We start from the raw sequence: 115,343 nt of genomic DNA on the forward strand, positions 1-115,343 counted from the left end.
CTAACATTTATGCCAAGGTTGTACACTTTCTGCAAGGGGTAAGAAAATCCATTGCCACCTATTTCCGGATCCCACATCTTAAATGGGCTCCAGGTTACCAGGTTAAGTCCGCTGAAATAAACCCTCAGATTTCTGAGTTTAATCTTACTTGCCAGCGTTCGGGGTAAGGTATAACCTACTTCCAATGATTTCATTCTGAGGAAACTGCCATCACGTAACCACCACGAACTATTCTGGCGGTTGTTTTCAATCACCGCACCGTTTATTCCAAGCCTTGGATACAATGCATACAGATTCTGATTATCTTCAGACCAATGGTCATCAGCGAACTGCTGGATCACCTGGGTATTACCTGGTAACCACGAATCAGGACTTTTAATAAACGGACTTGTTCTTCCTGGGTCAATTACAAAAGATACACCGGCCTGTCCCTGGAAAAACATATTGAGATCGAAATTTTTGAAACCGGTAGAGATTCCAAACCCATATACAATTGTGGGTACGGTAGGGTTTCCAAACCATGTTTGGTCTTTACCATCAATTACACCATCATTGTTTAAGTCACGGTATTTGATATCGCCACCCATTGGTGCGACACCATTGGTACTGAAGATCTGTTTAGGCGAATTTCTAGCCTCACTGTCGTCTACGAACAAACGCTCTGCGATGTAACCAAAATTTCTGTTCAGGGAAACACCATTGTGCAGACGATACTTATCAGCAAAATCGGGTTCTTCATATTGGGTATATTTGTTTTTGGCTAAAGTAAAATTGGCAAGCGCCGATACCCATAAATCGTTATTGAAATTGTGCTTTCCATCAAGTGAGAATTCGATACCCTGTGATTCTACCTTCCCTATGTTAGCGGAGATCTGTGATTCCAATCCCGTTGTACTCGGAATATCTTTTCTGTCCTGGAGAATATCTGACTTAAAGTTTTTGTAAACCTCTGTGGTAAATCTTATGTTTTTAAGAAGCGTTAATTCCAATCCTAAATTGATCTGCCTCGATACCTCCCATGTAACATCCCTGTTTTCATAATTGTTGATCGTAACCCCGTTATGTGAGTAACCAAGATTAGTCCCGAATGAAGCCGAATTTCCTCCGTTCAGGTTAACATCTGATAAGTAAAAAAATCGTCTGTCGCTGATCGCATCATTACCAACGAGGCCGTAGCTGCCCCTGATTTTCATGCGGCTGATTACATTGGAAAGATTGCCATAGAATTTTTCTCCAGACACGATCCAGGACGCACCAACAGTTGGGAAAAAACCAAACCGGTGATTTTCTGAGAAACGTTCAGATCCATTGTAGCCAAAGTTGAATTCTAAGAAATATTTGCTCATATAAGCGTAAGTTGCGCGTCCCGAAAGGCCGAGGTTCCGGAATGGTAAAGAATTAAATAATGTAGTTGCGTTTGCGTTGAGCAATTGCTGTTGTGTACCGATCAAGGCAGCACTTACATTGTGGTTTTCATTAATATCTGCTGAATAATCAAGTACACCCTGTAGGTAAAGGAAGGTATTAAGTGTACTCTTTCCTGCGTAGTAGTTTAGGTATTCTCTGGCCTGATCGGGCTTATTATTGATCCAATTTAACGTGTATTGATTAGATGCTTTGTCGTACGACTGAACATTATAAAAATATGGTGCGTATGCCAGTTCTGATTCGAATCTTGCATATCTGTTTGTACTGAAGATTCCTTTAAAATTCAGGCCTTTTGTAAGGAAATCCAGTTTTTGGTTGAGCTCAAGTTGCGCAAGCATCCTCGATTCGGAAAACCTTCTATTTCCTCTTAGCAATGCAGCATATGGGTTAATGTTTTTTACATCTGTAGAAGAAGTAGGCGGTGTGCTTCCATCCGGCAGCACAGTAGCTTCCGTATTGTTACCAAAAAGAATGTGCTGAACACGAGCATTGGCTTTATCGGGTTCGTAATAAGCCGGAAAATCAACCGGACTTGTATGGGAGGCAATGTTATACAAATCAGTCGCAAACGACGGATCGTTCGTCATTGGACCTACATACTCATTAAAGTTACCCGATAAACGGACAGTCAGTTCGGTAGTATTGGTAAGATCAATATTTACATTCGAACGTAACTGATAGTTTTTAAAACGAACGTTATTATTATTATTGTTCCTGATATCGGTTTTCAAAATTCCATTATCATTCGAATAAGAACCTGCTACATAATAACGGGCTACCCCACCTCCGCCTGAGATATTGAGATTGGCTCTTTGCGTTGAGGTATTTTTCTTAAACAACATGTCCATCCAGTTTACCGCAGGATAAACATAAGGGTTGCTACCAGGTGCACCTGTCATGGTAGCCTGTGTATTTAATATCTTGTTCGGCGTATATGGTGCCCCAGGCGAATTCCTTGTGCTCAGTGCTTCATTATAAAGCTTCATATAGGTAACCGGATCAGCAATCTGCAAAGGACTGATCGGTGAAGAAGTTGATCCTTCCATGCGTACACTAATCTGTGCTTTGCCGGCTTTACCCTCCTTCGTTTTAACCAGAATCACCCCATTTCCTCCTCTTGCACCATATAATGCTGTGGCACTTGCATCTTTTAATACAGAAAAACTTTCTATGTCGTCCACCTGCAGGCGTGCAAGATCACTAGAGGTCATTTCCACGTTATCGATCAAAATCAACGGATCTCTTCTATAACCAAAGGTAGTCACCCCGCGGATAAAGAAATTTGCATTGTCTTGTCCAGGCTGCCCACTTGGCTGAAATGCAATAATGCCCGCTACCTTACCAGCAAATGCTGTTGTGAGGTTACTGGCAGGCACTTTTAAATCGTCAGGCCGAACTGATGTTACTGCGCCAACAATAGCTTCCTTTCGTTGCTTTTGCCCCAAGGCTGTAATCACAACCTCATCGGCCTGGACCGCATCTTCTGCGAGTTTAATATTAAGTACGGTGGTGTTTGCGGTAACCGTTATCCTTTTTTCCACATACCCTACAAATGAAAAACGTAGTTCAACGCCGGGATCAACGTCAAGAATAAATCTACCATTATTATCGGTTTGGGTGCCAGCTTTGGAACCGCTAACGGTGGCAACAACAACCCCGGGGATGGCAACTCCTAACGTATCAGTAACCTTACCTGTAATGGTTTTCTTCCCCGTTTGGGAATAACCTTTTACAGGCATAAAAATCAGGAAAAATACAAGCATCGAACCTGTCAATACCAGTGCATTTTTTAGCCTGCCAGACACCGGTAGGTGCCCACAAAACAAAAATAATTGCTTCATTTGCTAATAAGCTTTTAAATGATGAATTAAAAAATTGTAGATAGATGTAGATCGACAGGAATTAATCTTTTAAAAGATTTTGTAAACCTGCCGGCCATCCTTCAGCAATAGATGGCAAGGTTTGCACAGCTGCATCATAAATAGTAAAATTTCTCATATTTTGGAATTATTTGGTTAATGAAAACATTAGTTGAGTTCTGATAAGTGATTTTTAACACCTTATTTACCTTTTTATGCCCTTCTCTAAAAGGCAGCAAAACGCTGGAATGCAGGTAAACCTATTAACTATCCTATACTATCCTATCCTATTATTTTCAGATACAATGATAAACAAAATATTTAATATTCCAAGCGTTGAAATAAAATATATAAACAACTGAAATACAGGACTAAGCAAGTATATAAGAGGAGAAAATAAAAAAGACAAGTGCCATAAGCGATATCAATACAACATGATAATAATGTCTATTCCGCCAGGGAATAATTTCAATTTTATTATCCAGCACCAAAGTATATGGAGTTTGTTTGGGGTACAACTTAGAAATGGACAGCATCAATAAAACGGTAATGATAAAGATAATGGCCAATGTATGCAGGTAATGCAGGTGGATAGAAAATACCCACTCACTTAACACATAACAGGAAATAAAGAAAAGCATCCCGATTTTAGCAGCAATGGGCGGCATTTTTTTGGTGATAAATCCTAAGAAGATAATAGTAAAAATGGGGAGACTAAAAATGGCACTGATTTTCTGCAAATACTCATAAAAACCATGCTTCGAAAAAATAATAAAAGGTGCAAAGGCCATGGCAAAGAGCGAAACTGAAATCTGGAAAAGCCGCCCTGTTCTCAATAAACTCCTATCAGATAGTTCTTTACCTTTTTTCTCCATAAAAGGTTTGTATAAATTGAGGAGAAATAAGGTACTCGAACTGTTCAGGCCTGCATTAAAGGTGGTAATGGCCGCGCCAAAAAGTACGCAGGCAGATAAACCCATTAAAAGTGGGGGCAGTACATCTTTAATGAGCAATGGAAATACCTGGTTGGTATTGGTTAAAACGGGATAAAGGTGTACCGCGATTAAGCCGGGGATATTGATCAGCAATGGACAAAGCAATTTGGCAAAACAGGTTAATGCAATACCTTTCTGACCTTCTTCTAAACTTTTGGCTGCCAGTACCTGCTGGATAATATACTGCTCCATGCCCCAGTAATATAGATTTACGATGAGCATACCCGTAAATAATGTAGAAAAAGGAACAGCGTCATTATTGCTGCCAATGGCATTGAGGTGTTCTTTTTTGGTATAGAGAACCGTAGACAGGCCGCTGAAAAAATCGCCATGACCCAGATAGCGCAATCCATAATATGGAAGGGCAACAATGAGGATCAGCATACCGGCACTCAATACGGTATCAGAAATGGTTATGGCCTTAAAACCACCTAAAATGGTATAAACCGAACCGATTAGTCCCATAATCCATACAAACCCCCAAATGCTTTCCCAGTAGGAAAGGTGAAAGCCCGAAAGATCAATCAGGTTGCTAAAGGCCACTGCCCCACCATAAAGTACCGACGGTAGCAGGTTAATGATGTAACTAAACAGGAAAACAACCGATACCAGGGTTTTGGTCTGTTTATCATAACGTTTCTCCAAAAAATCAGGAATGGTGCGGATCCCTGTTTTAAAATAAATGGGAATAAAAAATTCAGAAACGATAATCATGGCAAAAATGGAGGAAATCCCCCAGCCAATTACCGACATGTTATTGATGTAAACCGATTCGTTTTCGCCTATAAACTGGTTGGCGCTGATGTTGCTAAAAAACAGTGAAGCACTGATAATAATAAAACCATTGGTGCGGTTGGCAAAGAAAAAACCAGTAATGGTTGATCTTTGTGTTTTTCTGGTTTTGAAATAAGAAATGGTCGCGGCCAAAACCGTGAACAGGATAAAACTGATGATGGCCGTTGTTCCCACGCGATGGTGTTAAAGTGAATTTCTTCTGATCAGTTTATTTTCCATTACCTGTTTAATGGGTTTTAAGCTCAGCACAAACTCTGCAGCCAGGCGGCCCATGTGCGCAAAATCGATCGAAAAGGTGGTAATCCCATCAAATATGATTTCTTTAACGTTATCATCATTATGCGAAAGGATACCCAAATCCTTGCCCACCTTTAAGCCTTTAACCTTGGTATCTTTCAGCATTTCCCAAAGCTCAAGGTTGTGTATGGTAAAATAAACCTTACCGGGTGCAATACTCCCAGCCTCATAACTGTTTTTGATTACCCCATTGATGTTAAATTCTTTTATAAAACGTTTAAAGGAAATCAATACTTCATTTGGCTCTGCAGAAGAAGGTTTAAAGAAGAAAATAAATTCGGAAAATTCTTTAATTCTGGGTGCCAATTCTAAAAAAGCTTTATAAGAAGCCTTTTCAAACTCCTGAACAATGTAAGAATAATCACCTTTTAGTTTTACATAGCGATCTACAATCAACAATTTTTCTTTTGGTAATTGCTCCAAAACTTCTTTGGCCTCGCTACTTTCAATCGGTGCAATTACATATAAGCCATACTGGCCTTTGTTGCTATTAATGATCGATTCGAAAACACTAAAATTGTTGTGGTGAAAATATACATCAACCTGGATGTTCTCACCTAAATGATCACGGAAATTCTGGTAAAATGTTTCCTGGAAGGTATCAAAAGCGTAAATCAGCAAACAAACTTTCAGGTGCTGTTCCGTATCGTTAGTAGCTACAAAATAGCCCATCCTGTTCTTCGATTCTAAAATCCCCCTGCTGATCAGCTCTTTATAAGCCTTACCAATGGTTTCTTTGGCAAAACCGGTTTCCCTCATCATTTCGTTAACGGATGGCAAAATATCACCTTTGGCAATCAGTTTATGATTTAGTCCGTTGATGATCCCTTGTACAAGCTGTTCGTGTTTCGAGAAAGAATTTATGATGCTCAACGCTTTTATTTCATTGAACAACTTTTCCTTATTCATTCAGTAATATTTGGTTTAATCGATTTGTTGGCGGTTAATTTGCCCGAAATATATAAATTTAATAGAGATAATTTGATGAAATTTCAAATTCTTACACAAAATGTAACGCAGATATTAATATAAGTATCGTCATACGCCTTGAACATAGCGCAGCTATTTTAGCCATTCAACCAAATATTGCTTTAAAATATGACGAAGAAAAACCATACAAATAATGTTCAATCTGAAAAATTCATTAGATAAATAGATTTAAAAAAAATTAATACACCCCCCTTTATGTATAGTATTCTATACATAATAAAGCTAGTATCCATTGTTATGTAACTTTTTTGTGAAATAAATTTAATATGCTAATCTTCTGATAATATGCTGTTTGCCTAAGAAACATAGTATTTGGCAAGATTTTTTCTTAGCCCATGCAAAACAGTACGGTAAAAAAACTGTTAAGAGACTAATATTAAAAATAATAATAGAGCATGAATACGAGAATTACAAAATCAACAATGTTGGTTGCATTATTAGGTTTATCATCACAATTGTTTGCCCAGGATACACCAACAACTACGAGCACTACAGGACGTTTCTCTCCTAAAGAGTTCCGTACCTGGTCAATAGGTGTACATGGAGGTTTGCTAACCCCAAGAACTATTTTTGGCAACTCTAACCACCAATTTGAAACTCCAGTAGAACATATCGGTTACGGTGGTTACATTAAAAAACAAATTTTGCCACAGTTAGGTATCCAGGCAGATTTCTTAGCTGGTAAAGTTGAAGAATTAAGAGCTTCTAACGGCGTAGGTGGTTTCATCGCAAACACTGGTTACAAAACAAACATCCAGTGGTCTGGAGCTTTATCAGCAGTTTGGAACGTTGCCAACATTAACATCAATAACGAAAATGCGGTAATAATCCCTTACTTAAAAGCGGGTGCAGGTTACATGTCATCAGGTGCTACTACTATGCCAGCGAATACGCAAGATGCAGGTTATTACAGAGAAGGCTGGTTTGTGCCAGTAGGTGCTGGTTTTAAATTGGGTGTTGCCAAAGGTATTAATCTAGATTTAGGTTACGATGTAAATTTTGTTAAATCTGCTAAATTCGATGGAGTTAACATTGGTGGTAATGACAGATTTGCTTATGCACACGCAGGTTTAGAATTTGCCTTAGGAAGTAAAGAAAAACCTCAGCTACAAAACTATAGTTCATTGGCTAACTTACGTCAGCAAAGTGCTGATGAAAGTGCTGAATTAAGAAGAGCATTATCTACTGCTGAGCAAAATGCACAACGCGATAGAGAACAGTATGCTAAAGACCTTGGTGATGACGATAATGATGGTGTAGCTAACAAATTCGACAAATGCCCTGGTACTGCTTCGGGTACAGTTGTTGATGGTTCTGGTTGCCCAATCAAAGTTAAACGTGAAGTAATTAAAGAAACAAGGGTAATTACTGAAGAAGATCGTAAAGTGGTTAAAGATGCGATTTCTAACTTAGAATTCGACTTAGGTAAATCAACTATCCGTTCTAAATCTTATGCCACTTTAAACCGTGTTGCTGGTTTATTGGTAGATAAAAACTTTAGCTTAAAATTAGCTGGTCATACTGATAATACTGGTGGTAGAGAGTTAAACTTACGTTTATCTAAAGACAGAGCTGAATCAGTGAAAGCTTACTTAGTATCTCAAGGTGCAAATGCATCACGAATTGAAGCTACAGGTTACGGACCTGACCAACCAATTGCAACAAACAAAACTGCAGCTGGCCGTCAACAAAACCGTCGTGTAGAGTTTACTTTATACTAATCGTAAATAACGGTTAACGAAAAAAGCTCCTCAGATTAATTTCTGAGGAGCTTTTTTCATATAGTAGAAATCGTCATACTGAACTTGTTTCAGGATATTTATTGGCTGAATGGATCCTGAAATAAATCCGATAGCTATCGGTCATGGTGACTCCCCCGTTGTTAAGACAATCCCTTTTTATTCTTATAAGTCATTTTGGCTTTAGTGCCTGCGCTATAATTGTAGTTTTTCAGGTTGCTGGCTTTCTTTTCATGAAATGCAGCGCCGCGCTCAGAAGATTCATCTTCTTCAACACCCTTCTTTTTCTTCGGTTTATCAGCAGCATCAACCACTTTCAAATCTTCAGGTAATTCCATTACCTCCAATTTCTGGCCTATAGCCTGCTCAATTTTTTTCACCTCAATCAATTCAATATCAGTAGAAAAAGTAATAGCCACTACATCTTCATCGCCACGTTTAACAATGCGCTGAATTAAAGTTTCCTTCTGCTCTGGCAATTCAAAGTGCAGGATAAAAGGAATTCCTTCAATATTAAGTTCGCCTAAATTCTCGTTAGCTACGATTAAAACTCTGGCTTCAGGATTATCTTTAAAGTCTTCAATATCATCATAACCTTTATCATCAAAAAACAGCGAGCGGTAAATACTAATTTCACCTTCTTTATGCTGATTAAAGTTTTTATAAACTGTTTGTGCAGTTAAACGTGTATTTACAAAAACCACAACTTTATCAAAAATTTCAGTATCGCCCAATAATAAGGTTAACAGGTTTAGCTTTGTTCTGAAATTCGGTACCAGATAAAGCATCTGCTGATAAACTTCAGCCTGCTTTTCTCCTATTTCATCTACCTCGATGGTTGTGGTAGAATCTTTCATGAAAGGCGAAATCATGTGGTTCAATTTTTCGTGCATTACCTCTGTAAATACCACATGCTGAGATTTATAAGCACTATTAGCTAATTCTACAACTGGTAATTGCAGTCCTTTTTTAACAATAAGCTCCGCATTATCCACTATAAACAATTGAATTTTGTTTGTATTTAATGCTAATTTTAGGTACAAGGCACGGGCACGGTCTGGTACGGCTACAATAATATCGCAGCCATCTGTTATTTCATTCATTTGGGTATCAACAGCGCCACGGCTATCAATTCCTAAAATTCTAAATGTACTGTTACGGTTTAATAATTTAAATTGTTCCAAAACATGATCTACATGTTCTGCATCTGGTACTAAAATTAAAGCCCTTGGTGCTTCCTCAAAAGCGTACTTCAACTTCATTAAAGTAGCTAAAACATAAGTTGTAGTTTTTCCCGAACCCTCTGGCCCCACCGCTATAACATCTTGTCCACCTAAAATACGCGACATTGTTCTGGACTGGATTTCTTTTGGAGTTAAAAATCCTGCATCAGTCATGGCCGTTACAAGTGGTTTGCTAAGTTTTAATTTATCTAAAGACACAATTACTATTTTAATGTTTGAACTGCAAATATCCTTAAAATAATTAGCTTTTCTGAAATTGAATTTAAAGGCTTGAAAATAGATCGGAAGGAAAAATTGAACTATTCCTGATAGGGTTATCAACTTCAGTCCGATATTTCAATAAAATCGAACTGAAATAAAAATTATTATACTGAAAGTGAGTTAGTTAAAATGTATTTCAATATAAAAACTACTAAATCTGTAGATTTTATATACTTATTTTTATATTTGCTCATCCTTAATCATTAACAAAAAATATGTTGAACAATTAAATAATAAAATCATGTCAATTTATTTTCAGTACCCAGCCATAGCTGAATATCCGAAACTCATTTATCCCTTGCAAACAGAAACAGAAGAACCGGCAATTGTAAAGGATGAAGATAGTGTAAATAAAGAACAAATTTTAGAGCTAAGAGATTATTTGGCATTAAAGCAATTATAAAAAAACGGCCAGTTGACCGATGGGAAGGTAGGAGTTTCATAAACTCTTTATAATGGTTCGAATCCATTACTAGGCCGCAAAGTGTATCTCATAACACTTTATCCTGATTCTGCTCAATCAGGCAAGATTTGGTTATCTTATATTTGTTTTGTTGTTAGCAAAGGCTATCCGCGATGGGTAGCCTTTACCTTTTTGAGTAAATGCTGTCATCCTGAGGGATAATTTATTTTATAAAAATTAATATGATTGACAGAGCGTTCTATTGCTATGTTCCGGCGAGGAATCGTCATTGCGAGAAGGCTTTTTCAGCCGACGAAGCAATCTTACAACGATCGCTAACAGCCTGCGCTTTAAGATTGCTTCATACCTTATAATGACGTTAATGTAAACAACTGATATTTAGTGTTATTTTTTTGACCATATAAGACATTTAAGAACTATATAAGCTTACATGTCCTTATATGGTGTGAAAGCCTAAAGGATTATTTAATGAATTAGATGTTCTTAGGTGTCTAAGGTGGTTAATTAACCAACATAATCTTTAATTTTTACGACTACCTTAGACATCTTAGCTCAATGAGTTTTGCAGGAGCAAAATCTTAAACATAATACGTTAGAAAGCGCATATAGGACGTTATTCCTATATTTTTCAGGCCACAGACCTGATGGTTACTCGCAATGACGACCCTTTTTTTGGAGTCTCTCAATGGTAGCACAGCGAGTGATACCAATCAAACATCCTAACTTTTTGATTATTTAGAAGCGCAGTTTCAGTGCTTATAGTAAAGGCTTGGTCCTGCTGTTCACTATAATCTTTTTGGAAATGTATTCACAAATACAATATTGTGTAGCCAAAAAGTATTTCCGTTTCCATCAGGGCTATTGAGCAAGTACAGGGATTCTGAAAAGTAAATGATCTCACAGAAAGTTCTTTCATGAACAAAATGAATATTAGGTGTTTTAATCTTTTTTCAAAATCTCAAAACATTTTATTTCATTCGTGGTTATTTATATAATTCACATTATACTAATCTTTTACAGATTAATTTGTTTGGTTTAAAAAAGGGATTTATGGATATAAATCCCTTTTCTTTTATGCAAGAATTTTAAATCCTATATTTAGCCATATCAATTCCACTACCCTATTTTAGATGAACAGAAAACATTTCCTTTCTTCATTTATAGCAGCTGCAACTGTATTTCCTGCTTTTAAAACCTTGGCGAGTACAGTAGAAAATGAAAGTTCATCTTTTAAAATCCCGCCATACTTAAAACCTGGCGATACCGTTGGGATTACAAGTCCGGCGGGATATATTACACAAGAGCAAATCCAGCCCTCGGTTTTACAGATGCAAAGTTGGGGTTTTACCATAAAAGTAGGCGACACCATTGGCAAACGCGATTTTACTTATGGCGGTACCGATGATGAAAGGTTAGCGGATTTTCAGCAAATGCTTGATGATCCAACCATAAAAGCCATTATGTGTGCCCGTGGTGGTTATGGTTTTGTACGGATAATCGATAAACTCGATTTCTCTTTGTTCAAAAGAAAGCCAAAGTGGATTATTGGCTTTAGTGATATTACTGTTTTACATTGCCATTTGGCCAAGAATTATGGTATTGCCTCTATCCACTCCAAAATGTGCAATAGTTTTCCTGATGATTGGAGTAAAGCCGAACCCATACAGATTGAAACGATTTTATCCATAAAAAATGCTTTAATTGGTGAGCAAATGGGGTACACCGCCGCTCCTAACATGAATAACCGGCAAGGAAAAGTTGATGGCATTTTAGTAGGCGGAAACCTGAGTATCATTGAAACACTGGCAGATAGCGATTCTGATTTAGATGCAAAAGATAAAATCCTTTTTATCGAAGATACTGGCGAATACCTCTACAGCATTGATAGAATGTTGTGGAACCTAAAACGTAGCGGCAAACTGAAAAACCTAAAGGGATTAATTGTTGGTGGTTTTAAAATCAAACCTGATGATACAGGCGAGGAATTTGGCAAAACCATTTATGATATTGTGCTCGAAAAGGTAAAAGAATACGCCTACCCTATCGCATTCGATTTTCCGGTTGGTCACCAACGTAATAATTTTGCACTGAAATGTGGTGTACGACATACTTTTATAGTGAATGAAACCGGGTCGGTATTACGAACGGTTTAACACACATCAATATTTTATATATCCGATCGTCACCCCGAATTTATTTCGGGGTCTTTATTTCAGAAAAGATGCTGACCATGTAGTAGCTACAAGACAATTGAAAACACTATTTCTACTTGTAAAATAAACCTTATAGCTATCGGATCAGCATGACGATGTCTATGATATGAAATTCAGTTAAACTTATGATGCCTAACTGATCCAAAAAACAGACAAACTAAACTTTATATTAAATCATAAATTTTGAGTGATCTCAAAGTTTTAACCTTTCGTCGCAGTATTTTCTGCATTGGTCTCAATTGTTAAAATGCGGCCTTAACCGGATATATTTTTGTGTTCAATAGTTCATAGACACAAAATTTATTCGCCATGAGCAGATACATTAAATATATTGTCGTACTCATTTTGCTTGGTGCGGGCTACAAAACCGAAGCTCAGGATATCCCACAGGTTTGGGATCTAAAAACTGCTATCGAGTATGCCAAAGAAAAAAACATCAGCATCAATACCTTAAAGCTGAGTTCGCAAACGGCTGAGCAAAATTTAATTGCTTCAAAAGCCGCTGTACTCCCAAATTTATCGGGAAATGTTTCACAAGCCGTCACCAATTATAAATCCGGTTTGCAAAATACCAGTGGTTTTGGCTTAAGTTCAGATATGACGCTGTACAATGGAAGTTATTTAAAAAACGACATTAAGGCTAAAGAACTCAGTCTGCAAACCGCAAATTTATCGGTAGAAGCAGCCAAAAATGACATTACCATCTCCATCACCCAGGCCTATCTGAATATTTTACTGGCCAGAGAAAATATCACATACTTAAAAGATCTGTTGACCACTAGCGAGGCCCAGGTTAAACAATCAGAACAGCAATTTAAATTTGGAACCATAGCCAAAAAAGATTTATTGCAGTTGCAGGCCACTTATGCCAACGATAAATATACTTTGGTTACTGCACAAAATACTTTACAGCAGAATATTTTAACCTTAAAACAACTGTTGCAAATTCCTACAACTACACCTTTCGAAGTAAGTACAACCGATACCGTTGCCGTTGCTCCAGCATTGGATAATTTAGCCTCGGCACAAGATCAAGCCTTGCGTACCCGTCCGGAAATTAAAAGCGGAGAATTGAATATCCAGCTTCAAAGCACCGAACTGGCCAAAGCAAAATCAACCTTACGCCCTACGCTGAGTTTAGGAGGATCGCTAAATACAGGCTATAACAATAATAATATCGGTGGTTATGGATACCAGTTAAATAATAGTTTTTATCAAAACTTAGGTTTAACACTTTCCATTCCGATTTTTGATAGAAAAGTGACCAAAACAAATGTGGCGAAAGCAAATATCGGCATTGAGCAGGCCCGTTTATCGCTTTTAGATGCCAAAACAACGTTGACTCAAAATGTAGAACGCGCTTACATTAACGTACAAAATGCAAACAGCCAATATGCCGCTGCACAAGAGCAGTTTAAATATACAAGCGAGGCATTAAGGATTTCTAACGCAGCTTTAAAAGAAGGTACCAATAACATTGTAGAAAACCTGCAACAGAAAAATTTATATGTACAGGCATTACAGGCCTTTGTTCAGGCAAAATATACAGCAAGTCTTTACACCAAAATCTATAACTTTTATACAGGAGTTCCTATTACTAACTAAAATACATGATGATGGTTACCGCCTAGTCTACTTAATATTTGAATCATGAAAAAGAAAACAATATTTATTATCATCGGTATCGCAGTTGCATTGTTTGCTGTTTGGTATTTCGCGCTGCGCAAAAAAGAACAGGTGGTTGTTCTCGAAACCGAAAAACCTAAAATGGGTTATATTTCAGAAAATGTTACAGCCACAGGAAAGGTGCAACCGGTAGATACCGTAGCTGTAGGTACCCAGGTTTCGGGAACTATTAAAACACTTTATGCCGATTTTAACTCGAAGGTTAAAAAAGGACAGTTATTGGCCGAATTGGATAAAACCCTGTTCGAAGCTACTGTAAATCAATATCAGGCCAATCTGGTAAGTGCTCAAAGTGCATTGGTTTATCAGCAGGGTAATTTCAGCCGGCAAAGCAACCTGTATAAGGTTGGTGCGGTGAGCAAAGCCGATTATGATAATGCACTATATACCTATAATGCTTCAAAAGCATCGGTTAATAGCATTAAGGCTCAACTTGCTTCTGCTCAAAAGAATCTGTCACTGGCCAGCATTTATTCTCCCATTGATGGAACGGTGCTTTCAAGAAGTGTTAGTGAAGGAACAACCGTAGCGGCCAGCTTCAGCACACCAACCATTTTCAGTATTGCTAAAGATCTGACTAAAATGCAGGTAGAAGCCTCTGTAGATGAGGCTGATGTAGGCAATATCTCAAAGGGAGAAAGAGCCACGTTTACTGTTGATGCCTTTTTAAACGATACCTTTAAAGGAACCATACAAGAAATCAGGTTAAGTCCATCCATTTCCTCTAATGTGGTTACTTATAAAACGATCATCAATACTTCAAATGATGCGAATAAGTTAAAACCCGGTATGACAGCAAATATCACCATCTTCACTAAAGAGGTGAATAATGCGCTGCTTATTCCTGCCAAAGCTATAAAGTTTGCTCCAGATTCAACTTTAGCAGGTAAATATCAAATGACCTGGGTTAATCCAGACAGGAAACCTGCTGGAGCAGATGAGGCTTATGTTTGGGTACAAAAAAGTCCGAAAGAATTGGTACAGAAGAAAATTAAAACCGGTATAAACGACAATACACATGTTGAAGTTTTATCAGGATTAGCAGCAGCAGATGTAGTGATTACAGGTTCACAGCGCATGGGTAAAAGTCAGGCGGCAGCACAAGGTCAATCTAGTCCTTTTATGCCAAAACGTCCAGGCGGTAACAGAAGGAAATAATGGAACAGAAGATATTAGATATACACGATTTAAAACGTGAGTTTGTAATGGGTGATCAAACCGTTAGGGCTTTGAAAGGAATCACTTTTGATATCAAGGCCGGTGAATTTGTAACCATTATGGGCAGTAGTGGCTCGGGTAAAACAACACTTTTAAATATTCTGGGTTGTTTAGACAAACCTACTGAAGGCAGTTATCTGCTTGATGGTGTTGATGTAAAGAGTTTAAACCGTGACGAACTGGCTGGTTTGCGTAATACCAAGATCGGCTTTGTTTTCCAGGCCTATAACCTGTTGCCCAGAACATCGGCACTGGAGAATGTTGAATTGCCCCTATTTTACAACAAAACCATTACAGCGGAAGAACGAAGAGAAAGAGCCATTAAATCACTCGAATCGGTAAAACTCGCTGAGCGTTTTGATCATACCCCAAGTCAGCTTTCTGGCGGTCAGCAGCAGCGTGTAGCCATTGCCAGGGCTTTGGTTAATCACCCGGTGATGATTTTGGCCGATGAAGCTACAGGAAACCTGGATACGCGTACCTCTTATGAGATTATGGCTTTGATGCAGGAGCTGAATGCAGAAGGAAAAACCATCGTTTTTGTAACGCATGAGCCAGATATTGCTGCTTTTAGTACGAGAACAATTATGCTTCGCGACGGAAAAATCCAAAAGGACAGCATTAACCAAAATCAACGTTCAGCCAAAGAGGCACTTGCCAATTTACCAGAATCTGATGATTACTAATTTGAGAAGATCATGAGCATTATAAATTTATTAAAGATTGCCTTTAGGGCATTAAAAAGAAATAAGCTACGTGCTTTTTTAACCATGCTTGGCATCATAATCGGTGTGGCCGCGGTAATTGCCATGATGGCCATTGGTGAAGGTTCGAAACAAAGTATCAGGTCTTCATTATCAGGAATGGGTTCGAACATGATTACTATAATGCCCCAAAGCAATGAGCCCGGTGGTGTACGTTTACAGGGTAGCAGTATCCAGACTTTAAAACTGGAGGATATTACAGCGATTCAAAAGTTAAAATCTAAAAATATAAATGGTTTATCGCCTGTGGTTTCTACCAGTGGACAGGCCATTAAAGGTGGTTATAACTGGCCAACTACCATTACAGGGGTGAGTCCGGATTATCTGAACATCCGCCAATTAAAACTTCAGGATGGTATTCTTTTTTCTGAAAATGATGTAAAAAGCTTTGCCAAGGTTTGCCTGTTGGGTAAAACCGTAATCGATAACCTATTTCCTGACGGAAGCAACCCAATCGGGCAGATCATCAGGTTTAAAAATATTCCTTTTCAGGTAATTGGTATTTTAGAACCTAAAGGACAGAGTAATTTTGGCCAGGATCAGGATGATATTATCCTTGCCCCTTTTACTACTGTACAAAAAAGGATCACCGCGACCAATTATTTACAGAGTATTTATGCTTCTGCAACCACTGAAGCTTCAAGCGCAGCTGCTACAACCGAAATTTCGGATGCTATAAGAGAAAGTCACAGGTTAACTGCGGCAGAAACCGACGATTTTCAGGTTCGTACACAGGCCGAGTTAATTAGCACCATCAGTTCAACCAGTAGTATGCTTACCGTTCTTTTAACCGCTATTGCAGGTATTTCACTGTTTATCGGTGGTATTGGGATTATGAATATTATGTATGTTTCGGTTACCGAACGTACCCGCGAAATCGGCCTGCGCATGTCTATCGGGGCTCGTGGACAAGATGTTTTGATGCAATTTTTAATAGAGGCTATATTAATTAGTATCACAGGAGGAATTATCGGGGTAATTCTGGGTGTAAGTTCAGCATACCTCATCTCCTATTTCTTAAACTGGCCAATTTTAATTGCAGAATCTTCAATTATTATTTCCTTTGTTGTATGTGCCATTACTGGTGTTTTCTTCGGCTATTATCCAGCCAAAAAAGCCTCTAATTTAGATCCGATTGATGCATTAAGATACGAGTAGCGATCAGGACTAGGGCTAGCGCTCTCGTCATCTCCGCGCAGGTAAGGGATCTTAATGCATTTTAACATGATCCCTGAAATAAATTCAGCGTGACAAAGCGTAAAAACATAATAAATAATAACTTAGCGATGCAAAGCGCCAAAGAAAAAATAATGACAATTAATTTCTCCAAAAAGTGGATAAAAATTACCCTACATATCTTGGTATGGGTGGTTTTGATCACTTTACCTTATATCATTAATGTTAACCGTAGCCGTCCCCCTCACCCACTAAGCAGTTACGAAGAAAACCAGTTCCTTCGCTTAAATTTCATCAGTTATTTTTATTGGATTGCTATATTTTATTTAAATAATAAGGTTTTAATTCCATCATTTTTCTACAGAAAGAAATATTTGTGGTATGGCTTATCGTTTGTTGGCTGTTTACTTTCGGCCATTACCATTCACTCTATATTATTCAGGATTTTACTGCCCGATTTTGATTTTAACCTTGGCCGTACACTTTGGTTTAATACACCAACATTTTTATTGACCATTGCCGCCAGTACCGCTTTTACCATGATTTCTGAACGGATTAATGAAGAGAAAAGAGCTTTGCAGCGCGAACAAGAGAACATGAAAACCGAACTTTCATTTTTACGTTCGCAGATCAGTCCGCACTTTATTTTTAATGTTTTAAACAACATTGTGGCGCTGGTAAGACTAAAAAGTAACGAATTGGAGCCAACGGTGATGAAATTATCCGGTTTGATGCAATATATGCTTTATGAAACCGATGAAGAAAAAGTATCCATCAAAACGGAAACCGAATACCTGCAGGCTTATATAGATCTGCAAAAACAGCGCTTCGGCAAAAAAGTAGTAATAGAAACGAACATTGATATAGAAAGAGAGTTTGATGAAATTGAACCTATGTTACTGATCCCCTTTATTGAAAATGCTTTTAAACATGGCGTTGGCATGATCGAAAAACCGCAGATTTTTGTTGATTTAAAAACAGAAAACGAACTTTTGACATTTACTGTCCGGAATAAATTTAGCGAAGATGAAAATGAGGTAAAAGATGCTGCATCGGGCATTGGCCTTGCGAATGTAAGCAGAAGGCTAAATTTACTTTATGGTAAAGAGCATCAGCTGGAAATAGAGAAAAAAGATGGCTGGTTTAATGTTTACCTCACTTTAAAATTAACAGTATGATAAAATGTTTAGCCATTGATGATGAGCCTTTAGCCCTGCAATTACTGGCTGACAACATCAGCCGTATTCCTTTTTTGGGGCTGGTAACTAGTTGTGATGACGCTTTTGCTGCCAATAAAATGATGCAGGAACAATCGATAGACCTTATTTTTATCGATATCCAGATGCCGGGTATTACTGGCTTACAATTTATCCAGAGCTTGGTTAAAAAGCCCATGGTGATTATTGTTACTGCCTATAAACAATATGCTTTGGATGGCTTTGCACTCGATGTGGTGGATTATTTAATGAAACCGGTATCGCTTGATCGTTTTATGAAAGCCTGCAATAAAGCTAGAGACCTGTACGAACTCAAACAATCGGCAGAACATAACAACTTACCCAAACAGGATTATATGTTTGTAAATGTGGGCTACAGTTTAATGAAGATTAGTTTTAATGAGATTACCTACATAGAAGGACTCAAAGATTATATCCAGATCCATATATCAACTAGTCCAAAAGCCGCGGTAGTACGTATGAGTATGAAAAGTATAGAAGAACAACTGCCCGCTTATTTCGAAAGGATCCACAAATCATTTATCGTAAATATCAATAAAATAACATCGATTAGAAAAAATGCTTTATTTATTGATGATAAGGAATTGCCGGTAAGCGATAGTTATAAGCAGGTAATTGAAAAGTTGATTAAATAATTTAATTCTTGCAACTTGTCATTCTGAACGTAGTGAAGAATCTGTAAACGATAGAATACAAATCGCCTGGCTAACCACAAGCGGAAAGCAATCAACGGAAAAGCTTAAATTTTCGGCATAGTTTAGAGATTCTTCGTTCCTCAGAATGACAGCATGTAACCCTAAACCGTTTTCACTTCATTCTCTGCATAATCTTCAATGTCCGTAATGTAACCATTAACCAATAAGAAATCGAATAACGGTTTTGCCTCTGGGGTAACTGGCATATTCTCTGTGGTAATTACCTGATTGGTCTTTTTGTCCAGGAAAGGGTAAGCAAATAACCGCACATTAGTATTAAACATATCGTTTACGTAACTCAATAACTGGCCAGAGTAGTTTTCTCCGGTGAAGTTTTTAGAATTGAATACAAATTTTAAGTTATTGATGTTTGTTGCCAATCCAACGCTTTTAGGCTTACACCTTGCCAAATATTTCGCCAAACGGTTGTGGCGGGTAAAGTTAGATACGATCACGATGTTACCCGTATCGCACATTTCCTGTGCTCTTTTAGCTACTGTTTCCAGGTCAATATCATCAGGGGTTTCCTGTCCATCCGTTAAAACGTCTGTTAACAAAACCTCTATCATTACCGCCAGGTTTCCCTCTTCTACTTTATTGGTACGTTTAAACTGATCAGTAGCTTTATTGAATAAATTAAAGTTAGGCAATGATTTCTGTCCATATTTGGTACGTAAGATCATGATATCCTTTTTATACAAAAGATCCTTAGCCTGACGGGGATGTGCATCGGCATCGAAAATTGCAGCTGCAGAGAAATCTTTCATAATCATATACAGATTAAGCAGGATATTATCTACGCCTGGAAAAGCAGGTCCTTTAACTGAAATTAAATCGATTTCTACCGATCCGATGGTTAAGTTATCAGCCAGCGATTCTACCATCATTTTAGGATCCTGATAATAGTAAAAAGCTGCGTAAAGTAAGTTTACACCAATAATACCGAGCACACGCTGTTGCATATTTACGTCAGTATCCAACAAACGGACGTGAAAGAATATTTCATTTGGTAAACCACCCGGCTCATTTTGGAAACGGATTCCAACCCAACCATGTGGTTCGTTGGTTCGTTTGTAATTTAGTGTTGTTACGGTATCAGCAAAGGCGAAAAAGGTACGGCTTTCGTATTTTTCGCCAGACAAACGCTCATTGAGTAAGCCAAATTCATGATCAAGCATCTGCAAAAGCCGGTTCTGACTTACATAACGGCCATTGGTTTCTGCTCCGTAAATAGCGTCGCTAAAAGTCATGTCGTAAGCCGACATCGTTTTGGCAACTGTTCCAGATGCTGCGCCAGCATTAAAAAAGTTTCTCGAAACTTCCTGTCCCGCTCCTATCTCGGCAAAGGTGCCGTAAATTCGTGGGTCAAGGTTTATTTTTAGTGCTTTACGCTTTGTATCCAGAATTTCTCTCTCCATGCCGCAAAAGTACGAAAAATGAAATTAAGCTAATTTTAAGAATGTAACTTAAAATCAATCTAAATACCGCTACTGGGATTCGTCACCCTGTCTCGATTTTACATGGATAAGATTCTGTTTTGCAGAAAAGATGCTGAAATGAATTCAGCATGACGATATGAGCAAAAAAATAAGGTTAATACCATCCGGCATTAACCTTATAAACCTAAACTTAAACCTAATATGAAACCTGCACCAGCTATCCATCGCATCTGTATCAAATTCACCTGATGCAAGCTTCATAATCTTAAAAAACTAAACTATTATGAAAAACCCTCTTTCGAGAATATTTTTATTACGATACTATAATTTCTTTGTGCTGTAATTTAGCATCGTCTTTTTTGCTGATGTTAATTGATAATATACCGTCTTTGTATTCGGCAGTAATGTTATCACCATCAGCGCTGTCAGGTAAATTAAATGATCTTGCAAATGAGCTGTAATCAAATTCTTTACGTGTAAAATCTTTAGCTACCTGGGTTTCGTCTTTTTTAACTTCTGCCCAAACAGAAAGCGTGTCTTTTTTTAAATTGATCTGAAAATCTTCTTTCTTCAAACCTGGAGCAGCCAACTCAATTACATAAGCACTTTCATTTTCATGAATGTTTACATTTGGCGATTTATCAACGATTTTGTTTTTAGTGATAGCATCGCTAAACAATGAATCAAAAACATTGTTAAAGTAAGGAGCTGTGTTACGGGTTCTGTTGTTAAAATTTACTAGTGTCATATCGCTTATTCTTTATTTTTTTAATTTTTAAATTGATAATACACCATATTCAACTTATATACCAAATCAAATATTTATGATTTTTAAGACATTTTGGCAAAATAAATCCAAATCAAAAGACAAATTGACAGATATTAAAGCTTTTTCGGACAAATTCAACTATAAAACCAATATCCATTTGCGCTTTATTGATTTCGATATGATGGGACATGTGAACAATTCGATTTACTTTACTTATCTCGAAATTGCCAGATCCAAATATTGGGAAGAAATTATAAAATGGGACTGGAAGAAAACCGGAATCGTGATTGCACATGCAGAACTGGATTACATTTTACCGATTGTAATGAATGATAAAATTGTCATCCATGTAAAAACATCAAGGATTGGCAATACCAGTTTTGACCTGGATTACCAGATTGTGAAACTAAAAGGGACTGAAGAAGTAATTTGCAGTAAAGGCAAAACCGTTTGTATTGCGGTTGATTATGCGACAGGCAAACCCACGGCTATTCCGGAAGAAGAAAAACAAAAGATGCTGGGTTTTGAGCAGCTGTAAAAAAATGTAGATCGTCATCTCGACTGAAGCGCAGCGGGATGGAGAGATCTAAATTAAAAGTACTCCTGAGACAGATTTCTCGACTACGTTGCACTTCGCTCGAAATGACGACACTTTTTTATTGTCTCCTAAGAGTTAGAAACATCAGGCATAATCTTCCCAGGATTTAATATTCCATTCGGATCGAAAACAGTTTTAATTCCCCGCATTAAATTAAGGTGGATTTCTGAATACTTTATTGGCATAAATTCCTTTTGCACCAAACCAATTCCATGTTCCCCAGATAAAGTCCCACCTAAAGCCGTTGTTAATTCAAATATTTCGGCGATGCCGAATTTGAGTTTATTTTTCCAGTCTTCATCACTCATTCCGGCTTTAATGATGTTTACATGTAGATTTCCATCACCGGCGTGACCATAACAAACACTTTCGAAACCGTATTTTGTGCCAATTTCTTTTATTCCATTAATGAGTTGAGGTAAAGCCGCCCGCGGCACAACTGTATCTTCCTCTTTGTATATGGAATTGGATTTTACCGATTCGGCCATGGTTCTCCGCATCCGCCACAATTCTTCTTTTTGAGAAGCAGTATCCGCAAACAGAACTTCCGTACAGTGATGTTCTTCTAAAACCACATTTGTTTTCTCGCAATTTTTGAAAATATCATCTAAATCATCCCCATCAAACTCAATCATTAATAGAGCGGCCACGCCATCTTTCAAATCAAATTTGATATCGTCGAATTTTATTACCCACTCCACTCCTTTCCGTTCCATAAATTCCAAAGCCGATGGCGTAACGCCAGCTCTAAAAATTGCCGAAACCGCCGCGCAGGCATCTTCATTTGTGCTGAAAGCGCCCATCATTAAAACCGACTGGGTAGGTTTCGGCAATAACTTGGTTACAATTTTTGTTACCACCCCCAAAGTACCTTCAGAACCGATCATTAACTGTGTTAAATTATAGCCTGATGCATACTTCAAAGTATTTGCGCCTGTCCAGATGATATCGCCGTTAGGCAAAACCACTTCAAGATTTAAGATATATTCGCGTATAGTGCCATATTTTACTACCCTTGGTCCACCAGAACCATGCGCCACATTACCGCCAATAAAACAAGATCCTTTACTGCTTGGATCAACCGGATACAAAAGACCTTTCCCGGCTACTGCATTAATAAACTCTTCAGTAATCACCCCTGGTTCAACAGTTGCCTGTAAGTTTTCGGTATCAATATCGATGATGGATTTAAATTTTTCCATTGATAGGGAAACACCACCATAAATCGGCAGAGCAGCTCCACTTAAACCTGTACCACCGCCGCGGGGGGTAACCGGAACATGGTGGGCATTACAGATTTTCAATACAGCAGAAACTTCTTCAGGCGAAGTTGGCTTTACCACCAGCTCTGGCTGGTAACGCAAATCCTCTGTTTCGTCATGGCTGTAATTTTCTAAACTCTCCGCATCAGTAAAAACTTTATCTGCTCCTATTGCAGCTTTAATCTCTGCTAAAATTTCGGGATTGATCTTCGTAAAATTCATTTTATTTGTCTGATGTGTAAGATAATTTAACAAAGGAATGCCCGATCTGGCCGGGCATAGGTGGATTTAATTTCTTCATACTCACCTGTACAGTTTCAACAAAGGGATACAATTCAATCACTTTCGAAATAATATTCTTCAAAACGCTTTCTAAAAGCTTTTGTGTATGTTTCATTTCTTCAAGGATGATGTGATTCAAATCCTCGTAATTAACGGTTTGTGCCAGTTCGTCATCAAAACCCTGTGGTGTAAATTCTGTTTCTAAATCTACAACAAAATGATTTCCAACAAGTTGCTCTTCCGGATAATAACCGTGCAGGGCAAAGCATTTTACATCTTTTAAAGCTACGGTTTGTTTGAAATGACTCATGTATATTCTGTAAGCTGCAAAATTAAATTTTTATTCATGAATATAATGCCCCTTGCCGTAAATTGTTACCTTTGAAATGAACGCGGTTTCTTAACCAGATAATACGAAATTACATGAGCAAATCAGTAAAAAAAGACCTGTACGAGGCGCCAGACTATTATTTATTAGATGAATTATTAACCGATGAGCACAAATTAATCCGTGCTACGGCCAGGGATTGGGTAAAAAAAGAAGTGAGCCCGATTATTGAAGATTACGCACAAAAAGCAGAATTTCCAAAACATTTAATAAAAGGCCTGGCCGATATTGGTGCTTTTGGCCCTACCATTCCGGTTGAGTATGGCGGTGCCGGGTTAGATTATACGGCTTATGGAATTTTAATGCAGGAAATAGAACGTGGCGATTCAGGCATCCGTTCTACAGCCTCCGTTCAGGGTTCGTTGGTGATGTACCCGATTTATGCTTATGGGACCGAAGAACAGCGTAAAAAATATCTCCCTAAATTAGCCAGTGGCGAAATGATGGGCTGCTTTGGATTAACAGAACCTGATCATGGCTCCAATCCAGGTGGCATGGTAACCAATATTAAAGGTGCCGGGAGCCATTATATTCTAAATGGTGCAAAAATGTGGATTAGCAATGCGCCTTTTGCGGATATTGCAGTGGTTTGGGCAAAAGATGAATCAGGCAAAATCAGGGGAATGGTAGTAGAACGTGGAATGGACGGATTTTCGACTCCGGAAACACATAATAAATGGAGCTTACGTGCATCGGCAACCGGTGAGCTGGTATTTGACAATGTTAAAGTTCCAAAAGAAAATATTTTTCCTGAAATCAGTGGATTAAAAGGACCATTGGGTTGCTTAAATCAGGCACGTTATGGGATTGCATGGGGCGCTTTAGGTGCAGCAATGGACTGTTACGACACCGCTTTGCGTTATTCGAAAGAAAGAGTTCAGTTTGGAAAACCCATCGGTGGTTTTCAGTTGCAACAAAAGAAACTGGCCGAAATGGTAACTGAAATTACCAAAGGTCAGTTATTGGTTTGGCGTTTGGGCGTATTGAAAAGTGAAAACAGGGCGTCGGCTGAACAAATATCAATGGCTAAACGAAACAGTGTAGAAATTGCACTGGATATTGCGCGTAATGCCCGACAAATGCTTGGTGGAATGGGTATAACGGGGGAATACTCAATTATGCGACACATGATGAACTTAGAATCGGTGGTTACCTACGAAGGCACACATGATATACATTTATTGATTACGGGAATGGATGTGACCGGAATAAATGCGTTTAAATAACAAAAGATTTAAAAATTAAGTTAATGAAAGATTTTAAAAAATACACCTACATACCTGCACCACCCGAAGAAGTTTATTTAGCCCTTACCAAAGAAACCAGTATAAAATTATGGACTGGTGCTGAAGTTGAGTTTGAAGAAGTACCCGAAACGGAATTTTCTTTCTGGGATGGAGATATTACCGGCAAAAACATCGAATTTGTTTATGGGAAACAGATCGTGCAGCAGTGGTATTTCGGAGAAGAAAACGAACCTTCTATCGTAACCATAAAACTTCATGAAGATAAAAAAGGAACATCATTAGAATTTAAACAAACCAATATCCCTGATGAAGATTATGAAGATTTTACAGAAGGCATTCAGGAATTTTTCTTGGGGGGATTGGTAGATTTCTTTGACGAATAAATAAAAATATAAAAATGAAAACTGAAATTAATACTCTCCTTTTTTCTCTGCTTTTAATCATTTTATCAAGTTCTTGCAGAACATACCTGAGCCCTGCTTTACCTGGAAATAATATGGGCTATCTGCCTCGTCCGATGGAAGCCGACAGTGTTAAATCTTTAACACATGCATCAGCAAGTTTTGCTGGAGCGTCTTCTCCGGGAAATGGTAGGATTTCATTTGAATTGGGTATGCTGAATATCAATCGTGCGCATACTTTTAAAGGATTTAATATTGCTTATGGCGTATTTGGTTATATTGGGAGTGCAGAAAATAATTATCCAGATAATGCTAATGATACTAAAGCAGATTATCCTCCTGCTTTTAACAAAAACATGTATGGCTTTGGTTTGAGAACTTCTATAGGTTTTCATAGCACATCTACTAATGGAAATACAGATTTCAGATTTATCAATTGGGAAAACTCTTTAAGCGCCGAAAGTGGAGCGTACGCTGATTTGAGGGAAGAAATTTATAATGGTAAAGTTTACAATTATGCAGGTGTTTCAAATAGGAAAAGATTTTGGACCACAGGTTTATCAACAGAAGTGATCTTTAGAGGAAGAAGTAATCACGATATTAGACATGCTTTCAGGCTTTTCATCGGTGGAACACCAGGACTAGCTAACAGTTTTAAATACGGTGATCTCGCAGATATTAATAAAATAATTAAAGGTTCTGGAGCTTGGAACCTTAGCTACTTCTTAAATGTAAAAAAAATTACGCTTTCACTTGAAATAGCCGAAAATATAAATCTGGCAAGCAAGATTTCTTTGGGTTATAAATTCTAATAAAAAACTTATCGAAGCGATTACTGTTCTGATATAAACTAAATATTATGAACAGAACATTAGGAATTATATTAATCGTTGTGGGCATTGCTATGCTGATCTGGACGGGCTTTACCTATACCAAAAAAGAAAAGCTGGTTGATGCCGGCCCCATTCAAATATCTGCAGATAAAGAAAAGTCTGTGAATTGGCCTCCTTACGCAGGTGGTATTATTTTAGTGGCGGGGGTAATTGTATTTGTAGCTTCCAAAAACAGGAAATAAAATCAAACGCTTTCTTGTATACCATTTCAATCAAGTTCAGTAATAATCTGAACTTTAATTTGCTGTTATTGGAATTTTAAATAATTGATTTATAGTATTTTATCGTTATGTGGTAATATTTATGCATCATAGTTTAAAAAAATTACTCTTTATTTTTCAAAAATATTACAATTAACAACTTGGCGGTGTTGTAAAAAATCCGGTCTTAATTAATAATTCGATCTGTTTCAGTAATTTATCCTCTAATTCAACCAAAGACTTCTCAATTGGATTCTCCGCAAATAGAATAGATTGAAGCAATTTTACACACTCCACCCCTCTTATTTTCTCTTTCTATGTTGTATTAAACTCATTGCGGCCAATATGCTAACAACCTGAGTTCGATTAATATTTGATCATAGTGAGTATTTACAGCCGCTTTACCTCACGCGATCGTCATGCTGATTTATTTTACAAGTGAAATAGTGTTTTCAATCGTCTTATAAGCTACTACGTGGTCAGCATCTTTTCTGCTATTAAGATCCTGAAATGAGTTAAGGGTGACGACACTAATACTAAAATACCTAAAGAATAGCTCTAAAAGCCTCATTATTAATCGAACTCAAGTTAACAGTAGTTTCTTTAATACCATTTCCATTACTGATAGTAAAAGAATATCAATACTGATCTGCAGCATCTATCAGATCAAGCAAGACTCTTCCCTGCTTTCCAATTCCGCACAACTTCTTAAATACTGTATGGAATGATTTTTACCTTGATAGACTGCAACCATTTTTAAACAAACCGGGCCACAATCCACGGCACCGGGCTGCTTATAAACGGGTAATTATTTCTACGGATAAACTTCTTGATCATGATGAAACCAAAATCTACAAATGCAATAAAGTTGCATATATGTATAATATAATGCAACTTTGATGCATTATTAAATTAATCTTTTAATGAAAAAAAACAACATTGCCATTTGGCAAATGCTAATAAAAAAAGAGTTGCTGGTAATTTACCGAAACAAGACGATGCTCATCTCAACGGTAATAATCTGGACACTTTTTATAGCGGCTGCCATTTGTACATACTTAGATTATCAATCGGCGCACAAACAAAGAATTGAGGCTAATACAATTTTCAGGCAGCAATGGGCGCATCAACAACGCAATCCACATGATGCAGCCCACTTTGGCACCTACCTTTTTAAATCGATCAACCTGTTAAACGTATTTGATACCGGATTAGATGATTATGCCGGGAATACCTACCGTATTGAAGCCCATGTGCAGCACGAACCTGATGCAGCAAATGCGGAAGGAAATGATAGTTCCATGCGTTTCGGCAGGCTCACACTTGCTTTGATTTTGCAATTGCTCATTCCGCTGCTCATCCTTTTCATCACAGCAACCAGCATTACCGTAGAAAAAGAACAGGGTACATTAAAAATGCTGCTGGCTCAGGGATTAAGCACTTCAAGGTTAATATGGGTTAAGGTAATTTCAAGTTACCTTTTTATCATAACGGTGGTTCTACCAGTCTTTTTATTGATGATCATGATGCTATTGGTTTCTCCCGGATCTGACGTACTGCTCACCAGATTACTTTGGATGATATTAGCATTTCTATTGTATTTTTTATTCATTGCCTTGCTGGGCATATTGATTTCAGCCTGGAGTGGTAATTCTGGAAAAGCACTTTTAACTGCCTTGAGCTGCTGGATATTAATGAGCATCATTTCGCCGAAATTACTCACCGGAATTGCCGATCGCAGCTATCCGCCTATGTCTCGCGCAGCTTTTACTGAGCTTGTTGAACAGGGCTACAGAAAGGGGCTTAACGGCCATGATCCTTATGCAGAACGTGGGGAACGTTTCGTTAAAAATATTCTTAAAAACTACCATGCAGACAGCGTTAGAGAGCTTCCATTTAATGTTGAGGGTTTAACTTTTCAATACCATGAGGATTATCGTAATATGGTGTTTAACCATTATCTGGAAAAAGTATCGCGACAGTTTGATAAACAACAAAACTTTTTAACGATAGCAGGAATCTTTAATCCGTTTCTCTCCATCAAGCGGATTTCAATGGCGCTTTCTGGTACAGATTATTATCATCACCAGTATTTTTTTAAACAGGCGCAAACTTACCGAAATCACTTAATTAAAAAGCTGAATCTGCAGCTGGCCATGCACAGTAAAGATGTAAAGGATGAGTATACCTTGGGGCCTCAGTATTTTGCCCAGCTTCAAAACTTTGATGATCAGCTTCCACCTATCCATAAGGTGATCCAGTTAAACCAGATTGAACTATATGCTATAGCCGGATGGATTCTGTTACTCGCCGCATTGCTCCAGTTTATCGCTTCACGTTCTTTAGCCCGCAATTATGAACCTGCTTAAAATCGTATTTAAATTTGAACTGCGCATGCTTCTCAGACAGCGATTGGTATTGTGCTTAATTGCTTTCTTCTTTCTAACAGGCCTTTACAGCATCTATGATGGTTACCACTTAACCAAAAAGCAACTTACGGCTATAGATAGTCTGGAACGAAATTACGATCAGAAATTTAATGAGCTGGCTAAAAATTTTACGGCAGATACCACTACTTCTGCAGGAAAAACCAGCTATGCACAGGCGGGAATTCCATCTGTGATTGAATACCGGAATCCGCTCAATGCGGTACACAAACCTGCAACACTATCGTCACTATCTGTAGGTCAAAGAGATCTATTACCTTATTATGAAGTAATTACCCGAAAAAGAAATGCAGTAAATGCACCAAATGCTGAAATTGCCAATCCGGAAATGCTGGCAGCCGGAAACTTCGATCTCGCCTATGTGATCATTTACCTTTTCCCATTATTGGCTATCGCATTATCATATAATACCTGGTCGAAAGAGAAAGAACAACAAACTGATCGCCTGTTGGCTGTTCAGGGAGAGCATCCTAAACGCATCATCGTTTATAAACTTGGTTTTCGTTTTACCGTGGTGGCATTACTGGCCTGGTTGCTGAGTGCAATCGGAATCATAAGTGATTCGCAGCTCAGTTCCTTTAACCTGACTACTTCCTTATTATGGTTTTTTACCGTTACAGTATATCTGGCATTCTGGTTTTCAATCTGTTTAATGCTGATCAAACTCGGCAAAAGTTCTGCTGTGAATGCACTTTACCTGCTGGCTGCATGGTGCTTCTTTCTCCTGGTATTGCCAGCCCTTACCAATGCCTTCATTCGCCAGAAGTATCCTATTCCATTAAAAACAGATGAAGCAATTGCTTTACGGGAAAACAGCGAAGCCATTTGGGCCATGCCTAAACAAAAGCTTATTGATACGTTTTACACTAATCATCCAAAGTATAATTCCTTAAAAAGCGCTGCGGATACCAGCGAGAATAGCACCGTTCGTTTCAGTGCCTATTATGATCTTCTGGGCAGGAAAATGACTTCGGTGATAGTACATTACAATCAGTATCCGCGAAAGCAAAATTTGATTTCAGCTAAATTAAGCTGGATTAATCCGGCTACAAAAACACAATACTTGCTCAACTCAATAGCAGAAAGTGGCCTGACGGATTATTTATCTTATCAAAATCAGGTCAATCAATTTCAAAAAACTTGGGTCGATTTCATGACAGGTTATATTATTCATAATAGAAATTTAAGCCTGGCTGACTTACATCATCTTCCCGAATTTAAAATGCAACCAGCTCCGGAAAAGAACACAAATATCTTAACAGACATCCTTGGGCTGCTGATTATCTCTCTATCTATCCTATTCTTAAGTACAAAAATCAAATTACCATTATAACACAATTACCATCAATTTAATAAAACCACAGAAATGAAGAAAAAACTTTACTTGTTATTAATCACCCTTATTTACATTCCATGGCTATTTGCACAACAGCAAAGCAAAACGAAATCCACCTTAGATTCTAACAGAACGCAACAGTTGAGAGAAATTAGTATTGCCGGAAAAAAAGCTGTTAAATTACGAAAAGACACTTTATCTGCAGCCTTGAGAATGCAGATTCCACTACTTCAGATGCCCCAAAACATTATTAGTATTTCCGCTGAATTGATACAGCAGCAAGGAAGTTTTCAATTAAAAGACATGGCCAGGAATGCCAGCGGAATCTATTTCGGATACAACAGTTCGCCTTTTGACAATTCTGCTTCCATTAAAATCAGAGGGTTTAATGCCGCTACCACCATTAACGGAATGCCCAGCCGACTGGTACTTGGTGCAACACTTGATGATGAAGCTCTAATTGAAAATCTGGAATTTATTAAAGGTCCGGCAGGATTTATCAGTGCTGTTGGCGAACCCGGCGGAACATTAAACATTTCTACCAAAACACCGAAAGAAAAGCTACTGAATGTGCAGCTTACCGGAGGTAATTACAACCTTTTCAGATCTACAGTTGATGTTGGCAGTAAAGCTTTAGACAAAGGGTTTTCTTATCGTTTTAACGCAGCATATCAGCGGCAAAATTCTTATCTGAACAATATGAAAACGGAGAAATATGTGATTGCTCCGGTAGTTCAGTATAACTTCAGCCCGCGGACTTATGTCATTGCCGAATATAATTACATTCGCGGTGAAGTAAAAAATGGTTCATCAATTAATAAACTTCGCCAGGATAAAGATGTATTGCAAGATCCGATTGGCGTAAATTACAGCGCGGGTATTGGCCTTCCGTTGAGTGTTGCACAAACACATACGGGCAGATTTGTAGCCATTCATAAATTCAATTCGAACTGGCAGTTAACTTCCCAATCTAATTATGTGAAGGCTCCTTCAACGCAATGGTATATGGTTTCATCAAATAACAGAACTTCGATCAGCTTTGATGATGCGGGTAAAACCAAGCGTATATCCAGTAATTCTAATTTGTTAGGTGAAACCTATAACACCAATTTATTTCTGAACGGTAAATTTAACACCGGACAGTTTAAACATACACTTTTGGTTGGTGGCGATTATACTAAAGGAAAAGATTCACTTTCAACCTATTACGGAACCAATCCCATCGCATTCGACCGCAACAATCCGAATTATGATGTCGATCCAAATACGGTAGCTGTAACCAAAAGATCCATCAGGCAGGAAAATAAAATTCATTACACGGCGGCGTACGTTTATGACAACATTGCCTTAGATAAATTTCTACTGACTTTTGGAGCGCGATATACAGAATACAGAAATCAGAATATTTTAACGACCACAAAAGGTCCACGTACCCCTGATCAATACAAGCAACATGCCTTTTCACCTCGTTTAGCACTAACTTTTACTCCGGATTCTACTTCTTCCATCTACTTTTTGTATGACCAATCTTTTGTTCCGCAAACGGGTCAGGTAGTAACTGAAACTACAGCCAGTGCAACGGCAGGACAGCGGACAGTTACGGGAACAAGACCCATAGACCCTCAATTCGGAAATAGCTTCGATCTTGGGTTTAAGAAAAAATGGTTTAATGGCAAGTTGCTAACCACCATAAATGGTTTCCACTCGGCAAAACAAAATGTATCTGCCAGGGATTTTAGAAGTTACACAGCTGCTGCGGGCGCTGTAGCTTATTACCTGCAATTGGGCGAAGTAGTGAGTAATGGGATTGAAGTAGATGTGATTGGAAACATCTCCGATCGCCTTTCATTAGTGGCGAATTATACCTATGTAGATGCTAAAATTACCAAAGACAATAACCTTGATCCTACGCCAGACAATCCTTCTATTGTAGGCCAAAAAATGCCTGATGTGCCTCAACAAATTTTTAATACCTGGATTCAATACAGCATTCCATTAAAGGGATATAATAAAATTTCACTGAGTGCCGGCCAAACCAGCATTGCAAAACTATCTGCAATTAGTCAGCGCGATGTTTTTTTGCGGAATTACACCAAGTTTGATGCTGGGGTGAGCTTTACAAATCCGAGATATTGGGTTAGGGTAATCGCAGATAACCTTGCAAACAAACGTTATATTTCTTCCGGAGATATTACAACTGATTTCCCATATACCGGGAATAACTATTTCTTTGTTGAAGGAGAACCCTTTAACATCAGGTTTTCTGTTGGCCTCAGGTTTTAACACCTGATTGCTTAAATAAAAAGATCGCCGATACGTTTGCTGCATTTGCTCCACGTATCGGCGATTGATATTAGATTTCGTTACTATAAACAGATCTTATAGCATCCCTAAGGTTATATTTCGAAGCCATTACTTCTCCATAAGCGCCTGCACTACGGATGGCAAAAATATCGCCTCTGAACGATTCGGGTTGTTCTACTTCTTTACCAAAACAATCGGTACTTTCGCAGATTGGCCCTACAATGTCGTATTTAACTGAGATTTGAGATTTGAGATCTGAGATTTGAGACAAGTTATCGATTTTATGGTAGGCCTGATATAAAGCCGGGCGCATCAATTCGGTCATCCCTGCATCTAAAACCACAAAATTTTTCTTCTTTCCTTTTTTAATGTAAAGTGCTCTTGTAATTAATGAAGCTGATTGTCCAACTAAAGCCCTACCCAGCTCAAAATGCACTTCCTGACCAGGTTTAACAGTCAGAAACTCGTTAAAAATCTTGAAGTAAGCTTCAAAATCTGGAATTTGATGATCGGGATTGTAATAATCAATCCCTAAGCCGCCACCAACATTTAACACTTTAAGGTTAAATCCTTTATCCTCAAACCAGGCTGCAAATTCGTTTACGCGCACGCAAAGATTTTTATAAACATCCAGATTGGTAATTTGTGAACCAATATGGAAATGAATGCCGATAAATTTAAGGTTTGGCGAAGCTTTTAAAGTCTCCGCACATTCTGGTAAATCCCAGGAATTAATTCCGAATTTATTTTCATCTAAACCCGTAGTAATGTTATGGTGGGTATGGGCATCAACATTAGGATTGATACGGATAGCCACCTGAGCGGTTTTGCCCTTTTTACCGGCAAGTTCATTTAGCACTTCTAATTCTTGGATAGATTCTACGTTAAAGCAGAAAATATCAAGATCAAGAGCTTCGTTAATTTCTTTATCCGATTTGCCTACTCCGGCAAAAACGATTTTTTTGTGATCGAAACCTACTTCAACAGCTCTTCTCACCTCTCCTGCACTTACACAATCTGCACCGAAACCAATTTCTTTGATCTTGTTTAACAGCACACTATTGAAATTCGCTTTTAGTGCATAATGGATATGGAAATGATATGGAGCCGCTGCATCTGCACAGGTATGCAAGGTTTTTTGCAACAGATTGGTATCATAGTAGTAAAATGGCGTTTCAATATTGTTAAACTTTGATATATCTTTATCGGCGAACATGTTCAAATTCTTTATTATAATTTTAATTTTATTCTTCGGGTTAGTTTATTTGGGTAACTACCTGGATTTAAAACATGGAAGAATTACCCAGAAACAATACAATGGAAAAATCCGATTTTTTATCGTATTACTCTTCATTGTACTGTTCCTTTTATTTATCAAAAAATGAAAATAACAGCTGCCATATTTATTATTCTTATTCTTTCTGCGGGATTATATAATTCCTACAAAAAATATAAAAACGGATTACTACCATCAAGCTTTTTGGCTTTTCACTTCCTTATCGGATTAATGGTAATAATTGGCGCCTTTTTTCTATTATTCGAATAATCTATTGTGTAAGCTTCTTAAAGCCTCAGTTTTATACTCGCTTAAAATTAAAAGCGATACGTTATAGTTGCTTCCTCCGTAAGAAATCATACGGATTGGAATGTGTTTTAAACCTTCCAAAACCCTGCTGGCAAAACCATGTTTCTCTGAGCCGAAATCGCCAACCACACAAACAATACTGTGGTTGGTATCTACTTCAACTGTCCCGAAACTTTCCAGTTCTTCGATAATCTGTGGCAAATGGGCGGTCTCATCTATGGTTAATGACACGGCCACCTCAGAAGTAGTAATCATATCGATTGGTGTTTTGTAACGCTCAAAAACCTCAAAAACACGACGTAAGAAACCATAAGCCAATAACATGCGGCTCGATTGGATGCGGATTGCAGTAATCCCATCTTTAGCAGCGATTGATTTAATCTTCCCTTTTTCGCTATCGTGCGTAATCAAAGTACCCGCTGCAGATGGCTCCATTGTATTTAATAAACGAACCGGAATTTTATATTTCTGCGCTGGGAAAACCGATTGAGGGTGCAAAATCTTTGCACCAAAATAAGCCAACTCAGCTGCTTCATCAAATGATAACTGGGCAATTGGCCTGGTACCTTTAACAATACGTGGATCATTGTTATGCATGCCGTCTATATCTGTCCAGATCTGAACTTCTTCGGCCAGAATTGCAGCGCCTAGCAATGAGGCAGTATAATCACTACCGCCACGACGTAGGTTATCTACTTCGCCAAAACTGTTGCGACAGATGTATCCTTGCGTAATAAATAATTTATTGTCCTTATGCTGTTCTAAAAGTGGTGTTAAATGTTTCGTTGTAAAAGGGATATCGGGTTCGTTGTCTTCATCCGTTTTCATGAAATCTAAAGCAGGTAACAATACCGATGGCACACCGATCGATTTTAAATAAATATGGTATAACGTTGTAGATAGTAATTCACCCTGTGCCAACACTACTTTCTCTTCAATTGAAGTAAAAATGTCGTTCGCAAGGCCAGCTAAAAAGCCAAAGTGATAATCGATTACTTCATTTCCTTGCTCCTGAAATTCGGCTGCAGGTAATAATTCAACAACAAAAGTTTTATATTTTTGATATAGATTTTCAACACATTCGCTTCCCTTCTTCTTATCGCCGGCTAAAAAATTATTTGCAATTTCTACTAAACTGTTTGTAGTACCAGAAACTGCTGATAAAACTACAATCTGCTCTTCATTTGGATTAATGATATCCAACAACTTCGTCATGCGCTCAGGGCTACCTACTGAGGTACCCCCAAATTTTAATATTTTCATCTACTTACCTAATTGTTTTTTAACGGTAATGAAGCTATCAGATTTTTATACCACGGCGTAGTGTGAAAAATCATGATGGTTCCATCTATTTATTAATTGCTTTTACCCATATCAAACGGCATTAACTTTATGAGTTTTACAACTATTTTAAAAAAGTCATAATCGCCACCTATTAATACTGAATTTTCTTTATTATTGTATCGGGGCGTGAAATTAAACAAAAGCAAGTTAAAAGCAACACCCTCAACAAAATAAAATTTGGATGGGCTGAAATAAATACGTTTCAACCAAACATCATTCACTAAAATTTGTTCAACACCCATATTAAATTAAAAAACATCTCGATGCAGGCAATTGACCAATCAACGCAAGCCACAATTAATCAGTGGTTAAATGGAAATTATGATGAAAATACAAAGGCAGAAATTCAGGCCCTTGTAGACAAAGATGCAACTACCGAATTAACAGATGCATTTTATAGAAGTTTAGAATTTGGAACAGGCGGTTTGCGCGGCATCATGGGTGCAGGTTCCAACCGGATAAATAAATACACCATAGGAACGGCAACACAGGGATTGGCCAACTACTTAAATAATAAATATCCGAACGAGAAAATCAAAGTGGCCATTGCACATGATAGTCGCAACAATTCTGATTACTTCGCTAAAATGACCGCTGACGTTTTCTCTGCGAACGGGATATATGTATATTTCTTCTCTGCATTAAGACCAACACCTGAACTTTCTTTCGCAGTGCGCCATTTTGGCTGCAAAAGCGGTGTAATGCTAACCGCCTCGCATAATCCAAAAGAATATAATGGTTATAAAGCTTATGGTGCTGATGGCGGCCAGTTTACCTCTCCTGATGATAAATTGGTAATTGATGAAGTAAATAAGATTAAAAGCATTGATGAAGTAAAATTTGATCGTATAGATGCTAATATTGAATTGATCGGTGAAGATGTAGATAAACTTTATTTAGATGGCATTACAGCGCTTTCAATTTCTTCGGAAGCCATTAAAAGACAGCACGATTTAAAGATTGTTTACTCTCCTATCCACGGAACCGGAATTACATTGGTGCCAAAAGCATTAACCCAATTTGGCTTTACCAATGTAACTTTAGTTGAAGAGCAAAGTACACCAGATGGGAATTTCCCAACCGTAGTGTATCCTAACCCTGAAGAAAAGGATGCATTAACTTTAGCAATGAACAAGGCCAAGGAAATTGATGCGGACTTAGTTTTAGCAACAGATCCTGATGCCGACCGTGTGGGTATTGCCGTAAAAGATAATGATGGCGAGTGGGTGCTCCTTAATGGTAACCAAACGGGTAGTCTATTAATTAATTATTTATTAACTGCCTGGCAAGATAGTGGTAAATTAGATGGCAATCAGTTTATTGTAAAAACCATTGTAACCTCTAACCTGATAGAAGAAATTGCCAAAAAGAAAAATGTAACCTACTACAATACCTTAACAGGATTTAAATACATCGGTCAGTTAATGACCGAACTGGAAGGCAAAAAATACTTTATTGGTGGTGGCGAAGAGAGCTACGGTTATTTAATCGGCGATTTGGTACGCGATAAAGATGCAGTAGTTTCAGCAGCTTTTATCTCTGAAATGACTGCTTATTACAAAGATAAAGGTGCCAGTTTATACAATGCCTTATTGGATATGTATGTAGAATATGGCCTTTATAAAGAAGACTTGGTTTCGTTAACCAAAAAAGGTAAATCGGGTGCTGAGGAAATTAAAGCTATGATGGTTAAATTCAGGGAAAACCCTCCTGCAACATTAGGCGGTTCGAAAGTTTCAGTACTGAAAGATTATGAATTAAGCCAGGAAACTGATTTAGCAACAGGAAAAGTAACCAAATTGGATTATCCAACCTCGGATGTTTTACAGTTTATTACTGAAGATGGAAGTATTGTTTCTGCACGTCCGAGTGGTACGGAGCCTAAAATTAAATTCTATTGCAGCGTAAATGCGCCTTTGGCAGATAGAAAAGATTTTGATTCGGTTAATGCACAACTTGGAGAAAAAATTAAAGCGGTAATGGCTGATTTGCAGGCATAGTTTTTACCATTTATACCACAGATAAAAAGGATAAACACAGATGAATGATCTTCATCTGTGTTTTTTTGTTTTAAGCGTAATAGAATTAGCCACGGAGACTCAGATTAACGGAGGAATAGTCTTCCAGATGCTTTAATTGCATCTACCATAATGTTTCATGTAGAACTTTATACGTTAAATCTTAAAGACTTTAAATTCCTGAAAAACATTACCTTATATCAATTTTAAGTTCTACTTTAAAATTTAAAATCAGCCAATTTTTATTTTCCTTTGCTGCAACCAATTTCTTTAATACTTTTGCAGCGCAATACCATGCTCAAAAAAATCTTAATATATCTTATCATTATATGCACCGTTAGCAACGGTTTCATGCAATTGGTGATTTATTCTGGTTATAAAATGAACAAAGAATACATTACAAGTGTATTCTGTATTAATAAAGAGCATCCTGAATTACATTGTGATGGACAGTGTTTCCTTGCAAAAAAACTGAAAGACCTTGATGGTAAAAACAAACAGGCTCAGGAAAACCTTAAAAGAGTTATAGAAGCTGAACCCAGATTTCAGACGGTTGCATTAAACCATCATATTCCTTATTTCATCATCACTTCAGAAAATCTTTACATCGAAAAACCTGTTAAAGATCTTTCCATATCCATATTCCATCCTCCAAAATTGGGTTAATTTTTAATTATAACCACTAATAACAACAAATAGAAAGCACCAGTTTATGCCAATCAGGCGTCAATGCTGCCATGTTTATCTATAACACAAATGTTATCACTCTGGTTAGTTTGAAACTATTAATCACCACCCAATTTTTAATGAATGAAATTCAAAATACTAACAGGCATTTTGCTATGCCTTAATATTGCTGCGTACGCACAAACAATTAAAGGAAAAATATACGATGCGCAAACAAAAGAACCTGTTGTTGCCGCGCTGGTTAAGGAAAAAAACAGTGTTAACATTACAAAAACCAACAACGAAGGTTATTTCGAATTAGCTTGCAGCCAGGCTTCACCAGATATTTTAATTAGCTGCATCAGTTATAAAAATGTAGAAATTAAAGCTTACAACAATCAAAATATAGAATTAACAACCGATTCCAGATCTTTGCAGAGTGTTATGGTGACGGCAAATAGAGAAGCTTCGTTACGTAGCGAAACGCCCATTGCAATAACTAAACTTAGTGCCAAATTAATCGACGAAACGAAAGCCACCACTTTATTCGAAGTGGTAAATAAGACTCCTGGTGTTTTGATGGTCGATTTAGGCAATGAACAACACATGATGTCTATCCGACAGCCAATTACAACCAACCCCTATTATTTATATATGGAAGATGGTGTTCCTATTCGTCCGATGGGTGTTTTTAATCACAATGCCCTGTTACAAATTAATCAATATACAGTTAGCTCTATCGAAGTTGTAAAAGGGCCGGTTTCATCCATTTACGGGCCAGAAGCTATTGGTGGTGCAGTTAATTTTATCATGCAAAGACCAACAACAGTTCCTACTGCTAAAGCAGGATTTCAATTTGATAACTGGGGATATAAGCGGTTTCAGTTTGGTACTGGTGCTACAATTGGAAAATTCGGATTCTACATTGGAGGTTTAACCAGTAAACAAACCAATTCATGGATGACCACTTCTGACTATGATAAACAAACAATAAATGCCCGTTTAGAATATAATTTCACGCCTAAAACACGCTTAATTGGTAATTTTATTTACGGCAAATACAACTCCCAAATGAGTGGTAGTGTAGATAGTATTGCTTTTTATAGTAGAAATTACCTGAGCACATCCGATTTCGCTTACCGCAAATCTAACGCGAACAGAACACGGTTAACCCTTGAACATGAATGGAATGAAAATGCTAAATCATTTATTACCATTTTTAACAGAAACGATCAATTAGGGCAAAATCCTTCCTATGGTATCAGATGGAAACCAGGCCAAACCACTGCAACTGGTCAAATTAATTCTAACAATTTCAGTAGCTATGGTGTTATTGCGCAACATAGTCAACATTTCAATTTCTTAAATTCAAAATTAATTGCCGGGGCCATGTTTGATTATTCTCCAAACGACTATTGGGCTTATCAAACTGATTTAATTGCACAACTTCGTCCTGATGGAAAATCGGTAGAAAAATATAGCCTTAAAGAAGAACGTCCGGATATTGAATTGTCTGACTACAATGCCAAAATCCGCAATGCCGCAAGTTATCTACAATATGATTTCGAGCTGGTAAAAAAAATAAGATTTTCTACAGGTCTCCGATATGACAGGATGAGTTTTACCTATATAAATAACTTAGACAACAGTGCCGGTGAAAAAGCATATAGTAAGTTAACGCCTAAAATTGGTTTAACTTATCAGATCGATCAGGAGAAAGGACTATATGCCAATTACGCACAAGGTTTTTCTCCAACCGCTTTAACTGCAATTTTTAGAGCGAAACCTAACACCAGTCCTGCCCAGTTTTATTATAACCTGGAGCCTGCAACTTTCCAGAATTATGAGCTTGGTGGTTGGGCAACATTCGTTAACCATAAAGTTTATGCTGATATTGCTATTTACCAAATGAATGGCACTAATGAATTGCTAAGTATCCGTCAACCGGATAATTCAACCGATTATCAATCGGCAGGAAAAACTTTACATCGTGGAATTGAATTTGGTATTACCGCTAATCCTGATCCTCAATTTTCTTTCCGTTTTGGCGGCACAGTTGCCATACACAAATTCATCAGTTTTCAGGTAAGTGATAATCCTAAAGATGCCCTACAAAACCTGAACAATTACGAAATGCCATCTGCTCCACGCTGGGTATACAATACAGAGTTTAACTATTATCCAAAACAATTGCCAAATCTGCGGATGTCTATAGAGTTGCAACATTTATCTTCTTACTACCAGGATCAGATAAACACAGTTAAATATGATGGTTATACGCTACTAAACTATCGGATTGGGTATAAAATTAAAGGTGTGGAAGTATATAGTAATGTAATGAATTTAGGAAATACGCTTTACGCAACAAATGTTACCAGAGGAAACAATGCAACAGATACAAGCACCTTTACTCCTGCGGCACCAAGAACATTCGTGTTCGGAATCCAATATAATTTTGCAGGAAAAAAATAGAAGTACAAAGATGTAATCAGATCGCTTCTGGTTTTCATTTACCTCTTTCATTTAAAATAAAAAATTTTAAAGATGAATAATAAAACATCAAATTTTAAACAAAGCGTCAAGCGTAATATGTACAAATGGCATCGTACTATTGGGCTTATTACAGTTATCCCTGTGATTTTCTGGACATTATCCGGATTGATGCATCCTTTTTTATCCAATTGGTTTAAGCCTCAAATTGCCCATCAGATTTTAGTACCAAAACCCATCAATAAGGGGCAGATTAAACTCACACTTCAGGATGTTTTGCTTAAAAATAATATCCAGGAATTTAAAAACTTCAGGATAGTAAATTTCGATCAGCAAACCTATTATCAGCTTAAAAGTATCAAGGGAGATTTACACTATTTTAATACAACAACCGGAATAGTATTAAGTAATGGGGATGAACGTTATGCTGAATATCTGGCCCGTTATTTTATCGCAGACCGTTCGAGTAAAATTAAATCAATTACTGTTCAAACAGATTTTAGTCAGCAATATAAATATGTAAACAGATATCTTCCGGTTTGGAAAGTAAGTTTTAACCGAAAAGATGATATGGATGTTTATGTAGAAACATCCTCTTCTCAATTGGCTACCTTTAATACTGATGCAAGAAAAACCTTTTTATGGCTGTTTGATAATTTCCATAGCTGGTCATTTTTAGAAGCAATCAGTAATAACACGGTTAAAACCTGTGTTATGGTGGCTTTATTGTCTATTATTACTTTATCTGCTTTAAGTGGTATTTTAATTTATGGTATACTCTGGAAAAAATTTAAAAAACCAAAAAAGGGAAGCAAAATTGGTTTTTTAAGGCTTTACCACCGTCAGATTGGAATTTGCATTTCTTTATTAACATTAACCTTTGCATTTAGCGGAGCTTACCATATTATGAATAAGCTTAACTCAAATACCATTCAGAATGTAGTTTACCAGCCAAACATCAATCTTAGTGAACTTAAAATACCTAATAACATTTTAAATTTAGATTCAGGCCGGCTGAACAATATTTCCCTTGTAAAGTTTAAAAAACAGGTATATTTTCAAGTATTCTACAATAAGACCGAAGATCTGCCGGAAGAAACAATTTATATCAATGCAAAAGATAGTTCGAAACTCAACAACGGTAATCTCGAATATGCTAAATTCTTAGCGAATAAATTTGAAAACAAATCAGAAGATACAGACGAGCCCGAAATGGAATGTTGTACTTCAAACGTTACTGAAAATGATATTTGCAAAGCGAAACTAATAAAAACCAGCGTACTCTATAAATACGATGATAGAGAATATGGGTTTGTTTTTAAACGCCTCCCTGTTGTAAAACTGACGTATAACACTCCCAATCACACAAATTTATATATCGACACCAAAACATCCCGTTTAGCTGCAAAAATTGCAGATGCCGATCGTTACGAAGGGTATTCTTTTGCTTTTCTGCACAAATTCCATTACCTGGATTGGGCAGGGAAAAACTTTCGTGATTTCTTTATCTTATTAGCGGCCTTGTTAATTTTAACCGTTAGCTTGCTCGGCTTAATGATTTTTATAAAAAAGTAAAAAACAAAATACAGTAAATTTGAAACACATTAATCAATTATAATACAATGAAAAATATCAGCTATATCACAATCCTTATAAGCGTAGGTTTATTATTCGCATCTTGCAAACAAGAAAGAAAACTTCCATTTTATGGCGAGCGCCATGCAGAAACCGTTAAAGATGCTGCAGGTGTAGAAAAAATTGATACGGTTTACCAGACCATTCCTGCTTGGTCTTTCTTAAACCAGGATAGCGTTGTAACAACCAATAAGTCAACGGATGGCAAAGTTTATGTGGCCGATTTCTTTTTTACTTCCTGCACTACCATCTGCCCTACCATGCACCGTAATTTAATGACGGTTTATAATGACTTTAAAACCAATCCTGATGTGATGTTTATATCACACACAATTGATTTTAAATACGACAAACCTCATGTTTTAAAAAAATATGCTCAAAAATTAGGCGTTGATGGTCCGAAATGGCAATTTCTTTATGGTACAAAAGATAGCGTATACACTTTGGCCGAAAAAAACTACTTAGTGGCAGTTGGCGAAGACAGTACTGCTAAAGATGGTTATATCCACCAGGGTTACCTTGTTTTAATTGATAAAGACAGGCGCATCCGCGGTGCTTACGACGGCACTAAAGAAGATCAGGTAGAACAGCTGAAAAAAGATATTCCCGTTTTGTTGGCCGAATATAAAAAGTAAAGTTATATTTAATCATCCTTTTGATCTGATAGCTATCGGATCAAAAGGATGATTTTCACTACAAAACATCCATGCGCAAGTACATTATCAATTCAGTATTTTCCCTTTTTATTATAGCTATCATATTTTCCTGTCAAAACCAGGAAACCATTGATCTGCAAAATTACATGTCGAACGGAAAAGATATTTATAAAGCCAAATGCCAAAACTGCCATGGTGTAAACGGCGAAGGATTAGGTAAACTTGCTCCCCCACTTACCGATTCGGTATTTTTAAAAGCAAATAAAACTCGTTTAGCCTGTTTTATTAAAAACGGTGCAAACGAATCTTTGATCATTCATGGTCAGGAATACAAAGAAAAAATGCCAGCTTTCCCTGAATTGGCTGATATTGATGTGGCACAGGTAATGGTTTTTATTACCAATTCGTTTGGCAACAAGCAAGGCTTTGTACCTTATTCGAAGGTTTCAAAAGATTTGCAGAATTGTAAATAAATACAAAATCTTTGTGTTCTTTGTGTCTTTTGTGGTCAAAAAAAACCATCTTTGCGCAAAATGCAGGCTGTTCTATCGCTGTTTCGAATAAAATCGGAAGAGAGGAAAGTCCGGGCAACGCAGGGCATCCCGCTTTCTAACGGAAAGGGATTCAGGAATGAAAACCTGAATTACGGATTAGTGCAGCAGAAAATATACCGCTCTGGCTTATGTCGGAGTAAGGGTGAAAACGTGCGGTAAGAGCGCACGAGCATTGCAGGCGACTGCAGTGGTTTGTAAACCCCGGGAGTTGAAAGACCAAATAGGCTAACATCCCGACTTTATGCCGGGATAAAGGGCTGCCCGTCCGATGTTAGTGGGTAGGTCGTTAGAGATAAACGGCAACGTTTATACTGGATAAATGATAGAAGCCTGAGCAATCAGGAAACAGAACCCGGCTTATAGGCCTGCATTTTTTTTACTCACTTAACAAAATACGCTTGGTTTCACTAAGTTTAGCTGTTTCTTCTTCTCCAAGTACCGGAAATTCAAGATCTAAACTTTTTAACTTTTCTACAATAATCTCACTAATAGCCAGTCGGGTAAACCATTTTTTATCAGCGGGTATAATGTGCCAGGGTGATTCTTCTGTACTTGTAGCATTGATTGCATCTTCATAAGCATCCATATATTTATCCCACAAAGCCCTTTCTTTAATATCACCTGAAGAGAATTTCCAGTTTTTGGTAGGATCATCAATACGTTCTAAAAAGCGTTGTTTTTGTTCACCCTGGCTCACATTTAAAAAGAACTTTAAAATTACCGTTCCATTAGCGGTTAAATGCTCTTCAAAATTTTTAATGCTATTGTAGCGCTGCTGCCAAAAACTTTTGCCAATCTCTTTAACATCATCAAAACCTGGAATATTTTCGCTCAGAATATATTCGGGATGTACCTTACAAACCAAAACGTTTTCGTAATGCGAACGGTTATGAATGCCTATTCTACCGCGTTCCGGCAAAGCTTTATAATGCCTCCATAAAAAATCGTGTTCATATTCTTCTGGTGTAGGAACTTTAAAACTATAAACCTGGCATCCCTGCGGATTTAATCCACTCATAACGTGCTCAATGGCGCTGTCTTTACCAGCAGCATCCATCGCCTGAAAAATGATCAGAACAGAATGTTTGCCTGAGGCATATAATTTCTCCTGTAAATGGTTTAATTCTATTTTCGAATTCACCAATGCATCTTTAGCCTTTTCTTTGTTATAACTACCGGTAAAATCAGTTTTATGATTTTTTAAAGAAAATTTCTCACCTCCTTGTACAATTAATCCTTTAAATTCGTTCTTCATAATCATGTATTATTTTAGATAAATCGATGCATCGATAATTTAAATATAGAACTAAAAAATAAGTAAATTAAATACGTTAATTTGCATAGAGAGTTTTTTATATTTAACGCCACAGCTTTTACCTAAAGATCATCTTATCCAATATGTTTAAAGAGATAAAGAACAAGTACTTACGTTATTCTACAATATTTTTATTTTTTATAATAATTTTCTTTTCCGCCCTGCAATTAAATTTTTTGTGGCTATTTGGCTACTCACCAAGTGTTCGGGATATTAAAGCACCTACCCTGCGTGTTGGCTCTGAACTTTACACTGCAGATGGAAAACTGATTGGCAGATATTTTAAAGAAAACAGAACGCCTGTAAATTATAATGATATTTCACCTAGTGTAATACATGCTCTGGTTGCTACTGAAGACGTGCGTTTTTATAAACATTGGGGTATCGATGTGCAGGCAGTTGGCCGCGCAGTTATTGGTTTGGGAAAGGATGGTGGAGCCAGTACCATTACCCAGCAGTTGGCAAAAAACCTCTACCGTACACGTTATAATAAATCGCAGGGATTATTGATTAAAATACCTTTAGTTAGAACCTTAATAGTAAAACTAAAGGAATGGATGACAGCTGTAAAGTTAGAATCCAACTATTCTAAAAATGATATCATCACCATGTATCTGAATACCGTTTCGTTCGGTAATAATACTTATGGCATAAAAACGGCAAGCCGGATTTACTTTGATAAAGAAGCAAAAGATTTAGCCACTACAGATGCAGCTATGCTTGTGGGGATGTTAAAGGGAACAACTTTGTATAATCCAACTAAAAACCCTGCAAAAGCTTTGGAAAGAAGAAATGTCGTGCTTGCGCAAATGAACAAGTACAAGTACCTCAGCAAGGATAGTTTAACACAATTATCAAAAGAGCCTGTTAAACTGAAAGAAGGTAAAATGCAGGATGGCAGTGATGGTGACTCTTATTTAAGGGCAGCTGTGGCTAAATATTTAGAGAAATGGTGTACTGATAATGGTTACGATCTTTACGAAGATGGTTTAAAAATTTACACGACCATCGATTCACGACTGCAGGGTTATGCCGAAGAAGCAGTTGCCGATGAGATGAGGATTTTGCAACGCAGGTTTTATAGTGTTTGGGGCAAAGAAGATCCATGGTATGATTCGGAAAAACAAAAGGTTGATTATCCTGACAGGGCGATGAAAAACCTTCCGATTTATTCGCTTTTGCAAAAGAAGTTTCCTAACAATCCAGATTCTGTTATTGCCTATTTCAATAAAAAGAAAAGAATGCAGATTTTCACTTATAAAGGCGATCGCGATACTTTATTCTCTACTTTAGATTCGATCCGTTATTACGGAAAAATCATGAATACGGGAATGATGACCATGGAGCCTGCAAGTGGTAAAATTAAAGTTTGGGTTGGCGGTATCGACCATAAGTTTTTCAAATACGATCACGTAAATCAATCTAAACGCCAGGCGGGTTCTACTTTTAAACCATTTGCTTATTTAACGGCTTTAGAACAAGGGATGAGCCCTTGTGATAAATTTACTGATAAGCCTGTTAAAATTGCTTACCAGGATAAAGGCGAAACGAAATATTGGGAGCCAAAAAATGCCGATTATAGTGTTTCCTACCGCGAAATGAGCTTACGATGGGCCATGGCAAAATCTGTGAATACCATTACTGCCCAGGTAACCGAAAAGGTGGGTTGGGATAACGTGGTTAAATATGCACACGAATGTGGTATTGATAGCCATTTAGAATCTGTACCATCGGTAAGTTTAGGATCAAATGATGTTACCGTTTACGAGATGGTAAAAGCTTACGCAACATTCATGAATAAAGGGATTAAAACCGATCCCATTTTAGTAGAGAAAATTACCGATCAGGATAACAATTTAATAGATGAATTTAAACCAAAAACCAAACGTGTTTTAACTGAAGAAATTGCCTGGTTAATGACCTATATGTTCCGTGGTGGTATGGAAGAACCTGAAGGAACTTCCCAGGCCTTGTGGGAATGGCCTGACTTGTTTAAGAAAAATAACCAGATTGGTGGTAAAACAGGTACTTCTTCTGATTATGTGGATGCCTGGTACATGGGCTTAACCAAAGATCTGGTGACTGGTGTTTGGGTAGGTTGTGATGAAAGAACAGCCCACTTTAAAAATGGCGAGCAAGGTGAAGGATCAAGAACTGCCCTGCCAATTTTTGCTAAGTTTATGGAAAAAGTTTACCTCGATCCGAAATCAGGATATACTTATGGCCCCTTCCCTAAAGCTACAGTTAATATCACTCGCACTTACAATTGCCCTAGTCCAAGAATTATCAGGGATACAACCTCAACTGACAGCGTAACGGTTGATTCTACTGATTTTACCGTTCCTGCCGAAGTGCCAGTTACTACTGAACCGGTAAATAATGAACCTGAAGTTAAAAAAGAAGAAAAGAAGGCAGAGCCTGCTCAAAATCCCGTTACCCCTACTGTACCGCTAACCAGAAAAGAGGAACGTGAACTTCGGAGGAAACAACGTCAGGAAGAAAAGGAAAAAAAGAAAAACGAAGATAACAATCAGCAATAGTTTTTTGGATCGAAATAAACCAAAATAGCTCACTGCCTGTGTAAAATAGGTAGTGGGATTTTAAAAAGTGTTAAATTTTTAATACTCTTTTAAACAATTGCTACTTTTATTTCCAGATTTTTTACCATTTCATTTTCGTAAATTATTGAACAATCATTACTAAAACCACACATATGAAAATAGGCTCTACTTTATTAAGGCGATATTCTTCTTTATTGCTCCTGCTTATTCTTTCTTTTTCTGTTAAGGCACAATATTTCGGACAAAACAAGGTAAGGTATAAAAAACTCGACTTTAAAGTTTTGCAGACACCCCATTTTGAGATCTATTATTATATCAAAAATGAGAAACTTTTAAAACGTTTTTCGCAAGATGCTGAAACCTGGTACAAAATGCATCAGGAAGTTTTTAGAGATACGTTTTTAAAGAAAAACCCTATTATCCTTTATAATAATCATCCTGATTTTCAGCAAACTACAGTGCTTAATGGAGAAATTGGAATTGGTACCGGCGGGGTTACAGAGGCACTAAAAAATAGGGTAATTATGCCTGTTATGGAACTTAATAGCCAAACAAGGCACGTTTTAGGTCATGAGCTTGTTCATGCTTTTCAATACCACCTTCTACTCGAAAAAGATTCTATCAGCCTAGAAAATGTTGGCCAGACACCACTATGGATGGTTGAAGGGATGGCAGAGTATTTATCAATCGGAAAAAAAGATGCATTTACTTCCATGTGGATGCGCGATGCCATGTTAAATCGTGATATTCCTTCGTTAAAAGATTTAACCAACTCCAACAAATACTTTCCTTACCGTTATGGTCAGGCCTTCTGGACTTATATAGGTTCGCAATATGGTGATACCACCATTGTTCCTTTATTTAAGAATACTGCAAAATATGGTTACGAAAATGCCATCCGATATACATTTGGTTACGACGATAAAACATTATCTGGTCTTTGGAAAAACTCCATTGATGCGCACTACAAGCCGATGTTAAAAGCGGATAGCTCTCAGATTAAAATTACGGGTACAAAAATCATCGACAATAAAAATGCAGGTAATATGAACGTCGCCCCTGCCCTTAGTCCTGATGGAAAATATTTAGCATTTATGTCTGAAAAAGATCTTTTTGGTATAGATTTATTTCTCGCAGATGCCAAAACCGGGAGAATTATCAGGAAGTTGAGCAGTCAGATCTCTAATGGCCATATTGATGATTTCAACTTTATAGAGTCAGCCGGAGCATGGTCGCCGGATAGTAAGCAATTTGCCTTTAGTATCTTCAGTCATGGTAAAAACCAGATGATGATTATTAATGTTTCAAACGGAACTACTGTATCTCAAACACCAATGGCACAGGTGCAGCAATTTGGTAATTTAACCTGGTCTCCAAATGGAAAAGATATCGCATTTTCAGGAATGGTTGAAGGGCAAAGTGATATTTTCTCTTATAACCTGGATACCAAAGCAGTTACGCAGATTACCGATGATGTATATTCTGATTATGCACCAAGTTATTCGCCTGATGGTAAAAAACTGGTGTTTTCATCAGATAGAGCCGCAATTCAGGCCAATGTAATTAATGCAGTGTTGCCTATAAACCTTGCTGTTTACGACATTGAGGCTAAAACGGTAAGCAATTTGGATGTTTTTCCAGGAGCGAATAACTTAAACGCACAATTTTCGGCTAACAGTCAGAACATCTATTTTCTGTCTAACAGAGATGGTTTTAGAAATTTATACAAATACAATTTCGCAGATAATACAGTTGATCAGTTAACCGATTATTTTACCGGGATTAGTGGAATTACCGAGTTTTCGCCAGCCATTTCGGTGTCAACAACAGATGATATTGTATATAGCTATTACCGTTACCAGCGTTATACCTTATATAATGCTAAGTTAAGCAGCTTTAAAGCGAAAAGAATTGGTAACCAGGAAGAAAATTTCGATGCCGCTATACTTCCTCCAATGGAAAACATTGGTGTAAACATCATCAACTCTAATTTAAATAATTTTGACCGTTTCGAGAAAATAGTGGCCGATTCGATGAAAACGGTACCTTACAAACCAAAATTCAGATTAGATTATTTAGCAAATAGCGGTGTTGGTGTTTCAACCAGCCGTTTCGGAACCGGTGTTTCTGGTGGTATAGTAGGAATGTTTAGCGATATATTAGGCACCAACCAGATCATAGCAAACCTATCCGTAAATGGAGAAATTTATGACTTTGGTGGTTTGGTGGGTTATATCAATCAGAAAAGCAGAATAAACTGGGGTGCAGCTGTTTCACATATTCCTTATGTATCTGGTTTTAGGTCTTACGGCTATGAAAATCTCCCTACAGGGGATAATACAACTGTTAAAGCCTTGGCAGACAGAACAGACATTATCAGGACCTTTGAAGATCAGGTTCAAGTTTTTGGGGCTTATCCATTTAGTAAAATACACCGTTTTGAGTTGGGCGGTTCATTTTCGCATTATAGTTACAGAGTTGATAGATATAGCAATTATTATAATTCGGTTGGTAACTACATAGGTTCAAATAAAAGCAGGATTTCCAACGATGTTGCTTCTCAGGATTATGGCATTCCTTTTAATTCTTTTACATTATATCAATTAAACGCTGGTTTTGTAGGCGATAACTCAATCTTTGGCCTTACTGGTCCACTTGACGGTTTCAGATATCGTGTAAGTGGCGAGAAATATCTTGGTACTTATAATTTTGCTGGCGTAACGGCAGACCTTCGTAAATATTGGAGAGCTAAGCCAGTAACATTTGCTGTAAGAAGTTATAATACTTTAAGGATCGGTAAAGATGCAGACAGGCTTTATCCAATGTATCTTGGTTATCCATACCTGATTAGGGGTTATGAATCAAACTCAATTTACAAAAGTACTTCCGCACAATCATCAGAATCTTTCGATATTAACCAATTAACAGGAAGTAAAATTGCCGTATTTAATTTCGAAGTTCGCTTGCCATTTACAGGACCTAAAAAATTAGCTGCTATACCTTCTAAGTTTTTATTCTCTGACCTTAATTTATTCTTCGATGCAGGATTGGCATGGACGAACGATACCAAAGTGAAATTTAAAAGTGAGCCAACTTATACTACTGAACCTGTTTTAGATGATAATAAACAACCCGTTTTTGATGAAAAGGGTAAACCGGTTACCTTTCAGTCTACAACAGAACGTGTACCAGCAATGAGTGTTGGTATATCGGTAAGGGTAAACGTTTTTGGCTATTTTGTTTTAGAACCTTACTATGCGATTCCTTTTCAAAGAAAGGATGTTAAAACCGGAGTATTCGGTTTAACTTTTGCACCGGGATGGTAAAAAGAAAATAATTAATTCTGAAATTGCATATGAAAAAAATATTTTTACTGCTTTTATTTTCTTGCAGCATGGTGGGTTATGCCCAAACAGTAACAGAGCCAGCTAATAATCCAAAAGAATGGTCTCAGGCTACAGAGCCATTTAGAATTGCAGGTAATCTATATTATGTTGGCACGTATGATTTAGCTTCTTATTTAATTGTAACAGAAAAAGGAAATATATTAATAAATACGGGTTTAGCTAATTCGCTTTCGATAATTAAAGAAAATATAAAAGCTTTGGGATTCGATTATAAATCAATCAAAATTTTGCTCTTAACCCAGGCACATTTTGATCATTTGGGTGCTATGGCTGAAATTAAAAAAGAAACCGGTGCAAAATTATACGTAGATGAGAAAGACGCGGATGTTCTTGAAACCGGAGGAAAATCGGATTATGAGCTTGGGAAATATGGTGTAAGTTTCAAACCTGTAAAACCTGATTTCCTGTTGAAGAATGACGATAAAATTAAATTAGGCAGCACTACTTTAACAATGCTTCATCATCCCGGGCATACTAAAGGATCATGTAGTTTTATATTTGATACGAAAGATAAAAATTCCAGCTACAAAATTTTGATTGCCAATATGCCATCCATAATTGTTGACAGAAAATTCTCCGAAATAGCATCATATAAAGATATCCAAAAAGATTATACTGAAACTTTTAAAGCAATGAAAAAGCTTGACTTTGATCTTTGGGTTGCCTCTCACGCAAGTCAATTTGATCTCCATAATAAACGTAAATCAGGAGACCCTTACAATCCAAAAGTGTTTATGGATAAAAGTGTTTTTTTTAAAAATCTTCAGGATTTGGAAAATGATTTCCTCGAAAAAATAAAAAATTAGACTTTTCCTAACTTGTTAAAGCGATTAAAATATCAATAATCGCTTTTTTATAGGCTGCGAGGAATCGTCATTCCCAACTTGATTGGGAACCAAGGAGTGCTCATGAATACCTTTAAAACAAGGGAAACTTATGAATAATCGTAATGCAAGCGCTTTAAGATTCCCGCCTGCGCGAGAATGACGGCCGTAATAATAGATTCTGTCATGGTTTGCTTTTATTAATGCGTTGAAATGATCTTCTACTACGCTACGCTCAGACTGAAATAACAAATAATTCTATTTTTAAACAGGCGCTAAGATAAACTGGTAAATGATAGTTTAACCTGATTGCTTATATTCCGATGCAAGAGAATATTTTCGAAATCGAGGCCTATAGTTAAATCAATCCAATCTGGATTACAAGATCTTACCAAACGTTCTTTTTGCATGCGTGTAAACCGGCTAATTGATTTAAAACGCAGGAGAGCCTGTGCTTCTGTTTTAAACTCTTCAAAATAAACCAGGCGGGTTAATTGCTGTCCATTATCAAAAAACAAGTTTGGCATCTGTTTGTAGAAATCCAGTGTCTTCATTAAATCAGAGCTCATGCCCACGTGCATACTTGTACGATTTCTGTCGGTAACGATATAAACAAACTTTTTCATCATCTTATGTTTAAAACTTAAAACTAAACTATTTAGTATACTCTCTTGCAAATCAAAATAATATTACTAACTTTATGAGCATAAAATTACTAACTATTTTAGTAATTCCAAATTTATTTTAAAATTTATTTTTATGTCAAATATTTCAAATAATTTAAAGTACCTCAGGAAGAAAAAAGGCCATACACAGCAGAATTTCGCTGATATTATGGAAATCAAGAGGTCGCTAATCGGGGCTTACGAGGAAGACCGGGCGGAACCTAAATATGATTTGCTAAAAAAAATAGCCGAATACTTTGATCTTACCATCGATGAATTCATCAATGAAAAAATATCTGACAGCTGGAAACCGAAGCCAAAAAGCCAGGGATCTAACCTTAGGGTGCTGAGTATTTCTGTCGATCAGAACGATCGCGAAAATATTGAACTGGTTCCCGTTAAAGCGAGTGCTGGTTATTTGAATGGTTTTTCAGATCCTCAATATATCAGCGACCTACCAAAATTTCAACTTCCACTGGCTGCATTAAGACAAGGTACCTTCAGGGCTTTTGAAATTATGGGCGATAGTATGTTGCCTGTTCAACCTGGAAGTGTAATTATTGGTGAGTATCTCGATAACTGGAATGAAGTAAAAACCGGCGAAACCTACATCATAATTAGCAAAAATGAAGGCGTAGTATATAAAAGAGCGGGTAACCGTTTCAGAGAGAATAAAGATTTGAAATTGATATCAGATAATAAGGTGTACGATGCTTATACAATTGCTGCAGATGATATTCTGGAAATCTGGAAAGCTAAAGCATATATCTCGACCTCCTTACCTGAACCTGCACCAGACCCTACAATGGAAACGCTTACCCAAATGATGGCACAAATGCAGAAATCAATCTCTCAGTTAAATAAAAATTAACATTTTTTTAACAAATGCCGATTAAACTGTTTGTGTTTTTATGTATCTATCAATTTAACAAACACATAAATAAACATAACATGAAAAAGGCAATTTTAACAATAGCAATTGCAGTAATGGGATTAACCGCTGCATTTGCTCAAGACACAACGAAACGAGCAAGAAGGGCAATGCCTAAGATGACTGCCGAGCAAAGAGCAGAAAAGGTAACTTCCAGATTAGAGAAACAGCTCAGCCTAACCGCTGATCAAAAAACTAAAATCTACGCTATTGAGTTAGAAAACGCAAAGAAAATGGAAGCCTGGAGATCTGCCGATCACAGCGACATGAAAGGCAAAATGAAAGAACGCAAAGCTGCAATAGATGAACAAAAAGCTAAAGTTGATGCGGTTTTAACTTCAGATCAGAAAACTAAAATGGATGCTTTCCGTGCTGAGGCCAGAGAAAAAGGTGAGAAAATGAGAAAAGGAATGGGTGGCAGAGGTAAAAAAGACAAAGAACCTGTAGTTTCTAATCCTCCCGCACAAGGATAAATAGTACAATAGTAATTAATTATATTTTTGAAAGCGTTTCGATTATTCGGGACGCTTTTTTTACTTTTGACCAATGAGCAAAATTGAACAGTTTCTTAGCGGTAAACTTCAGGAACGAAGAGATAATCTTTCGATCAGGAATTTATCAACGAACATCCCTCCTGTTGATTTTTGTTCTAATGATTATTTAGGTTTTGCCAGATCCGGTGAATTAAAAAAAATAATCGACGATACCCTGGCTTCAATGGCCGATTATCTGAATGGTGCTGGTGGTTCGAGACTGTTAAGTGGAAATACTAAATTTACTGAAGAAACCGAACAGTTTATTGCCGATTTTCATCTGACTGAAAGTGGGTTAATCTTTAATTCTGGTTATGATGCCAATGTAGGATTATTATCAAGTATCCCGCAACGCGGCGACACCATTATTACTGACGAATTGATTCATGCGAGTATTATAGACGGCTGTAGATTAAGTCACGCTACACGTTATAAATTTATTCATAACGACATAAACGATCTTGAAAATAAACTAAAACTGGCGAAAGGAAACATATTTGTAGTAGTAGAAAGTGTTTATTCTATGGATGGAGATATTGCCCCATTAATAGATGTAGCAAATCTTTGCCAGCGTTATCAGGCCAATCTGATTGTAGACGAAGCTCATGCTACAGGAGTTTTTGGTGCAAACGGTCGAGGATTAATCAACCAACTTAATTTAACCAGTAAAGTATTTGCACGAATTGTAACTTTTGGAAAAGCCTTAGGCGTACATGGAGCCATTGTTTTAGGAAGTAAAAACCTACGCCACTACCTGATTAATTTTGCCAGATCGTTCATTTACACCACAGCTGCTCCCATTCATAATGTTGCTGCAGTTAAATCGGCATACCAATACCTAAATAAAATTGATCACCAGTTGATTCACCAAAAAATTGCATTATTTAGAAAAGCATTAAAAGAGCAGAAAATCAATGCCCTTGATAGCGAAAGTGCTATTCAGGGTATTTTATTTTCATCAAATGAAGCTACTAAACTAGCTGCTACAACGCTGCAGAGCAAAGGTTTCGATGTCCGGGCAATATTAAGCCCAACAGTGGCCTTAGGCAAAGAAAGGCTTAGAATCTGCCTGCATACCTTTAATACCGATGAAGAAATTATTTCATTGGTTAATCATCTTAAAGAATTAAATTAAATGAATAAATATTTTGTCACAGGCATTGGAACAGGCATCGGAAAAACATTAGTAAGTGCTATTTTAACCGAAAAACTGAAAGCCGATTATTGGAAACCGATCCAATCGGGTGATTTAGATACGAGCGATAGCATAACAATAGATCGTTTAATTAGTAACTCACAAACCATCATCCATCCCGAAAGCTACAGATTAACACAACCACTATCACCGCATTTATCAGCGAGATTAGATGGTGTTGACATCGATCTCGATAAAATCAATACTCCGTTAACTGATAATGACTTAATTATTGAAGGCGCTGGTGGTTTAATGGTACCCTTAAATGAAGATGAGCTGATTATCGACCTGATTAAAAAACTGGAAGTAGAAGTGATATTGGTTTCTCAAAATTATTTAGGCAGCATTAATCATACGCTTTTATCTGTCAATCTGCTTAAACAATATGAAATTCCAATTAAAGGTATCATTTTTAATGGTGAGGAGAATACAGAAACCGAACGATACATTCTCCAATATGGCAAAATAAAAAAGCTAGGCAGTATACCCAGCTTTAGTAATATTGATAAAGAAAAAGTCAAAGCAGCTGGCCAAAACCTTTCAATTTAACTCTCAAGAAGTCAAGTTTTTGAAACTTGACTTCTTTCCAAATCATATTATTTCTCAGTTAAATAGCCAGACTTTTTAAGAAAATCGGCCCAAACCTGGTATCCTGCAGGAATTAGATGTAAACCATCTTTGGTAAGTTCTGCTTTTAAATGTTTGTCCTGATCGGTAAAATTTGGATATAAGTCAATAACCGTTACATTTTTAGCTGTAAATTTCCTGATCTCATCATTCAACCACAGAATATGCTCATCCTTACCATAATGGTTTTTAAACTTTTCGAAAGCAGCATTCACAGGCAAAAGTGTATTGAAATAAATTTTTGTTTTCTTCGACCCTTTTCTGATTCTGGCAATCATTGTTTTATAATTTCTTAAGATCACACTATCCGGAATATTCCTGGAAATATCATTTATACCAATCAGGATAAAAATCTTTTCGGGTTTACCATCAATTACATCTTGCAAACGTTCTAACACACCAAAAGTAATGTCACCAGAAATCCCCCTGTTTTTTGCTTGTGGAAGATCTAAAAGTTTAGCCCAATCTGTTCCGGCAGTAATGCTATTACCTAAAAAAATAATATCCTTTTTTGATTTTGGATCGGCTTTAAACTTAGCCACCTGCTCAACATATTTCCCAGGACGATAGGTACTGTCCCACTTAACCACCTGGGCAAAAGCCGCTGTGAAACTGAAGGTAAATACAACAGCGGTGATTAATAACTTATTTAAAAGTGCTTTCATGTCCTGTTTTTATAAAGTCGAAAATACTATTTTGCCTGAACTAAAATATCTGGATAATCAGAAATAATTCCATCTACATTTAGAGCTTTTAGTTTTTGAATATCTGCTAAGGTATTAGCAGTCCAGGGGATGATTTTTACACCATCTGCATGAGCTTTTTTAACCAGTTCTTCATTCACCATCTGCCAAACCGGACTTAAAATAAAAGGTTTAAAACCTAAATCGGCAATATTCTCTTCGTATGTTTTTTTATTGGCAACCAAAAAAGAGGTTTTCATTTTTGGGTACTTTTCATGGATGATCTGAATAGTCCTTTTATCGAAAGACTGGATTACGACAAAGTCAGCGATCTTTTTCTTTAAAATTACATCCATTAAAAGTTTAACAAACTCATCTGGTTTAGGGTTCGTAATACCATCACCACTCTCGCTGCATTTAGTTTCAATGTTATAGAAAAACTGTTTGCGTTTATTGACCTTAATATCACGTTGAACAGCATCAATCAGATCGGAAAGTAAAGGAAGATGTGTTTTTTCCTTCTTCTGTTGAGGAAACAGCTTATAATATTTGGTACCTAAATCGAACTGTTTAATGTCAGCGTAATTCATTCCAAAAATCGGATATTTCTTGGCATCTGTTACCGGAATATCTTTTCCGTCTGGTGTAAGCATAAAAGCCGGGCTCAGGTAATCATCATGCGTTACTACTACTTTACCGTCTTTAGAAATGTGGGTATCCATTTCCAAAGTGGTAATTCCTTCTATTTTCATGGCGTTTAGCATAGCTGGAATAGTATTCTCGGGCATCAGGCCTCTCCCACCACGATGTGCCTCTGCGCTGAATGCAGGGAAATTAATTTCCTGACTAAATGATTTCGCTGCAAATGCAGATAAGAAAATAAAAATTGCTGTTGTATTAAGTTTCATATTTAGAAGGGATATGGATAATAATAGTAGCGTCAGATGTTACCATCTAACGCTATTAATCAATAATTAGTTTAGTTTTTGAAATTAGTAATCTGCCAGATGGTAACATCTGACAGCATAGGACTTACGCATTAATTTCCGCCTCAAATTTTTCTCCGAAGCGATCGGTAGCAACAACCCTTACCTTTTTAACTGATGGTTCGAAATGCGCCATAAACAAATGATCTGTTGACCTTGGTTCCACAAATGGCCTTGGATTTGGCAGCTTATCGCCTTTATATAGTTTAACAGCTAAAGGATCATATCCATCCTGCTGCGCCAATGCACCCATTGCTTTTCCATCCAGAAAATATTCTACTTTCCATTCAGGATCATAGTTCCATACATTGGCGATTAATCTTTTTTGATTGGTTAAGGTATCTACATAAATATCAAGCTGCTCTTTGCGGTCTCTTCCGGTAGATTTGTAGTACCATTTTAAATTCGTTCCATCTACTTCGTAAACGCCGTAACCACGTGGCGTGCCATCTTCGCAGATCGGGCCTGTCCACCAGCCACCACAAACAGTACCATGGTTATGTTCGTAAATGCCGTTTTTGATTACATTTTTATTAAAATGCGTATGACCCGACATGATATGTACATTTTTGAAATCTTTTAAAACAGCATAAAAATCATCATTGTTTTTTACAGAATTGTGTACCGGAATATGGAGGCAAACGATCAATAATGCATTTTTAGGTACCAATTGGAGATCCTTAGCCAACCATTCTAACTGCGTTGGGGTGATGTAACCATCGTAAGTTCTTTCTACACCTAAATAACGAACATCATCTAAAACTACGTAATGAGCCTTGCCCCTGTTAAAAGAGTAATATGTAGGGCCATAGTGAGCCTGAAAGGTACGATCTGAAGTGTCATCACCACCTTGCCTGTAATCCTGGTCATGATTACCTAAAGCCTGAAAAAAAGGAATGCCGATTTTAGCTATAGCCTCATCGTATGCAGGAAAAAGATCGAAATTGTCCCAAACTAAATCACCTACACCAATGCCATGAACAGGCGTTTTCCCCATGCTCTTCACCACATCTCTTGTATCTGGCACGGAAGTTTCCATCATCTGCGCAACATCTTTTTTATTCTTCACCTGAGGGTCTGCCCAAATGATAAAGTTGTGTTTATTATCGTTCTGTTTTAGCGGCTTAAGATCAAAGTTTAATTTACCAGCGGTATCTGGTTTGTAATAATGACGGGCGATGCTACTTTCAGTTTTAAACTCATAACCCGAAGGTGTACTGATCCAAACAAAACGGGCCAGCTCATGAAGTTTAATTTCATAATTGCCATTTTTATCGGTTTGTGCCACGCTGTAACCATCAGAAATGACTACACCGGCAACGGCTTTGCCTTTGCTGGTCACCATTCCGCTCACTAATCCATCAACCGAGAATAAAGATGATGGAAAGGATTTTAAGCTGATAAAAACTGTTGAAGTTAATAAGGTTGATTTTTGTATAAAGGATCTTCTGTTCATGATATTAAATCATATGGCTTAAATTTTGATAATATTGAGACTGTATCATATTTGTAACTCAATCGAATTTGTCACGTTGAGCCTGTCGAAACGCCTTGTAAGACATTTAAACAGGCCCCTTGACAGGCTCGGGATGACAATTCTATATTTATGATACAGACTCGTTATTTTATTACTTATCTATTAAGGTTGTTACGCCTCCAGTTTCAATTTCACTGATTTGAGAAGTATTAGTCAATACAACACTAACCATCGCTCTGGCTGATTCCCAGCCACCTTTTTTTGTTTTATATATTCCGCCTAGTTTCGCAAAACTTATTGCTGTTGGGAAACCAGCAAAACGTTTTGCAACATCATTGGTTCCTTTTCCGTAATATTCCTGAGGAGTTTTTTGTGAATAAGTAGCAAACTTATCAGTAATTGTAATTCTAAGTCCAGCTTCAGGCGGACCAGCACTATAAAAACTACCACCTGCACCACCGTAGAATATTACATCTAATGGAATTGAATTAGCGGTAATGTTTGTACCTTCAAATACTGCAATACCTGCAACATTACCGCTGTTAGCCAAAAGGTTTGCAGTAGCAGAAATGATATTTCCAACTCCATCTGCTCCAACTGTAGTGGAATAATTAATTGTAGAAATCCACTTTGAGGAGCTAATACTTGTTGATGCCCCACCATTTATTCGTTTTCCTGTTCCTCCAACATAAAAATATTCGCCTTTTTTAACAGTCCCTGTTATTAGGTTAAATTTAAAGGTTCTTATACCACCTTCAATCCAACCCGATAATGGAGCTGCAGTTGCCCCAGCATTATTATTAGTAAATACTGATAATGGGGTGACTGCAAAATCTATATCCCTCGTAGCTAATAATTGAATGTATTCGTTATTTGCATCCGTACCATTTGGATCTACGTCGAATCCAGAAATAATTGCTGGAGAAAGTTTAGGCATTGGAACATAAAAAAAGTCATCTATCGACCTCATTCTATATTCGATTTTCTTTGAAGTTCCCGTTCCGGACATATACGGTATACCGATAAAGTTACCCGAGGGTTGAATTGCGGTATTAGCAAAAGTAGCACTAGCATCAGTACGCAAGGTAGCAATACCGAAACCATCATTAAGTATTTTATCCCCAACATAGTTTACCGGAGTTATTGGCTCTGGATCATAAACGGCATTATTAATTGCCACTAATGTGCTTTCATATCTATCGGGATTAGCTAGAATATCGCTTGTACTTGCTGCTTGCAATTTTATAAATCTGCTTGAGGCGACTTTGGTTATAGATGAACTATTTAATCCTGTAATTTGAAGAATTCCATTTACTCTTTTTAATGTACCACCATCTAATTTGATGTGTAAAGAATCTCCTGGGATAAAGTTTGCCGCCGCAGCTCCAAGGTTAAAGGAAATTCCTCTTAAAGAATCTGCCGTACCATTAATGCGACTGTTTTGCAGGGCAATTAATCCCGCTACCGAATTGCCAGATCTAAAATCAGAAACCACCACACCTCTAATACCCGTGGCACCGCCTATGTTACCAGGATTGAGTGAAAGGTCTGATTCCTTATAGTACCTTCTTAAGTCAAAGTTAGAAATGAAACCACTTTCTGAAAACTTATAGGGATAGTCGCTTTCTCGCTTGCAACTAGTGTAAATACCAATAATTACTGCTAGTAGGAGAAAATATTTTAATTTATTTTTCATGATTAAATAATATTTAAGGTTTTTGCCACCACATTAATGTATTTACATCATCTGGTCCTTGCACTGCTAACACATTCTTATAATTAGTTGGATTTGTTGATTGGGCAAGTATTGGATAATATAAACGAACAGGCATTTTACCTCCATTTAACAAACTTTTCCCTACCGGAAGAAGAGGATGCCCTGTTCTTCTATATTCAAACCATTGTTGAAAGTCTACCAAAAACAAAGCGTAATATTTTTGCAAATGAATTAGTTCTAATTTGCTGAGTGAACCAACCGCTTTATTATCCAATGGTAAAGCATTATTCCAATTAAAATCTCCCTTTAAGGCATAATCTCTAACAGCTGCATCATTACCGTTTGCATATAAAGTCGGAATCCAGTAGTTAATACCATCGGCGATTCCTTTATAGTAATAGTTTTCTCCAGTGCCAGTAATGAAACCTTTTGCTGCAGCTTCAGCTAAAATAAAATCTACCTCTGCAACATTCATAATTACGCCTGTTGCAGCGTCTGTTTGCAAACTTAATGGGTTACCAGATTGTGCGTCTGAGTAGAAATAAGATTGTTTTGTAGGTGCCCCGCTACCTATTTGATATGCGCTAGGTATGCCAACGTAACCACCAGGTCCTGCTGCAATGCCCCATCTATTAATATTATTCCTTCCGTAGGCAGGGATAATCCTAGGGTCTGCCCAAGAAGTTAAGTTGTTTATGAAAAAATCAACTATGGCAGGCGTTCTGAAATCGGCAGGTCTTACGCTAACCATGAAAGGCGACGAGTATAGTGCTGTACTACTGTTAGTACCGTTCCAGAGAATTTTAGCCGTATGGGTATTATCAGTCATAATTGGGTATTTGGCTGGATTGGTATCAACGATTTCTTTAATTTTGGCTATGGCCTGTGCGCTTGCTTCTGCCTTGCCTGAAATCCGAAGCAACAGCCTTAAATACAATGAATTTCCAAATCTTTGCCATTTACTAATATCTCCATTGTAAACCGGGTCGCTGCTGGCCTCAATCTTCTGACCTGCTGTTAAAAGGGTATTGGCTTCTTCCAGTTTATTCAATAATGAAGTGTAAATATCTTTTTGTTTGTCGAACGCTGGCTCTAACAATCCAGATTTACCCTGGTTAGCTTGTGTATAAGGCACATCTCCATAAGTGTCAGTTAATAATTGCATTGTCCAAGCTTCTGCTATTCTTGAAATCCCCTGATATGAGGTATTAATCGAACTAGGATCACTTGCTATGGTATTTATATCTTTTATGTTAGTCAGCTCCGAATACCAAGAATTCCACATCGCATCAGATAATGTTCTCCTGATATCATAACGGTAAATCCTACCTTCCAGCACCTCATCCACTGTAGAAACCGAAACTTGCATTAATTCATTGTTGATGCTTCTATTTCGTATTAAGTTTGCACTTAATACATTAGTGAGAGTTGGTGCTAGTAATTTATCCGCGGTTACAGTTGGTACACCAATTGGATCTGTATTAATTTTATCGAAATCTTTCTTGCAGGAGAAAAATGAAGTCCCCATTACCAGTAAGAAAGCATAACCTGTACTATATTTAATCTTTTTCATTTTCTTATTAGTTTATACCCACTACTAAACGTGCACCAAAAGTTCTGGTTGATGGCAATTGCCCTACTTCAAAACCTGTTACGATATCGCTACCTGATAATGTACCAAACTCAGGATCGAAGGCAGGCCAAGGCGACCAGGTGTACAGGTTACGCCCATACACGCCTATGGTTATCCGGCTCAGGCCCAAACTTGAAACCAGTCTTTTTGAGAATGTATAATTAATATTTGCTTCTCTGAATTTTAAATAATCGGTTCTGAAAGTACTTCCTTCTGCATTGGTAGAACCATACATCGCCTCATAAAATGCACCGATATCAGTTGCAACTGTAGTATTGGGGCTATAAGTAACACCATCAGGATTTAACATTACTCCATCTCCAATTAAACCACCGTACCTGCCTGGTAAGGTCAGTTTTAATTTGCCCAGGCCAGCCATTCTTGCAAATGTTAACGAGTGTGCGACAGCACCTAATTGTGCGTCAAATAAGACGTTAGCAGCAAACCCCTTATAAGTTACACCTGTACCAAAACTAAATCTAAATTTAGGCATGGTATTTCCTAGATATTTTAACTGGGTTTGATCTGGAATGGCTTTACCGGTATTATCGAATATTACCTGTCCATCAGGGGAGCGCTTCAATCCGAAACCATACATATCTCCAAGGCTTCCCCCAACATTGGCTATGATTTGTGTACCTCCAATTGGACCTGTACGTAATATTACAGCACTATCAGCCAATTCTTTAATGGTATTCCTGTTCGCAGAAAACGTTCCATTAACCGTCCATGTAAATGATTTGCTCTGCAAAGGCGTTGCATTTACCGACATTTCCAAGCCTTTGTTATCTACCCTGCCGGCATTAAATACGGCAATTGAATATCCTGTAGCACGATCAATCGAACGGCTTAATATCTGATTTTTTGTACTTCCGGCGTATGCAGCAAAATCGAAATTTAATCTGCTTTTAAATAATTTTAGTTCGGCACCAACCTCAACTGTTGTAGTAGATAGTGGCTTTAAGTTATTATTGGGAAGTATACTTGGGTTTGTCATTGCCCCGCCCGGATAAATTCCATTCGCAGCAAGCGTATAGTTGTAGGCAGTACGGTATGGGGTCGTTCCACCACTACCCACTTGGGCAATTGAACCCCGAAGCTTGAAATAGCTGATTTGCGAAGGCAATTGCCAATAATCTGACGCAATGAAAGATAAACTTGCAGATGGGTAGAAGAAACCAACATTATCTGTTCGAAGTGGAGATGCCAAAGTACTGTTCCAATCCTGTCTTCCGGTTAAATCTAAAAATAAATAGTTTTTTAGCGATAAAGACATTGTACCATACAAACTGTTAATGTTGTAGCGTGCAGTATCTGGTACTGAAATCAATGGATTTTGATTGTTTTCTAAGCTATAATTACCGGGAACAACTAATCCGTCAGCGCGAAGCTCTGATTTGTTGTATCTATTTCTCAATTGGCTGCCACCTACTGATGCAGAAAGCTTTAAATCTCTTGATAGATCTTTGCTGTACCTTAATAAAAAGTCGGCATTCACTTCATACGAGTTGATGTCCTGAACACGATAAGAGCCTTGGGCAAATTTTGCGCCTGCTGCATCCCATGGACGCTTTGTTTCGCGGATATCATGATTAAAATCGATAGAGGAACGTACCAGTAAACTTAAATCATCAGTAAACTTATAAGTAGCCTGAACATTTCCCAGAATGCCATTTCTTCGTTGTCCGTTTATATACTGTTCAGAAATTGCATAAGGTCCTTCAGGAAAACTCGAAGTCAAGTCTAAAAATTTACGTTGCTCTTGTCCGGCCACCCAATAGTTTTTAAACCAATCCAAATTCATATTTGGATGAGCAAACATGAACCAGTACATTAACGACTGATTGCCATAACCGGTTGCAGGTAAGTTATCGCTATGCCTGTTATTATAACTGGCTTTGAAAACAATATTTAGTTTTTTTGTTACATTACTATTTCCTGAAAAAGCAAGAGAAGTACGTTCCAAATTTGTATTAGGAACTATCCAATCGTTATTACCATGGCTTGCCGTAAAGCGTAAACCTACCTTTCCGGCGTTTCCATCTAAGCTCACAGAGTTTGTTGTTTCAACCCCTGTTTTAAAAAACGCATCTAATGCATTTGGATAAGCAACCCATGGCGTACGCGTTGTTCCGCCTTTTTGCGTCGTTGGATCGTATTGAAAAAACATACTGGTACCATCAAACCTTGGCCCGTAAGTTGAACTGGTTGCATGGGTATCTGCACCATCTGCATTTGTTCCAAAACTGTAATAACTCGCACCGCTTACACCTGCACCATATTCTTGTTGAATATCTGGCCCTCTGTTAATTTGCTCGAAGGCTGTATTAGATGTGAAAGTAATATTAAAATTTTTCTTACTGCTACCAGCAGATTTGGTTGTAATTACAATGGCTCCATTTGCTCCCCTCTGACCATAGAGCGCTGACGCTGCAGGTCCTTTTAATACCGTAACATTTTCAATATCTTCAGAATTCAGATCGTTAATTGCACTTCCAAAATCTGTTGGCAAAATATCTCCGGATGTTCCATAAACACCTCCTCCGGTTCCGGCAGTACGTTTTGCACTGCTACTGGCCACAACTCCATCAATAACAATCAGTGCCTCATTATCTCCGGTTAAATTATTTTCACCACGAAGAATGATTTTGTTAGACCCAGCCAGACCGCTGTTGCGGACCAGGTTTAGGCCTGCTACCTTTCCAGACAATGCATCTGTCCAGTTCGTGGCTACCGCATTTGTAAATGCAGAACTATCTAAAGAGGCAATGGCATATCCAAGGGCTCTTTCTGAACGCTTGATGCCCAAAGCTGTAACTACTACATCATTTAGTTGGCTGTTGGATGAGGTAAGCCTCACAATCACATTATTTTCGTTGTTATTAAATGTCCTGGTTAGACTTGTATAACCAACCATATTATATAAAACAGTTGTTCCTTTGGCAATTGTGATGGTATAGTTCCCCTTCTCATTGGTTACACCCAAAAACTTTTTATTGTTATCCGTAATGGTTGTTCCGATTAATATCTGTCCATCCTGGTCATCCAATACAGTACCTTTAATTACAATGTTTTGTGCCGAAGTTTGCGCAAAACTTTCATTAAAACAAATCAGCGGTATTATTATTGCACACACCAAAAAGCTAAAGCGTTTTAGTTTACCCTTAAAAAAAGTGCTGGTTCGCTTTTGGTGACCATCAGGACTGCTTTGCTTTAAATGCAGAACGCATTGATGCCACGAAATTTGTTGAGTAAAATTTTTGATCATAATTATTATCGTATATCCGGTTAGTAATAGGGTTCATATCTTAGATTTATTTTGTCCGGATTTGCGGGCAAAGTAAGCCTGTTTATGTTAAAAATATATTAAGCGAGTATTAACGTATTGAAAGCAACACAAATATGTTGCGATTTATTTATTTTAACTTACTATATATTTCGTTAATTAAAATTAACAAAACAAATCGAAACTAAAAACAATAAAGCAAATCACCAAAAAATATTTTCTATTTGAATATTTAGACAGACAAAAACACAAGAGAGTGCATAAAAGGTGAAACCATCACCTTCAAGCAAAATAGCGCGAATTAGTTTTATTTAGAAGTTTAAAACGAGAAAGAAGAAGAAAATTCTCTATTAAATCCTCCAATACCGACATAACGTAATAATTTCATTACAGATCAAATACTGATAAATAAAATAGAACAACAAAACGAAAGATCATCTTGTAACATTTATATGCTAATGAAAATCGAAACATAAAGAAACACCATTACCCTGGCGTGGCTTGCTTAAATACATGCTTCATGTAAAGTTTACGTAAACAGAATGTCCGTTCCAGTGCAATTAAGCTAGTCACCGGGAATATTAAAAACGGCAGCAGATTAAAGGTGTAAAAAAAGAAAGCAAAAATTAGAATTAACCTGAAACATTCGAGGTAATAAATCCATTTGCGCTGCTCTAGCAGGGCGCCGATATTGATCAGGGTAACCAGGATAAAAATCAATATGGCTACTTTATGTGCTAAAGTTAACGATTCGTAAAACATGGTTGTACCTGTAAGCATCGCTACCACCAAAATCAACTGGATATTCAGATAAATTTTAAACTTGGGTTTAGGTTTCGCCTCATGTTGTAATTTATTTTGATAATAACGTTCTTCTAAAATAGTCCTGATGTTTTGATCCATTAACGCAGGACTCCCGAAAACAGCATCCCATTTGGCCTTAAATCCATTTGCACGCCTGTAAGCCTCTCCTATTTCTAAATAATAATGAAAATGCTGCCATAAGAAACTATAACTTTTAATGGGATGTGTTAAGCCATATTTAGGTACCTCTTCTTCTGCCTGGAAAGTGCCGAATAATTTATCCCAGAATACAAAAACATCGCCATAGTTTTTATCCAGGTATTTTTCATCAGAGGCGTGATGAACACCATGCAAAGAAGGCGTAATCAATATATTTTCGAGCCAGCCAAGTTTACCAATTAATTGCGTGTGTGTAAAAAAAGAATATGCTCCGTGGGCCAACAGTATGGTGATGATCATATTCGGATGAAAGCCGATCAACGGCAGAATGCACCAGAACACGTTGCGGAAAATGGCCTGAATGGTAGTAATCCGTGCTGCAGCAGATAAATTAAATTCCTCGCTCTGGTGATGCACAATATGTGCAGCCCATAAAAAATTAATCTCATGCCCCAACCTGTGGTACCAGTACCAAACCAGGTCAGTAGAAAGCAATAAGAGTATCCATACATACCATTTGGTAGAAATATCGAAAATAGCATAGTTGGTATACACCCAATGGTACACCTGGTAAAAACTTGCAGCAACAAATAAATTCAATAACCGCTCGGCAATACCTACACTAAAATTTGCAACCGTACTCTCGTATTTAAAAATTTTCGCCTTCTTTTGGTGCTGGGCGATTTTAAATTCAATAAATACGAAAATAAAAAATGCTGGTATAGCAAATGCAAGGTAGTTTACCGTCATAACAATTCAGATCTTTTTTAAGTTTAACGGAACAAACTTAAATATATTCTATTAAATACATAGATTTTGTAGAATATATTATTACACCTAAATTACTTCCATATTCATTTAATGTTTGTTGTTTTAATTTATTTGTAGAACTTCGGAATTATAAATACATAATTATGGCTACAGAGAAAAAAGCTGAAAACAACAATATATTATCAATCGATATTGGCGGTACCAGTATAAAAACCGTTCTTTTAGATGAAAGCGGAAATATGATTACCGAATATTTAAAAAGCAAAACCCCGCCAGAAGCTACGCCAAAAGATATTGTAATAGGTATTGTAGAACTAATTAAGCCTTTTCCTGATAGTTATAACCGTGTATCAATCGGATTTCCGGGTTACGTTAAAAATGGGATTGTAAAAACTGCCCCCAACCTGGCTAAAAATAAATGGGCTGATGTAGATCTTGCACAACGCGTGGCCAACGAGCTTGGTAAGCCTGTGCGTTTGGTAAATGATGCCGACCAACAAGGCTTAGGCGTGGTTGAAGGTAAAGGTTTTGAAATTGTTTTTACGGTGGGTACAGGCTTCGGAACAGCGCTATTGTTTGATGGAGAACTGCTTCCTCACTTGGAACTGGCGCATTTCCCAATCAATAAAGAGGAAGATTACGACGATTATATCGGAAACAAAGCATTCGAAAAAATCGGTAGCGAACGCTGGAATAAAAGATTAAAAAAGGTAATCGAAATTTATAAAACAGTTTTCAATTATGATACCTTATATATAGGTGGCGGAAATTCGAAACAGATCAATTTTAAGCTGGAAGACAATATTAAAATCGTGACCAACAGAGACGGGATTAAAGGTGGCGCAAAGCTTTGGAAACTGGCCGATAAGTACAATATTTTTACTGTTGAGCCTAAAAAATAATTGATCTTTTATTACAATCTTTTAACAACAATAGCTGCAATATTAATTTGTAAACCCTAATTTTGGGTGTATTCTAAAAAACAAAAAATGGCAAATAACGATTCTGAAAAATATAAATTGGGAATGATTGGTTTAGGTACTATGGGCCGGAACTTATTATTAAACATGGCTGATAAGGGCTTCTCTGTAACAGGTTACGATAAAGACCAAAAGATGATCTCGAAGCTTGAAGAAGAAGGCAAAGCGCATAATTTAGAAGGATTTAATGATATTGAAAGCTTTATTTCCAGCTTACAAACACCACGTACATTAATTTTGTTAGTGCCTGCCGGACCAATTGTAGATAGCGTTATTGCAGAACTAAAACCACTTTTAAGCAAAGGTGATATCATCATCGATAGTGGAAATTCACATTTTACCGATACCAATCGCCGTGTTGACGAGCTAGAGAAAGATGGCTTACATTTCTTCGGAATGGGTATTTCTGGTGGTGAAGAAGGAGCACGGTTTGGTCCAAGTATGATGCCTGGTGGTGATAAACAAGCATACAATGTTGTAAAAGATGTTTTTGATGCTGTAGCTGCAAAAGTGGGTACCGATCCTTGTGTAACCTACATAGGTCCGGGTGCTTCTGGCCACTTTGTTAAAATGGTACATAATGGTATAGAATATGCCATTATGGAGCTTATTGCCGAAGTATACGGCATCCTTAAAAATGGCTTAGGTTACTCAAATGAAGAAATCTATAAAGTATTCAAAAAATGGAACGAAGGCAGGTTGCAATCATTCTTATTGGAAATTACTGCTGAAATTTTCTTATTTAAAGATACCGAAACACAAAATGATCTTTTAGATCAGATTAAAGATGAAGCCCGTTCAAAAGGTACCGGAAAATGGACATCAGAGGTTTCAATGGAACTTCAATTGCCAATCCCTACTATTAACGAAGCTGTTTCTAACCGCGATTTATCTAAATTTAAAAAACTAAGGGTTTCCCTGGAAGAGGCTTTTGGTAAAAAAGATACTAAAATTGAGGTAACAGTTGAAGAGCTGGAAGATGCATTTTATTTCTCTATGATCAGTGCTTATGCACAAGGGATGCATTTACTGGTTCAGGCATCAAAAGAATATCAATACAACCTACAGTTACAGGAAATTGCCAAAATCTGGCGCGGAGGCTGTATCATCAGGGCTAAATTTTTAGAAGATATTTATCAGGCTTATGATAAAGACAATTCTCTTGAACATTTATTCGGTGATGCGGGTATTCAGAACATCATTAAAGGCACTTTAGCAGGTACGCGCAAAACAATCAGTGCATGTATCAATTCTGGTTTAGGTATTCCTGCATTTGCATCTACCCTAACCTATTTCGACACCATTACTACAGGCCGCATGCCTTCAAATTTAATCCAGGCACAAAGAGATTTCTTTGGTGCACACACCTTCGAACGCATTGATAAAGATGGTGTTTTTCATGCCGACTGGAATAAATTATCATAAACTCATTAGACTCACGAACAAGAACATACAATGAAAACCAAAACCGCATTAAACCCTACCATTTTTGTAATATTTGGTGGAACAGGTGATTTAAATAAAAGAAAATTAGCACCTGCCCTATATAATTTATTTATAGAGGGTTACATGCCTGATAAGTTTGCTATTATTGGTACAGGAAGAACTGAATTTACCGATGATAGTTACAGAATTGCTTTAGAAGAAGCTGTGAACGAGTTTTCGCGAAGCGGAAAAGTTAAAAAAGATAAATGGGACGATTTTGGAAATACGATGCACTACTGCCCAACCGATTTTGCCCAACCAAAAACTTTCGAAAACCTAAAAGGAGCTGTAGAAAAATATCAAAAAGAATTTGGTGCAGGTACACAGGTAATTTTCTACCTCGCAGTTGCGCCTAATTTCTTCCCGATTATTGCTGAATGTTTGCAGAAATATAAACTAACGCAAGATGAGGACAATAGCCGTATTGTTATCGAAAAACCTTTTGGCCATGATTTAGAATCGGCAAAAGAGCTTAATGCATTATTGAGCACTATTTTTACGGAAAAGCAGATCTACCGTATTGATCATTATCTCGGTAAAGAAACCGTACAAAACATGATGGCATTCCGTTTTGCCAATGCATTGTTCGAGCCGTTGTGGAACAGGTCTTATATCGATCACGTTCAGATTTCAGTAACAGAACAGTTAGGCGTGGGCGATCGTGGTGGTTATTATGAAGGCTCTGGTGCTTTGAGGGATATGATCCAGAATCACCTCTTGCAATTGCTTTGTTTAGTTGGAATGGAAGCACCTATTAATTTTGATGCCGATGAAATCAGAAATCGTAAGGTTGAGGTTTTAAGAGCTATGCGTCCTTTTTCTGCAGAAGATATCAGGTTTCACACTGTTCGCGGTCAGTACAGCAAAGGCTGGGTTGAAGGTAAGGAAGTTCCGGGATACCGCCAGGAAAAAGGTGTTGATCCCCACTCAAATACCGAAACTTTTGCGGCAGTTAAATTCCATATCGATAATTGGAGATGGCAAGGTATTCCTTTCTATTTAAGAACAGGAAAGCGTTTAAACCAAACTTCATCATTAATTACCATTCAGTTTAGAGATGTGCCACACCAGATTTTCTCATCAGAGGTAACCGAAAATTGGCAACAAAACAGGTTGGTGATTAGCATACAGCCAGAAATGAGTATCCGCATGCAGGTACAGGCCAAAAGACCTGGATTAGACATGGTTCTAAACCCGGTTGATATGGTATTTGATTATAAAGGAACTTATGAGGGTGATACTCCAGAAGCTTACGAAACCTTATTGTTGGATACCATGATGGGCGATCAAACCTTGTTTATGCGAGGCGATCAGGTAGAAGCGGCATGGGAACTGGTGATGCCAATTTTAAATACATGGGAAAGCAAAAAATCGATCAACTTCCCTAACTACCCTGCCGATAGCTGGGGACCAGAAGAAGCTGAAGCACTTATTGCGAGAGACGGTTTCCACTGGTTTAATTTGCCGTTGAAGAATAAGGAATAATTTTTATCCAGTCGTCACCCTGAATTTATTTCAGGGTCTTATCAAGATAGATGCTGAAATAAATTCAGGGTGACGAGTTTATTATTTACAAAATGAATCTACTCATATACAAAACATTAGAAGAACTAAACCAGGATCTGGCAGATTATGTAATTAAAATTGCAGAAATGTCTATCGAAGAAAACGACCGTTTCAATTTTGTACTTACGGGCGGTAGTTCTCCTAAAGCACTTTACCATTTTCTTGCTACTGAAGGGCAGCACAGAATTGATTGGGAAAAAGTCTACTTCTTTTTTGGCGATGAGCGTAATGTTCCTGCCAACGATGACAATTATAACGGATTAATGGCCAAGAAAACCATTTTAGATCCGCTAGGCATTAAAGAAGATCATATCTTTTACGTAGATACCACTTTGGCGCCAGAAAAAGCAGCTATCGAATATAAAAAAGCAATAGACAAACATTTTAATGGTGAAGAAATCGTTTTCGATTTAATCCTTTTGGGTATGGGGGATGATGCACACACCGCTTCGATTTTTCCACATACTACTTTGGTTAAAGATGAGGAAGTAAACGTAGCAGCTGTATATGTAGAAAAACTAGATACGTATCGCATTAGCTTTACCGCACCATTAATTAACAAAGCAGATAACGTAGCCTTTTTGGTATTTGGCGAGAATAAAGCCGAAGCACTGAAACATGTTATTGGCGATACGGAAAAAAATGTTGATTTATATCCTTCACAATTAATCGATCCTATTGATGGGAAGTTAACCTGGTTTACCGACGAGGCTGCAACAAAATTATTAGAAGATTAAATAATATGGATGTCTGAAGAAAAACATTTATCAGACTTTTTAAACGGAAAAACGGAATATACTTTAGGGTTATTCCGTTTTTTATTGAGCAATTGGCCGAATTTGGAGAGGTAAATCTCAGGCCTACAAAATCCATGGTTGCCATCAAATCTAAAACGCCCTTCGCATACATTACGCATTTTCAGACCAGAAAGATCCTGAAACAAGTTCAGGATGACGAGGCGGAGAGAATTTTCTTCAGGTGTTATCATTCTACACCAAATTCGTCATTGCGAGAAGGCTTTTTCAGCCGACGAAGCAATCTTTATAACAAGGATTATATGATAAATTTCTCCACTACGGTCGAAAGGACGAATCTGATGGAGTAAATTGCCTTAATCCAGCTTCTCTTCTATCAATAATTTAATAATCCCATCAGCCATTCCTACTTTAGGTACATAAATCTGTTTTATCCCCGTCCACTTCATTAAAGTTAAATAAATCTCGCAAGCCGGGATAATTACATCCGCACGGTCGGGATTTAAGCCCAAAGTATTGATCCTTTCTTTTAATGAATAACTGGTTAATTTATTATACATCGAATTTAATTTCTGTAACGATAAAGGCGCATTTTCCTTCTCATCAGACATGCGGAACAATTTATTAATATTGCCGCCTGTACCTATGCCAGCTAAATGTTTATACTCTTTTGTATGTTCTTTTACCCAATCTTTCATCTCTTCCCAGGTTTCTTCCTTATCCTGATTGTCGAGCATTCTGATTGTACCAATATTAAATGATCTTGATACTTCCGGAGTTCCCTTTACAAAAACAGATAATTCGGTGCTACCCCCACCCACATCAATATACAGATAGTTTTTATTTTCGTCTAATTCCTCTTCAATATGGTTGGCATAAATAATATTCGCTTCCCGCTGCCCCTCTATAATTTCTAAGGTAACGTCTGTTTGCTCCTTAATCAGCTTTACAATATCCTGTCCGTTGCTGGCTTCACGCATGGCAGATGTTGCACAAGCTAAATATTCGGAAACATGATACACATCCATCAGGTTTTTAAAAGCGGTCATGGTTTTTACCAGGTCTGCAGATTTTTTCTCGGAAATATATTGATCTAAGAATGCATCATCTCCCAACCGGAGTGGCACACGTATCAGGGTGTTCTTTTTGTATTTATATTTTCCGTCTTGTTTGCTAATATCTGCAATGAGTAACCTCACCGCATTCGAACCGATATCTATAGCTGCGTATCTTAACATTATGATTGATGCTTGGTTTTTAAATAGTTGTAGATGTCTACCTGTGCCCTTATTTTTTTACTTAATCTGTTTTTATGGTATTTGTTATTGTTTAAGGCATTAATTTGCCTCGATTTGGTATTGTCTTGCAGCTGCAGGTCGATAATGTCTTGTATCTCCTGTTTAACATCTTGATCAAGGACTGGAAAACCTACTTCTACACGATGCTCAAAATTTCTGCTCATTAAATCTGCAGACGATAAATACATATCGTTTTTACCATTATTACCGAAAATATAAACCCGGGCATGCTCCAAAAACTTATCGATGATACTAATAGCGGTAATATTTTCACTAAAGCCCTTTACGCCTGGTACCAAGCAGCAAATACCGCGTATAATAAGCTGAATTTTAACCCCGGCATTGCTCGCATCGTAAAGTTTGGAAATAATGCCTTCATCAGCTAAACTGTTTACTTTTAGCATGATATAAGCAAGTTTACCCTGTTTGGCATTTCTGATTTCGCGGTTGATGAAATTAACCAGCTTAGAACGGCTCTCCAGTGGTGAAACAATCAGGTGCCTGAAGCCTTTGGTTACGGTACGCTTGCTCAATGCATCAAAAAGTTTGACCAGATCATTGGTAATCTCTTTCTTTGCGGTGAAAATGCTGTGATCGCAATATAAACCTGCAGTTTTCTCGTTAAAATTTCCAGTAGCTAAATTGGCGTAGTAAACCGGCTTATCTTTTTCGATCCTTTTAACCAAGCAAATCTTAGAGTGTACTTTGTAATCTGTTAAGCCATAATTTACCTTAACACCCTCCTCCATTAAACGGCTTGTCCAGTAAATATTAGCTTGTTCATCAAAGCGGGCTTTAAGTTCTAATAAAACAGAAACAGCCTTTCCATTTTTAGCAGCGTTAATTAAGGCATTAATTACTTTCGAGTTTTCAGCTAAGCGATATAAAGTAATCTGTATCTCCGTAACCTTTGGATCAAGGGCTGCCTCACGCAAAAATAAAATGATATAATCGTACGATTGGTATGGCAGATTCACCAAATAATCACGCTGAGCAACTTTATTGAACATGCTTTGGGTTCTATGCAAATCGTGCACCTTAAGCGGTACATTAGGTGCATATTCCAGTTCTTTTTTGCCTACATTCGGGAAAGCGATAAAATCGCCAAATTTATGGTAACGGTTACCTGGGATTAAACTATCTGCCTCTAGCTTGAGTTTGTTTACTAAAACGGTAAGCATATTAAGCGGCATGGCCGAATCATAAAGCAGGCGCATTGGTTTCCCTTTTTTGCGTTTTTCTAAACTGCTTTTTAAATCTTCGATAAACTTATCATTAATGTTTTTATCAATATCCAGTTCGGCATCCCGTGTTAACTGGATCGAATAGGCCTCAAGGTTATCGTAAGTAAAAACATAAAATATATCATCTAAACAATACCTGATGATATCTTCGGCAAGAATTATAAATTTCAGATCGTTTGTTTCTGGCAGCACCAAAAACCGGGGTAAATTAGGCGGAATTTCGATTAATGCATACTTTTCTCTAACTTTTGTATCCTTTTTAGAAAGTTTAACAAAGAAATATAGATATCGGTCTTTCAGTTCTGGAAATGGCTTATCCATATCCAGCATAATCGGAACCACATTTGATAAAATCTTATCCCTGAAATGATTTTTAACGAATTCTCCCCTGCTTACATTCAGTTGAGTATCGTTTAAAATAAAAATCCTGTTTTGAGCAAGTTCGTTAATTAAGGTAGCCTGAAAAAGCTGGTCGAATTTTCTTTCCTGTTTTACAACGATATTTTTAATCTCATTCAGAATTTTCTTTGGATTAAATCCCAAAAGTGCCTTTGCCTTATCGTTCAGATTGGTTAACCGGGTCATGGTAGCCACCCTAACACGATAAAACTCTTCTAAATTGGAAGAAAATATAGATAGAAATTTAATCCGCTCAATCAGCGGAACTGTTTCATCGGCCGCTTCTTGCAGTACACGTTCATTAAAGTAAAGCCAACTGATTTCGCGGTTAAAAAATGGAATCTTCTTATTACTCATTTAAAAAAATAAAAAATCCCTGCAAAACAGGGATGTTCAAAACTGCACATTAATTTGTTAAATCGATGTTAATTCATTTACATATTAACGTTAACAAATTTATTTTTTAACAGGAGTTTTTACAACTTTCTTAACCGCAGGGGTAGCTTTCGCAACCGTTTTTTTAACAACCTCAGTAGCCGTTTCCGGCGCTTTACTTACCGCTTTTTTAGCTACTTTAGTGGCTTCGTTAACAGCTTCTTTTGTTGTCGCTACGGGTTTTGCCAATACCTTTTCTGCTTTTTCTTCAGTTTCTATTGCGGCAACTTTAATGCTTTGTACTACTGGTTTTGCCTTCGCAACAGCTTTTTTAACTACTTTTTCAGCAGATTTTTCAGATTTACTTATCGCTTTGGCAATAGGTTTTTCCGCTGCTTTGGCTTTCTCTTTAGACGCATGTAACAAATCATCAATTTTTTGTCCCACATCTGCTTTTACAATGGTAAATTTCTTGGTTAATTTTTTAGCCACCCGCTTACTTGCTTTACCAACCTCCGTACTAATTTCCGATACATCATGACCTAAACTTTTGATTACTTCTAAAAACTTATCCGTGATTGACTGCTCAAGTTGTTTTTTAACTTCTTTTTTTGTGATCTTTTTTTGAGACTTCGGTTTGGTGGTTTTCATATTATTTTTCGTTTTTTTGTGAGGATGGATTAATTTCTATTAAATCTACTTATTTTTTTACTTTAAAGCTAAAACCATGCCTTCTTTTGATATTGTAAGTAAAGTTGATGCGCAAACGTTAGACAACGCAATTAACAATGCTAAAAAAGAAATCCTTAACCGATTCGACTTTAATGGATCGAAAAGCACCATCGATCTGGATAAAAAAACAAACGTGGTAACCATTGTTACTGAAGATGATATGCGATTAAAAGCAATCGAAGATTCCATTATTTCGCGGATGATGAAACAGAATTTAGATCCGAAAAGTTTAGACTTTGGCGACGAGCATCAGGCCTCAGGCAACATGATCAGAAAAGAAATCAGCATAAAAGAAGGATTGGATAAAGAAGCAGCGAAAAAAGTGGTGGCGAAAATCAAAGCCAGCGGCTTAAAAGTTCAACCCTCTATTATGGATGATCAGGTTCGGGTTACCGCAAAGAAAATTGATGACTTGCAGGCAGTGATCAGCCTTTGTAGAAATGAAGATTTCGATCAGCCATTGCAGTTTATTAATATGCGTAACTAGAAAGGCTTAATTATCTGAATTGGTTAATCGGTTAACTGCGAAAGAGGCTTAGAAAACTTAGCTAATTCTTTAAGTGGATTTTGAAAGAATTCACTTATTTAATCATTCAAAATTCAATCATTAATCAAAATGGAAATCAGCGAAAACGGTTTTATATTTTCTGATAAAAAGGACCTTTTAGATCTCGAAGCCATACATCATTATTTAAATGTAGAGTCGTACTGGGCAAAGGGCATTCCGCTGGATACCGTAAAACGTTCTATAGAAAATTCGCTTTGTTTTGGGATTTATAAAGATCAGGAACAGGTAGGTTTTGCGAGATGGATAACCGATAAGGCTACTTTTGCATGGCTTTGTGATGTTTACATTAAAGAAAGCTACCGTGGCTTGGGTTTATCGAAAAAACTGATGTCGTTTATGATTTTTCATCCTGATTTACAGGGATTAAGGTCATATCGCTTAGGCACTTTGGATGCACATGGATTGTACAAACAATTTGGTTTTGAACCAGTGGAAAATCCGGAACGTTTAATGGCTATTGTTATCAAAAATCCATACGGATTAGCGCAATAACTCTTACAACAAAAACCTTTTTCCAGTGCTCTTGTTTCTAATCTATTAAATATAGAGAAAACATGAAAAAGATATTTTTATTGTCAACAGCTTTTGCCTTGGCACTTTCCTTTCAGGCTTGTCAAACTGCAGATAAAAAATCGGCGACGACAAAAGACAGCGTATCTGGCGATACCACGATGGTAAATGGTAACCACGTTGCTGGTTCCGAAAGTACCGAATCGGGTATTGATGAGGCAGGTGCTACATTTTTAAGAAAAGCAGCTGTAGGTGGTATTATGGAAGTTGAAGCAGCAAAGATTGCAGCAAAAAATGCAAAAAGTACCGAAGTAAAAGACTTCGCAGCTAAAATGCTTGCCGACCATACCAAAGCAAATGCAGAATTAAAAGCTTTGGCAGTAAACAAAAAAGTGATTACCCCTGATGCATTGCCTGCCGATGAGCAGATCCATTTGGATGAAATGAAAAAAATGACCGGTAAAGCATTTGATAAACATTATATGGATATGATGGTTACCGACCATGAAAAAACAGTAGCATTATTTAAACAGGGAATTGAAAACCGTGACCAAAGTATCAAAGAATGGGCTACGAATACTTTAAAAGTAATTGAATCACATGATGAAATGGCTAAGAAGATTGCACCTGGATTAAAATAGATTAGGATATTTTTTTAACATAGATCGGTCGTCATTCCGAGCGGAGTGCAAAAAGGTCGGGGAATCAGTTCAGATAGATCTCTCCACTTTTTGGTGTTCAGGTCGAGGTGACGACTTTTTTATTAAAAACTGCGAATAAAGTTCAGCAATAAAATAGGCGAAATGCATTAAATTTTAATAGAATTTCTTTCAATAAAAAAATTAAAATTAACTTTCGCCGTTTAATACAAAAATACATAAATGAATAAGAGTAGAATTTTTAGCGCGCTGTTAAGCATTGCGTTCGTAAGTGCAGTACCAACTTTGGCCAATGCGCAAAAAGCCAATTGGCAAAATCTTGATCTTAAAAGTGATAGCACTTTCGGAATCAGTACCGAAAAAGCATATAAAGAACTTTTAAAAGGTAAAAAATCTGTTAAAGTTATCGTAGCTGTAAATGATGGTGGTGTAGAAGCTACACACGAGGATTTAAAACGGATTATGTGGGTAAATACCAAAGAGATAGCTGGCAATGGCAAAGATGATGACAAGAATGGTTATATCGACGATATTAATGGCTGGAATTTTATTGGCGGCCCTAAAGAATCTGTAAACTTCGAAACTTTAGAATTAACCCGTTTAGTTCGTCGCGACCAGGTACGTTTTGCCAATACCACAGATGCGAATGTAGCAGAAAAAGATAAAAAAGATTTCGAAGTTTTTAAAGCAGAAAGAGCCGATTTAGAAAAACAATTAGCGGAAGCTAAGGGAAATCTGGCAGGTATTACTGGTTTTAAAAATGCATTAGATGCAGTAGTAAAGAAAATCGGTAAAGAAAATCCAACCGCAGAAGATTTTAAAAACTTTAAACCTGCTACCGAGGTTGAAGGCAGGATCCAAAATGTACTAGCTCAACAATTAGAAAAAGGCAGTTTTAAAGATTTTTACGAAAACCAGATTGTAGAGGGATTCGATTATTATACACGCCAGGCCAAATACAACTTAAATCTTGATTATGATCCACGCTCCATAGTTGGCGATGATCCAAACAACCCTAAGGAAAAATTTTATGGCAATAATGATGTTGCAGGCCCTGACGCTATGCACGGCACACACGTAGCTGGTATTATTGCGGCTGACAGAACTAACAAACTGGGGATCTTAGGTGTGGCTGATAATGTTGCCATTATGGGAGTTCGTTGTACGCCAAATGGTGATGAAAGAGATAAAGATGTGGCAAATGGAATCCGTTATGCGGTTGATAATGGCGCAAAAGTAATTAACATGAGTTTTGGTAAAGCTTATAGCTGGGATAAGGCTACCGTTAACGAAGCGATGAAATATGCTGCATCTAAAGATGTACTGATCGTTCAGGCTGCAGGTAACGAAAACAAAAATATTGATGTTGAAAATAATTTTCCTAACCATAAAGATTTAGATGAAAAAACTATTGCTTCATGGATTACCGTTGGTGCTTCTGGTCCTCAAGATGATGAAACGCTAAAAGCCAGTTTCTCTAACTTTGGTAAAACACAGGTTGATGTTTTCGCTCCTGGTGTTCAGATTTACTCTACCGTACCGGGTTCGAAATACAAAAACTTAGATGGAACAAGTATGGCCTCTCCTGTTGTGGCTGGTTTAGCCGGATTAATCCGTTCTTATTACCCTAAATTAACAGCAGCGCAAGTAAAAGAAATTATCGTTAAATCGGTTACTAAGGTGAACCACAATGTAGAATATACCAAAGGCGAAGAGCCAGGTGCCGAAAAAGTTTCTGTTCCTTTTTCTGATCTTTGTATCAGCGGTGGAATTGTGAATACTTATAATGCATTAAAATTAGCGGCAACTTATTCAGGTAAAGCAGCTGCTAAATAATCTTTCAGATTGTCATTCTGAGCGATTGCGAAGAATCTTTATAAAAATGCGTCCCAATTTATAATAGGGCGCATTTTTTGTTTGTGATATCTGGAGAAGTCAAGTTTTGAAAACTTGACTTCTCTTGTTTTAAGCCAACATTTTATCTGCGCGGAAATTATCATAGCATATAAAGCAACCCATCAAACATTATAGCTAAACAGATTAAAACTTTTTCCCTTTTAAAACTCTGATTTCTGATCCTTCTGCAAGAATTACAGAATCGGGAGTGGCAATGTTTAAGAAAGCAAAATCATCGCCATAATTAATTCCAAAATCCACATTAATTTTATAATCCTTGATGGGATATACTTGCCAGCGCGGATGTTCAACACCATATTCAGAGGTTTTATTCTCTGCGATTTTGGTATAACCCCAATAATGTTCCGTAATAAATTCTTCCTCGCTGCCAGCCAAAATATCTTCAGCCTTTGATGTAGCAGTAACCGCAAAACTATTCCAATTTCTGTTTTTCCAGGAATACGCTACTTCCAGTTGATCTTTCTGTTCAACCCAAAGGTGTTTCATGGCCAGTGTCTGATAGTTTTCTTTATAAAGGGTATTGGCTACAAAAGTGATAGCAGGTTTTGGGACAAATTCCTTAATAAATACAACGCCTCGTTTCCAAATGCCACCCTCTTTAAATTTGACGTAGAACCTCAGGTTAACTTCTTCAAAATTAGTATGAAAAGGGATATTAAAACCGCGCAATTTTACATCAACAAACATGAATCCCACTAAACTCACGTAATATTTGCCCTGCCAATCATCCAGTATGGTATGCTGGGGCAGGTATTTCGAAAGTATTTCTTTATCTACGGAATACTGTGCCAAAGCTAGTTTGCGCCATTCAGCAGTGAGAAATACTTTCGGATTATTCATATTTATAGTATGGCTTGTCTGATTCTAATCAGCTTAGTTAAAGTTTCTTCCAGCAGGTCTAAATGAAGCATATTTGCTCCATCTGATTTTGCATTTGCAGGATCAGGATGCGTTTCGATAAATAAACCATCTGCACCAACTGCAATTGCCGCTTTGGCAATGGTTGAGATCAATTCTGGTTTACCTCCGGTTACACCACTACTTTGATTGGGTTGCTGTAACGAGTGTGTACAATCCATCACTACAGGAACGCCAAAACTTTGCATCTCAGGTAATCCACGATAATCAACTATCAGGTCCTGATAACCAAAAGTATTACCTCTATCAGTTAAAATAACTTTCTCGTTCCCAGCTTCTTTTACTTTTTCTACTGCAAATTTCATTGAACCTGCAGAAAGGAATTGGCCCTTTTTCACATTTACTACTTTTCCGGTTTCTGCAGCAGCAATTAATAAATCGGTTTGGCGGCATAAAAACGCGGGGATCTGCAATACATCTACATAAGCAGCAGCCATTGCAGCCTCAGCACTTTCATGGATATCGGTAACAGTTGGAACACCAAATTCTCTACCAATCCTTTCTAAAATGCGCAAAGCTTTTTCATCGCCAATGCCTGTAAAAGAACTTCCTTTACTTCTGTTCGCCTTGCGGTACGAACCCTTAAAAATATATGGGATCTGCAGCTTATCGGTAATCGTAATGATCTTTTCAGCAATTCTCATGGCAATATCTTCGCCTTCAATAGCACATGGACCCGCCATTAAAAAGAAATTTCCTGAATCTGTATTTTTTAATTTATCTAAATAGTTTAACATAGTTGAGATGTGAGATGTGATACATAAGATATGAGAGATGAGTTTGTCTCAAATCCAGCATCTCATATCTCACATCTAATTTTTAGTTTCCTAGTTCTGACATGAATTTAATCCGCATCAATTGAATTTCTTCGCGGGTATAATCGGTTTCGCCCAATTCATTAAGCGCTTCATCTATAGAATCGCTTTCGGCTGCCCTGAAATAATCAAAAACTTCATCTTGTCTGTCATCATCAATCACTTCATCAATGAAATAGTTTAGGTTAAGTTTAGTGCCAGAGTTTACAATCGATTCTACTTCTTTCAAAATTTCTTCGTAAGTAATGCCTTTCGAATCAGCAATGTCTTCCAAACCGATCTGTCTGTCGATATTCTGAATGATCGAAACTTTCATTTGCGATTTATTGGCCTGGGTTTTAATAATCAGGTCAATAGGGCGTTCGATATCATTATCTTCGACATATTTTTTGATCAATTCGATAAAAGGCGTACCAAATTTCATCGCTTTACCTGAACCTACACCAGAAATCTGGCGAAGTTCTTCCATTGTAATCGGGTAATGTGTACACATTTCCTCTAACGATGGATCTTGAAAAACGACAAATGGCGGAACACTTTTTTGCTTCGCAATTTTTTTACGCAGTTCTTTAAGTAATGATAAAAGATGGGTATCTAAAGCTCCGGTACCATGTTTTACCTCATCATCATCATCGTCGGCACCGTTCTCTATTGGTTCATTCAGTATGAATTTAAGGCTATAAGGATTAATAATAAAATCTCTCCCTTGCTTTGTTAACTTCAATAAGCCATAATTATCAATATCCTTAAACAGGTAATTGTTTAAAACTGCCTGGCGGATAATTGATTTCCACTTCAATTCGCCTTCTTCTTTACCAATTCCAAATTCAGGAACCTTACTATGTTCGTATGCAATGGTTTGCGCCGTTTCTAAGCCTAAGAAAACGTTTAGCAAGTGTGCATCGTCGAATTTTTCTCCCGATTTCTCAATAAAATTTAATACGGTAGATAACTGGCTTTCAGCATCAAATTGTTTTTTAGGCTTTTTGCAGTTATCACACATGCAGTTACAACCTGTTTCGTTAAAGTTTTCGCCGAAATAATGAAGGATCTGCTTACGGCGGCAAACGCCAGATTCTGCATAATCGATCACTTCCTTTAATATTTGTGTGCCAATTTCTCTTTCCGAAACCGGCTTATCTTTCATAAACTTAGCCAGCTTATCTACATCTTTTTGAGAGTAGAAAGCAATGCACACGCCTTCGCCACCATCACGTCCGGCCCTGCCAGTCTCCTGGTAGTAGCCTTCCATACTTTTAGGCACATCGTGGTGAATTACAAAGCGAACATCAGGTTTGTCGATCCCCATACCAAAAGCGATAGTTGCCACAATCACCTCGGCATCTTCCATCAAAAATTTATCCTGTGTTTCAGCCCGTACTTTTGGATCTAAACCAGCATGATAAGGCAATGCACTTATTCCGTTGAGGTTTAAAGCTTCGGCCACCTCTTCCACCTTTTTACGGCTAAGGCAATAAATAATCCCCGATTTACCCGGATTAGATTTGATGTATTTAATAATCTCTTTGGTAATGTCTCTTTTAGGGCGGATTTCATAAAATAAGTTCGGCCTGTTGAACGACGATTTAAACAACGTTGCCTCCATCATTCCAAGATTCTTCATAATATCCTGTTGAACCTTGGGCGTAGCAGTCGCAGTTAGCGCAATAATTGGAATGTTATTTCCTAATCCAGCGATAACCTGTTTAATTTTACGGTATTCCGGTCTGAAATCGTGCCCCCATTCAGAGATACAATGCGCTTCATCAACAGCAACGAAAGAGATTTTAATCAGGTTTAAAAATTCAATATTGTCTTGCTTCGCCAGAGATTCGGGCGCAACATACAATAACTTAGTCTGACCACTTAAAAGATCAGATTTCACTTGAGTAATTTCAGATTTGTTTAAGGATGAATTAAGAAAGTGAGCAATACTGTCATTTCCACCGAAAGCCCTTAACTGGTCTACCTGGTTTTTCATCAATGCGATTAGTGGAGAGATCACAATTGCTGTTCCCTCGCTCATTAAAGCGGGTAACTGATAGCATATAGACTTCCCTCCGCCTGTAGGCATAATAACAAAAGTATTGTTGCCCTCTAAAATATTGGTAATGATCGACTCCTGATCACCCTTGAAATTATCAAACCCAAAGAAATTTTGTAGGTTATCAAATAACGACTTTTTCACGTCCATTTTGTGTAATAAAATATGCGATGCTATTTTTGTATCCAAAATAACATAATTTTACAAGAATTTCAAGTATTAACAAACAATTATTTTCTCTTTGAAAAGTAAAAAATCAATAATCCAATCAGCTATAAGCACATTAGAGCTTGAAGCAGCAGCCATATTAAATGTCGCTAAGAACATAAACGCTGATTTTGAAAAGGTCGTATCAAGCATCTTACATAGTAAAGGACGGGTAATTGTTACAGGAATAGGGAAAAGTGCAATCATTGCTCAAAAAATGGTGGCGACATTTAATTCAACTGGTACACCTGCTATTTTTATGCACGCTGCAGATGCTATTCATGGCGACTTGGGGATGATCCAGCTTGATGACATTGTAATTTGTCTTTCTAAAAGCGGAAACACGCCAGAAATAAAAGTGCTTACCCCCTTGTTAAAAACAGCTGGCAATCTGCTGATCGGGATGGTTGGAGAATTGAATTCTTTTTTAGCCGAGCAAGCTGATCTGGTTCTGAATACTTCTTTCGAAAAAGAAGCTTGTCCGCATAATTTGGCGCCAACTACCAGTACAACGGCTCAATTGGCATTGGGCGATGCTTTAGCGATCTGTTTATTGGAATGCCGGGATTTTAACGAATCAGATTTTGCAAAGTATCACCCAGGAGGATCCCTGGGAAAAAAATTATATTTAAAAGCCCGCGATCTTGCCCTGTCTAACGAAAAACCTGCCATACATCCATCCGCTCCGGTTAAAGATGTGTTAATAGAAATTAGTAAAAACCGTTTGGGTGCTGTTGTTGTTGTTGATAACGATGAGAACGTGCTAGGCATAATTACCGATGGTGATATCAGGAGGATGTTAGAAAATAACAGTTCTATTGCAAACCTAAAAGCCGAAGATATAATGGGCAGAACGCCAAAGAGCATACAATTTGATGCTTTAGCTGTTGATGCCTTAGCTATTATTAAACAAAATAATATCACACAATTGTTGGTTCTAGAACAAAATACTTACTTTGGCATTATCCATTTACACGATCTTTTGAATGAAGGTATCGTGTAATTTTAATTTACAAAATGAATAAAGATTATTATGCATTAATTATGGCAGGTGGCGTTGGAAGTCGCTTTTGGCCAGTAAGTAGAACAGAATATCCAAAACAGTTTATCGATTTTTTCGGTGTTGGAAAAACCCTGATTCAAAGCACTTACGAAAGATTCCTAAACATCTGTCCTCCTGAAAATATATTTATCGTTACCAACGAAATTTATTCAGATTTAATTAAAGAGCAGCTACCACAGTTAACGGATAACCAGATTTTGGCTGAGCCTTTAATGAGGAATACAGCCCCTTGTGTTGCTTATGGAAGTTTAAAAATTGCGGAGTTAAATCCTAATGCAACTATTGTGGTTGCTCCATCAGATCATACCATTGCCAATATTGATGGCTTTGTAGCCTCTATTGAGCAATCTTTAGCAGCTGCATCTAAAAATGATTGTTTAATCACATTGGGGATTAAACCAAACCGACCGGATACAGGTTATGGCTATATTCAGCATACCGATTATGTGCTCAATACAGATACCGACCTGCATAAGGTTAAAACCTTTACCGAAAAGCCAAATTTAGAATTGGCAAAATCATTTTTGCAGAGTGGCGATTTCTTGTGGAATGCCGGGATCTTTATCTGGTCGGCTAAGGCGATATTAAATGCCTTTGAGAAACACCTGCCGGATATGTATGAAATATTTAATCTCGGTAGATCTGAATTGAATACGGAAGGAGAAAAAGCCTTTATTAATAATGCGTATTTCCAATGCACCAATATTTCAATTGATTTTGGAATTATGGAAAAGGCAGAGAACGTTTATGTGCTTCCATCTGATTTCGGCTGGTCTGACTTAGGCACCTGGGCCTCTATTTATGAAATGGCCGAGAAAGATTATGTAGGTAATGCCGTTATTCCATCTGAGCAGGTAATTATGTTCGATTCATCCAATTGTATGGTAAATGTTCCAAAAGATAAACTGGTGATCCTACAGGGGCTGCACGATTACATTGTTGTAGAAAACAATAATATGCTGATGATCTGCCCAAGGGATGAAGAACAACGCGTTAAAGAATTTGTTGCAGAGGTAAAATCACGCTTCGGAAACAAGTTTATATAAAGATGGATGAGGTGAGATATAAGATGGATAATGTGTTACTATGCTACATCATCCATCTTACATTTACCATCTTACCTATAGTAGAAAGATCCTGAAACAATTACCCTTGAAGGATACCAATAGAAAGGTCGTCATCTCGACTGTAGCGCAGCGAAATGGAGAGATCTATATAGTTAGATTTCTCGACTGCGTTGCACTCCGCTCGAAATGACGGTAACTCGAGGGATTTTTACGCGTAGATTAATACTGTCATTTATATTGATTTTATGAAATAAATTAATCCTCAGGATGACGCGCCTATGGAATGTACTAATCTATATTAATTCCATCACCCCTCTTCCCTTTTACATCTTACATTATTTTACATCCTCTGTCTAACAGCTTCATATAAAATTACCCCGGCAGCTACCGAAACATTCAGCGATTCGATTTTTCCCGCCATTGGTATTTTAGCTAAATGATCCGCTACCCTTAAAAGATCATTAGAAATCCCCTCATCTTCAGAGCCCATTACAATTGCTGTAGGCATGGTATAATCCGGTGCGTAAATAAAATCGCTGGTTTTTTCGGTGCAGGCTACTATCTGCAGACCACTTTCCTGTAAAAACAAGCAGGTTTTATGAAGGTTGGCATGGCGACAAATCGGAATGCTGAATAATGCACCTGCAGAGGTTTTAATCGCATCTGCATTAATTTGTGCCGCATTTTTTAATGGAACAATTATGGCGTGAACACCAACGCAAGCAGCCGTACGTGCTATTGCACCCATATTGCGGACATCAGTAACACTATCTAAAACTAAAATTAATGGAACTTCGCCTTTTTCGAAAACGGTTGGAATGATATCTTCAATATTTTGATAAGTAATTGGAGAAATTACAGCAATCACACCCTGATGGTTTTTCTGCGACATGCGGTTCAGCTTCTCAATTGGAACTGAATTTAAAGGAATCAAAGTATCTTTTAACAGGGCTTTTAATTCTAGAAAAAGTTCCCCGCCCAAACCGCGTTGCTGGTAAATGGTTTCAATATCTCTTCCTGCTTTAACGGCTTCTATCACAGCTCTGATGCCGAATACAAACTCGTTATTCTCTTTTGCGCGTTGCGGTCTTCTAAAATTATCCATGTTTTGAAATTGTTAGGCAAAAGTATTCAAATAAAATGTTTTAGCCTTAAACAATGTGTTCCTTATTAACATTTAATTGTTTAAAAATTTTTATGACATCATAAATGCAATAAAATTCAATCTGATTATGCTTCAATTTGTTAACAAAGAGCTAGTAACTAATTCAAACAACACCATCAAAAATTGATTACTTTTGTGGAATGAGTATCGATAACGAACAAGGCGGAAAGAACAGTATGACTGCTAGAAAAAGCAGGTTAAGTAATACCATAAGTTCACAGGGAAAAATTCCCCCTCAGGCGTTAGACCTTGAGGAAGCAGTTCTTGGGGCATTAATGCTCGAAAAAGATGCACTTTCTGCTGTAATTGATGTTTTAAAACCAGAGGTTTTCTATAACATTGCCCACCAGAAAATTTTTGAAGCGATTCATATTCTATTTCAGAAATCGCGACCAGTTGATATTTTAACAGTAACGGCAGAACTGCGAACATTAGGCTCTTTAGAAATGGTTGGTGGCGCCTACTACATTACCAACTTAACCAATAGAGTTGCTTCAGCAGCGAATATTGAGTTTCATGCCCGTATTATTTCTCAGAAATATATTCAGCGTGAACTGATCAGAATCTCAACTGAAATCATTACAAATGCCTATGAAGATACGACTGATATTTTCGATCTCTTAGATCAGGCAGAAAAAGGCCTTTTTGAAATCGCCCAGAATAACCTGCGTAGAGATACACAGAAAATGGACGATATCATCAAACAATCTCTGGCTACACTTGAGGAACTCCGCACCAAAACCGATGGTTTAACCGGTGTGCCAACGGGTTTTACCGGTTTAGACAGAATTACAGGTGGTTGGCAAAAGCAGGATTTAGTAATTATTGCTGCCCGTCCGGCGATGGGAAAAACGGCCTTCGTACTAACCTGTGCGAGAAATGCCACTGTCGATTTTGCAAAACCAACGGTAGTATTCTCACTCGAGATGTCGTCGGTTCAGCTGGTGAATCGTTTAATTTCCGGAGAAGCAGAAATTGAACAGGAAAAAATCAGAAAAGGAAATTTGCAGGAATGGGAATGGCAGCAGCTGCACAGTAAAATTGGCCGTTTAACCGAAGCTCCCCTGTTAATTGATGATACCCCTGCACTAAATATTTTTGAATTCAGGGCAAAATGCAGAAGGTTAAAATCGCAATACGATATCCAATTGGTAATTGTCGATTACTTGCAGTTAATGCATGGTAAAGGCGAAGGAAAAGGCGGTGGTAACCGTGAGCAGGAAATTGGTAGTATTTCGAGAGCGCTAAAATCGGTTGCTAAGGAACTAGATGTACCGGTACTGGCCCTATCACAATTAAGTCGTGCGGTAGAGAGCAGACCAGGTTTACAAGGAAAACGGCCAATGTTATCCGATTTACGTGAGTCGGGTTCAATTGAGCAGGATGCGGATATGGTATTATTCTTGTACCGCCCTGAATATTATGGTATTACCGAAGATGAGCAAGGCAGGTCACAAGCAGGTATTGGTGAGGTTATCATTGCAAAACACCGTAACGGTGAGACCGGAATTGTACCACTTAAATTCATTGGTAAATTTGTGAAGTTTACGGATCTGGAAGATGATTTTAATGCTCCGCCAAATTCATTTGCTGCTGATCCGTCTGCCGGAATGTACCCGTCTCAGGATTTCGAAAAGCAAAGCAATGTCATTATCCGTCCTTCAAAAATGGATGATTATAACGATGATGATCCACCTTTTTAGGAATAAGTTATCTGACTGCTGTTTGCAATAAACTTATTTCATTTTTATCATAAGGTTTTAGCTTTTCTACCATTCAACAATCTACTATGGGGCAGATTCCAATACAAGAGTCGTCATCTCGACTGGAGTGCAACGGAATGGAGAGATCTTTGAAACAAACTATTGAAATCGAATTTAAAGATTTCTCCACTACGGTCGAAATGACGATACTTCGAGGCCAAATCATCGGCACTTGCCCTAAAAACTAACCTCGTAGCACGAAGCCCAACCAATCTAAACCCGATAAAACGAATGCTCCCGATTCTTCATCGGAGCAGCAGTGATAGCGGGACAACATTAACCTACGGTGCACCGCAATTGCTTTCCAGGTTCTAACTCTTTTTTATAAGCCCAATAGCAATCTGTTAACTAGTATGGGTATTAAAATAAATATCCAACCAGGATTCCAGCCAGTACAATTAATGGCGGACTTATTTTAGTGAAATTAAGCAGCAAAAACGTGGCAAGCATTATCCCTAAAAATAGCCAATTAAACCCCATTGGTATTAACAGCAACACAAAAGCTGCGATAATAAAACCAACACTAACGGCATTAATTCCGGAAAGGCTATGACGGATTCTGGAGATCTTTTTTAAATCATCCCAGAAGGGTACAATAAATAAAACGAGGATAAGTCCAGGTAAGTTAATGCCGATCACCCCAATTAATCCTCCTAAAATCTGTCCCCATAATCCGTATCCAAAATTCTTCATGCTTAATGCACCTAAGTAACTGGTAAAGGAAAATGTTGGACCAGGTAATGCCTGCTGTAATGCGAAACCCGACAAGAATCCAGATGAAGGCAAATAATGTTTCATCTCTACAAACTCAGTAAACATTAAAGGCACAAGCACCTGTCCACCGCCAAAAACCAATATTCCGTTACGGTAAAAGTTTTCGAGCAAACGAATCGGTAAACTAAATGGTGAAGTTCTGTTTATAATTGCGCCTACTAACGCGAACAAAAGCAAAGCGCCTAAAAAGTAAATTAGTTTCCTGGGATTGATATTTGAAAAAAGTTTAACCCTTAACTCGGTTTCCTCTTTTGGCGTTTCAATAGCGGAAGAAATCATTCCGCCGATCAATATGGATAATGGAAACACGTAAGCATTTCTTAAAACTAGTGTGGCAATAACCGAAGCAATAGCCAGGAATATTGAAACCTGGGAGGATAAAACTTTTCTGCCCAGTTTCCAGGCTCCATAAGCTACTATCCCAAGTGCAATTGGCTGGATGTATTCCAGAATATCATTAAACTTTTGTTTTTGATCGAGCAAAGCATAACTAATTGCTGCAAACGTCATGATTGTTGCAGTTGGCAATATCCAGATCAGGAAAGTAATGATGGCCAGTTTAAGTTTTCCAACCTTCCAGGCTATCCCAACAAGGGTTTGCGTTGATGCTGGTCCGGGGAGTACCTGTGCCAGTGCATTTAATTCTAATAGCTCTTCTTCTGAGATAAACTTTGTGCTCTGTACAAAGTATTTAAGCAGCAAAGCCAGGTGTGCCTGTGCGCCTCCAAAAGAAGTGAATGTAAAAAAGATTACGTTCCTGATAAATAACCACTGCTTTTTTGCAGCTATAGGTTTTGTTTGCATTAGTTCAAAACTAAAAGCCCCTTTAGGGGTTTGGGGTTAATCATCTTCATAATCTAATCCGGCAGCTGTATTATAAGCACCCTGTAATTCTGAAAAGGCATGCATATCTCTTTTATTTCGGGCTACTTGCATCCCCTTCTGATAAATTTCGATTGCTTTCTCTTTTTGATCATCTTTTTCCAATAACTTACCTAAATGATAGTAAGTACCTACATAATCAGGATGTTTATCAGTTAACTGAAGGTAAAAAGAATAGGCTTTTTCTTTGTCATTTTGAGCGTTATACTCTGTGGCTAAGGCATATAGTATAAACGGATCGTTAGGATCGCTTTCTAAAAATTCTAATAACTTGCTTAAACGGGTGGATGACATTTTATTTCCTTGCTTTTTTAATTAAATTTGCAGAAAGACCTTATATAATAATGATATCATATATGAACTGATCAGCAGCTAAACAATTTTAGTTCCAGAACGTTCATAGCAATAAAAACCACTATTAACATATGAAAATATTAGTTTGTATCAGTAACGTGCCAGACACGACGACAAAAATAACTTTTACTAATGATAATACCGAATTCAATACGGCGGGAGTGCAATATATTGTTAATCCATACGATGAAATCGCTTTATCACGTGCAATTGAGTTAACCGAAGGTGGAAAAGGAACCGTAACTGCGATCAATGTTGGCGAAGCAGCTAACGATCCAACCATCAGGAAAGCACTGGCCATTGGTGCCGATGATGCAGTTAGGGTAAATGCAGCGCCAAGAGATGCTTATTTCGTAGCTAAACAGATTGCAGAATATGCAAAGGACAAAGATTTTGATCTGATTTTAACAGGTCGCGAATCTATCGATTATAACGGTAATCAGGTTGCTGCTATGGTTGGCGAATTTTTAGACATCCCTTCAATATCAATTATTAAAAAATTAACTCTTGATGGCGATACAGCAACAATTGAAAGGGAGATTGAAGGTGGTAAAGAAGTTTTAACCGTTTCCGGTAAGTTTATTGCAAGTTGCGCTGAAGGTGTTGCAGAACCTAAAATCCCGACTATGCGTGGTATCATGAGTGCCAGAACTAAACCATTGACTGTGGTGGATGCTGTTGCAACTGAAGAAGTAGCCAAAGTAACCAGATATGAAACTCCTGCTCCTCGTGGAACGGTAAAATTAATTCCTGCGGATCAAACAGAATCTTTAATTAGCTTACTTCACAGCGAAGCTAAGGTAATCTAACCAGTAAGGCAGTTAGCAATTTCCAGTTGCCTGGTATTGCAGCGTTAATAAATAATAATTAATTATAAAAAATAGCCCCTTTAGGGGATTAAGGGTAAATATATGTCAGTATTAGTATATGTAGAACAAGCTGAGGGAAAATTTAAGAAATCTGTTTTTGAAGCCGTTTCTTATGCCAAAGCCATTGCCGATCAACAATCAACTCATTTAACCGCAATTTCTATTGGCGACGTAGCCGAAGGTGAATTAAAGGAATTAGGTAAATATGGTGCATCAAAAGTATTAAATGTAAATGCTGATCAATTAAAAACCTTTGTAAATCAAGCTTATGCAAGCGTTATTGCTGCTGCAGCAGAAAAAGAAGGTGCCGATATTATCGTTTTATCTAACTCTTTCTCTGGCAAAGGTTTGGCGCCACGTATTGCAGTAAAACTTAAAGCAGGTTTAGCTGATGGTGCAGTAGAATTACCAAGTACTGATGGTAAATTCTCGGTTAAGAAAACAGCTTTCTCAGGCAAAGCATTCGCCATTACCGAATTAACATCGGCTAATAAAGTAATCGCTTTAAATCCAAATGCATTTGGCGTTAAAGAAAATGCTACAGATGCTGTAATAGAAGCGTTCAGTGCGGATGTTAAACAATCAGATTTAGGAACTGTTATTAAAGAGATTGTAAGGGCAACCGATAAGGTTTCGCTACCTGATGCAGAATTAGTGGTTTCGGCTGGCAGAGGTTTAAAAGGACCAGAAAACTGGGGTATGATTGAAGAACTAGCTGGTTTACTAGGTGCGGCTACTGCATGTTCTAAACCGGTATCGGATGCAGACTGGAGACCACACTCAGAACACGTTGGTCAAACCGGGATTGCGATTAGCCCTAACCTTTATATCGCTATTGGTATTTCAGGTGCGATCCAGCATTTGGCGGGGGTTAGTTCATCAAAAGTGATTGTTGTAATCAACAAGGATCCTGAAGCTCCTTTCTTCAAAGTGGCTGATTATGGTATTGTTGGTGATGCTTTTGAGGTTGTACCAAAATTAATTGAAGCATTAAAAGCACATAAAGGATAATATCTTATAGACCTTATAGGTTTTAATAACCTATAAGGTCTTACCATAAATATGAAAAAAGTTAAATTAGATATTGTAGGTTTATCTTACAGCCAGACTCAATCTGGTGCTTATGCCCTTGTTTTAGGAGAAGTAAATGGACGCCGCCGCCTACCGATTATTATTGGTGCATTTGAAGCGCAGGCCATTGCCATAGAAATTGAGAAAATGACTCCTAGTAGGCCATTAACACATGATTTATTCAAATCAATGGCTGATACTTTTCATATTAATATCAAGGAAATTATTATCTACAATCTGGTTGATGGTGTTTTTTATGCAAAGTTAATCTGTAGCGACGGTAAAAACACACATGAAGTTGACGCCAGGACATCTGATGCTATTGCTTTGGCCGTTCGGTTTAATGCCATGATTTACACTTACGAATTTATTCTGGCTTCTGCCGGAATCGTGATAGAAGGTAATGACTTTCTTTTTCTTGAAAATATGGATTCTATTGCTAAAGAACCAGAAGCCGATAGCATGCCAACCTCAACCCAGCAACAGGGTTTTGGCGATTTTACATTAGAAGAACTTCAACAAAAATTACAGGAAGCAATTGCCGAAGAAGCCTATGAAAAGGCCGCAAGGTTAAGAGATGAATTGAATAAACGTGGAACATCTTAGTTTTGGTGGATCTAAAACGTTTATTCGCTCAAAATTTGTCGGAATCTTTTTCTCAATTACCCTCCATAAAAGCTAAATTCTAAAATGAGCCGGATTATTTTAAATAATTTAGGTTCATTTTGGATTATCATTCAAAATAGTTCTATATTCAGCTTTTACTTTCAATCATTCAAACTAAATTATTATTATGAATGTTAAGTTTCGCTTAACTATAATGAGTTTCATGCAATTCTTTGTATGGGCTGCCTGGTTAATTACAATTGCAAATTATTGGTTTGGAACCAAACAATGGGACGGCGCAGATTTTGGAATCATTTTTTCTACTATGGGCATCGCCTCGCTGTTTATGCCTACCCTAACCGGAATTTTAGCCGATAAATGGATTAACGCAGAAAAACTTTATGCGATTTTGCATCTTCTTTATGCAGCAACCATGTTTTACCTGCCGCAGGTGAATGATCCGCATACTTTTTTTTGGGTAATATTGGTAGCCATGTGTTTTTACATGCCAACCATAGCGCTGAGCAATTCGATAAGTTACACCACCTTAAAAAATGGAAATTTCGATGTAATAAAAGACTTTCCACCCATCAGGGTTTGGGGTACCATTGGTTTTATTGCTGCCATGTGGATTACCAATTTAACGGGTAACAAGGCAAGTGCCAACCAATTCTATATTGCAGGTATAAGTGCCTTATTGTTGGGTGTATACTCTTTTACGTTACCTGCTTGTAAACCTTTAAACTTAATCAGCGATAAAAAGACATTTACACAGAAACTCGGGCTCGAATCTTTTAAGCTTTTTACCGATTACAAAATGGCATTGTTTTTTATCTTCTCTATGTTTTTAGGAGCAGCATTGCAACTTACAAATGCTTATGGTGATGTTTTTCTTGATGAATTTAAATTATTTCCCGTTTTTGCAGAGTCATTTGTAATTAAATATTCTACCATCATTTTATCGATCTCTCAAATATCTGAAACACTGTTTATCCTGGCCATCCCTTTCTTTTTGAAAAGATTTGGTATTAAATGGGTAATTGCAATTGCCATGTTTGCCTGGGTACTGCGTTTTGGTTTATTTGCCTATGGCGATCCGTCAATCAACCTCTGGATGATCATTACTTCATGTATCGTTTACGGAATGGCATTCGATTTCTTTAACATATCAGGATCACTGTTTGTAGAAACATCAACTGCTCCAAAAATCCGTTCTTCTGCACAGGGTTTATTTATGATGATGACTAATGGCTTTGGCGCCGTCTTTGGCAGTTTGGTTTCAGGTTGGATGATTAGCCGCTTCTTTACCACTTACTACCATACCATTGGTTCGCTCTCGAAATATGTTAAAAGTGAGCAAGACAATGTACACTTGCTTAAATTTCTTAAAAATAAAGGAATTGATGTATTGCCTAACGGAGATCTGAGCAGAGACCTTGATGTAAAGGACTGGCATAACATCTGGTTAACTTTTACCATTTACGTACTTGTTATTGCTGTCGTTTTTGTGGTGATATTTAAACACAAACATACCCGGGCAGAAGTAGAAGCCATTAACCATTTATAATTTCAATTTATCCAATGTCAGCTGGTAAGTATAGAAAAGAACACAACTGCCTAAACTGTGGCGCTCATGTTGAAAAACATTATTGCAGTGATTGCGGTCAGCCAAATTTAGAATTAAAAGAAAGTTTCTGGGCTTTTATCAGCCACAGTATTGCACATTACTTTCATTTCGACAATAAATTCTTTCAAACCCTCTCTCCTCTTTTAACAAAACCAGGAAAGGTTACGCTCGATTATTTGGCAGGTAAAAGAGCTCGGTACATTAATCCGGTAAGCATGTATATCTTCGTATCCATCGTATATTTTTTGGTGGTCTATTCACCAAAACACGTTGAAAAGCACCCCGATAATGGACATATTGAGATTGAAAAGAAAAAGGATAAAAATGTTACTGACAGTGTAAATAAGGCACTAAAGCTTACAGGTATATCTAAAGAAATTGCAAACAAAGCTACAAGATCGATTAACGAAGCAATCAAGAAGAAAGAATTTGTAAAACTTGGTTTTGCTGATCAGGAGAAAGAATTGAATAGACTTAATGCAGAAAATGCTAAACTAAAGTCTGATTCTCTTGCTGATATGATCGAAGGATATAATGAGATTCATATTGAGCGAAACGATAGTACTTATGCTGCCTACTTATCGCGTCAGAAAAAGCTGCCCGTTGCAGAACAGGACAGTTGGTATAAAAAATTGATTAAAAAAAGGGCAATTACCATCGGAGAGAAATCGGAAGTGATCCAGGAAACTTTAGAGCATAACCGCCCAAAACAGTACTTTTTGCTGATGCCTTTACTGGCCTGGTTTATTATGCTCAATTTCAGGAAAAACCATATCTATTATCTAAACCATCTCATTTTTACCATCCATGGGATGATGGTTTACTTTATCATCTCCATTGTTACCCAACCAATTATTAAACATGTTTTTGGGGAAGATGCCTGGATTAGTAAAATTATTGAATTGGGTGTTATAATATATATATTATGGTATATGTTTCAGGCACTTACCATCTTTTATCAGCGAAAAACCTGGAGCACCATTTTTAAAATACTTTGGATTTTAATTCTTTATGCCGTTGCGCTTAAAATATCCGAACTGGTAATGATCAACCTGATTTATTACGTGGCTACTTAAATTACGTTGTCATTTCGACCACGCTTCGTTAAAAAAATGCCGTCATCTCGACTGGAACGCAGTGGAATGGAGAGATCTATCTCTGCAGATCTCTCGACTACGTTGCACTTCGCTCGAGATGACGGTTAGTGGATAAAAAATCTATCTCCATAAAAAAACCACTTGAGATACTCAAGTGGTTTTTTTATGGGGTTTTATAGAATTATTTTCTGTCTTTAAGCTCAACAAATTCCCTGTCAGTTTCGCCAACGTAAATCTGACGTGGACGACCTATTGGTTCCTTGTTTTCGTGCATTTCTTTCCATTGTGCAATCCATCCTGGTAAACGGCCTAAGGCAAATAAAACGGTAAACATTTCAGATGGAAAACCTAATGCGCGGTAAATAATACCTGAATAGAAATCTACATTCGGATATAACTTACGGTCGATGAAGTATTGATCAGTTAAAGCTGCTTCTTCCAGTTTTTTAGCAATTTCTAAAATCGGATCATCAATACCTAAGTTCTCTAAGATATCATCACAGGCTTTTTTAATGATTTTAGCTCTTGGATCGAAGTTTTTATAAACACGGTGACCAAAGCCCATCATACGGAACGGATCATTTTTGTCTTTCGCTTTTGCAATCCACTTCTCTGTATCACCACCATCAGCTTTAATCAGTTCTAACATATCGATCACAGCCTGGTTAGCACCACCATGCAGCGGACCCCAAAGTGCAGCAATACCAGCAGCGATTGAAGCGTATAAATTACAATCAGACGAACCTACTATACGAACAGTTGATGCTGAACAATTTTGCTCGTGATCTGCATGCAGAATCAGCAATTTATTCATGGCATTCACAACAATCGGATTCACGTCGTAATCTTCAGTACGTTGCCCAAATGTCATCCAAAGAAAATTGGTTACATAATCGTATTTATTTTTTGGATAAATAAGCGGATGACCTAAAGATTTTTTATAAACAAAAGAAACAATGGTTGGAAATTTAGCCAAAAGTTTGATAATGGTTAAATCTTGTTCTTCTGCAGTTTGATTTGGTTTCAAACATTCAGGATAGAATGTAGATAATGAGAAGATTAACGAACCCAATTGACCCATTGGATGAGATCTTGATGGATAACCATCGAAGAATTTCTTCATATCCTCATGGATCAGGGTGTGCTTGCTGATATCAGCCTGTAAATCTTCCAGTTGTTTTTGTGTTGGAAGATCTCCGTAAATAATCAGATAAATCACTTCTAAAAAACTCGACTTTGCGGCAAGCTCTTCAATAGAATATCCCCTATATTTTAAAATGCCTTTTTCACCATCTAAAAAAGTGATTTTACTCTTTGTAGAACCAGTATTTTTAAAACCAGTATCTAAAGTTACGAAGCCCGTTAGATCTCTTAATTTCGAAATATCAATGGCCTTTTCATCTTCTGTTCCTGTAATTACTGGCAATTCTATTGTCTTACCATCAACTTTTATCTCTGCAATATCTGACATATTATTGTATTATGTTTATAGCTTTCTAAATTATATAAAATTAATATACATGCATAACAAATCTGTTAAATTAATATGAATAATTGGTCAAAATGACGTAACAATCATGCTTAATTAAACCAGTTTTAGCACCTATTTTGATTTAATCTCTTCGGCAACTCTACCACATTCTAACATTTCGTTACCATAATAAGGGTTTCTAATTTCCTTTTCAGTTGATAACCAATCACCTCCGTCTCCTTTATTCGCCATAGGGCAATGCTGGACATATATCGTGCCTTTTTCTATTTCTGCATTTTTAAGTAAAGCGATTAAATCAGCACTTAAAACCGTGAAATCTTTTCTTTGCGAAACGAGATTCTTGCTTGACGCGATTTTGCCTGCAACAGCTGCAGTAGGCTCGCAACCTTTATAGGCAGCCAAACTCGTTTGTAACTTTGCTGCAGATTTTTGTGCGCTGGCAGAATCTGATTTTACCAGTGCATTTTTTAAATCTACATATTGGTTAAAGATTTCAGATTTCTGCTTGTCTTTTATGGAAACCTCATTTTTAACCGATGCTGAATCCGTTTTTGTTGAATCTTTAGTTTCTGTAGATTTTTTTTCTGCCTGGTTGCAGGCCATTAGAATGGTAAGTATTGCTATTCCGAATATTCTTTTCATGGTATTTGGTTTTCGGCTCAAAATAGCAATTTAAATGGTAAATAAATAAAAAAGTCCCGACTTTCATCGGGACTCCAAAATTATATGATGTTTGAATTATAATTTAAAATTATAGGCCAACCTAAGGTTAAATTGTCCTGTTTTCATGAAGTAAAGATCGGAAGCGCTGTTGTTCACATAACCTTCATATTTTACACCAAGATCAAGGCCGTTTTTCCATTCGTAACCTAAACCACCGGTATAAATAAAGTTCATGTTAGCACCACCTTTGATGGCCAGTCCCGAACCAAGTTCTGTAGCCAGGTACATCCTTTCGATTGGGAATACCCTAACACCGCCCATTACAGGAATAAATTCGAATTTTAGCGGGCTACCTTTCCATTTTAAACGGGTATAACCTCCAGAAGCTGTAACGGCTACATAAGGGCTTAAATCATACTGAAGTTTTACATCTGCACCATAACCATAATCCATTTCAGATTTGTCTGGAAATAATCCGGCATTTACACCTACACCTATTTTAAAAGCCATACCGCTTCCTGATGTCATTGGCTCGGTGGAACCCATAGTTTGCGCTTTTAAATTAGAGGTGGTTAAAATTGCTAGGGCCGTTAAAGTCGTTGCAAAAAGTTTAGTAGCTGTTTTCATTTTAAAAATATTTTAAGTTATTAATTAAGGATTTAACTTATATACGTTAAAACAGCTATGGTGGATTTTCAAATTTTCATTTTTTTCAGAATGTTATGAAATAAAAAAGCCCCAACCAAAGTCGGGGCTTTCCTATATTATTTAGCGGGATGATTATAAGTTAAATCCGTAAGCTAAACGTAGGCCAACATAACCATCGCTGCGACCATCTCTTGCTAAGCCTTCATATTTAAGGCCTAAGTCTAAACCGTTACTCCATGCATAACCAACAGCTGGTGAATACACAAATGATGTACCACTACCTTCGTTTGTACCAAAACCAGCACCCAATTCTGCTAAACCATAAATGCCAGAACCAGATTCATTAAAGAAATATTTAACACCAGCTTTTACAGGGATGTAGCCAAAATCAGGAACATTTATACCACTATTACCAATTTCCTTACCTAAAAAGCGGGTATAACCAGTAGTTACAGGGATTGATAATTGTTTATCAATATCAAATTGATAACGTAAATCTGCACCAAGCGCCACACTATATGCGTCGCCGCTTGTTGGTACACCACCGAAAATACCTATTCCTAATTTTTGAGAAGATTGCGCATTAGCATTTGTAGTAAAGAATAAAGCCACAACAGCTGCTGAAGTAGCAATGATTTTAGTAATTGTTTTCATTTTAAGATATTGTTTTTTAGTTAAACTAATATGCTTGAACAAATACAAAGGCTGTGCCAAAAGGGCTTTTTTTATACTATTTAGGCCGTAATCCAACGCTAAGATGACCAATAAAAGTTAATTTTCACCATTTGAAACTTTTTCAATTACCAACTGTTTTAACAGATTTGTTGATGCAGATGCGTCCAGCCAGGTGATTTCCACATTGTCCTTTTCCATTTTCCTGAAAAAGGTATTTTGTCGTTTTGCATATTGGCAAATGGCAGTACCAAGTCTCCGCTTTAATTCTTCAAAAGTGAATAATCCATCCAGATAATTCACAATGTATTTATATTCCAGTCCGTAGAAAACCAATATTTCTTTGCTAATGCCTTCTTTAAGCAATTGTGCTACCTCTTCAACCAAGCCTGCTTTAAATCTTTTGTTAAGTCTTGTTAAAATTTTAGCTCTGGTCACTTCCACTTCATTCTTCAGCCCAAAAATAATGGGTTTAACTTCTGGCCGCTCTACAACTTCCAATGTGTGATATTTTAAATAATCTGCTATTTCTAATGCGCGGATCAATCTCTTTTTAGAGGATAGGTCAACATGATCGCTGTCATGGCTCTTTTCATTTTGCAATTTTAAAATCAATTCCTCTTTCGATAATAAATCTAGTTGATCTCTTAACTGTTGATTTACCGGAACAGCAGTAAATGTTTGATTTTGCAGAAGGCTATGGATATACATTCCCGTTCCGCCACAAAGGATGGGGATTTTGTTTTTTTTTATTATAGATTCAAAGGCCTGATAGAAATCGTTTTTAAAAGCGTCTACATGATAACGTTCTCCAGGGTTTAAAATATCAATTAAATGATGAGGAATTTTTTTTCCGTTAATATGATATTCTTGCAAATCTTTCCCCGTACCAATGTCCATCCGTTTAAAAATCTGACGGCTATCGGCACTAATAATTTCTCCATTTAAAGCATCTGCTATGCTTACGGCCAACTTGGTTTTACCAGAGGCAGTTGCGCCTAAAATAATGATGAGGTTATACTGATCCATTAAAACTGGAGAATAAACTTTAAACTTCCTGTATTAAACACTTCCCGTGTAAAAACCTCCTGGTCTTTTTTAAGCTGACGATTTAGATTTTCATCTAATCCGTAAGTCTGAGGTTCCAAAACCGCGGTTTGCTTGAAACCCAATTTGAGATAAGCCTCCCCCGCCGACCAGTCTCGATCTGCGTAAGTCATCAGGTCATTAGGTTCATAGGTTGCAGCGAAAAAAGAAATCAGTTTACTTAATCCTCCAGTAATGGAATAACCCGCTTTAACGGCAAACCTGATCAGCTCTGCAGATTTATAATTTTCAGTATGGTTCATTTTGCGCAGTGCAGAAAAGGTAGCAACAGCCACAAGTTCATCTTTTTCAAATAAACCAATTTTATAACGGCTACTTACTGATCCCTGTAAATGGTTTTCTGTTAAAAAAGAATCAGCAACGGGTTTAGTAATTTTGCATACTTTGGTTTTCCTGCCATGAATGCGGACGTTTTCACCAATCAGGGATTTTATTCTCGCTAAAACCTGGTCTGGTTTTGATATCCAAAGGTCTTCCCATAAGTGTATGATTTTAATGCCTTCCTGATGATATCTTTCTTGAAGCTTAATGAGCGCCTGCGAATTGAACTTATTATTTAAACTGACGAGGTTGATGATGAGTTGATCATCAATCCGTAATAAATGAAATCCATCTTCTAAATAAAAAAAGCACCCAATTTTGTGATGAGCAAGTGCTAAACAAAATTGCTGGTGCCAGTTATCCTCGGTAATTAAATTATTCAATCAGCAGAAAGTTATTCAGAAAAATTATCTGCTGCAAATTTAACCATCAGATTGTTAAATCCATTCTTTTTCTTTAAAGTTCGTATGGATAATCTCCACTAAAATTTCTACTTCTTTTAATTTGGCATCATCAAGGGTTGAAATTTTAAAACCCGCTTTATGATCACCAAAATCATGTAAATCATGATTTTCTGTAGAAAATTCATCTGTATTGATTTTAACTTCTACAACATCACCGTTAATATAAACACCTGTAAAAAAACGTTCGGTCACTTTTTCGCCGTCTAATTCAATGTTTTTTTCACTGTAGAGATCATACCCGTTTTCCGAATTTTCGTGGACCGTATATCCGCGGGTAGCGTATGGCTGTACACCTGCCCTAATGGTTTGAAAAATTTCTACAAGATCAGTTTTCATAATGCAATTGTTTTAGAAATTAAACACCATAAAGTGCTTATTGTTTAATTTTTATTCTTCGAGCCACCAGCGCCCGGTAGGTAAATAAGCACCCAACACTACAGTTTCACCCAATTTTGGAGTCACTAAAGGAAGCTGTTTCGCTGCAGCCGCTAAAACAACTCTTTTAATAGGTTCGTTCCAGGGATGCATGGCTAAGCTAAACTTACCCCAATGCACTGGCATTAAAACTTTTGCTTTTAAATCGATTGCAGCCTGCACCGTTTGTTCGGGAAACATGTGGATGTACGGCCAATAGGCATTGTATTGACCACACTCGAGCAAGGCTAAATCAAAGGGGCCAAACTCCTCACCTATTTTGGCGAAATGTGTATCATATCCAGAATCGCCACCTAAAAATAGTTGGCAGTTTGCAGTTTTCATTACAAAGGCCGACCAAAGCGTTTGATTTCTTTTAAACTTTCTCCCGGTAAAATGTCTCGCCGGAACAGCTGTTAATTGTAAGTTGTTAAATAATGTTATTGATTCGTTCCAGCTTAGTTCATGTATGTTTTCCTTTTTAATCCCCCATCGTTCCAGATGTGAACCTACTCCCAGCGAAGTAACAATACTTTTAACTTGCGGTGCAATTTTTAAAATACTATCATAATCGAGGTGATCATAATGATCGTGTGTGATGATCAGGATATCGATATTTTTAAATTCCTCTGCTTTTATTACGTCGGTGCCCAAAAAGGCCTTGCTCCCGATAAATGAAAATGGAGAAGGAGTTTTGCTAAATATAGGATCAACCAGAATTCTCAAGCCAGCTATTTTAATCAGGTAAGAAGAATGCCCAAACCAGATAATTTCGGGCGCATCGCTTTTAGGAGTGCCGTTTAAGTCGGGTAAAATATATGGAAGCGCTTTATCCGGAGCCTTATTCGGGTGTTTTTCGAAAAGGAATGCGCTCAAAACCTTAAAAAAACTAACTCCTTCAGGTTGCATGGGCGTTAACGACTCGTTTTGCAAGGCACCATCACGATAATTAGCCAAATGGCGGATTTTTTCCAAACGCAATCCCTTTGGCAAACGCCCAAAAACCGGAAGATTTATAATGAATAAAAATGCAATAAAGAGAACGAATACAATATATAAGGTTATCATGTTATTTGTTAATTCAGGCAAATTATGAATATGCTTTTATAAAAATAACATGCCATGGATATTTGACGTATGGATTACTGTTAAGGATTTTAAACAGCAATTCCTCCACTGGCTACGGCATTGTTGAAACACTTAAAAGCAACTAGAATAAGCAAAACCCGATTATAACAAACCTTAATTTATAATTGAAAAAGATTGATATTTATAATAGAGGAAAGAATGAGAAAAAGACATCGCAAACGTTTGATTAATTTGTATTATTACACATCGAAGAAATTTAATGTAGTTTAGCACTCAGAATGCAGTCGAAACCAACAACCATCAAAGAAATAGCCAGAATCTTAAACATTTCTCCATCCAGCGTTTCCAGGGGATTACATGATCATCCGAGCATCGGGGCAGTTACCAAAGAGAAAATTAAGCAGCTGGCGAAGTCGTTAAACTATGAGCCCAATAATGCAGCAATTCTTTTTCAAAAAGGGAAAACATATACAATTGGCGTAATTTTACCCGAGTTATCAGAACATTTTTTCTCCATCGCTATTTCTGCAATTGAAGATGAGGCCATTAAGAAAAATTATACCGTAATTTTTGCTCAATCGCACGATTATTATGAGCAGGAAGTAAAGCTCGTTGAAAAAATGAAAAATCAACGGGTTGATGGATTATTGGTTTCCATCAGTAAAGAAACGTCTAAGTTTGATCATTTCGAAAAACTTAATTCATTTAATATACCAGTGGTGTTTTTTGATCGGATACCGCCATTAAAAAACGTGCACTATGTTGCATGTAGTCTGGAAAGTGCGACAGTAAAAGCTGTAAATTATCTTTTGAAAAAGGGACACAGAAGTATTGGAATGATTAATGGCCCAAATACCTTATATGCGAGTGAGGAGCGCAAGGATGGCTATGTGCAGGCAATTACTTTTAACCGCTTAAAATTCGATCCATCCTTAGTAATAAACTGCGATTTAACCGAGCAAGGTACAATAGACGCTGCCGAACAGTTTTTAAACCACAAAAGAAAACCGACGGCTATCGTTGTTTTTAATGATTATGTGGCGCTGTTTCTGATCAGATACTTTAAAAAGTTAAATGTAATTAATGATTTTGATATAGTGAGTTATTCAAATTTGCCTATTATCAGCTACTTAGATAATTCACCTGTAGCATCAGTAGAGCAATATCCATATTTGCAGGGACAAAAAGCCGCCAATATCTTGTTAGATCTTATTCATAGTCCTAACTCTGAAAACCAAGCCTACTACAATACCATAATAGAGTCTGATCTCATTATAAACGACGTAAAAGAATAAACAAATGTTTGTACTGAATGACTAGCTTTTGTTTAAACTTCCTGGCAAAACATTATACTGTTTTTTAAAGGCTGTGATAAAGTGTTGTGCATTTTTATAACCTACAAGAAAAGAAACTTCATTTACAGCTTTCTTTTCATTCGATAAAAAATAATAAGCTTTTTCCATCCTGATCTTATAAAGATAGCCAAAAACAGTATATCCGGTTAGTTCCTTAAAGCCTCTTTTAAGCTTAAAATCATTAATACCAACCTTACGCGACAATTCCATTAACGAATTTGGATTTTGTAAATCGTACTCCACCAATTTTTTGGCCAATAGAATTTTTTCTACATCATCCTTTTTCATTACTCCTGTCTGTTTCTTTGGTTTTTGATTAAAATAAGCTATAATCAATTCAAATATCCTGGCCTCCAGATACAGGCGTTTTACCCTACCTTCGTGCCTGGGATAAATAATTTGCTGCAGTATTAAACCAATTTCCGGGCTAATGGATTTCTGGATGTTCTTTTTGAGATCATTAGCAAGTTCTGCACCTGTTAACTGGCAGAAATACTCTTGTGTGAGCTGTATATAAAGGCATCTGGTTTTTCCTACCACATTAAATTTAATCGAATTAATCAGGGCTATATTAAAGTCCTGCTCATTTTTAGCAAGAGATAAAAAATTATGTTGGTACCGGTTATGGCAATAATTAATCGTGCCGCTCAGGCAAAATAGAAAACCAATATGCTGTTGGGAAGATTCAAAGCAAAAACTTTCTTCCCGCTGCGGACCAATTTCGAAAATAGAAATATGAATCCCGCTAAACCATTTTTGGATGATGTGAAAGTTGAAATCATCTGTTTTTAATTCCGTTACAATCTCCTCTACATCTTTAGCTCCATCAAAATTATCTGGGTAGGTATGTTCATAAATAATTTTTCCTTCTGGATCGGTTGAGAGTTTAACTTTCATATTTATTTAATCCGTTTAGCGGTATTAATTATCCGTTTGACGTTATCTGTTTTTAATGAATATCTACAAATTTGCATAATTATTTATAATTAGTCTAAATAAATGAAGATATATTTATCAATTGCCTTATTACTTTATGGATTTGTTACTGCTGCTCAAGAAATTAAAACGGATACAGTAAAGGCAAATGATTTAAGAGAGGTAGTGATTACGGGGCAATACGGGCCGCAAACTTTGAAAAATTCAGTTTACAATGTAAAAACCATAAGTGCAGAAAGGATTAAGTTAAGGGCAGCAACCAATGTACAGCAGATTTTAAATACCGAACTTGGCTTTCGTTTTAGTAATGACCTAACCTTAGGTACAACCGACGTTTCTTTAATGGGGATGACCGGTAGAAATATCAAAATTTTACTGGATGGTGTACCGATGGTAGACCGTTCGGATGCCCGCGAAAGTTTAAATCAGATAGACGTTAATACCATTGAAAGAATAGAAATTGTAGAGGGTCCAATGTCTGTTGTATATGGTACCGATGCCTTGGCTGGCGTAATCAATATTATAACGAAAAATCCTGGTAAGCAATTGCTGAGTGTTCATGCGCGTGTACAGGAAGAGACAGCTGGAAAAGAATATAACCTGCTTCATGGTGCGGGTCAGCATAATCAGAATCTAAGTATTAGCTGGCAGCAAAAAGGCTGGAGTGTTTTGCTTGGTGCATCACATAACGATTTCGGTGGCTGGAATATGGCTCCGAAAACAGCATTTTTAGAAGAATTTAATAGTTATAAAAATCAATGGAAGCCTAAGGAGCAATGGCTTGGGAATACTAAAATCGGTTATAGAAATCAAAATTTTAATATATGGTATCGTTTAGATGGGCTAAATGAGGATATAGATTCGCGTTTCGGAATAAATCCATCAAGCTTCGAAGGGAAGCTATCTACCTATACCACCAAACGTTATACACAACAATTGCAGTCTGAATGGAGGGTAAATGATAAATTACAGGTCACCGCCATAGGAGGTTACACCGATTTGCAACGATCAACCCATACCGTTATCCATAATTTCACAAACAACACAGAACGATTAAGCGTAGATAAGGGTGAACAAGATATCGCAAAATTCAACTCAACTATTTTTAGGGCCACTGCAATTTACGTATTGAATAAATCAATTGTATTTCAGCCCGGAATCGAATACAATAGAGACGCCGCTAGTGGACAGAGAATTAGTGGATCGCCGATCATTAATGATTATGCAGCGTTTATTTCTGCCGAGATTAAACTTGCTAATGGAATAAGTTTAAGACCAGGACTGAGGTTTATTAAAAATTCCATTTATGATGCCCCTCCTATAATTCCTTCATTAAATGCCAAGTTTACTTTAACCAAAGACTTAGATCTTCGATTGGCTTACGCTAAAGGTTTCCGTTCTCCAGCTTTGAGGGAATTATATTACGATTTTGTAGATGCGAGTCATAATATTTTAGGTAACCCCAATTTAAAAGCCGAAGAATCGAACAGCTTTAATGGCTCATTGGCCTGGGCCGGCGTACATGACAAAGATTTGCAGTTCCGTTCTACGCTATCAGGTTTCTACAATTTGTTTAAAAACAGGATTAATTTTGCCCAGTCTCCTACAGACAACTCTATAACCTCACTATTTAACGTAGAAAAATATAAAACAACTGGTGGTACATTGGATAACACCTTGATTTACAAAAATATTCAGGCTACACTGGGTGTATCATATATCGGCCGATACAATGATTTAAGGGTGAGCAACCCAGACCTGGAGACTCCTGAATTTGCATGGGCTACGGAAGTAAACTCGAATATTACTTATACGCTTCCGAAAATAAATGGGAGTATCAGCCTCTTTTATAAATATACAGGGAGCTTACCAAACTATAAACTTACTATAGAAAACGATCCCAGCTCGGTAAGACTAACGAAAATCAGTGATTTCCATACCGCAGATTTAATGCTGAACAAAAATCTTTTTAAATCCCTAACCATTAATGCCGGTATAAAAAACCTTTTTGATGTTACACAATTGAGTAACACTTCAACCGCTACCGGCGGAGCGCATAGCACAGGTGGTGATGTTCCATATAGTTATGGTCGATCGTATGTACTTGGACTAATTTATAACTGGAATAAACTTTAACAATAAATAACATAATTAAAACAAGATGAATAAACTTAACTCAATGATCATTGTGGCCTTTTTGGCTATAACATTTACGGCTTGTAAAAAAGATACCGACGAACCCATTTTTGTTGCTCCGCCTTCTGATGGAAGTACGTTAACACTTAACGGATTAATTGGTGCTGAAGCTGGAAGCGCCGCAGGAAATAGTGTTTATGTAGATTTTAGTACTGATAAACAAACTTCCGTAGCTAGATCATCGTGGGATTTAGGTTTTTATAGTGGATCTGATTTTAGGGTTATTCTTAACAATACAACTGGCGCAGGCGCAAAAGTAATTACTACCACAAATGCAAGTCTTGCCACTGTAGGTGAGGCTGATACTTTGGGCTTAACATTGGCAGTTAGTCAGGCTGGCCCTGCGAATACTGATTTTGCTTATTTTGACGCTATAAACGGTAGTCTTTCAAGCACGGTAATTCCTGCAGTGTCTGCTACAGCCGCTGATAACAAAATTATTATTTTAAATCGTGGTACTGGTGGTGGTATTGCAGCAAGATCTTGGATCAAGCTTAAGGTAACCAGAAATTCATCAGGTGGTTATACTTTACAATATGGTAAAATCAAAGAAACTACAAATTTTACAACAGTTGATATTTCAAAAGATGCAAACTTTAACTTTAAGTTCGTATCACTTTCAAATGGAGCTATTGTTAACGCACAGCCAGAAAAAGCAAATTGGGATTTGGAATGGACTTACTCTGTTTACCAGACTACTTTTTCAGGTGTTCTGGTTCCATACAACTTTTCTGACCTGATTTTCTTGAATTACCTAAATGGTGTAACTGCAGGTGTAGTTACGACAAGTACCATTAGTTATGCAGATTTTAAGGAAGCCAATATCAGCGGTGTAACTTTTAAAAGCAATCGCGATGCCATTGGATCAGATTGGAGAAGCACGCAACCAGCTACCGGTGTTAAAACGGATATTTTTTATGTAATTAAAGACGGAGTTGGTAATGTATACAAATTGAAATTTGTTTCAATGGGTGCAGGTGATGCTGGTACACGTGGTAAACCGGTTATCGAATATAAATTGGTTAAAAAAGGATAATATAAGCTAAGGCTTAATAAAAATATGTTTTGTTAGTTGGATACAAGCTCTCCGCGATGGAGAGCTTTATCTTTTTGGGCTAGGCCGTAGACTTACGAGGTTTGATATGCATACTGCCTGTTAATCTCGTAAGTCTGGCTCAAGATAGATACACAGCTGCATAGAGCGGAAAAGTTAGTATTTGTATTTAGCGTTAGCTAGTTAGAATCCTAAAACAAGTTAAGGAAGACGATGTGCGAAGCTGCAGACTTACGAAGTTTGACACGCATATACGGTTAAACTTCGTAAGTCTAACGAATGCTATAAACGCAAAAAGGGGCCTGGCATACCAGAACCCTTTTTGTTTCATACTCGCGAAATATTATTTTCCAGAGTTTTTCTTGTCAGTTACTTCTGCACGGATTTCTTGTGCTAAAACTTTAAGATCTTGCATTGCTTTACGCACACGAGTACCAGCAGCTGCGTTGCCAGCATTATAAAATTTTTCTACATCTGCTTCAATAGCAGCAACAGCAGCTTTAACTTTTGAGAATTTTTCCATCGCTAATTGATGTTTTTAAGGTTTAAAAAATTTATTTTTTCAATAATACATATTTACCTTGAATTAACAACAGAAAGCAAATATTTATTTGAAATAAGTTTTGCACATTTTCACAATGAAAAAAATGCCCTTACACTTATTGCAGCCCCATTTTTCACAATTCGATGATAAAATATTATCCCTTATGCAATTTGCTCAGAGAGCTTAATCAGGTTATTGAAGGTAAAGTTGGCACTATTTACACAGCGTTCATAATCTGCTTCAGCAACATGCTGATTGATTATAGAAAGAAATATTTTCCATTTTGTGCTAAGTTCCTCACCGTAAACACCATAATAATTCAGACCCTCTTCGTGGTTTTTAAAATTTGGATTGGCTAAAAGATGCCTTTTAATTACGTTACCGCCCAATGTTGCCCCTTCCAGTACATATAATGCACCTAAAACTTCTGCCGTATTTTTTTCTGGAACAAATAATTCAAAATTTAACTCTGGCAAGGTTAAACTGTTTATATTCCAGTAATTTAAGTCTTGCTCTAAAGCACCTAGCTTTAAGCGGTCCTTCATACCCAATTGCCCAGCAATGGTTGAGTCTAAACTATTTGCGAGTGTATTTTCTAATTTCTGGTGAATGATATAATTAATAGTTAACAACTTTTTATACTGATCGGTACTTAAGGTATTGTTCATAATCTCATTAACGAACATCAAGGATTCTAATCTTTTATGATTTTGTGCAGTTTCGGTTCTCAATAAATTGGAAATCATATTTGGGAGTTTATTACTAAATAAAAAAGATTCGGGCATTAGCCCGAATCTATCCATATTTTTTATTCAATTTTAATTTAATTTTAAATGTTGGTTAAACCAAAAGTCGTGTACGGAATGTACACATTTAACTAAGTTTTCGTAACCGTCAGGTTTGGTAAGGTATGCATTCGCGCCAAATTCGATTGAGGCCTTAACATCGTCGGGATTATCGGATGTTGAAAACAAGATTACGGGTATGGATTTAAGGTAGGGAATATCCCTGATAAATTTTAGTAAATCCAAACCGGATAAGCCTGGTAAATTCAAATCGAGCAAAATTAATTTGGGTTTAGTTTTATTTTCTGCAAAACCCTGAAGTTTTTTCAATGCTTCTACCCCATCTTCAACTATCGTTAAATTCAGTGTATCCTTAACTTCCTGTACAGCACTTTGCATAAAAAAAGCATAATCTATATCATCCTCAACATAAAATATATCTGGTGTTTTCATTTATCTGTTTTTAAAAGCTACAAAAAAGGTCGATCCTACATTTAACTTACTCTCAAACCAAACTCTGCCATGATGTTTTTCTACAACCCTTTTTACGATAGCCAGTCCCACTCCTGATCCTTCAATCTCCTTCACATTATCCATACGTTTAAAAAGCTCAAAAACCCTGTCATAATAACGATTATCAATTCCTATACCATTGTCTTTAACCGAATAGATAATCTCCCCTCCGTCTACATACGCAGAAACTTCAATTTGGGGTTGCTCAACCATAGCAGAGTACTTTACAGCATTTCCAATCAGATTTGTAAAAACCTGCGTAATCATGGTTTTATCTCCTTTGATGTTAGGAAGTTGTCCTAAAATTAACACTGAATGATCTGCTTTATAGGCCGACCATACCTCGGTTTTGATGTCTTTAAGCAAAGATTCCATGTTAACAGTTTCAAAATGAATTTCAGAACGGCCAACTCTCGCTAAATTTAAAATCTCCTTAATCAATAAGTTCATTTTATCAGCGCCAACCAAAATCCTGCTTAACATTTTTTTACCTCCCTCATCTATACTCTTGTTTTTAAGCATTAGCTCTGTATAGGTTTTAATCGAGGTAAGCGGAGTTCTCAGATCATGAGATATGGTATAGCTAAACGTATCCAGTTCTTCATAAGCGGCCTGCAGCTTCTCATTAAGTGATCTAATTTCATTCGCCTTTTTATTGATATCTGCAATGATAATTTCGCGTATCCTCAACACAGAGGCAACTTCTTCAGCCATCCATTTTTCAGAGGTATTATTAACTACCTCCGACCAGATTTCGAAAGATTTGCGCGGAGACAGGCTCATTAAACCATTTTCTGATTCAACTACGGATTTATCCGGATTTCCAGCCCAATTTACATCGGTAATCATTTCGCGTTTAAACCAAATAATCATTTCGCCCAGTTCTTTATTTATTAAACAAGAAAGAATGCCAGAGGCGATTGACTTATATTTTTTAGCCGGAGAATAGATTTCAGACAACCGATGGGTATAATATATCGACTCATCGTTGGTCGTTTTCAACCATTCAGCAAGTTCCCTTATATCTTCTTCTAATGGTACATTTCCAATGGTTTTGAGTTCATTTTCAAAAATAACAGCAACTCCGGATGCTTTGGTCGCATCTAAAATAGTACGTTTATGAGTGGTTATAGCCTCAATTAAATATTTATCGCGTGTTAAATGCTCAGACAGGATATTCGCCGTACTTTTAAACTGCTCGATAATTTTTGCATCTTCTTCTTCCTGGCGGTATTCCAATGCTGAGGAAAGAATTTGTCCAATTAACTTCGCACCTTCTCTTGCCTTATAATCTATAAACTTTGGACTATAATTGTGGCAGGCAATTAAACCCCAAAGCTCACCATGAGAAATCAGGGATATGCTAAAACTGGAGTGAACACCCATATTTTTTAAATATTGAATGTGTATAGGTGATACCGCTCGTAAACCTCCGTTTGTTAAATCAAGTGCTTCGTTTTCTTTGAAAGTAATAATGGGTGAATCGGCTACATTTACGTCAGCAATTAGTCTGGTTAAATTCAGTTTATATAGTTCTCGTGCTTGTTTCGGAATATCTGATGCGGGATAATGTAAGCCAAAAAAGGACTCTAACATTTCTTCTTTTTCTTCTGCAACAACTTCTCCATGTCCATCCTCTAAAAACTTGTAGACCATAATACGGTCGTAATTGATCAATCTTTTTACTTCTTTGGCTGCTCCCTTTAATAAGGCCGAAATATTTTTACCCTGGAGCATAGATGAAGCAGAACGGCCAATTGAACTTTGAATGTCGAACTGCAGCGTAACGGGTTCAAATTCTAATAACCAGTCGTTTTTTGACGAAGAAATAATGAGGTAAAATGGAAGTCCGTTAATCTCAATAGGGTGTGGACTAATGGCATCAAAACTTTTACGGATAATACCCAGTTTAAGCAAGTCTTCAATGTTAAACGCAGAATCTTGTTGTTTAATAAAATGATTTATCTCAGACAGTGGTTTATTTAATAAGTTCCTGGCTGGTTCTTTTAAGAAATCTCCTGTATTTTCACTCAAATAGGTAATGGTTGAACTGTTCTTATCAACAGCCACGAGGAAACCATGTGATTGAATTTTGCCTGGTATGTGAATAGGCTCTTTATCACAATTGGTTAGGTCTACAGAAAATTTAGTCATATGTATTTTTTTGCAGCATATTTAATCTTACGAATTAACAAATATAAAGCGTATATTTTAGAATGTCTATAATTTGATAAATTCGGATTTGAGATTTGTTTTTTATTATATATTTGTTTCAATTTAAAAAAATCATTCAAACTTTGGCAAAGAAAAATATTTTGGTTATTGAAGATAACCATGCAATCCTTGATGTTATAACGCTTATTTTAGAAAGCGAAGCTTTTAATGTTGATGGGCTAAACAAAGGTGCTAACTTTATTAATCATGTTCATGAATTTAATCCAGATGTAATAATTATGGATATTATGCTCCCTGATGTTGATGGAAGGGTACTTTTAAAAGAATTGAAAGAGACTGAGGCTACAAGTCATATTCCTGTATTAATGATTTCTGCCCGTTATAACGCTAGCAACTACACATTAGATGGCATAGAAGCAGATGATTTTATGGCCAAGCCTTTTAACATTGACGAATTGATGGATAAGATTTATGCTTTACTGAGAAAATAGGCTATTATTCAGGCATACCCGGCAATTTTATTCCCCCAAGTTTTAGGTTTTTCATTAAAACTTCCAGAAAAGAGAGTTTAGTATCTGTAAATCCGTGCGCATTGACCCATATATTTATATTTGCCCTATAACCACTATCTTCTAAAGCAGACACGCCTATTCTTCGTTCTGGTGTTTTTAAACAAGAACTAAATTCATCAACAGTTTTATTGAAAATAGAAACAACTTTTTCATAATCGATTCCATAACTAAATTTAATTTCAATATCCAATCTTCTAATCCCTTCCCTGCTAATATTGATAATCACTTCATTCGATAATTTACTATTTGGAATAACTACTGTTCTATTGTCAAAGGTTTTAACTATGGTGTAAAATATCTGGATTGAGGTTACTGTTCCTTCCTGGCCTTGTGCAATAATATTATCACCTACAACAAAAGGTTTTAATAGTAAAATCAATACTCCGCTGGCAAAATTTTGCAGGGTACCTGATAATGCTAAGCCTGCCGCAACACCGATACCACCAATAAGCACGGTTAAAAAAGTAAGCTGAATGCCAATAATCTGCATTACCGTAAGTACTAATAAAATTCTTAAGGTAATCAGCATTAAGCTGGTTAAAAAAGGGCGCAATGATGGATTTACATCTTTTCGATGCATGCCGCCCTGCATCCATTTTCCTAATAACTTAATTAGCCACAATCCTAAAAAAAGGATTAGCAAACCTAAAATTACAGATGGTCCTTTATCAATTATCCAATCGTAGGCTTTATCATAAAAACTATTGATATTATTGGCATCAGTCTTCATAAACTAAAGATTCTTCTCTAAAAATATTACGGTTTTTTATGTTTAACGGGAGTGTCTTTTGAAACACTTACTTTCTTTGCATCTTTGGCTGATGTTACTTTGTCATCAGCTCCTTTAGCTTTTACATTTTCCGGTGCAGTAGCCTTGCTACTTTCTGCCGCTGTTTTAGCATTTTTCATTTTCTGTTCTTTTATAATTAAATTATTCTTCGGCGTTGAGCCAAGCTTTGGCTTCTTCTATCTCTTCTGGTTTAAAACCTTTAGATTTACCTGGTGTAACTACTGTAAAAATATCAGTAAACCACTCCACTCCTTTTTCGGCACTTACTACAGCAATTTTTTTCCATTTGACAAAATTCTGCAGGCCAGCTTTAACATCCTCTACCCACGCACCAGCTGTGAAATTTTTCACATCGGTTTCTAACACAAGCAAATACCTGATTTCATTAAATCGTTCAGCCGTTCTTTTCAAGCCGGTTAATAAAACGCTCTTTACATCGTCGCTTGTCACTTCTCCGGTAGCTCTTACACCAAAAATATGATCTGGTAATCCTGTTATTTCTGTTAGCATAAAATTTCGTTTATTTAAGAACACCATAATTCACCAAGATGTTTGCTATTTAAATAAATTCTGAAAGTTGTGTCGTAACCCAAACACTATCTTGCTGATACTGTTATAGAAACAATATTTATAAATAAACAATCCTATGGAGATAAATTTCTTAAAATCTTTTACGCTTGCTTGTGGGCTGGCTGTTTTACTTTCTGCCTGTACGGGTGGAATAAAAAATACAACCGTTACAGATTCGACTACGACTGATTCAACACTGGCTGCAGCATTAAGACCCGCTGGCCCTGCCCCTGAATGGGGGAAAACAATAAAGCCGGAAATGCAGGTGGTTATAGAAAAACTAAGTAGTTATGGAGATAAACCTTTAGAAACTTTAAGCGCTGCTGATGCGCGCAAGAACCATACACCAACGGATGCCGTAATGGATTTAATAAAACAGAATAACATTATAGTACCTGTACCTAAGGTAGATACCATGGGAAAGGATATTGATGTTACCGGCGGTAAAATCCATTTGCGTATTTACACCCCGAAGGGAGGAAATGGACCTTATCCACTCATTGTTTATTACCATGGTGGCGGTTTCGTTATCGCTAATTTAGATATTTATAACGCATCTGCCCAGGCTTTGGCAGAGCAGGTTGGTGCAATTGTAGTTTCTGTGGCTTATCGCTTAGCCCCCGAAAATAAATTTCCTACCGCGCATAACGATGCTTTTACTGCTTATGAATGGGCTGTAAAAAACGCAGTAGACTTAAAAGCCGATCCGGCAAAAATTGCAGTTGTTGGCGAAAGTGCAGGTGGTAATTTAGCGGCAAACGTATCTATTACGGCCAGAGACAAACATATTATGCTTCCTGTACACGAAGTTTTGATCTATCCTATTGCTCAGGCGGACATGAATACTGAATCTTATAAAATGTATCAAAATGCAAAACCGTTAAACAAGGCAATGATGGGCAGGTTTAATGAACAATACCTAAACACGATGATTGAAGCGCAAGATCCTAAAATATCTTTGATTAATGCCAATTTAAAAGGCCTTCCATCAACAACCATTATTACTGCAGAAATAGATCCGTTACATGATGATGGTATCATGTTAGCCGATAAACTAAAAGCT

At 37.2% G+C, this 115,343-nt stretch carries 96 protein-coding genes, 1 other RNA gene and 1 pseudogene (2 of these 98 only partly in view); 52 read left to right on the forward strand and 46 right to left on the reverse strand.

Going from position 1 to position 115,343, the window contains the following annotated elements:
- From ACUN24_RS18010 to ACUN24_RS18020, 3 genes are all read right to left on the reverse strand, one after another.
- Positions 1-3,269, reverse strand: the 5' portion of a protein-coding gene (locus tag ACUN24_RS18010; RefSeq protein ID WP_445563759.1) for a SusC/RagA family TonB-linked outer membrane protein. Its footprint begins 7 nt before the window's first position; only the first 3,269 of its 3,276 coding nucleotides appear in the window; it begins with the start codon at positions 3,267-3,269; its stop codon lies off the left edge, out of view.
- Positions 3,270-3,658: 389 nt separating this feature from the next.
- On the reverse strand, positions 3,659-5,251 hold the full coding sequence (locus ACUN24_RS18015) for a solute:sodium symporter family transporter (protein ID WP_445563760.1): 1,593 nt from the start codon (positions 5,249-5,251) through the stop codon (positions 3,659-3,661).
- A gap of 9 nt (positions 5,252-5,260) precedes the next feature.
- Positions 5,261-6,283 carry a GntR family transcriptional regulator gene (locus ACUN24_RS18020; protein WP_445563761.1) on the reverse strand — a complete coding sequence of 341 codons (1,023 nt, stop codon included), beginning with the start codon at positions 6,281-6,283 and terminating at the stop codon, positions 5,261-5,263.
- 476 nt (positions 6,284-6,759) lie between these two features.
- Here ACUN24_RS18020 and ACUN24_RS18025 point away from each other — a divergent pair, with 476 nt between their 5' ends.
- A complete protein-coding gene (locus ACUN24_RS18025) occupies positions 6,760-8,085 on the forward strand; it encodes an OmpA family protein (RefSeq protein WP_445563762.1) in 1,326 nt (441 codons plus the stop codon).
- Positions 8,086-8,246: 161 nt separating this feature from the next.
- Here the strand turns inward: ACUN24_RS18025 and ACUN24_RS18030 are convergent, their stop codons facing one another.
- The gene (locus tag ACUN24_RS18030) at positions 8,247-9,545 is read right to left on the reverse strand and encodes a DEAD/DEAH box helicase (RefSeq protein ID WP_445563763.1); all 1,299 of its coding nucleotides are present in this window, start codon (positions 9,543-9,545) and stop codon (positions 8,247-8,249) included.
- A 304-nt stretch (positions 9,546-9,849) separates the two neighbouring features.
- On the opposite strand from ACUN24_RS18030, the gene ACUN24_RS18035 reads away from it, so the two are divergent.
- From ACUN24_RS18035 to ACUN24_RS18070, 8 genes are all read left to right on the forward strand, one after another.
- On the forward strand, positions 9,850-10,011 hold the full coding sequence (locus ACUN24_RS18035; RefSeq protein ID WP_445563764.1) for a hypothetical protein: 162 nt from the start codon (positions 9,850-9,852) through the stop codon (positions 10,009-10,011).
- A 1,151-nt stretch (positions 10,012-11,162) separates the two neighbouring features.
- Positions 11,163-12,185, forward strand: a complete 1,023-nt coding sequence (locus tag ACUN24_RS18040) for a S66 peptidase family protein (protein WP_445563765.1) — start codon at positions 11,163-11,165, stop codon at positions 12,183-12,185.
- A gap of 369 nt (positions 12,186-12,554) precedes the next feature.
- Positions 12,555-13,850, forward strand: coding sequence for a TolC family protein (locus ACUN24_RS18045; RefSeq protein WP_445563766.1), 1,296 nt, complete (start codon positions 12,555-12,557; stop codon positions 13,848-13,850).
- Between the two features lie 45 nt (positions 13,851-13,895).
- The gene (locus tag ACUN24_RS18050; RefSeq protein WP_445563767.1) at positions 13,896-15,089 is read left to right on the forward strand and encodes an efflux RND transporter periplasmic adaptor subunit; all 1,194 of its coding nucleotides are present in this window, start codon (positions 13,896-13,898) and stop codon (positions 15,087-15,089) included.
- A complete protein-coding gene (locus ACUN24_RS18055; protein ID WP_121284866.1) occupies positions 15,089-15,835 on the forward strand; it encodes an ABC transporter ATP-binding protein in 747 nt (248 codons plus the stop codon). The genes ACUN24_RS18050 and ACUN24_RS18055 overlap by 1 nt, the downstream gene beginning before the upstream one ends.
- 12 nt (positions 15,836-15,847) lie before the next feature.
- The gene (locus ACUN24_RS18060) at positions 15,848-17,071 is read left to right on the forward strand and encodes an ABC transporter permease (protein WP_445563768.1); all 1,224 of its coding nucleotides are present in this window, start codon (positions 15,848-15,850) and stop codon (positions 17,069-17,071) included.
- Between the two features lie 152 nt (positions 17,072-17,223).
- Positions 17,224-18,267 carry a sensor histidine kinase gene (locus tag ACUN24_RS18065; protein WP_445563769.1) on the forward strand — a complete coding sequence of 348 codons (1,044 nt, stop codon included), beginning with the start codon at positions 17,224-17,226 and terminating at the stop codon, positions 18,265-18,267.
- Positions 18,264-18,962, forward strand: coding sequence for a LytR/AlgR family response regulator transcription factor (locus ACUN24_RS18070; RefSeq protein WP_445563770.1), 699 nt, complete (start codon positions 18,264-18,266; stop codon positions 18,960-18,962). Before ACUN24_RS18065 ends, ACUN24_RS18070 begins: the two co-directional genes overlap by 4 nt.
- Before the next feature lie 161 nt (positions 18,963-19,123).
- Here ACUN24_RS18070 and ACUN24_RS18075 read toward each other — a convergent pair whose 3' ends face one another.
- A complete protein-coding gene (locus ACUN24_RS18075) occupies positions 19,124-20,440 on the reverse strand; it encodes a nicotinamide mononucleotide adenylyltransferase (protein ID WP_445563771.1) in 1,317 nt (438 codons plus the stop codon).
- A 334-nt stretch (positions 20,441-20,774) separates the two neighbouring features.
- A complete protein-coding gene (locus ACUN24_RS18080; RefSeq protein ID WP_445563772.1) occupies positions 20,775-21,209 on the reverse strand; it encodes an Hsp20/alpha crystallin family protein in 435 nt (144 codons plus the stop codon).
- Between the two features lie 76 nt (positions 21,210-21,285).
- On the opposite strand from ACUN24_RS18080, the gene ACUN24_RS18085 reads away from it, so the two are divergent.
- On the forward strand, positions 21,286-21,768 hold the full coding sequence (locus ACUN24_RS18085; RefSeq protein ID WP_445563773.1) for an acyl-CoA thioesterase: 483 nt from the start codon (positions 21,286-21,288) through the stop codon (positions 21,766-21,768).
- 128 nt (positions 21,769-21,896) lie between these two features.
- Here ACUN24_RS18085 and ACUN24_RS18090 read toward each other — a convergent pair whose 3' ends face one another.
- A complete protein-coding gene (locus tag ACUN24_RS18090; RefSeq protein WP_445563774.1) occupies positions 21,897-23,312 on the reverse strand; it encodes an FAD-binding oxidoreductase in 1,416 nt (471 codons plus the stop codon).
- Position 23,313: 1 nt separating this feature from the next.
- The gene (folB, locus tag ACUN24_RS18095; protein ID WP_445563775.1) at positions 23,314-23,682 is read right to left on the reverse strand and encodes a dihydroneopterin aldolase; all 369 of its coding nucleotides are present in this window, start codon (positions 23,680-23,682) and stop codon (positions 23,314-23,316) included.
- Positions 23,683-23,795: 113 nt separating this feature from the next.
- On the opposite strand from folB, the gene ACUN24_RS18100 reads away from it, so the two are divergent.
- Genes ACUN24_RS18100 through ACUN24_RS18115 form a run of 4 tightly spaced genes read left to right on the forward strand, consistent with a single transcriptional unit; the run spans position 23,796 to position 26,483 of the window.
- A complete protein-coding gene (locus ACUN24_RS18100; protein WP_445563776.1) occupies positions 23,796-24,986 on the forward strand; it encodes an acyl-CoA dehydrogenase family protein in 1,191 nt (396 codons plus the stop codon).
- Positions 24,987-25,009: 23 nt separating this feature from the next.
- Positions 25,010-25,390, forward strand: a complete 381-nt coding sequence (locus ACUN24_RS18105) for an SRPBCC domain-containing protein (RefSeq protein ID WP_445563777.1) — start codon at positions 25,010-25,012, stop codon at positions 25,388-25,390.
- A gap of 14 nt (positions 25,391-25,404) precedes the next feature.
- On the forward strand, positions 25,405-26,220 hold the full coding sequence (locus ACUN24_RS18110) for a hypothetical protein (protein ID WP_445563778.1): 816 nt from the start codon (positions 25,405-25,407) through the stop codon (positions 26,218-26,220).
- Positions 26,221-26,267: 47 nt separating this feature from the next.
- Complete coding sequence (locus ACUN24_RS18115; protein WP_445563779.1) at positions 26,268-26,483, forward strand: hypothetical protein; 216 nt, start codon at positions 26,268-26,270, stop codon at positions 26,481-26,483.
- Positions 26,484-27,162: 679 nt separating this feature from the next.
- Here ACUN24_RS18115 and ACUN24_RS18120 read toward each other — a convergent pair.
- A pseudogene (locus ACUN24_RS18120) lies at positions 27,163-27,291 on the reverse strand (cysteine peptidase family C39 domain-containing protein); the annotation flags it as partial.
- A gap of 133 nt (positions 27,292-27,424) precedes the next feature.
- Here ACUN24_RS18120 and ACUN24_RS18125 point away from each other — a divergent pair.
- From ACUN24_RS18125 to ACUN24_RS18135, 3 genes are read left to right on the forward strand one after another with little or no spacing between them, the layout of a single operon-like run.
- Complete coding sequence (locus ACUN24_RS18125) at positions 27,425-28,870, forward strand: ABC transporter permease subunit (RefSeq protein ID WP_445563780.1); 1,446 nt, start codon at positions 27,425-27,427, stop codon at positions 28,868-28,870.
- On the forward strand, positions 28,857-30,281 hold the full coding sequence (locus tag ACUN24_RS18130; RefSeq protein WP_445563781.1) for an ABC transporter permease: 1,425 nt from the start codon (positions 28,857-28,859) through the stop codon (positions 30,279-30,281). The genes ACUN24_RS18125 and ACUN24_RS18130 overlap by 14 nt, the downstream gene beginning before the upstream one ends.
- 33 nt (positions 30,282-30,314) lie before the next feature.
- Positions 30,315-32,567 (forward strand): TonB-dependent siderophore receptor, encoded by a 2,253-nt coding sequence (locus ACUN24_RS18135; protein ID WP_445563782.1) that lies wholly within the window; start codon positions 30,315-30,317, stop codon positions 32,565-32,567.
- A 70-nt stretch (positions 32,568-32,637) separates the two neighbouring features.
- Here ACUN24_RS18135 and lysA read toward each other — a convergent pair whose 3' ends face one another.
- From lysA to ACUN24_RS18150, 3 genes are all read right to left on the reverse strand, one after another.
- Positions 32,638-33,804 carry a diaminopimelate decarboxylase gene (lysA, locus tag ACUN24_RS18140; protein ID WP_445563783.1) on the reverse strand — a complete coding sequence of 389 codons (1,167 nt, stop codon included), beginning with the start codon at positions 33,802-33,804 and terminating at the stop codon, positions 32,638-32,640.
- 318 nt (positions 33,805-34,122) lie between these two features.
- Entirely contained in the window at positions 34,123-35,436 is a 1,314-nt protein-coding gene (locus ACUN24_RS18145) for an aspartate kinase (RefSeq protein WP_445563784.1), read from the reverse strand.
- Positions 35,437-35,528: 92 nt separating this feature from the next.
- Positions 35,529-35,759: a hypothetical protein gene (locus tag ACUN24_RS18150; RefSeq protein ID WP_445563785.1), complete on the reverse strand. Its 231-nt coding sequence runs from the start codon at positions 35,757-35,759 to the stop codon at positions 35,529-35,531.
- Positions 35,760-35,780: 21 nt separating this feature from the next.
- Between ACUN24_RS18150 and ACUN24_RS18155 the strand changes: the two genes are divergently transcribed.
- The 7 genes from ACUN24_RS18155 (at position 35,781) to rnpB (ending at position 43,912) form a co-directional block, all read left to right on the forward strand.
- Positions 35,781-37,517: a phospho-sugar mutase gene (locus ACUN24_RS18155; RefSeq protein ID WP_445563786.1), complete on the forward strand. Its 1,737-nt coding sequence runs from the start codon at positions 35,781-35,783 to the stop codon at positions 37,515-37,517.
- A gap of 399 nt (positions 37,518-37,916) precedes the next feature.
- Complete coding sequence (locus ACUN24_RS18160; RefSeq protein WP_445563787.1) at positions 37,917-38,201, forward strand: hypothetical protein; 285 nt, start codon at positions 37,917-37,919, stop codon at positions 38,199-38,201.
- A 144-nt stretch (positions 38,202-38,345) separates the two neighbouring features.
- Positions 38,346-40,673 (forward strand): TonB-dependent receptor, encoded by a 2,328-nt coding sequence (locus tag ACUN24_RS18165; protein ID WP_445563788.1) that lies wholly within the window; start codon positions 38,346-38,348, stop codon positions 40,671-40,673.
- Between the two features lie 72 nt (positions 40,674-40,745).
- Positions 40,746-42,266, forward strand: coding sequence for a PepSY domain-containing protein (locus tag ACUN24_RS18170; RefSeq protein ID WP_445563789.1), 1,521 nt, complete (start codon positions 40,746-40,748; stop codon positions 42,264-42,266).
- 47 nt (positions 42,267-42,313) lie between these two features.
- Positions 42,314-42,961, forward strand: a complete 648-nt coding sequence (locus ACUN24_RS18175) for an SCO family protein (protein ID WP_445563790.1) — start codon at positions 42,314-42,316, stop codon at positions 42,959-42,961.
- Positions 42,962-43,032: 71 nt separating this feature from the next.
- Entirely contained in the window at positions 43,033-43,455 is a 423-nt protein-coding gene (locus ACUN24_RS18180; RefSeq protein WP_445563791.1) for a c-type cytochrome, read from the forward strand.
- A gap of 59 nt (positions 43,456-43,514) precedes the next feature.
- Positions 43,515-43,912, forward strand: an RNA gene (gene rnpB / locus ACUN24_RS18185) — RNase P RNA component class A.
- Here the strand turns inward: rnpB and ACUN24_RS18190 are convergent.
- The gene (locus ACUN24_RS18190; protein ID WP_445563792.1) at positions 43,913-44,791 is read right to left on the reverse strand and encodes a polyphosphate kinase 2 family protein; all 879 of its coding nucleotides are present in this window, start codon (positions 44,789-44,791) and stop codon (positions 43,913-43,915) included.
- A 143-nt stretch (positions 44,792-44,934) separates the two neighbouring features.
- Here ACUN24_RS18190 and ACUN24_RS18195 point away from each other — a divergent pair, with 143 nt between their 5' ends.
- The 3 genes from ACUN24_RS18195 to blaB3PEDO all read left to right on the forward strand — a co-directional run bounded on the left by ACUN24_RS18195 (position 44,935) and on the right by blaB3PEDO (position 51,625).
- Positions 44,935-47,391: a transglycosylase domain-containing protein gene (locus ACUN24_RS18195; protein ID WP_445563793.1), complete on the forward strand. Its 2,457-nt coding sequence runs from the start codon at positions 44,935-44,937 to the stop codon at positions 47,389-47,391.
- A 173-nt stretch (positions 47,392-47,564) separates the two neighbouring features.
- Complete coding sequence (locus tag ACUN24_RS18200) at positions 47,565-50,738, forward strand: peptidase MA family metallohydrolase (protein ID WP_445563794.1); 3,174 nt, start codon at positions 47,565-47,567, stop codon at positions 50,736-50,738.
- A 29-nt stretch (positions 50,739-50,767) separates the two neighbouring features.
- Complete coding sequence (blaB3PEDO, locus tag ACUN24_RS18205) at positions 50,768-51,625, forward strand: PEDO-2 family subclass B3 metallo-beta-lactamase (RefSeq protein ID WP_445563795.1); 858 nt, start codon at positions 50,768-50,770, stop codon at positions 51,623-51,625.
- 293 nt (positions 51,626-51,918) lie between these two features.
- Here the strand turns inward: blaB3PEDO and ACUN24_RS18210 are convergent, their stop codons facing one another.
- The gene (locus ACUN24_RS18210) at positions 51,919-52,269 is read right to left on the reverse strand and encodes a GIY-YIG nuclease family protein (protein ID WP_029275228.1); all 351 of its coding nucleotides are present in this window, start codon (positions 52,267-52,269) and stop codon (positions 51,919-51,921) included.
- Between the two features lie 133 nt (positions 52,270-52,402).
- Here ACUN24_RS18210 and ACUN24_RS18215 point away from each other — a divergent pair, with 133 nt between their 5' ends.
- From ACUN24_RS18215 to bioD, 4 genes are all read left to right on the forward strand, one after another.
- Positions 52,403-53,179: an XRE family transcriptional regulator gene (locus tag ACUN24_RS18215; RefSeq protein ID WP_445563796.1), complete on the forward strand. Its 777-nt coding sequence runs from the start codon at positions 52,403-52,405 to the stop codon at positions 53,177-53,179.
- A gap of 80 nt (positions 53,180-53,259) precedes the next feature.
- Positions 53,260-53,712: a hypothetical protein gene (locus tag ACUN24_RS18220; RefSeq protein ID WP_315424231.1), complete on the forward strand. Its 453-nt coding sequence runs from the start codon at positions 53,260-53,262 to the stop codon at positions 53,710-53,712.
- A 73-nt stretch (positions 53,713-53,785) separates the two neighbouring features.
- A complete protein-coding gene (locus tag ACUN24_RS18225; RefSeq protein WP_445563797.1) occupies positions 53,786-54,907 on the forward strand; it encodes an aminotransferase class I/II-fold pyridoxal phosphate-dependent enzyme in 1,122 nt (373 codons plus the stop codon).
- Complete coding sequence (gene bioD, locus ACUN24_RS18230; protein WP_445563798.1) at positions 54,908-55,516, forward strand: dethiobiotin synthase; 609 nt, start codon at positions 54,908-54,910, stop codon at positions 55,514-55,516.
- Positions 55,517-55,563: 47 nt separating this feature from the next.
- Here bioD and ACUN24_RS18235 read toward each other — a convergent pair whose 3' ends face one another.
- The 7 genes from ACUN24_RS18235 to ACUN24_RS18265 form a co-directional block, all read right to left on the reverse strand.
- A complete protein-coding gene (locus tag ACUN24_RS18235; RefSeq protein ID WP_445563799.1) occupies positions 55,564-56,259 on the reverse strand; it encodes a GDSL-type esterase/lipase family protein in 696 nt (231 codons plus the stop codon).
- A gap of 26 nt (positions 56,260-56,285) precedes the next feature.
- On the reverse strand, positions 56,286-57,185 hold the full coding sequence (locus ACUN24_RS18240; RefSeq protein ID WP_445563800.1) for a glycerophosphodiester phosphodiesterase family protein: 900 nt from the start codon (positions 57,183-57,185) through the stop codon (positions 56,286-56,288).
- Positions 57,186-57,309: 124 nt separating this feature from the next.
- Complete coding sequence (locus ACUN24_RS18245) at positions 57,310-58,719, reverse strand: calcineurin-like phosphoesterase C-terminal domain-containing protein (RefSeq protein ID WP_445563801.1); 1,410 nt, start codon at positions 58,717-58,719, stop codon at positions 57,310-57,312.
- Between the two features lie 172 nt (positions 58,720-58,891).
- Positions 58,892-60,436, reverse strand: coding sequence for a DUF5689 domain-containing protein (locus ACUN24_RS18250; protein ID WP_445563802.1), 1,545 nt, complete (start codon positions 60,434-60,436; stop codon positions 58,892-58,894).
- Between the two features lie 13 nt (positions 60,437-60,449).
- Positions 60,450-62,030 carry a SusD/RagB family nutrient-binding outer membrane lipoprotein gene (locus ACUN24_RS18255; RefSeq protein ID WP_445563803.1) on the reverse strand — a complete coding sequence of 527 codons (1,581 nt, stop codon included), beginning with the start codon at positions 62,028-62,030 and terminating at the stop codon, positions 60,450-60,452.
- Positions 62,031-62,037: 7 nt separating this feature from the next.
- Complete coding sequence (locus ACUN24_RS18260; protein ID WP_445563804.1) at positions 62,038-65,358, reverse strand: SusC/RagA family TonB-linked outer membrane protein; 3,321 nt, start codon at positions 65,356-65,358, stop codon at positions 62,038-62,040.
- Positions 65,359-65,862: 504 nt separating this feature from the next.
- Positions 65,863-67,089 carry a sterol desaturase family protein gene (locus tag ACUN24_RS18265; protein ID WP_445563805.1) on the reverse strand — a complete coding sequence of 409 codons (1,227 nt, stop codon included), beginning with the start codon at positions 67,087-67,089 and terminating at the stop codon, positions 65,863-65,865.
- A gap of 164 nt (positions 67,090-67,253) precedes the next feature.
- Between ACUN24_RS18265 and ACUN24_RS18270 the strand changes: the two genes are divergently transcribed.
- The 4 genes from ACUN24_RS18270 to pgl all read left to right on the forward strand — a co-directional run bounded on the left by ACUN24_RS18270 (position 67,254) and on the right by pgl (position 71,878).
- The gene (locus ACUN24_RS18270) at positions 67,254-68,012 is read left to right on the forward strand and encodes an ROK family protein (RefSeq protein ID WP_445563806.1); all 759 of its coding nucleotides are present in this window, start codon (positions 67,254-67,256) and stop codon (positions 68,010-68,012) included.
- Between the two features lie 87 nt (positions 68,013-68,099).
- Positions 68,100-69,515 carry an NADP-dependent phosphogluconate dehydrogenase gene (gene gndA / locus ACUN24_RS18275; RefSeq protein WP_445563807.1) on the forward strand — a complete coding sequence of 472 codons (1,416 nt, stop codon included), beginning with the start codon at positions 68,100-68,102 and terminating at the stop codon, positions 69,513-69,515.
- Positions 69,516-69,545: 30 nt separating this feature from the next.
- Complete coding sequence (gene zwf, locus ACUN24_RS18280; protein ID WP_445563808.1) at positions 69,546-71,060, forward strand: glucose-6-phosphate dehydrogenase; 1,515 nt, start codon at positions 69,546-69,548, stop codon at positions 71,058-71,060.
- Between the two features lie 92 nt (positions 71,061-71,152).
- Positions 71,153-71,878, forward strand: coding sequence for a 6-phosphogluconolactonase (gene pgl / locus ACUN24_RS18285; RefSeq protein WP_445563809.1), 726 nt, complete (start codon positions 71,153-71,155; stop codon positions 71,876-71,878).
- 374 nt (positions 71,879-72,252) lie between these two features.
- On the opposite strand, the gene ACUN24_RS18290 is transcribed toward pgl, so the two are convergent.
- The 3 genes from ACUN24_RS18290 to ACUN24_RS18300 form a co-directional block, all read right to left on the reverse strand.
- Positions 72,253-73,134, reverse strand: a complete 882-nt coding sequence (locus ACUN24_RS18290; protein ID WP_132397933.1) for a Ppx/GppA phosphatase family protein — start codon at positions 73,132-73,134, stop codon at positions 72,253-72,255.
- Positions 73,134-75,194, reverse strand: coding sequence for a polyphosphate kinase 1 (gene ppk1 / locus ACUN24_RS18295; protein ID WP_445563810.1), 2,061 nt, complete (start codon positions 75,192-75,194; stop codon positions 73,134-73,136). Before ppk1 ends, ACUN24_RS18290 begins: the two co-directional genes overlap by 1 nt.
- A 99-nt stretch (positions 75,195-75,293) precedes the next feature.
- Positions 75,294-75,863, reverse strand: coding sequence for a hypothetical protein (locus ACUN24_RS18300; protein ID WP_445563811.1), 570 nt, complete (start codon positions 75,861-75,863; stop codon positions 75,294-75,296).
- 76 nt (positions 75,864-75,939) lie between these two features.
- Between ACUN24_RS18300 and ACUN24_RS18305 the strand changes: the two genes are divergently transcribed.
- The 4 genes from ACUN24_RS18305 to ACUN24_RS18320 all read left to right on the forward strand — a co-directional run bounded on the left by ACUN24_RS18305 (position 75,940) and on the right by ACUN24_RS18320 (position 79,517).
- On the forward strand, positions 75,940-76,431 hold the full coding sequence (locus ACUN24_RS18305) for a YajQ family cyclic di-GMP-binding protein (protein WP_132397938.1): 492 nt from the start codon (positions 75,940-75,942) through the stop codon (positions 76,429-76,431).
- 129 nt (positions 76,432-76,560) lie between these two features.
- On the forward strand, positions 76,561-77,004 hold the full coding sequence (locus ACUN24_RS18310) for a GNAT family N-acetyltransferase (RefSeq protein ID WP_445563812.1): 444 nt from the start codon (positions 76,561-76,563) through the stop codon (positions 77,002-77,004).
- Between the two features lie 62 nt (positions 77,005-77,066).
- Positions 77,067-77,663, forward strand: coding sequence for a DUF4142 domain-containing protein (locus ACUN24_RS18315; RefSeq protein ID WP_445563813.1), 597 nt, complete (start codon positions 77,067-77,069; stop codon positions 77,661-77,663).
- A 240-nt stretch (positions 77,664-77,903) separates the two neighbouring features.
- Positions 77,904-79,517: a S8 family peptidase gene (locus ACUN24_RS18320; protein ID WP_445563814.1), complete on the forward strand. Its 1,614-nt coding sequence runs from the start codon at positions 77,904-77,906 to the stop codon at positions 79,515-79,517.
- A 204-nt stretch (positions 79,518-79,721) separates the two neighbouring features.
- On the opposite strand, the gene ACUN24_RS18325 is transcribed toward ACUN24_RS18320, so the two are convergent.
- From ACUN24_RS18325 to recQ, 3 genes are all read right to left on the reverse strand, one after another.
- Entirely contained in the window at positions 79,722-80,438 is a 717-nt protein-coding gene (locus tag ACUN24_RS18325) for a YqjF family protein (protein WP_445563815.1), read from the reverse strand.
- Positions 80,439-80,440: 2 nt separating this feature from the next.
- A complete protein-coding gene (gene kdsA / locus ACUN24_RS18330) occupies positions 80,441-81,253 on the reverse strand; it encodes a 3-deoxy-8-phosphooctulonate synthase (protein WP_445563816.1) in 813 nt (270 codons plus the stop codon).
- An 82-nt stretch (positions 81,254-81,335) separates the two neighbouring features.
- A complete protein-coding gene (gene recQ, locus ACUN24_RS18335; protein WP_445565147.1) occupies positions 81,336-83,525 on the reverse strand; it encodes a DNA helicase RecQ in 2,190 nt (729 codons plus the stop codon).
- 91 nt (positions 83,526-83,616) lie between these two features.
- On the opposite strand from recQ, the gene ACUN24_RS18340 reads away from it, so the two are divergent.
- A complete protein-coding gene (locus ACUN24_RS18340) occupies positions 83,617-84,585 on the forward strand; it encodes a KpsF/GutQ family sugar-phosphate isomerase (RefSeq protein WP_445563817.1) in 969 nt (322 codons plus the stop codon).
- A 14-nt stretch (positions 84,586-84,599) separates the two neighbouring features.
- A complete protein-coding gene (locus ACUN24_RS18345; RefSeq protein ID WP_445563818.1) occupies positions 84,600-85,691 on the forward strand; it encodes a mannose-1-phosphate guanylyltransferase in 1,092 nt (363 codons plus the stop codon).
- A gap of 361 nt (positions 85,692-86,052) precedes the next feature.
- On the opposite strand, the gene rlmB is transcribed toward ACUN24_RS18345, so the two are convergent.
- Positions 86,053-86,817, reverse strand: a complete 765-nt coding sequence (rlmB, locus tag ACUN24_RS18350; RefSeq protein WP_445563819.1) for a 23S rRNA (guanosine(2251)-2'-O)-methyltransferase RlmB — start codon at positions 86,815-86,817, stop codon at positions 86,053-86,055.
- A 200-nt stretch (positions 86,818-87,017) separates the two neighbouring features.
- On the opposite strand from rlmB, the gene dnaB reads away from it, so the two are divergent.
- Entirely contained in the window at positions 87,018-88,580 is a 1,563-nt protein-coding gene (dnaB, locus tag ACUN24_RS18355) for a replicative DNA helicase (RefSeq protein WP_121287886.1), read from the forward strand.
- Between the two features lie 420 nt (positions 88,581-89,000).
- Here dnaB and chrA read toward each other — a convergent pair whose 3' ends face one another.
- Entirely contained in the window at positions 89,001-90,218 is a 1,218-nt protein-coding gene (gene chrA, locus ACUN24_RS18360) for a chromate efflux transporter (protein WP_445563820.1), read from the reverse strand.
- 36 nt (positions 90,219-90,254) lie between these two features.
- Positions 90,255-90,590: a tetratricopeptide repeat protein gene (locus ACUN24_RS18365; RefSeq protein WP_090979096.1), complete on the reverse strand. Its 336-nt coding sequence runs from the start codon at positions 90,588-90,590 to the stop codon at positions 90,255-90,257.
- Positions 90,591-90,721: 131 nt separating this feature from the next.
- Here ACUN24_RS18365 and ACUN24_RS18370 point away from each other — a divergent pair, with 131 nt between their 5' ends.
- The 5 genes from ACUN24_RS18370 to ACUN24_RS18390 all read left to right on the forward strand — a co-directional run bounded on the left by ACUN24_RS18370 (position 90,722) and on the right by ACUN24_RS18390 (position 95,899).
- A complete protein-coding gene (locus tag ACUN24_RS18370; RefSeq protein WP_219078272.1) occupies positions 90,722-91,459 on the forward strand; it encodes an electron transfer flavoprotein subunit beta/FixA family protein in 738 nt (245 codons plus the stop codon).
- Positions 91,460-91,561: 102 nt separating this feature from the next.
- The gene (locus ACUN24_RS18375; RefSeq protein WP_193424614.1) at positions 91,562-92,530 is read left to right on the forward strand and encodes an electron transfer flavoprotein subunit alpha/FixB family protein; all 969 of its coding nucleotides are present in this window, start codon (positions 91,562-91,564) and stop codon (positions 92,528-92,530) included.
- Between the two features lie 51 nt (positions 92,531-92,581).
- A complete protein-coding gene (locus ACUN24_RS18380; RefSeq protein WP_121287882.1) occupies positions 92,582-93,196 on the forward strand; it encodes a bifunctional nuclease family protein in 615 nt (204 codons plus the stop codon).
- A gap of 187 nt (positions 93,197-93,383) precedes the next feature.
- Complete coding sequence (locus ACUN24_RS18385) at positions 93,384-94,763, forward strand: nucleoside permease (RefSeq protein WP_445563821.1); 1,380 nt, start codon at positions 93,384-93,386, stop codon at positions 94,761-94,763.
- Between the two features lie 14 nt (positions 94,764-94,777).
- Positions 94,778-95,899 (forward strand): DUF3667 domain-containing protein, encoded by a 1,122-nt coding sequence (locus tag ACUN24_RS18390; RefSeq protein ID WP_445563822.1) that lies wholly within the window; start codon positions 94,778-94,780, stop codon positions 95,897-95,899.
- Positions 95,900-96,101: 202 nt separating this feature from the next.
- Here the strand turns inward: ACUN24_RS18390 and ACUN24_RS18395 are convergent, their stop codons facing one another.
- From ACUN24_RS18395 to ACUN24_RS18430, 8 genes are all read right to left on the reverse strand, one after another.
- A complete protein-coding gene (locus ACUN24_RS18395) occupies positions 96,102-97,391 on the reverse strand; it encodes a citrate synthase (protein ID WP_025144812.1) in 1,290 nt (429 codons plus the stop codon).
- 132 nt (positions 97,392-97,523) lie between these two features.
- Positions 97,524-98,054, reverse strand: a complete 531-nt coding sequence (locus ACUN24_RS18400) for a DUF3347 domain-containing protein (protein ID WP_445563823.1) — start codon at positions 98,052-98,054, stop codon at positions 97,524-97,526.
- 96 nt (positions 98,055-98,150) lie between these two features.
- Complete coding sequence (locus tag ACUN24_RS18405; RefSeq protein WP_445563824.1) at positions 98,151-98,702, reverse strand: hypothetical protein; 552 nt, start codon at positions 98,700-98,702, stop codon at positions 98,151-98,153.
- A gap of 153 nt (positions 98,703-98,855) precedes the next feature.
- Positions 98,856-99,377: a hypothetical protein gene (locus ACUN24_RS18410; RefSeq protein WP_445563825.1), complete on the reverse strand. Its 522-nt coding sequence runs from the start codon at positions 99,375-99,377 to the stop codon at positions 98,856-98,858.
- 117 nt (positions 99,378-99,494) lie between these two features.
- Positions 99,495-100,424: a tRNA (adenosine(37)-N6)-dimethylallyltransferase MiaA gene (miaA, locus tag ACUN24_RS18415; protein WP_445563826.1), complete on the reverse strand. Its 930-nt coding sequence runs from the start codon at positions 100,422-100,424 to the stop codon at positions 99,495-99,497.
- Positions 100,424-101,206, reverse strand: coding sequence for a hypothetical protein (locus ACUN24_RS18420; RefSeq protein WP_445563827.1), 783 nt, complete (start codon positions 101,204-101,206; stop codon positions 100,424-100,426). The genes miaA and ACUN24_RS18420 overlap by 1 nt, the downstream gene beginning before the upstream one ends.
- A 54-nt stretch (positions 101,207-101,260) precedes the next feature.
- Positions 101,261-101,623, reverse strand: a complete 363-nt coding sequence (locus ACUN24_RS18425) for a hypothetical protein (protein WP_445563828.1) — start codon at positions 101,621-101,623, stop codon at positions 101,261-101,263.
- Between the two features lie 51 nt (positions 101,624-101,674).
- Positions 101,675-102,769 carry an MBL fold metallo-hydrolase gene (locus ACUN24_RS18430; protein ID WP_445563829.1) on the reverse strand — a complete coding sequence of 365 codons (1,095 nt, stop codon included), beginning with the start codon at positions 102,767-102,769 and terminating at the stop codon, positions 101,675-101,677.
- 299 nt (positions 102,770-103,068) lie between these two features.
- On the opposite strand from ACUN24_RS18430, the gene ACUN24_RS18435 reads away from it, so the two are divergent.
- A complete protein-coding gene (locus tag ACUN24_RS18435) occupies positions 103,069-104,085 on the forward strand; it encodes a LacI family DNA-binding transcriptional regulator (protein WP_445563830.1) in 1,017 nt (338 codons plus the stop codon).
- Between the two features lie 21 nt (positions 104,086-104,106).
- Here the strand turns inward: ACUN24_RS18435 and ACUN24_RS18440 are convergent, their stop codons facing one another.
- Positions 104,107-105,042 (reverse strand): helix-turn-helix transcriptional regulator, encoded by a 936-nt coding sequence (locus ACUN24_RS18440; RefSeq protein WP_445563831.1) that lies wholly within the window; start codon positions 105,040-105,042, stop codon positions 104,107-104,109.
- 102 nt (positions 105,043-105,144) lie between these two features.
- On the opposite strand from ACUN24_RS18440, the gene ACUN24_RS18445 reads away from it, so the two are divergent.
- Together ACUN24_RS18445 and ACUN24_RS18450 are read left to right on the forward strand one after the other, a co-directional pair.
- Positions 105,145-107,217, forward strand: coding sequence for a TonB-dependent receptor plug domain-containing protein (locus ACUN24_RS18445; RefSeq protein ID WP_445563832.1), 2,073 nt, complete (start codon positions 105,145-105,147; stop codon positions 107,215-107,217).
- Between the two features lie 25 nt (positions 107,218-107,242).
- Complete coding sequence (locus tag ACUN24_RS18450) at positions 107,243-108,313, forward strand: HmuY family protein (RefSeq protein ID WP_445563833.1); 1,071 nt, start codon at positions 107,243-107,245, stop codon at positions 108,311-108,313.
- 361 nt (positions 108,314-108,674) lie between these two features.
- Here the strand turns inward: ACUN24_RS18450 and ACUN24_RS18455 are convergent, their stop codons facing one another.
- The 4 genes from ACUN24_RS18455 to ACUN24_RS18470 form a co-directional block, all read right to left on the reverse strand.
- Positions 108,675-108,854 carry a hypothetical protein gene (locus ACUN24_RS18455; protein ID WP_010602585.1) on the reverse strand — a complete coding sequence of 60 codons (180 nt, stop codon included), beginning with the start codon at positions 108,852-108,854 and terminating at the stop codon, positions 108,675-108,677.
- 182 nt (positions 108,855-109,036) lie between these two features.
- Positions 109,037-109,621, reverse strand: coding sequence for a biliverdin-producing heme oxygenase (locus ACUN24_RS18460; RefSeq protein WP_445563834.1), 585 nt, complete (start codon positions 109,619-109,621; stop codon positions 109,037-109,039).
- Positions 109,622-109,693: 72 nt separating this feature from the next.
- A complete protein-coding gene (locus ACUN24_RS18465) occupies positions 109,694-110,113 on the reverse strand; it encodes a response regulator (RefSeq protein WP_121287866.1) in 420 nt (139 codons plus the stop codon).
- The gene (locus ACUN24_RS18470) at positions 110,114-112,327 is read right to left on the reverse strand and encodes an ATP-binding protein (protein WP_445563835.1); all 2,214 of its coding nucleotides are present in this window, start codon (positions 112,325-112,327) and stop codon (positions 110,114-110,116) included. It lies immediately after the preceding gene.
- 143 nt (positions 112,328-112,470) lie between these two features.
- Here ACUN24_RS18470 and ACUN24_RS18475 point away from each other — a divergent pair, with 143 nt between their 5' ends.
- A complete protein-coding gene (locus tag ACUN24_RS18475) occupies positions 112,471-112,839 on the forward strand; it encodes a response regulator transcription factor (protein ID WP_445563836.1) in 369 nt (122 codons plus the stop codon).
- A gap of 4 nt (positions 112,840-112,843) precedes the next feature.
- On the opposite strand, the gene ACUN24_RS18480 is transcribed toward ACUN24_RS18475, so the two are convergent.
- The 3 genes from ACUN24_RS18480 to ACUN24_RS18490 are packed head-to-tail and all read right to left on the reverse strand — an operon-like array spanning position 112,844 to position 114,220.
- Positions 112,844-113,650, reverse strand: coding sequence for a mechanosensitive ion channel family protein (locus ACUN24_RS18480; protein ID WP_445563837.1), 807 nt, complete (start codon positions 113,648-113,650; stop codon positions 112,844-112,846).
- Between the two features lie 26 nt (positions 113,651-113,676).
- Positions 113,677-113,829, reverse strand: coding sequence for a hypothetical protein (locus tag ACUN24_RS18485; protein ID WP_445563838.1), 153 nt, complete (start codon positions 113,827-113,829; stop codon positions 113,677-113,679).
- Positions 113,830-113,851: 22 nt separating this feature from the next.
- Positions 113,852-114,220 (reverse strand): SpoIIAA family protein, encoded by a 369-nt coding sequence (locus tag ACUN24_RS18490; protein ID WP_445563839.1) that lies wholly within the window; start codon positions 114,218-114,220, stop codon positions 113,852-113,854.
- A 136-nt stretch (positions 114,221-114,356) separates the two neighbouring features.
- On the opposite strand from ACUN24_RS18490, the gene ACUN24_RS18495 reads away from it, so the two are divergent.
- On the forward strand, positions 114,357-115,343 hold the 5' portion of the coding sequence (locus ACUN24_RS18495; RefSeq protein ID WP_445563840.1) for an alpha/beta hydrolase. It continues 132 nt past the right edge of the window; 987 of the gene's 1,119 nt are visible here — the first part of the coding sequence; its start codon is at positions 114,357-114,359; its stop codon lies beyond the right edge, outside the window.

The organism is Pedobacter sp. WC2501 (assembly GCF_052682415.1).

Coding starts and splice junctions, on each gene's coding strand:
- ACUN24_RS18020 (WP_445563761.1), bottom strand. CDS start 6,283: ATGAATAAGGAAAAGTTGTTCAATGAAATAAAAGCGTTGAGCATCATA.
- ACUN24_RS18025 (WP_445563762.1), top strand. CDS start 6,760: ATGAATACGAGAATTACAAAATCAACAATGTTGGTTGCATTATTAGGT.
- ACUN24_RS18035 (WP_445563764.1), top strand. CDS start 9,850: ATGTCAATTTATTTTCAGTACCCAGCCATAGCTGAATATCCGAAACTC.
- ACUN24_RS18040 (WP_445563765.1), top strand. CDS start 11,163: ATGAACAGAAAACATTTCCTTTCTTCATTTATAGCAGCTGCAACTGTA.
- ACUN24_RS18045 (WP_445563766.1), top strand. CDS start 12,555: ATGAGCAGATACATTAAATATATTGTCGTACTCATTTTGCTTGGTGCG.
- ACUN24_RS18050 (WP_445563767.1), top strand. CDS start 13,896: ATGAAAAAGAAAACAATATTTATTATCATCGGTATCGCAGTTGCATTG.
- ACUN24_RS18055 (WP_121284866.1), top strand. CDS start 15,089: ATGGAACAGAAGATATTAGATATACACGATTTAAAACGTGAGTTTGTA.
- ACUN24_RS18060 (WP_445563768.1), top strand. CDS start 15,848: ATGAGCATTATAAATTTATTAAAGATTGCCTTTAGGGCATTAAAAAGA.
- ACUN24_RS18065 (WP_445563769.1), top strand. CDS start 17,224: ATGACAATTAATTTCTCCAAAAAGTGGATAAAAATTACCCTACATATC.
- ACUN24_RS18070 (WP_445563770.1), top strand. CDS start 18,264: ATGATAAAATGTTTAGCCATTGATGATGAGCCTTTAGCCCTGCAATTA.
- ACUN24_RS18075 (WP_445563771.1), bottom strand. CDS start 20,440: ATGGAGAGAGAAATTCTGGATACAAAGCGTAAAGCACTAAAAATAAAC.
- ACUN24_RS18080 (WP_445563772.1), bottom strand. CDS start 21,209: ATGACACTAGTAAATTTTAACAACAGAACCCGTAACACAGCTCCTTAC.
- ACUN24_RS18085 (WP_445563773.1), top strand. CDS start 21,286: ATGATTTTTAAGACATTTTGGCAAAATAAATCCAAATCAAAAGACAAA.
- ACUN24_RS18090 (WP_445563774.1), bottom strand. CDS start 23,312: ATGAATTTTACGAAGATCAATCCCGAAATTTTAGCAGAGATTAAAGCT.
- folB (WP_445563775.1), bottom strand. CDS start 23,682: ATGAGTCATTTCAAACAAACCGTAGCTTTAAAAGATGTAAAATGCTTT.
- ACUN24_RS18100 (WP_445563776.1), top strand. CDS start 23,796: ATGAGCAAATCAGTAAAAAAAGACCTGTACGAGGCGCCAGACTATTAT.
- ACUN24_RS18105 (WP_445563777.1), top strand. CDS start 25,010: ATGAAAGATTTTAAAAAATACACCTACATACCTGCACCACCCGAAGAA.
- ACUN24_RS18110 (WP_445563778.1), top strand. CDS start 25,405: ATGAAAACTGAAATTAATACTCTCCTTTTTTCTCTGCTTTTAATCATT.
- ACUN24_RS18115 (WP_445563779.1), top strand. CDS start 26,268: ATGAACAGAACATTAGGAATTATATTAATCGTTGTGGGCATTGCTATG.
- ACUN24_RS18125 (WP_445563780.1), top strand. CDS start 27,425: ATGAAAAAAAACAACATTGCCATTTGGCAAATGCTAATAAAAAAAGAG.
- ACUN24_RS18130 (WP_445563781.1), top strand. CDS start 28,857: ATGAACCTGCTTAAAATCGTATTTAAATTTGAACTGCGCATGCTTCTC.
- ACUN24_RS18135 (WP_445563782.1), top strand. CDS start 30,315: ATGAAGAAAAAACTTTACTTGTTATTAATCACCCTTATTTACATTCCA.
- lysA (WP_445563783.1), bottom strand. CDS start 33,804: ATGTTCGCCGATAAAGATATATCAAAGTTTAACAATATTGAAACGCCA.
- ACUN24_RS18145 (WP_445563784.1), bottom strand. CDS start 35,436: ATGAAAATATTAAAATTTGGGGGTACCTCAGTAGGTAGCCCTGAGCGC.
- ACUN24_RS18150 (WP_445563785.1), bottom strand. CDS start 35,759: ATGGGTGTTGAACAAATTTTAGTGAATGATGTTTGGTTGAAACGTATT.
- ACUN24_RS18155 (WP_445563786.1), top strand. CDS start 35,781: ATGCAGGCAATTGACCAATCAACGCAAGCCACAATTAATCAGTGGTTA.
- ACUN24_RS18160 (WP_445563787.1), top strand. CDS start 37,917: ATGAACAAAGAATACATTACAAGTGTATTCTGTATTAATAAAGAGCAT.
- ACUN24_RS18165 (WP_445563788.1), top strand. CDS start 38,346: ATGAAATTCAAAATACTAACAGGCATTTTGCTATGCCTTAATATTGCT.
- ACUN24_RS18170 (WP_445563789.1), top strand. CDS start 40,746: ATGAATAATAAAACATCAAATTTTAAACAAAGCGTCAAGCGTAATATG.
- ACUN24_RS18175 (WP_445563790.1), top strand. CDS start 42,314: ATGAAAAATATCAGCTATATCACAATCCTTATAAGCGTAGGTTTATTA.
- ACUN24_RS18180 (WP_445563791.1), top strand. CDS start 43,033: ATGCGCAAGTACATTATCAATTCAGTATTTTCCCTTTTTATTATAGCT.
- ACUN24_RS18190 (WP_445563792.1), bottom strand. CDS start 44,791: ATGAAGAACGAATTTAAAGGATTAATTGTACAAGGAGGTGAGAAATTT.
- ACUN24_RS18195 (WP_445563793.1), top strand. CDS start 44,935: ATGTTTAAAGAGATAAAGAACAAGTACTTACGTTATTCTACAATATTT.
- ACUN24_RS18200 (WP_445563794.1), top strand. CDS start 47,565: ATGAAAATAGGCTCTACTTTATTAAGGCGATATTCTTCTTTATTGCTC.
- blaB3PEDO (WP_445563795.1), top strand. CDS start 50,768: ATGAAAAAAATATTTTTACTGCTTTTATTTTCTTGCAGCATGGTGGGT.
- ACUN24_RS18210 (WP_029275228.1), bottom strand. CDS start 52,269: ATGAAAAAGTTTGTTTATATCGTTACCGACAGAAATCGTACAAGTATG.
- ACUN24_RS18215 (WP_445563796.1), top strand. CDS start 52,403: ATGTCAAATATTTCAAATAATTTAAAGTACCTCAGGAAGAAAAAAGGC.
- ACUN24_RS18220 (WP_315424231.1), top strand. CDS start 53,260: ATGAAAAAGGCAATTTTAACAATAGCAATTGCAGTAATGGGATTAACC.
- ACUN24_RS18225 (WP_445563797.1), top strand. CDS start 53,786: ATGAGCAAAATTGAACAGTTTCTTAGCGGTAAACTTCAGGAACGAAGA.
- bioD (WP_445563798.1), top strand. CDS start 54,908: ATGAATAAATATTTTGTCACAGGCATTGGAACAGGCATCGGAAAAACA.
- ACUN24_RS18235 (WP_445563799.1), bottom strand. CDS start 56,259: ATGAAAGCACTTTTAAATAAGTTATTAATCACCGCTGTTGTATTTACC.
- ACUN24_RS18240 (WP_445563800.1), bottom strand. CDS start 57,185: ATGAAACTTAATACAACAGCAATTTTTATTTTCTTATCTGCATTTGCA.
- ACUN24_RS18245 (WP_445563801.1), bottom strand. CDS start 58,719: ATGAACAGAAGATCCTTTATACAAAAATCAACCTTATTAACTTCAACA.
- ACUN24_RS18250 (WP_445563802.1), bottom strand. CDS start 60,436: ATGAAAAATAAATTAAAATATTTTCTCCTACTAGCAGTAATTATTGGT.
- ACUN24_RS18255 (WP_445563803.1), bottom strand. CDS start 62,030: ATGAAAAAGATTAAATATAGTACAGGTTATGCTTTCTTACTGGTAATG.
- ACUN24_RS18260 (WP_445563804.1), bottom strand. CDS start 65,358: ATGATCAAAAATTTTACTCAACAAATTTCGTGGCATCAATGCGTTCTG.
- ACUN24_RS18265 (WP_445563805.1), bottom strand. CDS start 67,089: ATGACGGTAAACTACCTTGCATTTGCTATACCAGCATTTTTTATTTTC.
- ACUN24_RS18270 (WP_445563806.1), top strand. CDS start 67,254: ATGGCTACAGAGAAAAAAGCTGAAAACAACAATATATTATCAATCGAT.
- gndA (WP_445563807.1), top strand. CDS start 68,100: ATGGCAAATAACGATTCTGAAAAATATAAATTGGGAATGATTGGTTTA.
- zwf (WP_445563808.1), top strand. CDS start 69,546: ATGAAAACCAAAACCGCATTAAACCCTACCATTTTTGTAATATTTGGT.
- pgl (WP_445563809.1), top strand. CDS start 71,153: ATGAATCTACTCATATACAAAACATTAGAAGAACTAAACCAGGATCTG.
- ACUN24_RS18290 (WP_132397933.1), bottom strand. CDS start 73,134: ATGTTAAGATACGCAGCTATAGATATCGGTTCGAATGCGGTGAGGTTA.
- ppk1 (WP_445563810.1), bottom strand. CDS start 75,194: ATGAGTAATAAGAAGATTCCATTTTTTAACCGCGAAATCAGTTGGCTT.
- ACUN24_RS18300 (WP_445563811.1), bottom strand. CDS start 75,863: ATGAAAACCACCAAACCGAAGTCTCAAAAAAAGATCACAAAAAAAGAA.
- ACUN24_RS18305 (WP_132397938.1), top strand. CDS start 75,940: ATGCCTTCTTTTGATATTGTAAGTAAAGTTGATGCGCAAACGTTAGAC.
- ACUN24_RS18310 (WP_445563812.1), top strand. CDS start 76,561: ATGGAAATCAGCGAAAACGGTTTTATATTTTCTGATAAAAAGGACCTT.
- ACUN24_RS18315 (WP_445563813.1), top strand. CDS start 77,067: ATGAAAAAGATATTTTTATTGTCAACAGCTTTTGCCTTGGCACTTTCC.
- ACUN24_RS18320 (WP_445563814.1), top strand. CDS start 77,904: ATGAATAAGAGTAGAATTTTTAGCGCGCTGTTAAGCATTGCGTTCGTA.
- ACUN24_RS18325 (WP_445563815.1), bottom strand. CDS start 80,438: ATGAATAATCCGAAAGTATTTCTCACTGCTGAATGGCGCAAACTAGCT.
- kdsA (WP_445563816.1), bottom strand. CDS start 81,253: ATGTTAAACTATTTAGATAAATTAAAAAATACAGATTCAGGAAATTTC.
- recQ (WP_445565147.1), bottom strand. CDS start 83,525: ATGGACGTGAAAAAGTCGTTATTTGATAACCTACAAAATTTCTTTGGG.
- ACUN24_RS18345 (WP_445563818.1), top strand. CDS start 84,600: ATGAATAAAGATTATTATGCATTAATTATGGCAGGTGGCGTTGGAAGT.
- rlmB (WP_445563819.1), bottom strand. CDS start 86,817: ATGGATAATTTTAGAAGACCGCAACGCGCAAAAGAGAATAACGAGTTT.
- dnaB (WP_121287886.1), top strand. CDS start 87,018: ATGAGTATCGATAACGAACAAGGCGGAAAGAACAGTATGACTGCTAGA.
- chrA (WP_445563820.1), bottom strand. CDS start 90,218: ATGCAAACAAAACCTATAGCTGCAAAAAAGCAGTGGTTATTTATCAGG.
- ACUN24_RS18365 (WP_090979096.1), bottom strand. CDS start 90,590: ATGTCATCCACCCGTTTAAGCAAGTTATTAGAATTTTTAGAAAGCGAT.
- ACUN24_RS18370 (WP_219078272.1), top strand. CDS start 90,722: ATGAAAATATTAGTTTGTATCAGTAACGTGCCAGACACGACGACAAAA.
- ACUN24_RS18375 (WP_193424614.1), top strand. CDS start 91,562: ATGTCAGTATTAGTATATGTAGAACAAGCTGAGGGAAAATTTAAGAAA.
- ACUN24_RS18380 (WP_121287882.1), top strand. CDS start 92,582: ATGAAAAAAGTTAAATTAGATATTGTAGGTTTATCTTACAGCCAGACT.
- ACUN24_RS18385 (WP_445563821.1), top strand. CDS start 93,384: ATGAATGTTAAGTTTCGCTTAACTATAATGAGTTTCATGCAATTCTTT.
- ACUN24_RS18390 (WP_445563822.1), top strand. CDS start 94,778: ATGTCAGCTGGTAAGTATAGAAAAGAACACAACTGCCTAAACTGTGGC.
- ACUN24_RS18395 (WP_025144812.1), bottom strand. CDS start 97,391: ATGTCAGATATTGCAGAGATAAAAGTTGATGGTAAGACAATAGAATTG.
- ACUN24_RS18400 (WP_445563823.1), bottom strand. CDS start 98,054: ATGAAAAGAATATTCGGAATAGCAATACTTACCATTCTAATGGCCTGC.
- ACUN24_RS18405 (WP_445563824.1), bottom strand. CDS start 98,702: ATGAAAACAGCTACTAAACTTTTTGCAACGACTTTAACGGCCCTAGCA.
- ACUN24_RS18410 (WP_445563825.1), bottom strand. CDS start 99,377: ATGAAAACAATTACTAAAATCATTGCTACTTCAGCAGCTGTTGTGGCT.
- miaA (WP_445563826.1), bottom strand. CDS start 100,424: ATGGATCAGTATAACCTCATCATTATTTTAGGCGCAACTGCCTCTGGT.
- ACUN24_RS18425 (WP_445563828.1), bottom strand. CDS start 101,623: ATGAAAACTGATCTTGTAGAAATTTTTCAAACCATTAGGGCAGGTGTA.
- ACUN24_RS18430 (WP_445563829.1), bottom strand. CDS start 102,769: ATGATAACCTTATATATTGTATTCGTTCTCTTTATTGCATTTTTATTC.
- ACUN24_RS18435 (WP_445563830.1), top strand. CDS start 103,069: ATGCAGTCGAAACCAACAACCATCAAAGAAATAGCCAGAATCTTAAAC.
- ACUN24_RS18440 (WP_445563831.1), bottom strand. CDS start 105,042: ATGAAAGTTAAACTCTCAACCGATCCAGAAGGAAAAATTATTTATGAA.
- ACUN24_RS18445 (WP_445563832.1), top strand. CDS start 105,145: ATGAAGATATATTTATCAATTGCCTTATTACTTTATGGATTTGTTACT.
- ACUN24_RS18450 (WP_445563833.1), top strand. CDS start 107,243: ATGAATAAACTTAACTCAATGATCATTGTGGCCTTTTTGGCTATAACA.
- ACUN24_RS18455 (WP_010602585.1), bottom strand. CDS start 108,854: ATGGAAAAATTCTCAAAAGTTAAAGCTGCTGTTGCTGCTATTGAAGCA.
- ACUN24_RS18460 (WP_445563834.1), bottom strand. CDS start 109,621: ATGATTTCCAATTTATTGAGAACCGAAACTGCACAAAATCATAAAAGA.
- ACUN24_RS18465 (WP_121287866.1), bottom strand. CDS start 110,113: ATGAAAACACCAGATATATTTTATGTTGAGGATGATATAGATTATGCT.
- ACUN24_RS18470 (WP_445563835.1), bottom strand. CDS start 112,327: ATGACTAAATTTTCTGTAGACCTAACCAATTGTGATAAAGAGCCTATT.
- ACUN24_RS18480 (WP_445563837.1), bottom strand. CDS start 113,650: ATGAAGACTGATGCCAATAATATCAATAGTTTTTATGATAAAGCCTAC.
- ACUN24_RS18485 (WP_445563838.1), bottom strand. CDS start 113,829: ATGAAAAATGCTAAAACAGCGGCAGAAAGTAGCAAGGCTACTGCACCG.
- ACUN24_RS18490 (WP_445563839.1), bottom strand. CDS start 114,220: ATGCTAACAGAAATAACAGGATTACCAGATCATATTTTTGGTGTAAGA.